Source organism: Psychromonas marina (assembly GCF_030161115.1).
In the GTDB taxonomy this organism is placed as follows: Bacteria; Pseudomonadota; Gammaproteobacteria; order Enterobacterales; family Psychromonadaceae; genus Psychromonas; species Psychromonas marina.
Genome location: NZ_BSPQ01000005.1, coordinates 57,672 through 173,014 on the forward strand (window position 1 = coordinate 57,672; position 115,343 = coordinate 173,014).

The window sequence follows — 115,343 nt, forward strand, 5'->3', positions numbered from 1 at the left end:
AGAAAACTCTACAGGTGCAATTGTAAAAATAGAGAGACATGCGTTCAGTGATAAACCAATTAGAAAAGTATAAAAAAGCCATTTTACTGAAATAGAATTTTTACTCATAGATAAGCCTTTAAAAAAGTAAGTGGTAGCTTAAAAATAACACGAAGTTTGTTATTTTTCCCCTTTTTTTAATGCTTAAATATTTATCAATAACACTGCTCACGATTTGTCACTCCAGTATGTGACAAATTCTAAACAATTGTTAATATAATGTTTTATTTTTATCTCCCTTAAAGGTTCCTCATGTCAAAATCAAAAAATAGCACATCTACTCCTGTAAGTTATGATTTCGATGCCATTGTTATTGGCACTGGACCTGGAGGAGAGGGCGCAGCAATGAAATTGGCTAAAGGTGGTTTGTCAGTTGCTGTTATAGAAAAGTATAAAGATATTGGTGGTGGTTGTACGCACTGGGGAACTATCCCCTCAAAAGCATTAAGGCATAGCGTCAGTCAGCTAATTGAGCTGAAGCATAATGCACTGTTTGTTAATAACTACCCACAAAAAGCGGCATTCACCTTTGCGGATGTATTGCGACATACTGAGCAGGTCATCAATAAACAGGTAAGAATGCGCAGTAGTTTTTATGATCGCAATAACTGTAAGCTTATTTTTGGTAAAGCTTCTTTTGTTGATAAACATACCATTGCAGTAAAAAATAGAGATGGCTCGATTGATACTATCACTGCGAAAGATATCATCGTTGCAACAGGCTCTCGCCCTTATCATCCTGATGATATTAATTTCGAAGACGCTAATATTTATGATAGCGATACCATTCTCTCATTAGATTATCAGCCTCAGCATATCGCCATTTATGGTGCGGGTGTGATTGGCTCTGAGTACGCTTCTATTTTTAGAGGACTAGGGGTTAAAACCGATCTTATTAATACACGAGATCGCTTACTCTCGTTTTTAGATGCGGAGATGTCCGATGCGCTCTCTTATCATTTCAGGCATTCCGGTATTATTTTACGTCACGATGAAGAGTATGAAAAAGTAGAAAGTACGAAAGACGGCGTGGTGCTACATTTTAAATCGGGTAAAAAAATGAAAGCGGGTTGTCTGTTATACGCCAATGGGCGCACAGGTAATACTGATAAGTTGAATCTAGGTGCTGTAGGGCTAAAGGCCGATGGGCGTGGTCAGCTTGCAATTAACGAACACTATCAAACAGATACAAAAAATATTTATGCAATTGGTGATGTTATCGGTTACCCAAGTCTGGCGAGTGCAGCCTATGATCAAGGGCGAATTGCCGCGCATGTTATCCTCACGAAAGAGGGACAGAAAAAACTGATCAAGGATATCCCGACGGGTATTTATACGATTCCAGAAATTAGCTCTGTGGGCAAAACAGAGCAGATGTTAACTCAGCAAAAAGTACCCTATGAAGTGGGGAGAGCGCAGTTTAAAGACTTAGCTCGCTCACAGATTTTAGGTTCTGATGTAGGTAGCTTAAAAATACTTTTCCATCGAGAAACGAAAGAAATATTAGGTATTCATTGCTTTGGAGAGCGTGCTGCAGAAATTATCCACATTGGGCAAGCGATCATGGAGCAAGAGGGTAAAGCGAATACGATAGAGTATTTTGTAAATACTACGTTTAATTACCCTACCATGGCAGAAGCGTATCGTGTTGCTGCCTTAAATGGTTTAAACAGGTTGTTTTAAGGTCTTCAGTGCTAATAGGAGCGCGGCAATACTGCGCGCTTCTTGAAAGTCTTCTCGGGCAAGTAACTCATCAATTTTTGAGATTGGCCATTTAATTACTTCCAATGGCTCTGGTTCATCACCCTCTAGTTGTTCAGGATAAAGGTCAAAAGCCATATACAAGTGCATTTCGCTGCTAAAATAGCTGGGTGCCATGGTCACAGTTTTTAGTTTTTGTAAACGCTTAGCGCCAAAACCCACTTCCTCTTTTAACTCCCTATTCGCGGCTATTTCTGGTAATTCGCCTTTATCAATAAGTCCTTTAGGGAAACCCAAACTGTAACTATGTGTCCCAGCACCATATTCGCGAATCAGTAGGAGAGTGTGTTCATCATAGAAAGGAACAACGAGTACGGCGCCTTGGTTATAACCTTGCATACGTTCAAATTCGCGTTGCTCACCATTGCTAAATTTAAGCTGTACCGCTTCAATATTAAAAAATCGGCTACTCGCCACTAAGGTACGTTTTAGAATTTCAGGTAATTGTTTCATGTTATCCCTTTTCTGGCGTTGGTATCATGATATCTTATACCAACTACGTTAATTATGTGATCAACTATTTACCTATACACTATGGAGCCGTTATGTTTTTTGAAGCTGATATCGATGCTGTTTTACTTGATATGGACGGCACGCTGTTAGACCTGCATTATGATAATCATTTCTGGTTAGAGTTTGTGCCACAGCAGTATGCACTCAAGCATCAACTTTCATTGCAACAAGCAAAACACCATGTATATGCACAGTGTGATAAGGTAACAGGCAGTTTAAACTGGTATTGCCATGACTATTGGAGTGAAACGTTAGGACTTGATATTCATGCACTGCAGCATAAAACTAAACACAAAATTCAACTGCGTAGTGATACCTTATGGTTTTTAGAAAAGCTTAAACAACTCAATATCCCAACTTATATTTTAACTAATGCACATCGCAGTGGTGTTGCACTGAAAATGCAGCAGACTGATTTAACGCCTTACTTTAAAAAAATAATTTCTAGTCATGATTTCAATACACCAAAAGAAAATCCACGTTTTTGGCTAAGCGTAAAAGAGCAGTTGCAGGTTGATTTGTCACGTTGCTTGTTTATAGACGATAGTGAAAAAATATTAGCAGTAGCGAAGCAATCAGGTGTTGGTTTTTTACGTGGTATCGCTACGCCAGATAGCGAAAAGCCTGCACAAAGTATGCAGGCTTTTGATGCTATTAAACAATTTTCAGAATTGTTTAAGCGTGCTTAACGATTAACGATTTTGGCGTTTCATCTGCATTTCTGCAAATTCTGCTTTCTGCTCGTCAGTTAGCAGTTGGAACATTTCATGTTTAGCTTTTAGCATTGAAAGTTTTCTTTCACTTTTTTGAGCTTCTTGTGCATCGATTAATGATTTCGCTTTTGCTTCATCAAAGGTTTCCGCACTCATAAGGGCTTGCATTTCAGCACGTTGAGCTAAGCGATCTGCATCAGTTTTTTGTTCTTTCTTTTCTGCTTTTTGCGCTGACATAATTGTTTTCATATCGGCTTTTTGTTGGTCAGTTAAGTCAAGTTTGGCAAAACCCATTTGCTTGTTTTTACCTTTACCTTTGCCTTTATGCTTTCCACCTTGATGTTTGCCACGACCATCTTCTTTTACCATGCTGCAATCTTGAGCATTATTTTGTCCATTTTGCATGCCATCTTGGTTAGCTGCAACTGCGTAAGATAGACCACCTAAAGAAAGTGTCGTTGCTAGTACTAGTGACGCGATAGTTTTAGTTTTCATAATTGACTCCTGGGTTTGGGTTAATAATTTCGTTTTTGTATGATGCTATTAAAGCAGTTAATGTTGTCAGGAGTTTGTCTAAAATAGATAAATTTGTAATAGTTTATGGCGATTGGGTCATTTGACATACTTTGACACAACTCTGACTTTAAATAGCGTAACCTCGTAGATATAAGACTTATTGTAAGGATAAAAAGATGCAAATGCCTCACCTATTAATTGTTGATGACCATCGTGAAATACGCGAGTTATTGCAACGTTTTTTTATACAGCATAATTATCGCGTTACCGTTGCTAAAGATGGTAAAGAGATGAAGCTGCGCTTAAAGGACACACAGATAGACTTAATCGTGTTGGATTTGATGTTACCCGGAGAGGATGGTTTGACGCTTTGCCGTGACTTACGTGCTTCCTCTAATGTTCCGATCGTAATGCTCACCGCAATGGGTGATGAAATGGATAAAATTATCGGCCTTGAGATGGGCGCGGATGACTATCTTGCTAAACCTTTTAATCCTCGTGAGTTGCTTGCTCGCATCAAGGCTGTCCTACGCCGAGTGAATACGCTTAGTGCACCCGTTTCAGATATTAATCAATATTCTTTTGCCCAGTGGACGATAGACGTTAATAAGCGTGAGTTGACGGATAAAGAAGGGGTGATGGTTATTTTAAGTAGTGCTGAATTTGATTTACTACGTGTATTTATTGAGCACCCACAACGCGTATTAAGTCGTGATCAATTATTAGAGTTAAGCAAGGGGCGTGACGGTGGCGTTTATGATCGTGCGATTGATACCTTAATAAGTCGCTTGCGTAAAAAGTTAGAAGTAGATGCAAAACACCCTGAATTAATTAAAACAATTTGGGGCGGAGGTTATCAATTTACCTGCGAGGTAAGCCATGATAAATAGAATATTCCCGAAAAGTTTGGTCGGGCAAATTAGTTTGATCATGCTTATTGGTGTCATGCTGGTTGTTTCGGTTTCGATGCAACTTTATTCTAACGATCGTCAGCGTGTGCTGAATTTCACTTCTAGTGACAGTACGATTGAGCGAGTAAGTTCATTAATTACTATTTTAAATAATACGCCAATTGAACTACATAAAGAGATCATTAGCGCTAGTCAAGGTCGTGGTTTTTATCTGTCATTAGGTAAAAAAGCTCTTGTACGTGAGCAAGGCAGTGTTGAGTTAGCCAGTAACCTTAAAGAGCTACTCGCCTCTGATGTTGACGATATTCGCATTGTTGCGGCTAATATAAAGCACCCTGAGCGTAAAAAAGAAAAAATGACTAAACATGAGAAAAAACGTGCTGAATTAAGGGAGCGTTATAACGTTAAGTTAACGGGCTCAATTTTATTATCGGAAAAGCACTGGTTAAACTTTAGTTCTGCAATCGATGAAGAGGTGACACATCTGCCAATGCAAACCATTATGTGGGTTGTTTTATTTACTTTTCTAATATTAATTACCATGGCATGGATTGTTAAACGCGCATTAAAGCCGATAGAGGCTTTAGCAATTGTTGCCAAAAAAGTCGGCAGTGAACGTGACTTTAAAAATATCAGCGAAGTTGGTCCAAGTGAGATCATTCCTGCTATTGCGGCGTTTAATCAGATGCAGGCTAATCTTTCTACGTTTATTGATGATCGTAGTAAAATGCTCGCCGCTATTTCACATGATCTACGTACTCCTATCACCAGTTTGCGTTTGCGCTTAGAGTTTATTGAGCCAGGAGAAGATCAAATCCGAATGCTTGAAACAGTACATCAGATGGAAAAAATGTTAAAAGCCACGCTCGATTTTGCTAAGGATGATGCCTATAAAGAGGCGAAACAGGAGCTTGAAGTCGTGAGTTTATTAGCCACTATTTGTGATGATTACCGAGATCGTGGTCTCGATATTCAGTTGTTTAGTGCGGATAAGCTTATTTTCCGGTTATGGCCCGTTGCATTTCGTCGTGTGATTGAAAATATTATTAATAACAGTATCGCTTACGGAAAAGACGCTACTGGAGAAGTGCATATTTCTGTTGAAGTTAGCCTTGAGAGTGAAAGTCTTATTATTTCAGTTAGTGATACTGGTGAAGGTATCGAGGAGTCTCTTTTTGAAGAGGTGATAAAGCCTTTTGTACGATTAGATAAAGCGCGAGATACTCAAGATTCAAGTGTTGGTTTAGGTTTGGCAATAAGCCACGGTATTGTACAGGCACATGCAGGAAAAATGACCTTTAAAAACTTACCTGCAGGTGGTTTTAATGTGCAGGTATCACTGCCCAAAAGCTAATGGATAAGTAGACTGAATAGATATAATCGAAAAGGCCGAGCTAAACATTGTGTTAGCTCGGCCTTTTCTATAACGTAAACATTTTAGTAAAGGAGAATAACTGCTTTAAAACAGCTCTTCATCACCCTCATCAATCGTGCCATTGTTGCTATCATTAAATTCGAATCGATTTGGTTGCTCAACATATTCGCTTGGCATCGTACCTGCTTCAAAATATTCAAATAGACTGGTGTAATCTGTTTTGCGAGTCAATAATCCTGTTTCTCTATCGATTCTTGCTGTTGAAATAGTGTTCGGCGTTACTTTTTTCACTACGGGTTGTGTCAGAGCAACCTTTTGCATAAACATGTTCCATGCTGGCAGTGCAGTACGTGCCCCAAATTCTCCACCTGTAACTTGCTCTTTACCTAGGTTTTGATTGTAGTTTGCAGTCCCTAAATTACGGTTAAAGTTATCAAACCCTACCCATGACGTAGCAACGACATTGCCAACATATCCAGAGAACCAAGCATCCTTTGAATCATTTGTAGTCCCTGTTTTACCACCAATATCATGACGTTTAAGTGCACGAGCAGCACGCCAAGCTGTACCATTCCAACCTGTTTTATGTTGCCAACTACCTCCTCCCCAAACCGCGCTATAAAGCATCTCTCGAAGTAAAAATGCCGTTTCTTCACTGATCGCTGAAGGTGCGATTTGTTCTTGGCTGATAGGCGAAATTGCACAGGTATCACCTTTTGCATATTTCTCGAAGTCTAGGTCGTCAGAGGCCGATTGTTGTTTAAATAGTTTCTCGCAGTTGTCACAAACCATTTTAGGGCTTGCTTGGTAAATAGTTGTACCGTATGCATCTTCTATACGTTCAATCACATAAGGTTCTATCGCGTAACCGCCATTAGCAATAATTGCATAACCCGTTGCTAGCTTAAGTGGCGTTAAAGATGCAGACCCCAATGCGATAGTATTGTTATGAGGAATTTTTTCTTCATCAAATCCAAATTTTCCGAGTTGTTCAATCACTTTAGTGGTACCTAAATCCTGCACTAAACGAACTGAGACTACATTTTTAGATTGTGCTAATGCTCGACGAAGACGTATCGGACCATCATAAACAGGCGGTGAATTTTTAGGGCGCCAAGCTGAACCTCCGGTCCATTGATTGATTGGAGCATCATTAACTAATGTCGCTAGGTTATAGCCATTATCTAGTGCAGTAGAATAGATAAAAGGCTTAATATTTGAACCTACTTGACGTTCCGCTTGCGTTGCACGGTTGAACTTACTTTGTACAAAGCTAAAGCCTCCCACTAATGAGGTAATAGCACCGTCTTGTGGATTTAATGAAACAAAAGCGGCACTTGCTGCGGGGTATTGAGATAATTCTAGCTGCTCATTAGTTTTACGTACCCAAATAAGCTCTCCAACGGCAACAATATCACTCGCTTTTTTAGGTGCTTTACCCTGTCTGGTATCGCTAATATATCGACGTGCCCATTTTAAGCCATCCCAGTTGATCTGTTGTTCAGCTTCTTTGCCACTTTTACTGAGCACTGTGATGGATTGTTTGTTAACTTCAATGACGACTGCAGGCTCAAGGTCTGAAAAATTAGGCTCTTTTTTTAGCTTATTTATAATTTCTTCTGTTGACCAGTTTTCAGTCGGTGCTTCCCATAAAACGCTTGTCGCACCGCGATAACCATGACGCATATCATAGTTATGCAAGTTGCTCATAAGCGCTTCATTGGCGGCTTGTTGTGCCTCTTTATTGATCGTGGTGTAAACATTATAACCTTCGTTATAAGCGCGATCTTTACCGTACATTTCAACAAGCTTTTGATGTGCCATCTCTGCTACATAGTGGGCAGATAAGGTGATCTCTGCACCATGGTACTTACCTGTAATAGGTGCTTCTCTTGCCTCATCGTATTGTGCTTGAGAGATATGCTTTTCATCTAACATACGCATCAATACTACATTACGGCGGGCTTTAGCGTTTGTTGGAGAGTAAATAGGGTTATTGCTTGATGGCGCTTTAGGCAATCCGGCAATGACGGCCATTTCTGGCAGTGTTAGTTGCTCGACGGTTTTACCATAATAGACTTGTGCAGCAGCGCCAATACCAAATGAACGATGACCCAAAGAAATTTTATTTAGATACAGCATTAAAATTTCATCTTTAGTCAATAATTGTTCAATTTGAACCGCAATAAAAATCTCTTTAATTTTACGAACAAAAGTTTTTTCTCGAGTTAAAAAGAAATTACGTGCAACTTGTTGAGTGATCGTACTTGCGCCTTGTTTCGCATGACCTGATGCGGCATAGACAAAAGCTGCACGTGCGATACCGATTGGATCAATACCAAAATGTTGATAAAAGCGGCTATCTTCCGTTGCTAAAAAGGCATTGATCAGTTGTTCTGGTACTTCATCACGTTGTAACGGGATGCGTCGCTTCTCACCAAATTGAGAAATCAACTCACCATCATGACTGAAGATTTTCATCGGCACTTGTAATTTAATATCTTGAATTGTAGCAACGTCAGGTAAATCAGACTTAAGGTGGTAATAAATACCAATCACTGAGCCTAAACCTAATAAAATAATCAACGCTGATGCTATAAAAAAGCGCTTAATCCATTGTTTCATTATATGTTTACCTTTATTTTTTTTTGATAGCTAACTGTTATTATGACAGTATATAGCGATAATTAAGGATATATAAGAGGGAAGTGTGACTTATCAACTTGGAAGTTATCGATTTTAGTCTTACTATTAGTAGTCAATCGTAATAGTTTTCAGTATTTAATCATACTAGTGAAACCCGATACCACTTATTCAAACAAATGATAGCAAGGATGTTATGTTTTCAGGTCTTAAAAAAAACTCAAATGCCATAATTGGCATCGATTTTGGGTCAAGCTCAATAAAGGCTATTGCTATTTCAAAGGGCAAGGGCACTTATCAAATTGATGCAGTCGCTGAAGCACCAGTACCTAAGGGGCTTATTGTTGACAGTCATTTTGAAAATGTTGATAAATTAGCCCAAATTATTAAACAACTGCGTAAAAACTTTCCTGCCTCATATAAAAATGTAGCGATGGCGGTTAGTGGTGCCGATGTCATCACTAAAGTTATCTCAATGAATGCTGACCTGAATGAACTAGAGTTAGAATCTCAAGTTGAGATGGAAGCAGAAAATAATATTCCATTCCCATTAGATGAAATATTTTTAGATTTTGAAGTTCTTTACCCAAACGCCACTGATAAATCCCTTAATGATATATTGTTGAGTGCGGCTCGAAAAGAGACGGTTATTACTCAGGTCGATTGTGTGGAAGAAGCTGGTTTAGTTGCAAAAGTTGTTGATGTAGCGAGTCATGCTCAATCACGAGCTTGCGAATTTCTTTTTGAGCGTGCGGACTACGATAAAGGAATTGCGATTGTTGATATTGGCGCGTCACAAATGATGCTCAATATTGTCCATCAGGGTAATGTTATATTTTCGCGCTCAAAAAACCATGGCGGTGCTATCTGTACTCAGATGATGGCAGATCACTACAGCATGAAATTTGTAGAAGCAGAGAAAGCTAAAATTGATCATGAATGGCCCCTCGATTGCGATGTCGATGTGATTGCTCCCTTTGTTAACATGACGGTTAATCACCTGAGGTTTGACTTGCGTATGTTTACCAATGCACCAAATAACATCCAAGTTGAAAAGGTAATATTAATAGGTGGGTGTCAATTGATGCCTGGTTTAGTGACACAGCTTGAAGAAGAATTAGAGCTTGATGTTGAAGTTGCCAACCCTTTTATTGGGTTTGAGTATAAAAATGACTCAGATAAAACGTTACTTCATAAGGTTGGCACTAAATATATGATGGCTCTGGGGCTCGCATTAAGAGGGGTTCAATAATGTCTAATATTAACCTGTTACCATGGCGAGAAGATTATAAAAAGAAAAAGAAAAATACTTTTTTTGTTATCTTACTGCTCAGTTCATTAGCGATACTTGCGTTGTCTTATTTAGGTAAAGTCTATATAGACGCTATGATTAGTGCACAAAATCAGCGTAATCAATACTTACAAACACAAACTATTATTTTAGATCGTCGAATCGCTGAAATTCGTAATATAAAAGAAGAAAAAGCGCAGTTAGAGCGTCGTATTAATTTAATTCAAAAATTAGAAGAAAAACGCAACTATGCGACTCACCTATTTAACACCCTTGCAGAAACCGTTCCTGAAGGTGTTTATTTAAGAACGGCTACCTTTAATAAAGAAAAGGTAGTGGTAAAAGGGGCTGCCGAATCAAGTAACCGCGTGACAAGAATGATGAGAAACGTTGATAGCTCAGGTTGGTTAGGTGATTCATATTTGAGCAACATTAAAGAGGGCGCTAGAAAGCCAATCAAACTCTATAACTTTGATATGGATTTTGTTGTTGTTCCTGAAGTTAAGGTGGCTAAATAATGGATTTAAATGAGCTAGATTTTGAGAATGTAGGTAGTTGGCCTGCATTATATCGAGGCGTTTTTATCGCACTTGTTTGCGCTATTTTTGCTGGTGCTTTCTATTATTACGTGACCATTCCGCAAATAGAGCAGTTAAAATCAGTGGAAGTAAAAGAGCAAAAACTAAAAGATGAATTTAAAGTAAAAGCGGCTTTATCATCTAATCTTGAAGCGTATCAAGCCCAGTTAGTTGAGATCAATGTGATTTTTGAAGGGTTAATTAACAAACTGCCCAATAGAAAAGAGATTGCTAGTTTACTAGATGATATTAGCTTTATTGGTAGTGATAATGGCTTACAAATCAAGAGTATTAATTGGGGGGCAAAAAAAGATACCGGCGAACTATCGGTGGAAGTACCCATTAGTATTCAAGTGGTCGGTACCTACGATCAACTTGGTGATTTTGCTGCTGATATTGCAGCCCTACCTCGCATTGTTATTTTAGATAACTTACGTCTTTCAAAAGGAAAGGGTGATCAGTTAACTTTAAATGTGATAGCTAAAACATACCGATATAAAGGGGAGAGTAAATGAAAATTTTAATAACATTATTATTATCATTTAGCCTTATCTCTTGTGTGGAAGTAAAGGTGGATGATCTTAATAATTTTGTGGTAAGTGCTAAATCAAATGTTTATCCGATCAATGACAAAATTCCAGAGCTAAAGAAAATTGAAGCGTTAACCTTTACGGGCAATGATGGACGTAATCCATTTTCAGAACCTCAAATTGAAGTGATAACACCTGTTGAGAATATACCTAAAAGTTGTCCTCAGCCTAACTTCAAGCGTAAAAAGCAAGCATTAGAGATGTATTCACTTGATAATTTAATTATGCGCGGTACCTTACTAATAAATGAACAACTTTGGGCATTAGTTCAAGCTTCAGGTGGTGAAATTCACAAGGTAAGGCCTGGATATTACTTAGGTTTAAACTACGGTAAAGTGTTGGAAATCACTAAAGATAAGATTGAATTGTTGGAGTTAGCTTCAGACAGGGATGGTTGTTGGCAAGAGCGAATTACTAAAATTACGCTACAATCACAATAAGCTTTTAGAGCAGGGATGAATTAAAAAATGAACATAATAACAAAAAAACAGCTGGTAACTTTCTTTTCAATAGCAGGCTTGATATTAAGCTCCTCTATTGCAATGGCGGAGTCTCAGCTAATAAAATTGGATGTAAATCAGCTTGTTGAAGGGAAGTTTGAACTAAAGTTTGAATTCAATGAAGCGATATCTGGCTATACCGATAAGCTTAATTATCGACCTAACCAACTCGTTGTTGATATTGAAGATGCGAGTTCTGTGCTTAAACTTAATCCTATCAGTATTGATAAAGGTGGTGTTAATAATGTTAAAGCGGATCGAACCAGCGATGGTTTACGATTAGTGATTGCATTAGATGCCTTAATGCCTTACCGCGTAGTACAAGAAGGTAATGCGCTTTTTGTTCGATTTGGTGATATTACCACCATTACTAGTGAGACCAGTGAGGGCGAGATTGCGTTAGCAGCAGCTATCGCACAAAATTCAGGAAGCCAGGTTGCGATTGCCCCTATGGCGGGAGATGCTAAAGGTAAAGCTTCGGATATACAACCAAGTCAAGAAACGCCTAAAGGTTATGTTAATAGTATTAACTCTATCGACTTCCAACGTGGCTCTGAAGGCCAAGGTAAACTACTTGTTTACCTTGATAACTCTAGTGTTGCTGTTGATATTCGTCGTCGAGATAAACAGTTAATTGCTGAGTTCCAAAGTACTTATATTGCTAATGAATTTTTATACATAATGGATGTTGTTGACTTTGCAACTTCTGTTGAAAAAGTTGAAACCTTCAAGGAAGATGGTAAAACGCGTTTTGTTTTTGATATTAAAGATGAATATAACTATCGTTATGATCAATTAGATACTTTGTTCATGATTGAGGTTTCTAAGAAATTAGAAAATCAAAATGAGAGTGTTTATCAAGGTAAAGCAATCTCTCTTAACTTCCAAGATATTCCTGTGCGTACGGTACTTCAGCTAATTGCAGACTTTAACGCTTTTAACTTAGTTATTACCGATTCTGTAAGTGGTAATATCACGTTGCGTTTGGATGATGTTCCATGGGAACAAGCGCTTGATATTATTCTAAAAGTGAAAGGTCTCGGTAAGCGCATGGATGGCAATGTATTAATGATTGCACCTGCGGTTGAGCTTGCGGCTAAAGAACGAGAGCAATTAGAAAGCGACAAACAGGTTGAAGATTTAGCGCCACTCTATTCAGAGTTTATACAGATTAATTATGCAAAAGTTTCTGATATCGCTTCAATGCTTTCAAGTGGTAATGCAAGCTTATTATCTGCTCGTGGTGCGGTTAGTACTGATCAACGTACTAATACTCTGTTATTAAAAGATACAGCAATCGTTATTGATGCAGTGAAAGAGATGGTTGCTGTGTTGGATGTTCCTGTTAGACAAGTTGTTATTGAAGCACGTATGGTAACGGTAAGTGATTCTGTGGGTGAAGAATTAGGTATTAGATGGGGCATAACAAATGCGAGTAGTAACAGTGCAACATCTGGGACGTTAGAAGGTGCTGATTCAGCAAACAGTGGTACGGTCGCAAGTATTGATGATCGTTTAAATGTCAATCTACCTGTTGCTGGTGCGGCAGGTACAATCGCGTTCCAAGTAGCGAAACTAGCGGATGGGCAGATATTAGACCTTGAGCTTTCTGCTTTAGAGCAAGAAAATAAAGCTGAGATTATTGCTAGCCCGCGTATTACTACGGCGAATCAACAAACAGCATACATTGAACAGGGTTCTGAAATTCCTTACGTAGAATCTGCATCATCGGGTGCTACGTCTGTAAGCTTTAAAAAGGCAGTGTTAAGTCTTGAAGTAACACCGCAAATTACGCCTGATAACAAAGTGATCTTAGATCTTGTTATCACCCAAGATTCTAAAGGCGAAATTATTCCTACAGGTATCGGTACTGCAGTTTCTATCGATACACAGGAGATAGGGACTCAAGTATTAGTTGAAAATGGTGAAACATTAGTACTTGGCGGTATCTATCAACAACGTATTACAACCGCGGTGCAAAAAGTACCTTTCTTAGGTGATATTCCTTACCTAGGTTATTTGTTCAGAAACACGATACAAGAAAATGCAAAATCGGAACTTCTTATTTTTGTAACGCCACGTATTGTCATGCAGACTAAATATTAATTGAGCATTAATTAGTGTTTATTTATAGAAGCCCAAACTAATACTTTGGGCTTTTTTTTACCTGTCCGTAATATGACTTGCAATCAGTTATCAACAATTGCGATAATACGCAGCATTTCTTTTTTTAAGGGAATTTCTAATATCCATTACAATAACTAATCACTGAGTAAAAAACCAACATGGCAGAACAACGTAATATTTTCTTAATTGGCCCTATGGGGGCTGGTAAAAGCACAATCGGACGTCACTTAGCACAAATGTTACATCTTAATTTTCATGATTCTGACGCTGAAATTGAGAAAAAAACTGGTGCAGATATCGCTTGGATCTTTGATGTAGAAGGTGAAGAGGGTTTCCGAAATCGTGAATCAGATATGATTGATGAGTTATCGCAGAAGCATGGCATCGTTTTAGCAACAGGTGGCGGTGCTGTAGTGCGTCCTGAAAACCGAGCTTACCTTTCTGCTCGTGGCATTGTCGTTTACCTAAAAACGAGTGTTGATAAACAATTAGCACGTACTTTAAAAGACAAACGTCGTCCCTTGTTACAAACAGAAGATCCTCGTGAAGTTTTAGAAGCGCTAGCAGAAACGCGCAACCTACTTTACGATGAAGCAGCTGATTATACGATTGAAACTGATGAACAAAGTGCGAAGGTTGTTGCTAGTCAAATAATTACATTACTGGATTTTTAATGGATAAACTAACGGTTGATTTAGGCTCTCGTAGCTACCCCATCTCTATTGGCGAAAATTTATTGTCTCAGAGCGACCTTTTTGCAAGTGCTATCACTGGCAAAAAGGTAATGATTGTTACTAATGATATCGTTGCGCCATTATACCTAGAAACATGTAAAAAAAGTTTACAACAATACACTATTGATGAAGTGATTTTACCCGACGGTGAACAACACAAAACATTAGCAACGTTTGAAACTATCCTTAGTGCATTGCTTGAGGGAAAACATGCTCGCGACACGACTATTATTGCATTAGGTGGCGGAGTAATTGGTGACATGGCAGGATTTGCAGCTTCTTGTTACCAGCGTGGTGTGCCATTTATTCAAGTACCGACTACCGTATTATCACAGGTTGATTCCTCAGTAGGTGGAAAAACAGCAGTTAATCATCCTTTAGGCAAAAATATGATTGGTGCGTTCTATCAGCCACAATCGGTTATTATTGATATCAATTGCCTTAAAACATTACCTGAGCGCGAGTTTGCAGCAGGTATGGCCGAAGTTATTAAATATGGCATTATTTACGACGGCGAGTTTTTTGCTTGGCTGGAAAATAATGTAGATCAAATTAAAGCATTACAACCTGATGCGATCATTTACATGATTAAACGGTGCTGTGAAGTTAAAGCGGAAGTGGTTGCTCAAGATGAAAAAGAGCACGGTATTCGCGCATTACTTAATCTGGGGCATACATTCGGGCATGCGATTGAAGCCGAGCAAGGTTACGGCAATTGGCTGCATGGTGAAGCGGTGGCTGCTGGTATGGTGCTTGCTGCTGAAACTTCATTTATTCTTGGTTTACTTGATGGTGAAGAAGTTGAGCAGGTTATCAACTTGATTGAGGCGTTCAACCTTCCGATTAATGCGCCTGAAACGATGCAATATGAACACTTTGCTAATCATATGCAATTAGATAAGAAAGTGTTAAATGGACAATTGCGTTTAATTCTACCGACTTCAATCGGTAGTAGTGAAATCTATGCTGATGTCAGTGAAGTTGTGCTTCGTAGTGTAATCGAACAATAAAGGTATGGTCGAACGTACTTTAATCTCTTTTCCTTCTCAGTTGCAGTTGATAGAACGTTTGCAGCACCTACTTTATTTATCATCTTCGATGGTATTTATTTCGGGCGAGAAGGGTTGTGGTAAAAGTACCTTAATAGAGCAGCTGTCTAATCAGCTTCCGCCTAAAACGCAACAAGCCTTCATTACTCTTATTGAACCGGTTAGCGCAGCACAAATTCGTTTACAAATCATCTCACAGCTATTTGAACAACCCTTATTTGACGCTGATGATCGTATTTACAACAGCTTTTTATTATTGAAAGGCAACCAACCTTCAGATATTGCACGTGTTGTTGTTATTGATAATGCAGACCTTTTACCAGAGCAAATCGTTAACGAATTAGCCGAGGTTATTAACAAAAAATCGTTATTAAGCGACAATGAAGTTAACTTCATTTTACTGGGGGAGCCAGTAAAAAATAATCAAATGGTTGCTTTAATTAAGCAATCTTCTGGTCATCAAGGCGTTGCAGCACTGTCATTTAAGTTGCCACCACTTACTGCAAGTGAAGCTCAACAGTTGTTAAAGCATAGTCTTGATCAAGTCAGTTATCTCCCCAAAATTCAACATCAGGATGCGCTTGTAAAACAGTTAGCGCATTGTCAGGGTATTCCCGCAAAAATATTGCTCTTAGCGACTGACATTAGCACTGGCAAAGTAGATGATGATAACGTCTCTTGGTTAAAAACGAAATTTCCCGCTATATTCTTAATGCTTTTTTTAGTTGTGATTGCCAGTGGGTTGGCTTTCTACCTTTATCCGCAGTTTATAAAGACACCGGTGGAAATTGATACGATTGTTGAAACAGAAACGGTTTTACTAGATGAAATTGCATCGATAGATGTGATTGTTACAGAAGAAACCTCTACTGAAGCCTTAGCTGGAAATTGGTCTAAAGCTACGCAAGTTCTCGCTGACAATCAGCTGAGTGTTGGAGAAGCTGATACTGAAGCGCGTGTGATTATTACAGAGTTACATTTAACTGAAATATCCCAATCAGGCAGTATCTCAACCATTAATGATAATCGCCATGTGCCTACTATTATTAAGGAGCAGAAAGTCATTACAACACAGAGTGCTGTAATGCTGGAAAATGACACGTTAGATGGCGCAGAAACATCTATAAATGATGCAACTGAAAATGAGGCATCAATTGATGGTGAAGATGTAGTCTTAGCAGTTGAGTTTGATACTGTAGAAAAGCAAGAAAATAGTGACCCTGAGGTTATCGAGCAAAAAACAAATATAGAGCCTGAAGGTGATACTTTATTCACACCTACAGAGCTATTGTTGGCGATTAATCCAAATCAATATACACTGCAGCTCGGAGCCCTTGGCTCAAAAAAATCACTGCAAGCATTTATGGAAAACTATCAGCTTCCACAAAAAGATGTTTATCTTTATCAAACGATACGTAACGGAAAAGAGTTGTTTATGGTTATTTATGGTCAGTTTGATAGCCGTGAGATTGCTATTCAAGAGGCGGGTAAACGACCTAATACACTAAATAAATTAGATAGTTGGGCTAAAAAATATGCCTTGGTACATCAGGATCTACAGTTAAATGAGCAATAAAAAACATCGTGCTTTCCTAAAATGGGCAGGCGGAAAATTTTCACTGACCGAGCAAATTAATCGTCGTCTACCTGAGGGTAAACGGCTTATTGAACCTTTTGCTGGTGCTTGCTCTGTCTTTTTGAACAGCGATTTTGATGAATACCTGCTTAATGATATTAATGCAGATTTAATCGCTATGTATAACATCATCAAACGTAAACCTAAGCAGTTTATCATCGATGCTAAACATTACTTTCAGCCTCAATATAATGATGAAAAAAACTATTATAAAATTCGAGCTGAGTTTAACCAATGTACGGATCCTTATCAGCGCTCCCTGCTATTTTTATACATGAACCGTCACGGTTACAATGGTCTATGCCGTTATAACCAGAGTGGTGGTTTTAACGTACCTTTTGGGCGTTATAAAAAGCCTTATTTCCCAGAGAAAGAGTTGCTCTATTTTGCTGAAAAAGCAAAGAAGGCGACCTTTGTTTGTAAGCCTTATCAAAAACTATTCCAATACCTTCGTGATGACGATGTATTGTATTGTGATCCTCCTTACGTTCCCCTGAGTAAAAGTGCTTCTTTTACCGGTTATGCAAAAGAGGGCTTTAGTTTGGATGATCAAGCTAATTTAGCGCGCCTTGCTCGTGAATCTAAATGCGCAGTTCTACTAAGCAATCATGATACAACACTAACACAAGAGCTTTATCGTGATGCTAGCTGCGATAAAATACAGGTGTCGCGCACAATTAGTAGTAATGCCGAAAGTAGAGAGCCTGTTGGTGAGATATTTGCCTTATTTAGCGCAATTGAAGCTAATAAAAAATAGTTTGTTGTGATTTGCTTCGGTAGAATACTGATCACATTCTGCAACAGGTAAAAAACCATGACTGACTATTTAATCGCCCCTTCAATCCTTTCTGCCGATTTCGCACGTTTAGGTGATGATGTAAAAAAAGTACTTGATGACGGTGCTGATGTTGTTCATTTTGATGTAATGGATAACCATTATGTGCCTAACTTAACAATTGGTCCGATGGTGTGTAAAGCGCTACGTGATTTCGGTATTACTGCGCCAATTGATGTACACCTAATGGTTGAACCTGTTGATACAATGATTGTAGATTTTGCACAAGCGGGTGCATCTATCATCACTTTCCACCCTGATGCTTCAAAGCATGTTGATCGCTCTTTACAGCTTATCAAAGATCACGGTTGTAAAGCGGGTCTGGTATTAAACCCAGCAAGCTCTCTTGAAGAATTAACACATGTAATGGATAAACTTGACGTTATCTTGTTAATGTCTGTTAATCCAGGTTTTGGTGGTCAATCATTCATCCCTCATACACTTGAAAAACTTCGCCAAGTTAGAAAATTAATTGATGCGAGCGGCCGTGATATTCGTCTGCAAGTTGATGGTGGCGTTAAAGTCGATAACATTAAAGAGATCGCTGAAGCGGGCGCCGATATGTTTGTGGCTGGCTCTGCAATCTTTAACCAGCCTGATTACAAAGCGGTCATCGATGAAATGCGTATAGAGTTAGCGAAAGTATAATGACTAAGATAGAAAATATTAAACTGATCTGCTTTGATCTTGATGGCACCTTAGTTGATAGCGTGCCAGATCTACGATTGGCGCTGAATGCAATGATGGATGAGTTCGCGCTTCCTCATTGCCAAGATGAACAGATTAAGACATGGGTAGGGAATGGCTTACCTAAACTCGTTGAGCGTGCTCTGCTTTATGTTGGTAACCAACAAGTTGAACAGCAAACCGCGTTAAGCTGTTTCGAAAAGCATTACCAACATTTCCTAAATAGCGCTTCTGGCCTATATCCGAAGGTTGCTGAGACACTGCGAGCTTTAAAAAATAAAGGTTATCAGACGGCATTAGTGACAAATAAAGCTGAGCAGTTCTTACCTGACTTATTAAGCCACTTTAATATTAGTGATTGCTTCGATTTAGTGATTGGTGGCGATACTCTTGCTAGAAATAAACCTGATCCGATGCAAGTCGATTTTGCATTAGCACATTTTAACGTAGCAAAAACAGAAGCTGTGATGGTCGGTGATTCTAAGAATGATATCTTAGCCGGACAAAACGCAGGCTTATTAAGCATTGCATTAACCTATGGTTATAATTACGGTGAGCCTGTTTCGCTGCTAAACCCAGATCATATTATTGACCAATTCAACGAATTATTAGTGCTGTTGTAAGCACTAAAAAGGAATTAAAATGACTAAACCAATTGTATTAAGCGGATGCCAACCGTCAGGCGCATTGACTATCGGTAATTACATGGGGGCATTGCGCCAATGGGTTACCATGCAAGAAACCAGTGATTGCCTTTTTATGTTGGTCGACTTACACGCGATCACTGTGCGTCAAGACCCTAAAGCCTTACGTGCTGCTATCTATGATGGCTTAGCAATGTACCAAGCGGTAGGCATTGACCCGAAAAAAAGTACCATGTTTATTCAATCGCAAGTGCCTGAACATGCAGAGCTTTCTTGGATATTAAACTGCCATACGCAAATGGGTGAACTTAACCGTATGACCCAGTTTAAAGATAAATCACAAAAAAATGTGACTAATATTAATGCCGGTTTATATAGCTACCCAGTGTTAATGGCTGCAGATATTTTGTTATATGGTCCTAAACATGTGCCAGTAGGCAGTGATCAGAAGCAACATTTAGAGCTAGCACGTGATATTGCAACGCGCTTTAACAATGCTTACGGAAATACCTTTGTTGTACCTGAACCGGCTATTCCTGAGCATGGCGCACGTGTAATGAGCCTGCAAGAGCCAACTAAAAAGATGTCTAAGTCTGACGATAACGAAAAAAACTTTATCGGCCTGCTAGAAGATCCTAAAAAGATTGCGAAGAAAATTAAAGCAGCTGCGACCGATTCAGATGAGCAAGCGCGTATCTATTTTGATACTGCTGAAAAGCCTGGTGTTTCTAACTTACTAACACTGCTTTCATGCTCAACAGGTACGCCAATTGAGAGTCTAATTCCACAATACGAAGACAAAATGTATGGTCATCTGAAAGTGGATACAGCGGACGCTGTTGTGAGCTTATTAGAACCAATTCAAGCGCGTTATAAAGAGCTACGTGCTGATGAAAGTGCATTACAAGCAATTGCACGAGTAGGCGCTGAAAAAGCACGTGAACGTGCAGCTACAACACTTGCAACGGTTTATGATAGAGTTGGTTTCTTGCCAAAATAAAGTATCATTATTATCTTTTAAAAAAAGACTAGCTTTGCTAGTCTTTTTTTTTCTGTGTTTTTTCAAAGCGTAACCTTCTGCAAATAATGGTTTTTATTCTTGTTTATCTAAATATTCGTGTGTTCCTCTTCATTATGTGATATTAAATTATCATCAAAAAAATATTTGAATTATAATCCCGAAATCTTATTAAATTTTTTATCGATCGCTTTCATAAAAGGAATTATTTATGCAATTGCACCGCTCTATGCTTGCTCTATTAATGGCATCATCTCTTATCGCTTGTGGTGGTGGGAATCTTGAAGGAGGGACAACACCATCAGAAGATGTCCCAGCAGAAACCCCTGATGTACCTGTAGAAAATCCCGATGAAATTGTTGAAGAGGTAACGGGGGACGCTGCTTATTTCTCTTACGAGGGCGTATCATCCGATTGGATAACAATAAAAGGGGTTGGTGCTGAAGGAACCGATGAGGTTGCTACGGTATCCTTTAAAATATTAGATGCTAATCGTGTTGGAATTTCTGGCGAAGTGGTGACATTTGAATTAATTAATCCGCCAGCTGGTGTCGTGTTGGCACTTGAGTCTGCAACTTCTGATGAAGATGGAGTGGTTAGTACGCTTATTAAGTCTGGCTATGCCGCAGGCTCCGTTACCGTAAAGACAACGCTTGTGAGTGATACTGATATTTATAAAACATCCAATAAATTAAATATCTCAACTGGGTACCCTGATCAGGATAGTGTTACTTTGACGGTTGATAATTTCTCACCTGAAGGTCTTAACACTGTAGAGCAAGTTGGAGTGACTATATATTTAGGAGGCGGGGAAGATAATACTGCTGTTCCTGATGGTACCACTGTCAATTTTAGTACGGACTCTGGGCGCATAACCGATGCAGATGGAATTAGCGGCGCTTGTACTACAGTTGGTAGTGAATGCACAATGGTGTGGAAATCTACTAAACCTCACACTGATACTTATCGAGCGACAATTAAAGCAGAAGCTGATGGTGAGGAAAGCTTTACTGATAGTAATGAGGATGGTTTATATACCGAAGGAGAGGATTATGTCGACACTAATGGAGATGGTAAATATACTGGCATGTTATGCTTTGAAGATACAGACTACTGTACGCGTTCGTTGATTACTGTCTTTGCTAGCACTAAAGTTACAATATCAGGCAGCGATTTAGCGTGTGATTTTACAGATACAATGGGTACGCCGATTAATCAAATTGACCTTACAACTACAACAGGCAGTGATTCAGTTACATTTAATGTGTCAGTATATGATGAAAATAATAATGTTCCACCAAGCACGACTTCTATCTCTTCTGATATTGGGAATGGCGAGCTTGATGGGAGTAAAACTAGCTGGACGGTTCCTAACATTTCAAGTAACAACTTTAACTTTGACGTTACCTTAATGCGTGAAACAGATCCAAATGATGTTGTAAATGGGAAGGCTAGGTTTGACATTACTTCGCCTAATGGTACATATTCTCCTTGCTCCATTGTTGTTATAGATGATCCTGCACCTGAAGAATAGATTCTATTCAGACAATAAAAAAGGAGCGTAAGCTCCTTTTTTATTGTCTGATTATTAATAACTAAAAACTAACCTTTATGAAACTCACTCTCTTGCGCAAACTTGGTTAGTTCTTCAATTACCTGCTTTTTGATCTCTAATTGTTCATTAGCGGGGAGGTCATAACGCTGGCTTAATAATTGGTAATCTTCACTGCTTAGGCTAACCGTCAAGCGCGGACGTTTCGGCTTTTTATGGGTTGGCAGGTCTAATAGGTGACGGATCTGCTCAGAAGGGCTAACGCCTTTATCAAGGGCACTTCGACGGATGCTATATTGTAATTGGCTATCCATATCAAAGGCAATCTGTACCGCTTTTACTACCTTGGCAGATTGTTGCCATTTTTCAGGTAATTTACCGTGTGGCATTATTACTCTCCTGTGCGTTAGTTATTATTCATCTTTGGCCCATAGCTCTGCTATTTCATTTGCAGGTCTTAGGAATGAAAGGTACACATCTGTATCACCATTTTCAAATATAAATATATCTATAAAACGTGTTTCTTGGCCGCCTTGCAGTGAGTAGTACTCAAACTCTTGACCATGTTTATCTTCATTATATTGAGGAGGCGCCGTATTACGGTAATCAGCACGATGGAAATAACCGGTACTCATAAAATCTTGTTGAATGTATTGATCGGCAATCATGTCTGCGTAACTGTGATTTTTTGTTAGCGGTGTTAAACGTGCGTGCCCGGGTTGCTCAAAAATTTCAGAAAAAGCGTCCATATCAAACAGTGCTTCCACATCATTACGCGCTAATAACAAACTAAACTTAACGAGCTTTTGCGGATTATTTGGAAAGCTAATGTACACCATCTGTGAACCGCTGCCCTGAGCAACAATCTGCGCATAATGTTCATGTTTAAATTCAAGCGTATTAACATCTGTCACTTGTAATTGCTCTTTACGCATTGCTTGTGGCAGTGCAAAACTATCACCAAATTTGAAGATATCTTTTACTTGTAATTCAGAAGCATTATTTAATACGCGTGTTGGAACCGGTTGTTTTTTAGCAAATAGAGACTTAAAAAAACTCATCGATTACTCCTTTTTAAAATGCAAAAAACACGATCTCTAAGATAGAAGATCGTGTTGTTATTGCGATTTAAATTATTTCGCTTTTAAGCGATCTAAAATCGATTGCGCACTTGATTGTTGTGCGCCGATACCAGCATCTTGTAGCTTCGCTTTTAATGAACTATCACCATTTTCTGACTCTAGTTGCTCAGCAGCTTTTAATTTATCATCGAAGTTCGCTTGTTTTTTCTTAATGCGCTCTAATGAATCTTTTGCACTTAATAACTTCGAGTTGCTTGCGCTGAAGTTATCTGTGATTGCTGATGTTGCTTTCTGTACGCTATCAGTCGTCTTTACCATGCTTAATTGACGTTTATAATCAGTTAATTGGCGTTCGCTCTTTTTAATTAGCTCTTTTAAACGATCAGCACTTTTTAGGTAGCTTTCATTGGCTTGCTGTTGATCCGCTGCATTTGTTTCAAGCTCACCAATTTTCTCAGCAACTTCAATTGCTAACGCTTCATTATTTTGCTCTAGCGCTTGCATTGCATAACCTTCATGCTCTTTGATGCTGGTCTGTAATTGTGCTAATTCACGTGCTGCTTGCATCTGTTTAGCCATTACATCTGTTAAATCACGCTTAGCAATAGTGATATGTTTTTCGCTATCACGAATCTCTTGCTCAAAAATACGCGTTGAATTTGCATCTACAATTGCTTCGCCGGCTTCATTTGCTCCGCCACGAACGGCAGTAATAATTTTTTTAAATATACTCATCATCTATTCCTTACTTTAAATAAGTGTCCATTTCAGTGATCACTTCTAAGCTATTATCGCTTAACGTTACAATTTCTAATTCAATATCTTCAAGACTTGAGTTGATCGATAGTGCACCAAAAACGACATATTTATCTTCAACTTTAGCAAATGCAGAAAGTGGCATTGGGATATTCATCTCCAACATTGCTTCCATCATATTGGCTTTTAAGTCTGCCTTTACTTCATCCTCACCCCATAAGTAAGCGATACATAAAATTTGGTTATCGCTAATTGATAGGAAAATAGGGATCTCTTCACGACCCAAAATCTCAACCTGTAAAACATCAATATCACCATCTATTGGTGTACAGTCAAAATCAAAGCCAGTCTCTGTTGCATCTTTTAACTGGTTTAAGTGGGTCGCTATTTTATGAATATTCATAATGCTCCTTAGAGTAAAGACATTTAATGTCTTCGTTGAAAACTAATTTAGTCCGCTTGGCATTATATGTCAAGCGATTGGCTACTATTATTTCATCTACAGCAATAATATTGCGGACAACAGGCTATTTTTCAATGTTTAAAAGCATTTATTACTGATCATCTTTCACACAACTGTTAAGTTAAGCAATTAATTTCCATTATTAGGTTACTGCCATGTCTCTACTTACCGATTGTGCCGCTCATCATCTTCAAGCCCTTAGCGAAAGAGTTGATCTTTCATTTTGTAATGAAGCACAGTTATCAGAGTTAAAGCAGGTATTAGGGCTAAGTGATTTTATTGCAGAGTCATTAATTAAGCAGCCAGAGTTACTCTCAGAGCTATTAAGTGGTGGTCTGTTAACCCTTCCTGAACGTACTCAGTTGTTGCAAGAAGAACTACGAGCTTGCTTGGCAGTAACCGCTGATGAGATTCAGCTACAGAAAGTATTACGCCTATTTAGACGCAAACATATGGTTATTATTGCTTGGCGTGAGCTGCTGCTAAAAGCTGACTTAAGTGAAAGCTTTAAACATATCTCCTTCCTTGCTGATGAGTTAATTTCCCAAGCGATGAACTGGTTATATGAAAAACAATGCACAGAACAAGGCACTCCTTATAGTAAAGAGGGAGTTCAGCAATCCTTGTACATTTTTGCGATGGGGAAACTCGGTGGTAGAGAGTTAAACTTCTCTTCGGATATCGATCTTATCTTCACTTATCCAGAGCATGGTGAAACCCGAGGTGGTCGTCGTGTTTTTGATAACCAGCCATTTTTTACTAAATTAGGGCAGCGTTTAATTGCTGCATTGCATCAAATTACAGAGGATGGTTTTGTTTATCGTGTTGATATGCGCCTTCGCCCCTTTGGTGATTCAGGGCCATTAGTGACTAGCTTTGCGTCTATCGAAGATTATTATCAAACCCATGGTCGTGAATGGGAGCGCTATGCGATGGTTAAAGCACGTGTTATTGGTGCTGAAGGTGATTATAAAAAAGAGTTAGAAGCGATGTTGCGCCCTTTTGTTTATCGCCGTTATATCGACTTTAGTGCGATTGACTCATTACGTAAAATGAAAGCGATGATCAGTGCAGAGGTTCGCCGTAAAGGGTTAAAAGATAATATTAAGTTAGGCACGGGTGGTATTCGAGAAATTGAATTTGTTGCGCAAGCTTTTCAATTAATTCATGGTGGTAGAGCGCCTACGTTGCAGTGTAAAGGGTTGCAACAAACCTTTAAAGTGATTGCCGAGCTTGATGTGTTGCCTGCTGAACGTGTGCAGTGTTTATTAAACAGCTACCATTTTTTACGTCGTGTTGAGAATATATTACAACAAATAGGCGATCAGCAGACGCAAACCCTGCCCAGTAATGAGTTAGATAAATATCGTTTATTAACGGTAATGCAATTTAGCGACTGGGATAGTTTTTACCAAGCTTTAAATGAAGTGATGAAAAATGTTCATGATGAATTTAATTGGGTTATTGGTGAAGATGAAACGGATAAACAGTCGGATCAAGCGTTAAGTGAGTTATGGGCTCTAGAGTTAACCGCGCAGGAAACGATTGAGTTATTAATGGAGAAGGGCGTTGTAGAGCCCCTTGCGAGTGAATTAACGATAATACTGCTCAACTTGAAAGATGATATGAGTAAACGGCCAATCGGGCCCCGTGGTCAAGAAACCATGGCGAAGCTATTACCAAAAATAGTAGAAAAAATATCTGCTTATAAAAATCCCGCCGCTTTAATGAAGCGTATTGCAGAGCTGTTGCTGCAGATTATGCGCCGTACCGCGTATTTAGAACTATTAAATGAAAATGATGGCGCACTTAATCAGTTATTAAAATTGTGTCATGCAAGTCAGCGAGTTAGCTCTCAGCTAGGCCGTCACCCTATTTTATTGGATGAATTACTGGATCCACAGCATCTCTATCACCCAACAGAACTGGGTAATTATAAGCGTGATCTACGCCAATTTATGCTGCGTGTGCCTGAAGAAGATATGGAACAGCAGATGGAAGCGTTACGCCAATTTAAGCAGATGCAATTTTTACATGTTGCAGCGGCTGATATTGTTGGGGCGATTGAGCTGCCTAAGGTGAGTGATCACTTAACTTATCTAAGCGAAGCGTTAATGGATTTTGTGGTGCACATTGCATGGACTCAGATGGTTGAAAAATTTGGCACGCCAAGCAATGTCGTTGGTACAGATCGTAAAGGTTTTGCAGTGATCGGTTACGGTAAAATGGGGGGCTTTGAGCTTGGTTATGGATCTGATTTAGACGTGGTTTTCTTGCATGACAGTGATATTAGTGGGCAAACCAATGGGCGTCGTGCGATTGATAATCAACTTTTTTATTTCCGCTTAGGGCAGCGCATTATTCATCTGTTTAGTGCGCGTACCAATTCAGGTATTTTGTATGAGATAGATATGCGTTTGCGTCCTTCTGGGGATTCAGGTCCATTGGTTGCGAGTATGGCGGGTTATGAAAAATACTTACGCAACGATGCCTGGACGTGGGAACATCAAGCTTTGGTTCGCTCCCGTGTGGTTTTTTCAGATGAAATAATGTTAAGTCAGTTTAATCAAATCAGAGTTGCACTATTATCACTGCCGAGAGATGTATCGTCATTAGCTAAAGATGTACGTGATATGCGTAAAAAAATGCGTGACCATCTTTTACATACGCAAGAGGGGCAATTTGACCTTAAGCAATCTGAAGGTGGAATGGTTGATATTGAATTTATTGCCCAATTTTTGGTACTAGCTAATGCGGCCAAAGTAGAACAATCATTATGTAAGTGGTCGGATAACCTGCGTATTTTTGAAACCTGTAAAGACCTTCAACTATTAACGGATAAACAGGCTGTCGCATTAACTGAAGCCTATTGTGCTATTCGAGATATGGGGCATCGTTTAACGCTTAACAAAGAAACGCGTATTTTGGACGAAACAGATTTTGAGCAGGCACGTCATGCGGTGATTGAAATCTGGCAGCAGTTTTTAGGTAAATAAGTCGCATAGGTACAGATACACAGTTGCAGGGTGTATTTGTACCTAGCCATTTTATCGCGTAATGGCTCTGCTAATAAAATGATTTTTCACCCTCAGGGCGTGTTTTAAAACGTTTGTGCATCCACATGTATTGATCATCACATTCAAGCACCATCTTTTCTATTTGTAGGTTGGTTGCTTTCGTGTCAGCCTCTACATCTTTACTCGGAAAGTTTTCAAGTGCAGGGTAGAAGACCAACTCATATCCCTCAGTGCCAGGTAAACGTTTCAAAAACACTGGAATAACACAGCTGTTTTTAACTCGTGCAAGTGTGCTGGTGCCGGCCACTGTATTGGCATTTTCAACTTCAAAAAAGGGAGCAAAAACGCTGCTTTTATGTTTTCCATAATCATGATCCGGTGCATACCAAAGCGCATCTGCATTCTTAAGTACACGCAACATCGCTTTAAAATCTTTTCTATCTAGCATCGCTTTATGTTCGCGCATTCTTCCCCAGTAAAACCAGAAATCAAGGACAGCATTATTATGCTTTCGATATACGGCATTACAAGGCTGTGTTAATCCTAGTGCGCGTGCCCCCATCTCTAAGGTTAAAAAATGGGCACCTAAAAAGATGATGCCTTGCCCATTAATAATCGCCTTTTCAACGTGTTGAACATCGCGAACTTGTACTAAATTGCGCACGCGCCAACTTGGCCAAAACCATGCCATACCCATTTCAAGTAGTGCAATACCACTATTCTCGAAGTTTAAACGTACTTTATGATCGATCTCTTTCGGTGAAAGAGCAGGGAAGCAGAGTTCAATATTTCGTCTGGCAATATGACCTCGTTTTTTTACAAAAACAGAGGCAATACGTCCCATCGTCCGACCTAAAAAAAGTATCGCACCATAGGGTAAAAGTGACGTGAGGAAAAGCGCTAGAATACCTAGCCAAGCTAGCCAGTATTTCGGATGACAGAAAGCCGCTTTTAATTTATATGAGTCCATAATGTCTACTTCATTGAAAGGTGAATAAATAATTCTACCGAATATTAAGATAAATGCCTATTTGTCTTGGGTTATTTTTGGTATTTACTTTTTTCATGTTGGAACATAAATCTGCTCAAATCAATGCATACTTATGTCTCTATTTTAGGTTAACTTTGCAGAGGTTAGCGAATAAATTTTCTGTGGCACCTTAATAATCAAGCTTTAGGAGGTTGTTTCAGGTAGTGGACGGAGCAGTAACGTGTAGATGAGGTGGATAACACTAATAAAATAGTCGTGCTATCCACTATGTGGTTTTATCCTAAGTTAAACTGCCCAATTAGCTTTGATTGTTGCTTGGATAGGTCACGTAAGTTTTCACTATTTTGTGACGCATCTTGGGCACTAAGGGAGATGTTCTGAGCAAAATCTGAAATCTCTACAATGCTTTTTGCGACATCTTTTGCTACTGCACTTTGCTGCTCTGAAGCGGCAGCGATTGATCTACTCATATCATCAACATTTTTTAATCGTTCAACCATCGCAACAAGAGAGTCATAGCTTTGATTGGTTTGTTCAACAGATTGCTGTGCATGTTTTAAATTACTATCGACAATTTGCACCGCATCTTTTGAGTTGTTTTGTAAGCTCTCAATCATACTGCCAATTTCGTTAGCGGATGTTTGTGTCCTGGTTGCTAATGTGCGTACCTCATCTGCGACAACAGCGAAACCACGGCCATGCTCACCCGCTCTTGCTGCTTCAATTGCTGCATTGAGCGCTAGTAAGTTAGTTTGCCCGCTGATTGACTGTATAACAGATAAGATTTCATCAATTTTTTGAGACTGGTTATAAAGTTCTTGAATCACCGTTGATGCGGTAGTCAGTGATAATTGTAGGTCTTCAACAAAACGTAAATTAACTTGAATGGATTGCATATTATCATTAGCAAGACCAACGACTTGAGCGACCGCATCACTAGACTCAACCGCATGCGCCGCGACTTCGTTTACCGCTTGTTCCATCTCTGTGACAGCGGCTGCCATTGCAACGGTTTGCTGAAGCTGTAACTCGATTTCAGAGAAAATGCCACGCCCCTGTTCTTGACCTGTTGCGGCATAACCGTTGAGCTTGCTATCTGATTGTTTAATTTCTGAAATTAAACTTCTTAGCTGTTCCGTTAAGGTATTAATGCTAGTGGATATATCACCTAACTCAGATTGATAGTTATTGTTAATGTCATAGGTTAAATCCCCCGCAGCTAATTTGGACAGTGCTAATTTGATATCATGTAATGGTGATTTGATTGCACGTATTACGGTATAAGTAACCACCAGTGAAATGATGATTGTTGCGAGTAATAACACATTATTTAATAGTGAGAAAAAATGTGCATCGGTATTCGCTTTTGAAAGTGCTGCAGTGGCTAAATCACGGATATGTGCGGTTACACCATTCAGGTTAGCTAATATTTGCTCTACCTGTTCCGCTTGTTGCTGGATTAGTTGATCGCTTTCTACATTAAGCAGCAGGTAAAATTTATGTTGTTTTAGTAATTTTTGCTCGTTTTCAATTTGGTTGGATAACTCATTAATATAAGTTTTTAGGGTGTTCTCTGCTGCTGGGAATGTCTTATAAACGATTTTTAATTTTTTTCTGATTGCCTCTAAATTACTGACTAGCTTCTCTTCTGCTATAACAAATTTATCGAATGAGGTAATACCAACTAATTTTGACAGTTGATCACCTGTTGAATATCCCTCTTTACGCACAAATTCTAATGTCCAAGCTGCTGATTTATGGTTTTCTTTTGCCTCGTCAATTAGATCTGAGATATTGGAGTCGAAGTAATCCCAAACAGACGAGAAAGCAGATAGTTCGGTATAAGCTAAGTTTTGCGCAACAAGGCGTTTATTGTGGATTGTAATATGATCTAATAATTGCAGGTTTGTCTGTTTAGCGTTGCTATTTATACTTTCTAAGTCTGCTGTGATCCCTAATTCAGGTTGTAGTCCTTTGGTCAGCGCTGAGTATGTCACTTCATAGTCAGTAAGGGCTTTATTCACCCCTTGTAAAAAATATTCTCGTTTATCTGAATTAGCTGTATTGGCATGAATTAAGGTCAATCTATTTGCATCTTGTAAGTTTTTACCTAACTCACTAGTTTGATCCAATAATTTGGTCAGTGTTGAAGCGCTTAATTCTAGTTGTTTTTCGATCTGTTTTTGTGAGTAACCAGCAGAAAGACTCAGTGCAATGGCACTCAAAGTGACAATACTAAAGCCGATGACGATACGTTGGATTAACGTTATACGCATTTTTCTTATCCCTAATTTTTTATTAAAACCAGTCCTTGGTAACGTCAGTATGATCTTTAAGTAATTAAATAACACAATAGATTGGAGGGATTGAGGGAAGTGTCACTTTTCTCTTCGGGTGATGTTTTAAAAGTGTGTTATCTGTTGTTTTTACACTAAATTAATATTTTTAAGGGATCTCTTTACGTAGTAATGTCGTTGCAAGTGCGCTTAATTGGCTGCGATTTGGCTTTAGTCCCTGCTGTTGTGGAAAACTGAAGTAATGTAGCGGATGTTTAAATGCGACAAGTCTATCTTGGATAAATGCGCTGAGTTTCTGAGGGTGTTCGCCATGGGTCCATTTTACAAAAGCGATAGGGCGTTGACCATAAATACAATCATCAATAGGTAATACATAGGCTTGTGATATCGAAGGACAGGCGAGTAATACCTTTTCTATCTCCTCTGGCTGAATGTTTTCTCCGCCAGAGATAAATTGCCGATCCTTTCTACCCATGATTTTCACTGTTTCTTTGTCTTCTAGTATATCGATTTCACCTAGATCTGCACTAGCAAAGTAATAGCTTTGATCAATCAGTCCACTTTGACTATCACCGTTAAAATAACCTGCAAAACGTGTCTGCCCTGCAAGGTGAATCTCACCATCAATAATTTTTAGTAACCGATAAGGAAGTAATTTTAAAGTTTCGTTGTTGGTTGAGGTGGCAATTTGAGAAGCCATTTCTGTAGAGCCGTAACTGAGGTGATAGGTAAAACCACGTTCTCCCGTTTCTGTTAGTACGTTTGTAGGAAAAGCGCTTCCACCTAACAGTAGGTGTTTGATGGGCAATAAATTCTGTTGAAATGCTTTATCTTGTAATAACTGTTGCAACTGAGTGCTGACTAACGAAAGGTGGGTTATTTTTGTTTTGTTTAACTGTTGCACCGATATTTTTTCTTCACTAATCAGTAATGTTGCGCCTGCTAAAACCGTGCGCATCACGGTTGCGTAACCACTAATGTGAAACATCGGTAGAGAGAGAAGGTTATTATCACCGACATTCAAGGGAATGACACTTTGTGAGCCAAGTGCGCTGTAAAAGTGGTTACGAAAGTGGTGCATGACAGCTTTTGGTAAACCGCTGCTGCCTGAAGTGAAAATGATGCTGATGATTGCGTTTGGATCGATGCTTAGTGGTGCGTCATTAGGTGCTTGACCGGATGTCTTAGAGAAATCCAATGATAAGTTATTCTCTGCTCCCTCACGGTATATAAAAGCAGTATCGAGTCGATTTAAGCGTTGTGCTATCTCTGCTTGGCTGAAGTTAGGGTTGATAGGGCAAAAAATAAAGCCGTTGCGCAAACAAGTTAACTGCAGCAGATATAAAGGTAATCTATTTTTAGCAATAGTCGCCAGCCGGTCGCCTTTGTTCATATTAAGCTGTATTAACTGTGAGCTGAGCGAACTGATGAGATTATGGAGTTGTGCATAAGTTAGCTGATATTGATCGGTTTTTACGGCAACGTGTTCTGAATTGTATTGTGCTTGCCACGCCACAGGACAGATGTGTAACATTTTTATTTCTCGTTGCTTGTCCATAAAACCTCTAATTTCTGGCAGTCTTCTGCTATCTGTTTTTCATTCACTAATAACGCACTATCATAAAATTTTAATGTATCAATGCCTAGTGAGATAGTTGAGTTGTGATTGTTTGGATAAATGTTGGCATAGTGATTTGCCAAGGTTTTTAATTGTTGTAAACCAACAACCGACTCAAAGGATGAGCTGAAACTGATATTGATATCCTGCTGCATCGCAATCGAGACCAATTTATCTATCTTTTGTCTGTCGCCAATAATGGTTGGTTTAATAATAAATGCGCGCACATATTGGTTATGTTGATAATCAAAGTTGGGCTGTTGCAATGTTTCATCTAAGCCAAGTGGCACTTGATATTGTTCGGCAAGTTGAAGATTTAGTTGATGATTGTTAGTTGGCTCTTCAATGTAATCGAGTTGCTGTACATTGATGCGACTAAAAAATTGTATCGCTTGCTGTTTATTCCATGCTTGATTGGCATCACAGCGAATTTTTAATGCTGGATTCAACTCGCATAGTGATTGAAAGGTGGCAATATCTTCTGTAATAGAGGTTCTTGCTACTTTCAGTTTGATTAATACGGGGTGATCTAAGCGCTGGTATTGTTGTTTAACTTGGGATTGAGTGCCTTGCAATAAAGGGATGTTATCCATTGCAATCTTTATAGCTTGATCACTGTTATCAATAGTTAATGCACTAAAAGCAAACTGCACACTGGCGTAATTACTTTTATAGGTTAAAAGCTTATCTAATGAGCTTGCTAATAGTGTCATCACCTGCTTTTTAACATCTGCTAAGCGTTCATGGCTAAAGCCTGGCAGAGGCGCAATTTCAACAAAATGATTAATGCCATTGTGCATGCTTAACTGTAAAATAAGCCCGTCACGACTCTGCAGTTGGTATTGTTTAAACTGCATCGGTTTATGAAAAGGCAGGGTATAAGCATATAGCGTTACTTCTGTGATTAGCTGTGAATTATGTTTATTGCACATAATCTAAAGCAACTCGCGCAGTTAGTTTAGTAACTAACTCATAAGCGATGGTACCAATATGTTTTGCCACTTGGGCAGCAGGTAACCCCTTTCCCCATAATATGACCTCATCACCGACTTGTTCCCTGCAGTGCTCACCTAAATCCACGGTTAACATATCCATAGATACGCGCCCAACAATAGGCACTAAGCGTCCATTAACAAGAACGGGTGTGCCTTCAGGCGCCATACGGGGATAACCGTCACCATATCCTACGGCGACAACACCTAATTTAGTATTATTCGTTGCCGTCCAACCCGCTCCATAACCGACACTTTCACCTGCTTGATGAGAACGCACAGAAATAAGTTGTGATTTAAGGGTCATCACGGGTTGTAAGTTGAAGTCTTCAGCAACCTTGTCGATAAAGGGGGAAACGCCATATAGCGCGATGCCGGGACGAATAATATCTGCATGAGTTTGCGGCCAAGCGAGTGTTGCGGCAGAGTTTGCTGATGAGACTAAACCGCTATCTGATTTGATATGGGTTTTAAAACGTCTGTTTTGTTCTGCAGTAATGTTGTTATCTAATTCGTCGGCACAATTAAAGTGAGTCATTAAATGTATCGGTTTTGATACGTTTTTTGAGGCTTTAAGTGCTTGATAAGCATCATCGAACTCAGCCTCGTGAAAACCAATACGGTGCATGCCGGTATCCAGTTTTAACCATACCTGTAAGCAACTATTAAGATCACTGGCTAGGATTGCATCTAACTGTTGTTGTGAATGAACAACGGTTTGCAAGTTATGCTCGACAAGTATTTTAAGATCGTCTGCATGAAAAAAACCTTCAAGCAAGACAATTGGCTTGCTGATACCTGCTGCGCGTAGTGCTAAAGCTTCGTTCAGACGTGCAACACCAAATGCATAAATTCCAGAGAGCGTTTGTGCAACACGCACCATGCCATGACCATAAGCATTCGCTTTAATGACCGCTAATATTTGGCTGTTTGGTGCCTGTTGTTGTAGCACAAGTTGGTTGTGCTTGAGCGCGCTTAAATTAATAGTTGCACGCGTAATGCTGCCATTATTCATCTTGGAATGTAGCCCCTCCGGTGTATTCATCAAAGCGAGAATAGCGACCTTGGAAGGTTAAGCGTACTTTACCTATTGGACCGTTACGTTGCTTACCGATAATGATTTCAGCGATGCCTTTTTCAGTACTCTCTTCGTTATACACTTCGTCACGGTAGATGAACATAATCAAGTCGGCATCCTGCTCTATCGCACCTGATTCACGTAAATCTGAGTTAATTGGTCGTTTATCGGCACGCTGTTCAAGACCACGGTTAAGCTGGGAAAGGGCGATAACAGGGCAACGCAGCTCTTTTGCTAAGGCTTTTAAAGATCGTGAAATTTCTGAAATTTCTAAAGTACGGTTTTCACTTAATGATGGAACACGCATTAGTTGCAGGTAATCGATCATGATCATACTTACCCCGCCATGGTCACGCGCGATGCGGCGTGCACGAGAACGTACTTCAGTCGGGGTCAAGCCAGAGCTATCATCAATAAACATATTACCTTGTTGTAATAGAATCGACATGGTTGATGACAGTGAAGCCCAATCGTTTTCATCTAGTGCACCGGTACGAATTTTACCTTGGTCAATACGACCAAGTGAGGCCAGCATACGGTTCATGATCTGATCTGCAGGCATCTCTAATGAGAAGATGATGGTCGGTTTGTCTGCATTTAACGCCGCATGCTCTGCTAAGTTCATCGCAAAGGTTGTTTTACCCATCGACGGACGTGCTGCGACAATAATTAAATCACCCGGCTGGAAGCCTGTAGTCATTTGGTCTAAATCGTTGTAACCCGATGATAATCCGGTAATACCATCCTGAGGGTTTTTACACAGTTCATCAATACGCGCGACCGTCTCTTTTAAGATATCTTTAAGAGGTTGTGGGCCTTCACTTTTATCACTACGTGCTTCGGCAATCTGGAATACTTTGGTCTCAGCAAAATCAAGTAACTCGGCACTATCACGCCCCTCGGTTTCATAACCAGCTTCAGCAATCTCATTTGCGACACCAATTAACTCACGAACTACAGCACGTTCGCGCACAATGTCGGAATAGTTATTGATGTTGGCTGCGCTTGGCGTATTTTGCAGTAGCTCAGCTAAATAAGCGATACCACCAATGCCTTCAAGCTCTTGATTGTTTTCAAGTTGCTCTGACAGTGTTACTAAATCAACAGGAATATCTTCGCTGCTTAAACTCTCGATAGTGGCAAAAATAGTACGGTGTGCACGGTGGTAAAAATCACGTTCAACAACACGCTCAGCAACGTCATTCCAAGCGTCATTGTTGAGTAATAGGCCACCAATGATTGCTTGCTCTGCTTCAAAAGAGTGCGGTACCGATTTGATCGTTGAAACGGTTTTATTTTTACCCTTTGGGGTGTATGTGCTTTGATCTGCCATGTTAAATCCTAACGGTGTTGGGGCATCAATTTCATTAGATTAATGAAGTGATATTATGCTAAAAATAGGATTTCAATCCAAATATATGCGGTTAATAGCAGTGCGATTAATACGGCTGCAGAGCCTTGATCTTTTGCTCGTCCAGATAACTCATGTTTTTCTGAGCCGATTCTATCAACAACTGCTTCAATCGCAGAGTTAATTATTTCGATAATGATCACTAAAATAACGGGAGCGATCAGTAAAATGCGCTCGACCTGAGAGACATCAAGGTAACAGGCGAGTGGAATTAAGATAGCGGCTAATAATAACTCTTGGCGAAAAGCCGCTTCATATTTAAAAGCACTTTTAAGGCCTTGGATCGAGTAACCCGTTGCTAGAATGATACGTTTTAAACCGCTATTTTTTTGCATTGCTATGTTACCTATTGCTGAATGATCTAAGGGGGCTACTTTAACAAAACGTCTGCTCAAGGTCACTCGTAATAAAGTGTTGCTTTTAATTGTTGCTAACTTTAGCCATTATCAGTTAACTTTGTGTATTTTTGGGGTTTATTTTAATCTACTTTTCTAGATGTTCCGACATTCGTCACTTGCTTCTATGATATTATAGATTGTTCCCTCTATTATTTTTTAAGGTTATTTTGTGTTAGCAAAAGGTTCTTTTTTTTCTCGTTTGATCAACCGTTTATGGGTGAAAAGTCATCATGTCCCGCTGGAAACAGTAAAAGAACTCAAGGTGGATCTGACGCGCCCTATCATTTATGTGGTTGAGCAAAATAATGCCAGTGACTTGCTTGGATTACAGACTAGCTGTAAAAAAGCAGGATTACCCGATCCATATCAGCCTATTAGCATCAATGGCGAACAGATCAGCGCGTTAATTTATATTCATAGTTGGTCATTATTCGCGCCTAAAACACCTCAGCTACAAGATGCGCCTTATCTTGCTCGATATCAACAGCTTCTCGACCTGCATCAAAAAGACAAAAATTTAGAGGTTCAACTTATCCCCGTCACCTTCTATTGGGGAAGAAACCCTGGGCGAGAGGGGAAAAAATCTTGGTTTGATTTAACCCAGCAGGGGCAAGTTGGCCTGTTTCATAAATCGCTGATTGTATTAAAAAATGGTAAAGATCACTTAGTACGCTTTAACCAGCCTATCTCGATTAAAAAATTAAGCTTACGTGGTGAGCAACAACAACTCGCACATAAATTAGCGAAAGTGGCGATGCGTTATTTTGACTTTCAAAAACGCAGTAGTATTGGCCCTAAACTGCCAAATCGTAAACAGATGATTGAATCGGTATTAGCACAACCCTATTTACGAGAGGTGATCACTAACACCGCCAAAGCAGAGCAACTCAGTGAATCACAGGTTGAGGCGCAATGTCGAGGTTACCTCAACGAAATTAGCGCTAACTTTTCTTACTCCAGCTTGCGTTTGTTCCGCCTATGTTTAAAAGGTATTTGGAACCATATTTACAAAGGCATCGAAGTACATCATGCGCAGGCAGTGCGAGATGTATGTCAAAGTGGCGCTGAAGTTATCTATATGCCCTGTCATCGTAGCCATATGGATTACCTTCTGCTTTCCTATCTGTTATTTGAGCAGGGTGTTGTGCCTCCTCATGTGGCGGCGGGGGTTAACTTAAACTTCTTCCCTGCGGGTCCTATTTTTAGGCGTTCAGGGGCGTTCTTTTTACGTCGTACTTTCAAAGATAGCCCACTCTATGCTGAAGTCTTTAATGCTTACTTTGCAATGTTATTTAAACAGGGCTACCCGATAGAATTCTTTACCGAAGGTGGCAGGAGTCGCAGTGGATTATTGCTGGATCCTAAAACCGGTTTATTATCCACTTCGTTAAAAACCTTTATTCGTCAGCCTGAACGTAATGTAGTGATTGTGCCTATCTATATTGGTTACGACCATATTATGGAGGTAAATACCTACGTTAAAGAGCAAGCGGGTAAGAAGAAAGAGCACGAAAGCATTTGGCAGGTATTAGGTATTGCCAAAAAACTGGGCAACTTTGGGCGTGCGTTTGTTAATTTTGGTGAGCCAATCAATGTGAAACAACATTTTGACCAAACGTTACCCGGTTGGCGCAGTCGAGACGTATCTGATGTAGAGCTTAAACAACAAGTAACCACCATTGCCCGTCAAGTGATGGTTAATATTAATGAAGCGGCAGCAGTCAATGCATTACCTTTATGTGCTGCTGTGTTGTTAGCTAATCAAGCTCGTGGCGTTGATGAAAATAGTTTTTTACAGCAATTGCGTTGGCATCTGCAGTGGCTATCAATGAATGCTCAAGATAGCTTAGTGACCTATGAAAATGGTGCTGCCGATAAACTATTACAGCAAGCACTTGCGCAAAATAAATTTCAGCTGGTGGATAACGTTATTAATTGCACTGAGCAGCAAGCATTAGTGCTCAATTATTATCGTAATAATATTGTTCATCTTTTTGTATTACCGAGTTTAATCTTCCACACGATTAGTCGTTTAAGCGAACAAAAACAGGCAGTAGAGCTAACCACAATGGTTGATTGCGCTGAACAAGCCTATCTGCAGTTACAGAAAAAGCTGTTTTTAAATGATGATTTACCGATCGCCGATGTTATCGCCGCGACCATTAATAAACTATTACAACTCAATTGGCTGGTGGATAATTCAGGGCAATATAGTGTGCCTGATCATGGATTAAGTGAGTTAATGAAAGGGCACTTAGTGGCGCCATTTGATAAAACCAGTGTAGAGAATTAAACTAGCACCTTTCCACCTTGATAAAGGAAATTGATATGGCGATTAATGGTCGTGAATTAGTAGAAAAGTTACGTAGTGAAGTTACAGAGTTATCGGTTTCTCAGCTGCATGAAACATTACAACATAATCCCCAGGCTATCGTTATTGATATCCGTGAGGTGAGTGAGACTAATTCAGGCTCAATTCCTGTCGCCACTTTAATTCCTCGTGGTGTATTAGAGATGCAGATAGACAGTGCACCAAGCATTCAGCAGCGTTTCACAACGCTTGATGAGTTAGCGTCACAACCTATTTATCTTTTATGCCGTTCAGGCGCTCGTAGTATTTTTTCTGCTATTTCATTACAGCAGATGGGCTTTAAAGAGGTGTATTCAATTCAAGGTGGATTTTTAGCATGGCAAGCGGCTGGATATGAGGTTAGCGACGCCTCGTGAGTGAACCCTATCTGGTTATTGAAAAAGTTATCTCATTCACTGAAGAGATTAAAAAAAGTCGCTTTATTACCTATTTAGCCCCTGTTGCGGGCAAACAGGAAGCGATGGATTACCTACAAACTATCAAGGCATTACATATCGATGCGCGTCATCATTGTTGGGCTTATGTGGCAGCAAGCCCTAAGAATAGTGTATTAATGGGCTGCAGTGATGATGGTGAGCCAAAGGGCACTGCAGGAAAACCGATGATGGCACTACTGCAGGGCTGTAATGTGGGTGAAATTATGGCGGTTGTAGTACGCTACTCGGGAGGAATTAAACTCGGTACGGGTGGTTTAGTGCGCGCTTATAGCAACGGTATTCAGCAATTATTACCGCAAATTGAAACTCGTGAAAAACGTTTTTATCAGCAATATCAGGTGAGTTGTGATTATGCTCAAATGGCGCAGTTAGAAAGCTTGTTAGTTCCTGGGGTTGGACGTATTGTGGAAATTAATTATCTACAGTCAGTAGATGCTATGATTGAAGTTGATCTGCAGCAGACAGAAGCCTTTTTAAAACAACTGCAATCTGCGACACAAGGAAAAGTGCATGTTAATAAAATATTTCCAGAATAAAATTAAAGTGAGCTAACGTGGAATTTCGTTCCATTATTCGTATTGTGGGCATGTTGATCGGGTTATTTAGCCTGACCATGCTGCCTCCGGTTGCTATCGCCTCATTTTATGATGATGGCGGAGGCCGTGATTTTTTAGCCGCATTTGTGGTCACCCTATTTATTGGTTTTATTCTCTGGATGCCCAATCGGCATTCTAAAAGAGACCTCAAAGTACGCGAAGGTTTTTTAATTGTAGTGCTGTTTTGGGCCACGCTTGGCAGTGTGGGGGCCATCCCATTTCTGGTCAGTTCTAGTATTGAGATGAACGTTGCTTCCTCCTTTTTTGAATCCTTTTCTGGATTGACAACTACCGGTGCAACGGTGATTGAGGATCTAGAAAGCTTGCCTAAAGCGATGCTTTTTTATCGGCAAATGCTGCAATGGTTTGGTGGAATGGGGATCATTGTATTAGCGGTTGCGGTATTGCCGATGCTCGGTATTGGTGGAATGCAGCTATATCGCGCAGAAACCCCTGGGCCGGTTAAAGATTCTAAGATGACACCACGTATTGCAGAAACCGCAAAGGCGCTTTGGTATGTTTATCTGTGTTTAACGGTTGCCTGTATGATGGCATTTTGGCTTGCGGGAATGAGTCTTTTTGATGCATTAGGGCATAGTTTCTCTACGGTCTCTATTGGTGGGTTTTCAACCTATAACGACAGTATGGGGCACTTTGAAAGTGATATGATTAACTTTATCACCGTGCTCTTTCTGATTATCTCTGGCGTTAACTATGCATTGCATTTCAGTGCATTTTCAGCCAAAAAATTCTCCTTTAATATCTATAAAGATGATCCCGAAGTGCGTGCGTTTATCTTTATTCAGGCATTTGTCACTGCTATCTGTTTCATTATGCTGACCAACCATAACGTCTATGAAACGATTGAACACACTTTTTCACAGGCACTCTTCCAAGCGGTTTCTATCTCTACCACTGCGGGATTTACCACCACCTCTTTTTCTGATTGGCCGCTGTTTTTGCCGGTGATGTTAATTCTATCGAGCTTCATTGGTGGTTGTGCAGGCTCAACCGGTGGTGGTTTAAAAGTGATTCGTGTTTTATTGCTGAATTTGCAAGGGATGCGTGAATTGAAACGTTTAGTACATCCGAAAGCGGTATATAAAATTAAATTGGGTAATAAAGCGTTACCCGATCGTGTCATCGAAGCCGTGTGGGGATTCTTTTCGACCTATGCCTTAGTATTTATCATCTGTATGTTGGCGTTATTAATGACCGGTATGGATGAAATTAGTTCATTTTCGGCGACCGTTGCGATGCTTAATAACCTTGGTCCTGGTTTAGGACAAGTTGCTGTTCACTTTAATGAAGTCGGTGATGCTTCTAAATGGGTGATGGTGGTTGCGATGTTATTTGGGCGCTTAGAGATCTTCACCCTACTGGTATTATTTACCCCTGTTTTTTGGAAAAATTAAATGACCGTAAAGACCCTTGTTTTATATTCATCCGTTGATGGACAAACCTTAAAAATAATAGAACGTATCAATAAACTTGTTGATGGTGAGGCGGAGTTATTTGATATTGATAACAATCCTGATATCGATTTTAGTCAATACAGTAAAGTGTTAATAGGGGCTTCTATTCGTTACGGTAATTTCCGTAAAAACCTAATCAATTATGTGAATAAACATAAAGCGCAGTTAGATAAATTGCCTAATGCCTTTTTTTTGGTGTGCTTAACGGCGCGTAAACCAGAAAAGTCGTTGCCGAGTAACAATGCTTATATGGCAAAGTTTGACCAGTTATCGCAGTGGCAACCGCATTTGAAAGGGGTTTTTGCAGGTGCATTACTCTATTCTCGTTATAACTGGTGGCAAACGTTATTGATTCAATTGATCATGAAAATGACCGGTGGTAGTACCGATAAAAGCCAAGATATTGAATTAACTGATTGGGCAAAAGTCGATACGTTTAGTAAAGATTTTTCTGCTTTATAAAGCTACAATGCCTTTTTAGTTTTTTAGCTTTTGAGTAATGTGAAGATGCCTGAACACCAACCTGTTTTTAACACCCAACAAATCCTGCTCGATGTATTTGGTTACAACAGCTTTCGTGAAGGTCAGGAGGAGGTGATTGATCACCTTTGTGCGGGTAAAGATGCGCTGGTTGTCATGCCAACAGGGGGCGGTAAAAGCCTTTGTTTTCAAATTCCCGCATTAGCGCGAGAGGGCATCTGTTTTGTTATCTCACCACTTATTTCTCTGATGAAAGACCAAGTTGATACGCTACGCAGTTGTGGTGTTGCAGCTGCTTACCTTAACTCTAGTCTCTCTTATCAAGAACAAAATCAGATTATTAATGATATGCATACCGGGCAATTAAAACTGCTTTATATCGCACCTGAGCGCTTATTACGCCCTGATTTTGTTCAACGTTTAGAAAGCTTACCAATTAATCTTTTTGCCATTGATGAAGCGCACTGTATCTCGCAATGGGGGCATGATTTCCGCCCTGAGTATGCGTTATTAGGACAGCTTAAACAGCGTTTTCCTCATATTCCCTTGGTTGCATTAACCGCAACGGCCGATCACGCAACGCAAAAAGATATTTTAGCGCGTTTACAGTTTGATGATCCGCTGGTGGCTATTCATAGTTTTGACCGTCCTAATATTGAATATCTACTGATTGAAAAATATCGCCCATTAAGCCAGCTATTTAACTATTTAGATGAGCATAAAGATGAGAGCGGTATTATCTACTGTACCAGTCGTCGCCGTACTGAAGAACTAACTCAAAAATTACAAGCACAGGGTGTCAAAGCGCGCTGTTATCATGCGGGTTTGCCGCTTGAAGAGCGTCAGGCTGTGCAAGATAAATTTATTAAGGACACCGTTGATGTTGTGGTCGCTACGGTTGCTTTTGGTATGGGTATCGATAAACCGAACGTGCGTTTCGTAGTTCATTATGAGATACCAAAAAACATCGAATCCTATTATCAAGAAACTGGGCGAGCAGGACGAGATGGTTTACCTGCACAAGCGATGCTTTTTTATGATCCGGCTGATCCGGCTCGTGTGCGTGCGCTGTTGGAAAAAAATGATAATGAAGAGCAGCTGCGTATTGAATTGCATAAACTCAATACCATGGTTGCTTTTGCAGAGGCACAAACCTGTCGTCGCCAAGTTTTGCTTAACTATTTTGGTGAATACAGTGATAAAGCCTGCGGTAACTGTGATGTCTGTTTAGACCCGCCAAAGAGTTATGATGCCACGGTTGATGCGCAGAAGATTCTCTCCTGTGTTTATCGCACTGGGCAACACTTTGGTATGCACCACATTGTTGAAGTATTACGTGGTGCGCAAACGGTGCGTATCAAGAGCCTTGGTCACGATAAGTTATCTACCTTTGGCTTAGGCAAAGATCAGTCTGCAGAGTATTGGTTGAGCCTATTAAGACAGTTAATTCACTGTGGATTATTGATGCAGAACCTAACACGTGGTTCAGCACTGCAATTAACCGAAGCTGCACGCCCGGTCTTAAAAGCCCAAGAGCCGCTCTTTTTAGCGGTACCGCGTCTGAAAATGGTGAGTAAGTCCAAGAAGAAAAAAGGTGTGCTTGCGAGTGTGGCGGATAATAAGTTATTTGCACGTTTACGCCAACTGCGTAAACAGATTGCAGACCGTGAAGAGTTGCCTCCCTATATTATTTTTAGTGATGTATCATTAGCTGAAATGAGTGAATTGATGCCAATGACGGAACGTGAGTTCTTAAATGTCAGTGGTGTAGGGCATATTAAATTGGAAAAATATGGCCAAGAATTTATGGAAATTATCAATGAATATGTCGAGTCGATATAACCATAAATAAAGTGGTAATGGGTGGGGAAGTTTATCTAAATTACCCACCACACCATAATTAAAAATGTAGACCTATTTTCTGTTTCAATTGTTTAAATAACAGAGTGGGCTCGACCTCATCCATCGCGACCTGTAGCGGTTCGATAGCTTGCCAGTTTGTTTGTTGTTGCTCTGCAATGACAAAGCTAAAGGGGTGATATCCGGCAACACCCAAGCGTAGATCTGTAATTTGCAATTGACCATTAATCTCATCAAAGCGCAACCATCCATGGCTAAACCACTCCAAACGCGGTAAATAATCTGGCTGTGAATTCTCTACCAAATAACGATTAGTCTTATAACGTTGCCATTGCAGTGGTTTTTTATCACCAAGGTAAGTGAACGCTTCGTAATAATCATTCTCTTGATAGCTTAATACTCGCCAATAAATACTGTTAAAAGGCGTTGGCATGACTAATAAAGGGTGACTTTGCACAAAGCTATCTTGCTTGATGCGATCTGTAATCATTGCTTGGCTGAGTTGTCCCCAAGCTAGATAAACACAACTTAAGAACAGTGCTAATTGATTAAGTCTTAACCCGCGCCTTTTATTGCCAGTAAAACATAAAAAAATAACACTTATTAACATCGGTAATGTATACAGAGGGTCGATAATAAAAATACTGTGCCATGCGATAGGTGGTGAGGGTAGCGGCCAGAATAACTGCGTACCGTAAGTGGTAAAGGTATCTAATATCGGGTGCGTTACTAAGGGTAAAAATATTACTAAGAACAGTGCAACTTTATGCGCGCTTAGCTGTGGCCTGAACTTGAGTACAATAAAATAAAGCAATACAGACAGTGCGCTAAGCACAAATAAAGAGTGGCTAAAACCGCGATGTGAGGTGTAGTTATCTACTGCGTTACCGTAATCAATGATCACATCAAGATCGGGAAGAGTACCAAAAAATACGCCTGCTATTAAGGCCTTACGACCAAAAGGCTTGAAACCTACCGCAGCTGCAACGCTAGCACCGAGTGCTATCTGTGTAATTGAATCCATGCTTTCCCCATATTTACTTTCCTGAGTTGATTATACGGGGATGGCCCCTATTTAGACCATTATTTATTGCCCTATTTTATTTTCCTTGCTGGGTTATGATGATTTGAATTGCCCTAAACGGGTTAAGGCACACTCTAAGATCTCAGGAGAGAGCTTGTCTTGCAGTTCTTGTAATTCATAGCGGTTAAATAGCTCGCCTAAAAATGCGCAAAGGTGGGTAAGTGGTGCATGGCAAAAGAGTTTAGGGTTAGATAAATAATCAATTCCCCGCATCTGCATCCACTCTGTTGTGTCGTGCTCCGTCATAAAATTTTGTTGTTGAATAACACTCTTAAGTTTCACTAATAATTCTTTGTAATTTAAATCTTTATTATCGAACTCATCACGGTAGTGCGCGATTGAATTAATGGAAGCTTGACTAGGAATAATCTCCATTGCATGGATATTGCACATACTTAAAACTCCTTAATTACGATTTGTGAAATGTAACCTATTATTAAATCACACCATTTTTCTGCTTAAAAAAGTCTTATCTCTATTGCATTAATTATAGTTTAATCGTGCTATTAAATAGGGAGTTTAGATAAAGTAATTTACAAAATATTACTTTAATTTTGATGTTGCTTGTGTTTTCAATAAAGGCAGGGCTGCTTGTCTTCTGATATTTTTAATCGTAAGGGGGAAGCGATGCTATTAGATCATATTGAAGTTGTTGGTTTTAGAGGAATAAACCGCTTATCACTTAATATCGGCGAGTTAAGTGCATTTATAGGGGAGAACAGTTGGGGTAAATCTAGCTTGTTTGATGCTTTATCGCTTTTTTTATCGGGTACCCGTAAAAATTATAAATTTTGTAAAGAAGATTTTCACCAACCGCCAAATCCAGACATCAGTCATAATAAAGTTATTCAATTGGTATTTAGTTTCAAAGAGCAGTGGCGAGGGCAGTCTCGGCAGCGACAATATAAAACTATCGAAAAAATTTGGGAAAGTGATAAGTCATCGCTACGCTATATTTATTATCAAGTAGATGGAGAATTAGTCCCTTCGGGCAATATTAAAACCAAGTGTTATTTTTTGGATAGAAAGGGCAACGAAAAATTTTTTCATAAAAATGAAATATCAGACTTAGTCAGTGAGTTTTTATCTTTTGTACCGGTATTACGTATGGGGTCTGATACCCCTGTTGTTATCGATGACGGTGATTTAAAAGAAGTACATAGTAAAAGAGAGAAATTTGAAGTACGTATTAAGCAAATTTTTAGACGTTTAAATTCCTCCTCACAACAACTTTCTGAACATAAAATGAAGCAAGGTTATGAGGCTCTCACTTACCTATTTGACCACTATCTTTTTAAGCGTTATGCGGGCTTTGATTACCACCGCGTAGACTTTCAGCATGATATCCATACTCAAGGACCTTTTTCATTTAAAGCGCTCAGTCATTTCCATGATCTATTAAAACAAGGTAATAAAAATGATCGCGCGATGTTATTACTGATTTTGGGTGAATTTATAACCGTGCGAGGAGATCATCTATTTCGACGCGGTGCGACACCTATCTTGTTATTAGAAGAACCAGAAAATAATTTACATCCAGTAAATTTGGCCATTACCTGGCGCTTTTTCTCGCTGTTACCGATGCAAAAACTGATTACGACTAATTCTAGCCAGCTACTCTCTTTCTTCCCTTTAAGTAGTATCCAGCGCTTAGTAAGACAGCAGGGGTTAATCACTAGTTATCGTTTAAATCGTGATTATTATTCTAATAACGATATACGCCGTATCACTTTTCATGTGCGTATGACTCGACCACAGAGCTTATTTGCGCGTTCTTGGTTATTAGTGGAAGGAGAAACGGAGACTTGGTTATTAACCGAGTTAGCGCGCTTTTGTTGCTATCATTTAGTGATTGAAGGGGTGCAAGTGATTGAGTTTGCACAGTGTGGTTTATCACCGCTGATCAAGTTAGCACAAGATATGAATATCGAATGGCATGTATTGACCGATGGTGATGCCGCAGGACAAAAGTACGCTAAGCGAGTTTCTGATATGTTATTAGAGCATGATTCATTAGTTAATCGTTTGACCGTAATACCTGCATTGGATATTGAACATCTATTCTTTGATAATGGCTTTGCGGATATTTACCTTAAGGCGGCGAACTATACAGAACAAGATCTTAGTCGCTTATCGGTGAATAAAGTGATTGATAAGGCAGTGCATAAACACTCTAAACCTGGCTTAGGGTTAGCGATTGCAAGCGCGGTAGAAGAACGTGGTGCAGAATCTATTCCGTTGCTTTTAAAGCGTCTATTTACACGCTTGGTTGGTCTTGCCAGAACGCAGTCAGGTTAGCGCTGTTTAAGTGCGGAATATTAATATTCCGCACTTAATAGGTTTATTTAAGCGTATAAGTAAGGGTATGCTCTGCGCCTGTTAAGGTTAGTTGTTGGTTATTTATTTTCACTTCTGACCAGCTAGATAAAGTATTACTCACTATCATCTCAACATCATTAACGGCAGGTTCACACATCTTTCTTGTGCTGCCCATTTTATCAATACGTAATTTATTAGCTTGTAACTCTACTGCACCAAAAAAGTTGTTACAGGCAAGGTTGCCCGTTGCTTTTGCTTGTTCATCAACGCTGATACTACTCATTGATTGCACTGGATTATTATCAATACTGGTCAGTTTCCACTCTTTTTGTAAGTCTTGAAGTTGGATAGGTTGCATTGTCGTGTTTGTATTATTACTACAAGCAAATAGTAGTGTGCTCAGTGATAGTACAATTATTGTGGTTAGTTTCATTTTAGTTTTCCTCGTTATTCATGCGACGGTCGTTAAGGCGTTTGTTACTACTGCGTTTGATACTTTGTACACTTTCTAGTTTTTTAATTTTTCTGATCACGCGAGATAAGTGAATACGATTAAGTACCGTCAGTGTTAAATTGATCGAATAAACATGGTCAGGTAGCTCGGTTGTTTGTAGATCTTCTACATTGGCATTCATTTTGGAGATAATATTAAATAGCTGTGCTAATCCGGCTTTATGATTAACCATCATAATATTGAGATCAGTTGAGTACTCATATTGATTCATAAAATCCATATCCCATTCAACGGGAATGTATTTATCAAGTTCATTTTTAAAACCGCTTACATTATGACAGTCAGTAGAATGAACCACTAGCCCTTTGCCGGAACTGGTATGGGCAACGATTTGATCTCCAGGTAGCGGTTTACAACAGTTCGCATATGAAATCATCATATTTTCAGTACCTTTAATGGCACTCTGACGATTTTGTTGTTTAAGTTTAGATTCGGTTAACTCACCTGCATTACCACGTAAACGTCGTGCAATCAGAATACTTAATAGCTTACCTGTGCCTATCTCATGCAGTAATCCGTTGAAGTCTGCTAAATGATAATCTTCAAGGACTTTATCGATATTTTGCTGTGAAATATCGGTTAAGTTAGTTTGGTTAAGTGCGAGTTTTAATAGGCGTCTACCCTCTGGGATAGCTTGCTCTCTGCTAAGTTGCTTAAGGTACTGGCGAATATTTTGACGTGCTTTATGGGTGGCTACAAAGTTTAGCCAATCAGCGCAAGGCTTTTCCTCTTTGCCGGTAATGATTTCAATCATTTGGCCACTTTCTAATTTTTCACTTAACAGAGCAAACTCTTTATCTATTTTTACGCCTGTGCAGCGGTGACCAATTGTCGTATGCAGTGCATAAGCAAAATCAACCGCAGTTGCATGTGAAGGCAATACAATAATTTTACCCTGTGGCGTCAACACATGGATCTCATTATTACCTAGCTCCTGCTTTATATTTTCAAGCATAACTAGTGAGTTAGTAGTGTTATCTTCCTGCTCAGTAAGGCCTTGGAACCAGTTACGTGTTTGTAATTGAGCGGTGATATTGGTATTACCACCTCCCTCTTTATAGCTCCAATGTGCCGCAATCCCTTGTTTAGCAACAGCATCCATATCTTCAGTACGGATCTGAATCTCAATATTAACCCCGTGATGAGTGATCAATGTTGTGTGCAAAGATTGGTAGCTATTGGCTTTTGGAATGGCAATATAATCTTTGAAGTACTGTAGTTTAGGTTGATAAAGATGATGCATCTGCCCTAATACGCGATAACAGGTATCAAGATCTTTTACTACAATTCGAAATGCATATACATCCATCACATCATGGAATTGACAGCCTTTCTTTTGCATTTTTTTGTATAAACTAAAAAGATGTTTCTCACGACCTAATACTGTTGCTTCAATATTAATTGAATCTAGCTTTGTAGAAATTTCATCACAAATACCAAGAATAAAGTTTTTTCGGTTGCCGCGTGCTTTAGTGATCGCATCCTGTAAAACGTAATAACGAGCTGAGTTTTGTGCTTTAAAGGCAAGTTGCTCAAGCTCATTTTTGAGATGATGTAAACCGAGTCTATCTGCAATCGGGGTAAATATTTCAAAGGTTTCTTTTGCGATGCGTCGACGTTTATCAAGGCGTAATGAGCCAAGTGTACGCATGTTGTGCACGCGGTCAGCAAGTTTAATTAGCATGACTCGAAAATCTTTTGACATTGCAATCAACATCTTACGGATATTTTCCGCCTGTGCTTGCTCTCGATTCTTAAAGTTGACTTTATCGAGTTTAGTGACGCCTTCAACCAAATCAGCCACACTGATATTAAACGCATCAACAAGTTGTTGATGCGTGGTATCGGTATCTTCCAGCACATCATGCAATAAAGCTGCCGCTAATGCTTCATGATCTAATTTCATCGATGCTAAAATTTCAGCAACGGCAACAGGGTGGGTGATGTAAGGTTCGCCACTTGCACGTTTAACACCATCATGCGCTATATAAGCATATTCATAAGCGCGCTCAATAAACTCGCACTGTTGTGGGCTCAAATAGGATTGTATGGAATCGTTAAGTGATTGAAAAATTGACATTTATTTCCCTGTAATTAGATTCTTTTGTAATTATAACTGGTTTGGCAACAAATAGGCCTGCTTGTTTTCTTAACAGGGAGGTATTTACTTGTGTCATTATCTACTCGCAATTATAGCTATTTTACAAATCCGCATAAATAACCAGCTGATTTGAATGCGTTACTTTAAATATAGTAAAACGACTTGATTGAGTTGCAAAGCAGAAACTGTGTTTATTTTGCCCATTGTTTTAATTGTTTAATTTCATCAATCCAAATATCCGAGTTAGTAGTTTCTAGTACCAGTGGAATTCCATCGAATCTTGCATCTTGCATAATATATTGAAAACAATCCCAGCCTATTTCACCTGCGCCAAGTGGGGCATGACGATCGACACGACTTGCAAGTGCAACTTTACTGTCATTAATATGCATACCAGATAAATATTCAAAGCCAACAATCTCTGCAAAAGCTTGAAAGGTCTTTTCACAGGCGTCGCGACTGCTTAAATCATAGCCTGCGACAAAGGTATGACAGGTATCAAGACAGATCCCGACGCGACTTTTATCGTCGATATGTTCGATAATAGTCGCTAAGTGCTCAAAACGATAACCTAAGTTTGTACCTTGACCCGCGGTATTCTCGATGACGGCTTTAACCCCTTGACTGTTTTCTAAGGCCCAATTTATTGACTCAGCTACGCGCAATAAACAATCATGTTCACTGACCTTATTAAGGTGGCTTCCTGGATGGAAATTTAACAGTGTTAATCCTAGTTGTTGACAACGCATTAGTTCATCCAGAAAAGCATGGCGCGATTTTTCTAATGCTTCTATTTCTGGGTGACCGAGATTGATCAAATAGGAGTCATGGGGGAGTATTTGTTCTGGTTTAAAGTTATAGCGCAAGCAAGCGGCTTTAAATTTTCTGATGGTATTTGCATCGAGTGGTTTCGCTTCCCATCGACGTTGATTTTTAGTGAACAAAGCAAAGGCATTCGCACCTAATGCATGTGCATTTTTAGGGGCGTTAAATACCCCGCCAGAGGCACTTACGTGTGCGCCAATATATTTCATAAATTCAACCCTTAATATCAATGATACCAAGTATAGCAAGCGAATTTATTGAATTGTTAAATTAATAAATCGACTTGCACTTTAAGTGGTTGCTGGAAGAATAATCGCCCAGTTAGTTATTTTTTAGTGTTACCTGTTGCTCTGCTAACCAAATTTTAGGCTGTTCTGCATCAGTATCAGCAGTTAATAAAACGTCAGGTTTGTTTCCATCTTCAGTTAATAAAACTTCAGATTGATCAGTAATTTCAGTTAACAAAACGTCAGGTTGATTAGCATCTTCAGTTAATAAAACTTCAGATTGATCAGTAATTTCAGTTAACAAAATTTCAGGTTGATTAGCATCTTCAGATAATAAAACGTCAGGTTGATTAGTATCTTCAGATAATAAAACGTCAGGTTGATTAGCATCTTCAGATAATAAAACGTCAGCTTGATTAGCATCTTCAGTTAATAAAACGTCAGCTTGATTGGCATCTTCAGTTAACAAAACGTCAGGTTGAACAGTAATTTCAGTTAACAAAATATCAGGTTGATTAGCATCTTCAGCTAATAAAGCTTCAGATTGATTAGTACCTGCAGTTAGCGGCTTAAAGTTGTCTTGCTGATCAAAATTAGTTGATACAATGTTTAATTGAATTGCTTCGTTCTCATTGATTGTTTTTATTTTAGTGACTGGTATATCAGGTTTATTTTCTGAAAAATGGGTAACCCCATTTTTATCTTCCCATGAATAAATTTCTGCTGCGATTTGGTAGCTAAAAAGTGTACATAAGATAGTAATAAAAAGGCGCATCTTTATTGCTCATTTTAATTAGTGATAATATAGGGTGTTAACTAGAATAGTAATTATCTTTTTTAATGGCAAGGTAATTGCGTTAGATAGGGCATTAGCCTACGAAAAATGAGAGGGAAAACATGGCATGTACGGATTGTAATAATAATATTTGGAAGCAAAAGCTGGGACGCTGTAAGCGTTGTATGTGGATTAATTTTTTTTTGTTATTGTTAAGTGCTGTTGCATCTTATTTTATGATGCAGAGCGAGCCTAAATCAGTACAGACAATTGCGTTGTTATTCACCCTTTTTTTTAGCGCACTATTGATGTTTTTACATCTTGTCGCATTTACCTATTACCGTTTAACAAGTGCTTATCGAGGCAGATAAACACAGCCCAAAATAGCGTCTCTTGCCGCACCAGTGACTGATTTTAGTGGGATAGGATTTTCTAATAAACGCTGTTCGGCTAACCAAGCAAAGGCGATTGCTTCAACAAACATTGGATCAACGTTTAATGCATTGGTATCACTAACGATGTGGTTTGTTAGTCGCTGCTGTAAGCGTTGCATTAACAGTGGGTTTAACGCGCCGCCTCCACAAACAAAAACGGCTGCTTTTTCGCTATGTAGTTTGATTTGATCGGCAATAGTAATCGCAGTGAATTCTAATAGCGTACGTTGAATATCTACATTGCTTAGCTGTTTATGAACTAAATGCTGCTCTAGCCATAAAAGGTTAAATTTTTCACGACCGGTGCTTTTGGGCGCGCTTAATGAGAAGTATTCATCTGTCAATAGCTTCTCTAGTAACGCTTTGTTCACATATCCCTGTTGTGCGAAATGGCCATTTTTATCGTAGGGCTCACCTAAACACTTTTCTATCCAAGCATCCATTAACATATTACCAGGACCGGTATCATAGCCTAATACACTATTATCAGCCCCTAATATGCTGACATTAGCAATGCCACCGATATTCAAAATAATACGTTGCTCAGTAGGTATCGCAAACAGTGCTTGATGAAATGCGGGTACTAAGGGCGCACCTTGCCCCCCATAAGCCATATCCATGCGCCTAAAGTCACTGATACAAGGAATAGTTGTCTTTGCCGCGATGATATTGCTATCGCCAATCTGTTGAGTAAAGGGCATCGCAGTTAATGGGCTGTGGAAAATAGTTTGCCCATGACTGCCAATTGCGGTGATTTGTGAGGCATCGATTTTGGATTTTTTAAGTAACTGATTAACCACATCTGCGCAGGTGAGAGCAAATAGGTGATCTACTTCACCAAGTGTTTGCAGGTCGAATTTTTTGTCTGCACATATAGTCAGCAATTGCTGACGCAGTGTCTCAGGCATAGCGGGGGCCATTCCTGCTATCTGTATTAGGCCTCGCTCGGTGCGTTGGGCAATTACCACATCAATAGCGTCGAGACTGGTGCCCGACATAATACCGATATAATAGTTGCCAATACTCATTTAAATGACTCGAGAAAACTGTTGTTGGCGCGCTTTGTTACGCAAATAAACATCGAAACACATACAGATATTACGAATTAATAAACGCCCTTTAGGTTCAACAAGGATCTCATCTTCATTAATCGTGACGAGCTGGTCATCAATAAAACACTGTAGTAACTTAATATCTTCCACAAAATATTCGCTAAAGTTAAGTTCGAAACGTGCTTCAACTTCTTTAATATCGAGTTTGAAGTTACAAATTAGCTTTTTAATCACTTCACGACGAATGAGGTCGTCTTGATTTAGACCCACACCACGCCATTGTGCGTGACCTTGTTCTTCAATTTGAGTGTAATAGGTTGCTAGTTTTTTTTGATTTTGAGAGTAACTGTGACCAATTTGACTGATCGCTGAAACGCCCATGCCAAGTAAATCTGCATCTTCCTGCGTGGTATAGCCTTGGAAATTACGATGTAAAATCCCCTGCTGTTGTGCGATGGCTAGTTCATCATCAGGCTTCGCAAAATGGTCCATACCAATAAACTGATAGCCAGATTGAGTTAAAAACTCAATCGTGTATTGCAACATCTCTAACTTTTCAGCTGGCGCAGGCATATCGTCTTCATTAATTTTACGTTGCGCTGCAAAAATAGAGGGCATATGTGCATAGTTAAAAATAGAGAGACGTGCCGGATCAAGCTCAAGTACTTTATTTAAGGTATGGGCAAAGCTGTCTTTAGTTTGTAATGGTAAACCGTAGATCATATCCAGGTTAGTTGATTGAAAGCCTTGCTCTCGTGCACGCGTTAATAATTGTTCTATAAAGCCTTCATCTTGTTCACGATTAACCGCTTTTTGCACCGCTTTATTAAAGTCTTGAACGCCAAGGCTTAAGCGATTGAAACCTTCTTTGGCAAGGTGGTCAATGGTACTTAGTTCAATTTCACGTGGGTCTACTTCAATACTAAATTCTGCACCCGTTTTAAACGTAAAGTGGTTGCGTAAAATATTCATTAAACGAGAGATTTGATTTGGCAGTAAAAATGTTGGCGTACCACCGCCCCAATGTAACTGGGTTACTTGACGATTTTTAAAATAAGGTGCTTGAATCTGAATCTCTTTTTCAAGGTAATCAAGATACTTATCTGCCTTTTCTTGATGGCGAGTAATGGTTTTATTACAGCCACAAAAATAACAAAGCTTATGACAAAAAGGGATATGAATATATAACGATAGTGGTCGCTCAGGGTAGACTTCTGTTGCTTTGATCAATGCTGAATAATCAAAACTTTCATCGAACTCTAAGGCTGTTGGATATGAGGTATAACGAGGGCCACTGTAATTATATTTTTCTATCAGCGCTTGATCCCAAACGAGCTTTTGCATCTAATCTCTCTCTTATAACGAAAAATGTTCTAAAGATTGCGCTTCTTTAATAATCGCATCTTCAAATTCATTTTCAAAAATCTGTCTTTGTTTATCTTGTTGTTTTAAAGACTTTTTGTCCATGTTTTTACGCTCAACATGCGTTGCAAAACCTTTTACTTTTTCAAATAAAGTGGAGATAGCGGGGTAGTCTTTATCAATATCTATTTTTGGGTCAATAAGTAGGGTTTCTAGTAATACGCTGAGGCGAATGGCTGCCTCTGAAACGTTGCACTGTTTTTGTGCTGTTGCACGGGCAATAAAGCGAATGCTTTCACATATATTATCGTTACGTTGTTGTTTCTTTAGGGACGCTTGTTGTACTTGCTCAGCAGCTGCTTGTGCTAATTGCGTTTTTTGAATATTAATACGCTTTATTAACATGCCCGCATAGAAAGCGAGCACGATAATAATGATGCTGGCAAATACCGCCAAAACTAATTGAAAATCCATTTTTCTCTCTTTTTTATTTGAATTCGTCTAATGCTGAACTTGCAGATTCAAATTGTTGAATAAGATCTTCTTCGCCGTCATCATCTAACCAACCAAGTTGTTCCATCAGTTGTTGGTGACGTGCCATCTGTTTATCAACCCATGAGCTATCGACTGCAGAAACTTCTTCATTATTGTCTAGTTGTTCAAGCAGATCATTTAAGCGTTGATCGTTCTCAATCAATGTTAACTCTTTTTCCGGAGACATTTTTGGAATAACAACATCTTTAACTTGCTTCGCTTTAGGCTGAAGTAACTTTTTCGGTTGCTCAACTTTTACTTCATCTTTACCCGTTAGAGAGATCGATTTTTTGCTGCCAACACGTTTATCGTTGACTGCTTTTTTAGCATTTCTTTGTTGTGTTTGCTTTGATTCATTGACATTGCGCGCGCCTGCTTTATTACCCTTTAGCTTTGCTTTACGCTTACGGTCGCGAGCTTCTTGCGCTGTTGCTGAAGTTTCTTTGCGTACGCCTGTGAAACCTGGTTCAGAATTTCCTGCGTTACGACTTTTTTTAGTACGAGACATTTTTATACCTTAAAATTATTTGTGATCGCTAATAACGATCAATACCCGCGAAGAATAGCAGATTTATAATTTTCGCGCATAAAAAAAGGCGTCTCACTTTGAAAGTAAAACGCCTCGCTATTATTTTAAAATTTAGTGTAATGCAGAAATGTACTTAGACAACAATTCGATGTCTGCATCGGTTAATTTTGCAGAAATATCACCCATCATACCATTAGGATCATTTTCACGTGCTTGGCTACGGAATTTTTCAAGTTGAGCCTTGAGATAAGCTGGATGTTGATTTGAAATTTTAGGGAATTTTGCCAGTTCTAAACCATTACCACGAGGACCATGACAAGCGGTACAAGCTGGAATTCCACGCTCTTTATCGCCGCCCATATAAAGGTCTCTTCCGGCAACTGCAATTTCAGGCGATACGGTTTCTGGTGTCGCAGGCTGTGCTGAGAAATAAGCGGCTAAATCTTTCATATCTTGATCTGAAAGTCCTGCAACCATGCCCATCATAATAGGGTCACTACGCTCACCATTTTTGAACTGAATTAATTGTTTTTCAAGGTAACTTTCATGTTGCCCTGCGATCTTTGGGTAGAGGTCTGATGGGCTGTTTCCATCTTCACCATGACAAGCAACACACGTTGCTGACTTTGCTTTACCCGCTTCAATATTTCCCTGTGCAATCGCCATGTTAGATAAACCAAACACAGCAATTAATGTCACTAATAATTTATTCATAACTATCCATTTATTAAAGTATGTCCAAGCGTGCTATGATGCACGTATAAAGAATAACCGTAGTTTACACAAGTTTAATAAAAGTAACAATTTTGCTACAAAGCTAAAGCGAGGCATATCTTGGAATTTCCAAAAATACATTTTCAAAAAGCGCACTTTTTAATTAGTGCACCAGATATTCGTCATTTAGATAAACATCTCCCCCCCGAATCAGGTATCGAAGTTGCTTTCGCTGGGCGTTCAAATGCAGGTAAATCAAGTGCATTAAATCGTTTAACGCGTCAAAAAAGTCTAGCACGAACCAGTAAAACGCCAGGTCGTACTCAACTTATCAATGTATTTGAGGTTGAAGAGGGCAAACGATTAATCGATCTACCGGGTTATGGTTTTGCTAAAGTACCTTTAGAGATGAAACTAAAATGGCAAAAATCATTAGGTGAATACCTACAAAACCGTGAATCTTTAAAAGGTTTAGTGGTATTGATGGATATCCGTCATCCTTTTAAAGATCTTGATCAACAACTAATTGATTGGGCGATTGATGCTGATATTCCGGTATTAGCATTATTAACCAAAGCAGATAAATTAAAATCTGGTGCGCGTAAAGCAGCATTACTTAAAATGCGTGCTGAAGCTAAACATTTTGATGGTGAAGTACAGGTTGAACTGTTTTCATCTTTAAAAGGAATTGGTGTTGATGTACTGGAACGAAAAATAGCAGATTGGTACGCACTCGAAGATCAAAATAGTGTGCAAGAGGAACCGGCAGAAGTCGAGTTATAACGACTGCTGTAAAGTTAAAATAAAAAGCTACGATAGACTGAAGTTTATCGTGGCTTTTTTGATTCTACTAAAATAAAAGAGCATGTGTTAACTGTAATATAATTAGTCAGAAATAAAAAAGCACCTTATCAATAGGTGCCTTCTAATATTAAAATGTTATAAGTAACCTAGCCGCCAGTACCGCCACCAGTATTACCACCCGTACCGCCAGTTGGTGCATCTTCTGGTTCAACAGGAACTGCAATAATTTCATCTGGTACTTCAACAATTGCGTTAGGATCTTCAACTACTGCTTTAGATGCTTCTTTAACATCTAGGTATATATCTGTTCCATTACCATTATCAGGGTATTCAGGGTAATCAGCGAATACAGCAGCAGACACTTTTTCTGAACCTGTTGTTAGCTGTTCAGCTGTAGCATCTGGGTTTGCTACGATTGTATCGCTTACTACTGCTGTTGTTGCTAATAGTTTAGACTTTTCTGAAGCAGGTAGCGCATTTGCAGCTGTGTCTGTATCAAGGAATATCTCAGCAACACTTGCGCCTTTATTGATTAAATCGCCTAAGCCTAAATCAGTTAAAAGCTGAGTTGCAGCTTCTTCTGAATATTCTTCACCATTCAATGTTTTAGCAAGTAATGTTGATAAAGGTGAAGCGGTCACAATTTTACCTGCCACTGCCATACCAACTGGTATTACGTATGATACGCCAGCCATGCTTTTACCGTTTGACATATCAACAGCGTTAGATAAACCAACAGAAGTGAATTCACATGTTTCAGGAAGAATAGCAGGAACGCTATCAGTCACTTTAACAATACCATCGGCACCACTAAGCGTACTTACTGTACCTTGTGAACCGTCTGTACAATCGTAGCTCACTTGCATACCCGCTACAATTGGGTCAAACGATTTTATATCTGAGCTTGGGTCATCACTACCACAGGCACTTAATAATGCAGTTGCGATAACCGCCGATAACATCTTGTATTTCATAATAATCCCTTAATTTTAGTTTTTTATAAGCAGAGCTGAACTAGTTTACAACCTCAGTCACTGAGAAAATGTAGACTTATAATGTGTATTTGTACATTATCATATATTTGATTTTAATCTGATAAATAATAAAATCTAGCATTTGTTGCAAAAAAACCTAAAAACAATCAAATTTATGGATTTGTCTCCCAGTTGGCGCCGTTAGATAAAAATAAAAATATTTTTTAATCGCTAAATAAACCCTTTAATCATTAAGAATCAAAGCTTTCTTTGTAAGGGATGGTTAATTTAAAGTGTGTGCCCATCGCTTCTGAAATATACTGAATGTCACCTTTAAATAGTTGGTTAACAATATTGTAAACGATATGCGTGCCTAGCCCACTTCCTCCCGAGCCTCGTTTAGATGTCACAAAAGGGTCAAAAATGCGCATGGCGATATCATCGGGGATACCTTTACCGGTATCTCGGTAATCTATCTGCAAGGTCTTATCTCGCAATTGAATGTTTATATAAATTTCACGTTTACCCTCCCAATCTTCAAAGCCGTGAATAAGAGAGTTGAGGATTAGGTTAGAATATATTTGAGCAAAGCTACCCGGAAAACTATAGATAGAGAGTGCTTCAGGGCAGTCGATAAATACATTACAGCGTGTCTGTTTTAACTTATGTTTTAAAGAGGTGACCACTTGATTAACGTTCTCTTCTAATTTGAACGAATAACAAGCTTCACTAGATTGATCAACAGCCACCTGTTTGAAACTGCTAATTAAATCGGCCGCACGTTTTAAATTGGTATTTAATAGGCGGTTGGACTCACCCACACGACCAATCAAGTTTTCAACATAACTTCTAGACAGTGAGTTATTAGATAGTTTTTCACTTAAATGGTTAATTTCATCCTGTAAAAAAGAAGCTGCGGTAACACTAATCCCAATAGGGGTATTAATTTCATGTGCGACACCCGCCACTAAACCGCCGAGCGAGGCCATCTTTTCTGACTCAACCAGTGTTTGCTGGGTACGTTTTAGCTGTTCTAATGTTTGTGTTATTTGTTGATTACTGTCTGTTAATGCTGCGGTACGTTTAGTTACCTTCTCTTCTAACTGATCATTAAGTTGTGTGACTTCTAATTCAACCTGCTTTTGTTCGGTAATATCATGACCAAAACCGATCAGATATTTTATTTTCATTCCTTCGTAGAAGGCAGAGAAGGTCCAAAGCAGTGTATTCACTCCTCCCATCTGATCATGCATTTCAATCTCAAGGCTTTGTATTGACTCATTTTGCACTAGTTTTTCGAGTAACTCTTCGCGGCGATCTGGCAAAACAAAAATATCTAACCAATTCTCTCTATTTAGTTCCTCTTGGCTATAACCGGTTAAAATAACAGCGGCAGGGTTGATCGTAGCGATTCTAAAATCTCTGTCTAAGCAACAGATAACCGTACTTGATGAGTTAATGATCGTCGCGGAAAAGTCACGCTCTTGCTGTAACTCCTCAATTGCGGTTTCTTTATCGGTTAATTCTGCAACAATACGTTTTTGCATTTTATTAAGCAGATAAACCAGTTCATCTAATTCATCACTTGCGCTTGAAATTTGGCGGCTACGCCCCTCTAAAGTAAGGTCTTCATAGTGGCTACTGAGTTTAATATTACGTGTATAAAGGGCAATTCTGTTGATATGGCGAATCACCATATAATAGATAATAAATAGAATACAGATTGAAACAACCATGGTTTTAATGGTTTGACTGACTAGTATCAGCAGTGATTTTTCTATTAAACGGTCATACACCTCATCGAGTGAGGCGGCTACAAATAAGGTACCGACGACTTCTCCTTGGTAAGTTAAATCGAATTTTTTACTGATATCAAATTTTTCTTTCAGGGTTCCTTGCTCAATTAATGGAGATTCTGAACTGCCCAGTACTTCGTGTATGAGTACATATTGCATATTAGAGAGGTTCATAATGCCCTCTACTTGAATATGAATTTGTTCTTCATCAAGATTCCACAGACTGGCTGCCATCGGGTGTAAAAAGCTAGACTCAATTTGATCAATACTTTGTTCTATCTTGCCAACATCCTGTTGGAAATCCCATAATAACTGGATTAATGTAATAACAATGGCTAAGGCTGTACTGCAGATAAGGATATAAGAAAGCAAGCGTATCGATAGACTGTTTTTTATTTTTAAGGGTCTAAAAAGAGAGAAATTACTTTTTACTTTCATAGTACTGAGCCTGAGATGTTTTTTAGAATGAAGTGCTTTATTCTTGCATAACTTGTAGCCTATCCCTACGTTATAATTAGAAAAATGTTAGCAAAAGCAAAATATTGATGAGATATTTTTACACATCATTCATTGATAGCGTAAGCTAGGTTTTTTTATTCTCATTTTTCCATTTTAGAAGAGATATATTATGAATGAACTTGAAAATTCTGCATTAAATCAGACAGATGGCTTACCCCTTTTTAGTGACATTAATATTGATCACATTATTCCGCTTATCACTGCAACAATTAAACAAAATAAAGCCCTAGTTGAGAAATTATTAGCGGACCTAACCGTTTTTGGTTGGGACAACTTTGTTAATGTGTTAGATGAAGCGGATGACCACTTGGGTAAACTATGGTCACCTGTTTCTCATATGAATGCTGTTGTTAGTAATGATGAATTACGTGAAGCGCATGATGCTTGTTTGCCACTATTTGCAGAATACGGTACCTTTATTGGTCAACACCAAGGTTTATATCAAGCTTATTTAAGCATCTCTGAAGGAGAGGAGTTTACGACGTTAAAAGGGGAGCAGCAAAAAGTAATTACTGATGCCCTACGTGATTTTAAATTAGCAGGTATTGCATTAAGTTATGATAAAAAGCAGCGCTATGGTGAAATAAAACAGCAATTAGCCGCTTTGCAATCCCAGTTTAGTAATCATGTGATGGACGCAACACTCGCTTGGAGCAAGCTAGTTACTGATGTTGATGAGCTTGCTGGTCTACCAGAGAGTGCTATCGCAGCTGCTAAGCAGGCTGCTGCTGAAAAAGACCAGCAGGGCTACTTATTAACATTAGAGTTCCCAAGTTACTTACCAGTTATTACTTATGCGAAAAATCGTCAACTTCGTGAAGAGGTTTATACTGCGTTTTCAACACGTGCTTCTGACCAAGGGCCTAATGCGGGTGAGTTTGATAACTCTGACATTATTGAACAATTATTAGCATTACGTCATGAAATCGCACAACTATTAGATTTTAATAATTACGCTGAATACAGTATCGCGACAAAAATGGCTGAAACGCCAGATCAAGTGATTAACTTTTTAACTGATTTAGCGGATAAGTCTTATCAGCAGGCGAGTGGTGAGCGTAATGAAGTATTAGCCTTTGCTAATCAGATGGATAACCTTGAAACATTACAAGCGTGGGATTTAAGTTATTATTCAGAGCTCCTTAAACAACAACGTTACACCATTTCTGACGAAGAGTTACGCCCTTATTTTCCTGAAAACAGAGTGGTTGATGGCTTGTTTTCAGTAGTTAACCGACTGTTTGGATTAGAAATTAAAGAGCAGCTTGAGTTTGATAGATGGCATAAAGATGTGCGTTTTTTCCATATCTATGATCAACATGAAACCCATTTAGGTAGCTTCTACTTGGATCTCTATGCGCGTGAATTTAAGCGTGGTGGTGCATGGATGAACGACTGTCGTGTACGTCGTCGCAAAATGGACGGTTCACTACAACTGCCTGTGGCTTATTTAACCTGCAACTTTACTAAGCCGGTTGGTGACCAACCTGCACTGTTTACCCATAATGAAGTGGTGACGATGTTTCATGAGTTTGGCCATGGCATTCATCATATGTTAACCAAAATAGAGTCGTCGTCTGTTTCAGGTATTAATGGTGTGCCATGGGATGCGGTTGAGCTGCCAAGTCAGTTCTTAGAGAATTGGTGTTGGGAGCCTGAAGCGTTAGCGCTTATTTCTGGGCATGTTGAAACGGGCGAAACCTTGCCTGCTGAATTGCTAGAGAAAATGTTAGCAGCTAAAAACTACAACAGTGCATTAATGATGGTGCGTCAGTTAGAGTTCTCATTGTTTGATTTCGTATTGCATCATCAATATAACGCAGGAAAAACAGGTCAAGTCGAAGCTGTTTTAACAGAAATTCGTAACAAAGTAGCCGTGATCACTCCACCAAGTTTTAATCGTTTTCAGCATAGTTTTAGCCATATATTCGCAGGCGGCTATGCTGCGGGTTATTACAGCTATAAATGGGCTGAAGTATTATCTGCAGATGCGTTTTCACGTTTTGAGAAAGACGGTATTTTTAATGCTGAAACAGGCAAAGACTTTTTAGAGGCGATTTTAGAAAAAGGGGGCAGTGAATCACCAATGAACCTGTTTAAAACCTTCATGGGCCGTGAGCCTAATACAGAAGCATTGTTGAGACATTCGGGTATAAAATAAAAAAGCGAAAGGGCTAGAAAGTATTAAGGCTGGAAGGAAAAGATGTTTCTTTCCAGCCTTTCAGCTTTTAAAACGTCTAGCTTTTTACCACTCAATCCCTGCTTGTGCTTTTACGCCATCTTTAAAAGCATGTTTCTCTTCTAAAATATGGCTGTAAGTATCGACAGCGTCAATCAGTTCCTGTTTAGGCCCGCGTCCTGTTAACACTACATTCATCGTTGTTGGTCTATTTTTAAGTGCATCAAGTGTTGGTTGAAATTCAAGGTACTGATACTTAAACATGTAGGTGATTTCATCAAGAATAACTAGATTATAGCGTTCGTCTGCTAACAACTCTGCAGCTTTTGCCCATGCTTTTTCTGCGCTATCTACATCTTGTTGTCTATTTTGAGTTTCCCAAGTAAAACCATCACCCATAGCAAACCAATCAACATTTTCATGGCTAGTAAAAAAACGCTCTTCACCGGTCGACATTGCGCCTTTTAAAAACTGCACGACGGCGACTTTATGGCCATGACCAAGGGATCGCGCTAGCATACCAAATGCAGAGCTACTTTTACCTTTACCTGGACCCGCTAATAAAATAGAAACACCACGCTCAATATCTGCTGCTGCAATTTTTTGATCTTGCTTCTCTTTAATCGCTTTCATCTTTTTAAGATGCTTTTCGTCTGCTGTCATCATCGTCTATTTCCCTATAAATAATTAAATTTACCATAAAAAAGGTACAAAAAAGCCTGCTTAATGCAGGCTTTAAAAATTCATACTAGCTTACTTTATGCTGATTCAGCAATCGGTTTAGCACGTATTAAAATAATGTAACCAATAATACCGGATACCAGAGACGCTACAAATACCGCTACTTTAGCAATGACTTGATGCTGTGGGTCAGTAAACGCAAGGTCGGTAATAAACAGTGACATAGTGAAACCAATACCAGCTAAGAAACCGGCGCCAATAACGTGTGTCCAAGTTACACCCGTTGGTAAAGAGCCCCATTTAAGTGCGATTAATAGTTTAGTAAACAGATAAATACCCAACGGTTTACCAACGATTAGACCTGCAGCAATACCAAGTACAACCGGGTTAGTTAGTTCATTCATCATGCTGCTATCAATAATTACACCGGCATTACCAAGTGCGAAAAATGGCACGATAAACAGTGTTGCGATAGGGTGTAAAGCATCTTCTTTAAGCTGTAACGGGTTAGCCGCTTGGAAGCTTAATGATTTAACTTTTTTCAACGTTTTAATCGCATGTTTACTTAATACATCTTCTTCACAATCTTTTTCAGCTTCAAGGCCCTTTAACAACGCTTTGGTTTGTTCAAGGTAGCTCTTCATTGAAATTTCACGACGAGATGGAATTGTAAATGCAACGGCTACACCAGCAACAGTTGCATGAACACCTGATGCTAAGAAGCTAATCCATACAATACATAGACCAATACCGTAATAGAATATTTTATTACGTACACCCATACGGTTAGCAATGCCTAAGATAACAAGACCCGCTAAACCAACCATCAACTCATTCATGAAGATCTGTTCGGTGTAGAAAATAGCAATTACGATAACGGCCATTAAATCATCACCAATCGCGAGTGCAGATAGGAATACTTTAAGCGTAACCGGAACTCGGCTACCAACAATTGCTAATACACCAAGTGCAAAGGCGATATCTGTCGCCATTGGGATGCCCCAACCATTTGCCGTTGGGAGACCTGCGTTAAATAGGTAGTAGATACCTGCTGGTGCAAGTACGCCACCTAGTGCAGCGAAAAGTGGCAATGCCGCTTTTTGCATACTTGATAGTTCACCATCTAATAGTTCGCGTTTAATTTCTAAACCAATGAAGAAGAAAAATATTGCCATTAAAAATTCATTGGCGATTTTATGTAAATTGATTTGTTGAATTTTGTCGCTAAAACCAGATGAATGCTCCCACAAAGTGTGGTGCCAAACATGGTGGTAATGGTCGGGTGCAATATTTGCCCATGCAAGTGCTACTGCTGCGGCGATAACTAATAAAACCCCACCAGTTATAGGGCTATGTAACCAATGCCATTTATGTGAACTCATTAAAACTCCTGATAAAAAACTCGATAAAAAAATTAAAAAACATAGTTTATCGCACATATATGTGGTGCGATTGTTGTAATCTACAGCGTTTTTCTAAAATAATGAAGTAAAATCGTGACATTTTAAGTCTTAAAAATAAAAGGTACGGATGAAAAAACTTCCAATAACAGTGTTGATAATAGCTGTGATTTACTTATTAATGACTTTTTTTGTGGCTGAAATAGCTGAAAAGGAAATTAAAGTTGCATTAGCTGAAAATCAACACGATGATTTCTCTGTTGAATTAATCGATTATCAGCGTCACTTGTTTAGCGCTAGCGCTATTAGTCAGGTGAAAATACCGCTTGATCAAGAAACGCTGCTGACACTTAATATCACTTCTACGATTTCACATTTCCCTTACCAAGCGGTGATCAATAATCGTATTGAGATAGCGGATAAAAGTTTAGCAAAACGTGCAGAAAATTATTTTGGTACACCTTATTGGCTAAATTCCGTTGAAAAAATTAATATTTTTTCGCAGCTAACGGGGCAATTAACCATCCTATCTGGAAAGTATGAAAGCGACTCTGAAGTTTTTATATCTGAGCCCCTACAACTTAATTATCACGTTGACCTGGATACTCAAATTGGTGAGCTTCGATTGGACTGGGCTGGTGTTACTGGCTCAACTAATAGCACCTCTTTTGCGTTAAATTCCCTACAACTTATTTCCAATATTGGTGAGCAGTTAAAGCAAAGTGATTATGATTACAAATTGATTGTTGATAGCGTCGAGATACAACAGGAAAATAATTACTCTTTATTGCAGGGGGCACAGTTAACCGGCAGTAGTCGTCAGGGAAAAGTAGAAAAAACCATCGATACTAGCAATGAGTTATTATTAAGGGCTTATCAGTTTAACAATGGCATTCAGCAAACCTTTACTGATAACCGCCTCAAACTGTCACTTACAGGCTTGTACCAACCCGCTTTTGAGTTACTCAGTCAAGGTACAGGTAGCGCTCAGGATATTGAAAGTGCATTGATTGAATTGGTCGGTAATGGTGCGCAATTAACGCTGTCAGAACTGAATTCTACTACGCCATGGGGGGAGGTGGATGGTAAGTTTGATATTACCTTGGATAAAGAAGCCCCATTAATAGAAATACTGGTTAATCCTTATATCTTACTTGATTATGTAAGTGGTGATTTAAGTTTAGCATTACCGGCGACGTTATTAGATGAACCTTTATTAGCAGAATCATTACAGATGGGCTTGATGACCGGGTTCTTGCTGCATAATGAGCAAACCCTGAGTTTGGATACAAGTTTTCTGCTAGGGGAGTTAATAGTAAATGGTCGAGTGATCCCGTTATAAAGATCACTCTGTATAAGAACCCCTAACGTAGGAAAGGGTTGCTACGTTTTTCATGGCCAATGGTAGTTGTTGGTCCGTGCCCTGGATACACAACCGTTGCTTCAGGTAAGGTTAGCAACTTGTTTTTGATGCCACTGACGAGTTGGAATTGGTCGCCACGAGGAAAATCAGAGCGGCCAATGCTGCCACTGAAAAGAATGTCACCAACGATGATCTGATTGCTATCTTCATCTAGTAATGCCACATGGCCCGGTGTATGCCCTGGGACGTGTAGTACTTTTAATTTAATATTACCCACTTCTACAATCTCATTTTCTTCAAGCCATGCGGTTGGTGTAAAGCTTGTATGAGGAGGAAAACCAAAACGTTGGCTTTGTGATTCTAGCTGTTCAAGCCAAAATAAATCTTCTTTCTCTGGGCCGATAATAGGGACATTCAAATTGTTCGCAACCACTTCTGTTGCGCCAACATGGTCAAGGTGACCGTGAGTTAATAATACTTTTTCAACTGTTACACCATGCTTTTCAACCATTGCAAGAATGCGTTCAGGATTACCGCCTGGATCAACAATCGCTGCTTTTTTGGTTTCTTCACAAATAATTAAACTACAGTTTTGCTCATAGGGAGTAACAGGGATAACAATAACTTTCATATTATTTCTCTTCTTTAAAAATGGGAAAGGCAACTGATTATACCAAAGTAATCAGTTGCCTTTCATTATTAGCGTTAATTAAAGTTAGTTGCTATTGATTACACTTGCTCGGTTTGTAAGCGTTGCTTCTTTTGCTCTTCAACCTCTTTTGCTAAATTGATGTGATTCATCACATGTACTAGTGCGAGTGCTGAGGACTCGATGATATCTGTTGATAAACCGATCCCGTGAAATTTTTGTCCGTTATAAGACGCCACAATATCAACCTGCCCTAATGCATCTTTACCTTCACCTTTACCACTGATTTTGTAGGATTCCATGGTGATATCAAGACCAGAAATTCGCATCAAGCATTGGTAAGCTGCATCAATAGGGCCATTTCCTGTTGCCGCTTCAACTACTTTCTGTTGATCGCCAATCTGCATCGTGACCGTTGCTGTCGCCACCAAGCCTGAGCCAGATAACACGCTAATATTACCCAGTTTATAGAATTCAGGTTCACTATTAACCTGATTAAAGAACATTAATGCTTCTAAATCGTAATCAAAGACTTGTCCTTTTTTATCGGCAAGTTCAAGGAAGCTAGTGTATAGCTCTTCCATATCGTAATCGCTATCGCGGTAACCTAGCTCTTGCATGCGATGTTGAATAACATGACGACCAGAGCGCGAGGTTAGATTCAATTTATTGGTTAATAGGCCGACACTTTCTGGGGTCATGATCTCGTAGGTATTTTGTGATTTTAAAACACCATCTTGATGGATGCCTGATGAATGAGAAAAGGCATTGGCACCCACAATCGCTTTATTCGATTGAATTGGCATATTACAAAGCTGACTCACTAATTGGCTGGTACGAGAAATCTCAACGGGATTAATATTGGTGGTAAAGCCCATTTTTGCTTGGCGAGTGGTTAAAATCATCGCCACCTCTTCCAGTGAACAGTTACCCGCGCGTTCACCAATACCATTCATCGTACATTCTATCTGGCGTGCACCATTTTCAACCGCAGTAATAGAGTTTGCAACAGACATACCTAAATCATCGTGACAATGTACCGAGATAACCGCTTGGTCGATATTAGGGACACGTTGGTAGAGAGTTTTAATAATGCCGCCAAACTCACTTGGAATGGTGTAGCCAACAGTGTCAGGAATATTTATGGTGCGTGCACCTGCTTTAATGGCTTCTTCAACCATGCGGCATAAATTATCAATTGGGGTTCGACCAGCATCTTCACAAGAAAATTCTACATCATCGGTCAAATTACGTGCGTATTTAACGGCGTTAACCGCCATCTCTAACACATCATCAAAGCTGCGCTTTAGTTTGTTTTCCACATGGATAGTAGAGGTTGATATAAAGGTATGAATACGGAAGGCATCTGCCACTTTTAATGCTTGAGCAGCAGCATCGATATCTTTTGGCAACGCACGTGAAAGAGCACATACACGGCTGTTTTTAATCTCTTTTGCAATGGTTTGTACAGATTCAAAATCACCCGGTGATGAGATGGGAAAGCCCACTTCCATTACATCTACACCCAAGCGTTCAAGGGCAAATGCGATCTGTAGTTTCTCTTTTACAGTAAGGCTTGCGCTCAGTGCTTGCTCACCATCACGTAATGTAGTGTCGAAAATTATCACTTGATCTGACATAAGAAATCCCTTTTTTGTTCTGTTGATTTATACGCGGGTATAAAAAAACCCGCAGTACGTGCGGGTTTTTAGAGTGTTAATTGATGTTATTCAGACACTCGCCACCCGCATGCAGTTAGCATCAGCAGGAGAGTTGGCAAAGGTGTGAAAAATGCTTTCATCAATTAATCTCGAAATAATTAGTTAACATAATAATTACGCTTTTTAACAAATGCGTCAAGCGCTTATTAATAATAAGCAACAAACTATTCGAGATTAGTGCTAGTCGTTGCCATTTGATTAACTTTAATGTGATACTGACCCTGTATTCAGAGATATAGGTAGATAAAAATGGCCAATTATAAGAAGCCTGAAGTGCATGTTTTACGTGAAAGTTTGACAGAATTACAATATGCAGTAACCCAAGAGGAGGCGACGGAGCCTGCTTTTAATAACGTTTATTGGGATAATACTCAACAGGGAATTTATGTTGATATTGTTTCTGGTGAGCCCCTGTTTAGTTCGCTTGATAAATTCGATTCTCATTGTGGCTGGCCAAGTTTTACCCAGCCCTTAGAGAGTGAGTTAATTACTGAGAAAGTGGATAATCGTCTTTTTGCTACCCGTACAGAAGTGCGTAGTAAGGATGCTGATTCTCATCTTGGCCATGTCTTTGAGGATGGCCCTCAAGAAACAGGCGGATTACGTTATTGTATTAATTCGGCGTCACTGAAATTTATCCCGGTTGAAGAGATGCAGAGTGCGGGTTACGAACATCTGCTCGAACTATTTACGGACCATCAATAACAACTCTCGATGTTGTAAATAACGTAAAAAGCGCTGACCAATGTTTTGCGGCGCGTCCTCTACGGCTAACAGCGAAAAACCAAGGCGAAGATAGAAGTCTTGAAGGTGTGGATAAGGGAAACAGAAAATGGCTTGCTGCTGTTTCTCTAATACCTGCTTTACTAAGCGACTTGCATGACCTTGATGTTGATAACGTTCATCACAAGCAACGCCTGTTAATAATAAACACCCTTCAATCGATTTTAGCTTGGCGCTACAGATAATTTCCTGCTTATTTCTTAAAATAAAAACAGCTTCGTTTTTACCTGCAATCCCCTTTTTATAAACACGTTTATAGAATTGGTTAACTAAAGGATATTTTAGTTTTTCTAATTCAATAAAGTGATAATTCGAATCTAACATTCTCTTCCTGTGTTGCTTTGAGTTGATTTTCAGCTTGAATGATAACGCTTAGTTTATGGTAAGCTAAGGTTTCTATTTCAATAAGGCACAATCATGATAGAAACTAATTGCTCACTCAAGTTATTTAATAGTTTTGCTATTGAAGCAAAGGCGCAACAACTGTTTCGTTTGCAAACGCGCGCGCAGTTCCCTGATCTTTTGTTGCAAATAAAAAGCGCCCAACAACAGAATCAACCGATCCTTATTTTAGGAGGCGGTAGCAATGTTTTATTCTGTGAGGACTTTGCCGGACTGATTATAAAAGTTGAACTATTAGGTATTGAAATCACTGCGTCTGAAAATAGTTACCAGCTACAAGTCGGGGCTGGTGAAGATTGGCATCAGCTTGTCACTGATTGTGTCGAAAAAGGGATTGATGGTTTAGAGAATCTTGCATTAATTCCAGGTGTTGTTGGCGCTGCTCCGGTACAAAATATTGGCGCTTACGGTACAGAATTTAAAGATTTTTGCACGTCGGTAGAATATATAGACCTCAACAGTGGTGAGTTGCATACACTGACACGTGAACAGTGCTTGTTCGGTTATCGTGATAGCATTTTTAAAACACCCGCGTTTAAAAATGCGTTGATCACTCAGGTAACAATCAGCTTAACTAAGCAATGGCAGCCACAGAGTCGTTATGGTGGCTTGAGTAGTTTAAATCAGGATGGACAGATAACGGCTAAAAAAATATATGACTCTGTTTGCCAAGTACGTAGTGAAAAGCTGCCGGATCCAACTATTCTTGGTAATGCGGGCAGTTTCTTTAAAAACCCAGTCGTTAAGCAAAATGTTGCCAATGCGCTTTTAGTGCTTTATCCCGACATGCCAAATTACCCACAGCCTGCTGGTGTTGTGAAGCTCGCAGCAGGTTGGTTAATTGACCAAGCAAACCTAAAGGGTAAGCAGATTGGTGGCGCGGCGGTACATCAGCAACAAGCATTAGTATTGGTCAATAAAGGCGATGCCACAGCGGTGGATGTTGTAAAACTCGCTGAATTTGTGCGTGATACTGTGCTGCAGCGTTTTAATGTTGAATTAGAGCATGAAGTCCGTTTTATCGGTGCTTTTGGTGAAACCAATTTATCTGAGGTGCTAGCGCATGTCTGAATTAAATGAAAAAGGTAATAAACTGTTAAAACTGCTTGCGGATGGAGAGTTTCATTCTGGCGAAAAAATAGGTGAGTTACTCGGTGTTTCACGTACTTCGGTTAATAACTATATTAAAGGGTTACAGGAGATAGGCGTTGATATCTACAGAGTGCCGGGGCGTGGTTATCAAAGTGCGGCACCCATCGATCTATTAAATGAAAAAGTGATTCGCGCGTTAAGTGGTACACCATTAATTAAAGTCGAGCAGATACTCGATTCAACCAATCAGTGGTTATTAGATAAAATCCCTAATATTAGAAATGGTCAAGCCTGTATTGCTGAATATCAGCTTGCGGGAAGAGGGCGCCGCGGACGAACGTGGGTTTCACCGTTTGCTTCACACCTTTATTTCTCATATTACTGGCGATTTGATGCTGGCATTGAAAAATTATCAGGGCTGAGTTTGTTGGTTGGCATTGCGACAGTTAATGCATTGGAAAAAATTGGCATTGAAGGCGTTTCCCTGAAATGGCCAAATGATCTCTATTATCAAGGTAAAAAACTGGCTGGTATTTTAATCGAACTTAATGCACAGGCAAATGAAGCTTGCCATACGGTTATTGGTATCGGGATCAATGTGCGCATGCCGCCTGAACAGGCTAAATTAATTGACCAACCATGGATCGATTTAACCAGCTTGAGCAGTGAGAAAATAGATCGCAACTTATTGAGTGCCACCCTCATTTCAGAATTACAGACATTATTGCCAGAATATGAGAAAAAAGGGTTAAAACCTTATCTAAGTAAATGGTTTACGCTAGATTGCTTTTTAGACAAACCGGTTAATGTCCTGCTTGCAGAGAAGAAAATTGCAGGTATTTGTCGTGGCATTGATGACAGCGGTGCATTGTTATTAGAAGTTGATGGTCAGCTTGAGAGCTATATTGGTGGTGAAGTCTCACTGCGTTTAGCTTGATTTTGGTGATAGTTATACAAAAAATAAGCGCTTTGTTTTCTTTTTGAGCATTCAAACAAAAAGATGCAAATAAAGCTTAATAAAGGCTTGCAAGGTTTCCATAACTTCTCTATTATTCACCGCACTTAGACGGCGCCGACTTAGCTCAGTCGGTAGAGCAACTGACTTGTAATCAGTAGGTCACCAGTTCGATTCCGGTAGTCGGCACCATTTAAGTTTAGGAGGGGTTCCCGAGTGGCCAAAGGGAGCAGATTGTAAATCTGCCGCGAAAGCTTCGGTGGTTCGAATCCACCCCCCTCCACCATGTTTTAATTCACTTGCCACAGTGAGTTCAGTAATTTACAATGCAATAGCATTGTTTTTTGCTATCAGGTGCATCTTTATGCGGGCATCGTATAATGGCTATTACTCCAGCCTTCCAAGCTGATAATGTGGGTTCGATTCCCACTGCCCGCTCCAAGATTTAACCTTTAAAATCAACCACTATGGTTGATTTTTTCGTTTATGGCGTCCAATAAAAACAGTTCGGTGACCATCTAGTGTCCAAACTATTTTTTCATCTCCTACTTAGTTAAAAATCCCTTAAGTGCTTCAAGTTTTATTCTTCTATTTTTTCATCTTTATTTTTAGTTGGAAGTTCGTCAAGTTCACCCACTTCAATTTTTAAATACTCACACAAAGTTTCAACAACATTTAATTCTACTCTTGTGAGGTCTCATTAAATATTCGCCTTATGGTCTCTGAATTAATTCCCGTATCACGAGAGGTATTGACAACTTAACAGCCCCTCTGCCAATTGTGCGATAATCTGCTGATGCAAAATTGAAACCTCTATGCAGGTTATCTTTACCTTGTCGTTAAAAAAGAATGCGTATTAAGTGTCGATCACTCGGGTCGCGCAGTATGAAAATAATGGGTGCTTTTCAGCGATCGTTTCTTTGTCGAATGGGATAGGGTGAGTTGTGTCCAAAATTTAGCATAGAGTAAATTCTATTGGTATAAACTCGATAAGTTGACAGTAAATTTTCTACCTATCCGAGTTATGCACTTTTTAAAGTCTAAGTTGCATGGGTATATCATCAGATAGTGTTTTTTTATTTGCTGTGTTGTCAGTCAAAATGTTGGATAATATGACAATAATATATTATTCATGGAGAAAATATGAAGGGTAAAAAAATGACCATGGCGGAGATTTCAAGACGACTTGGGATCTCAACAATGACAGTGTCACGTTACTTTAATGACGGTTATGTCTCGGCAGAGAATCGCCTTAACATTGATGCTATCGTCAAAGAAAGTCATTTTACCCCTAATATATTTGCTCGCTCGATTCGTAGCCAATCTAATATTATTGGTTTCGTTGCCCCTCGGATAGAATCATATACAACGAGTTTAGTGATTAAAGGGGCGCTGGCTGCGGCGAATGAATCACAAGTCCGAATGCTGTTTCATGCCACAGGGTTTAGCCATGAGTCAGAATGCCAAGCCGTGAGAGAGTTTAATGGCTTAAATGCATTGGGCACTATTATTATTGCTTCAAAGCACAGTGTCGAAGAGCCTTTTTATCAAACCTTAGATAATGTGTTATTTATTGGTAAAAACACACCCCATCATTGCTGTTTATATTACCCTGAACAAGCAGCGATTAAAGCGTTAGTCTCACAAACCATCACTCAGTTAAAAGAGCAGCAGGCACCACTCGCAGCCGTACATTATATTTATGATGAACGCATGCTATCAAGCCGTACTAAATTGATGCAAGCAACCATCACTGACACGATACCAGAGCTGAATTTTTCGTTGCAAGCATTGGCTGATTCGGAGCAAAAAATCGGATACCAAGAAATTCAATTACAGCCCAATAATGTCTATTTTTGTGCCACCGATAATATTGCCATTCGTTTATATCGCCGTGCCAAAGAACAGCAATTAAAAATTGGTCATAACCTGTGGATTGTAGGCATAGGGGATTATGACTACAGTGATTTATTAGTGCCAAGCCTTAGTACCGTTGCTTTTAATTATTATCAAGTAGGCTACCAAGCCGTTAAAAAATTGATTAAGCGTGATTTCAGTTCAGCTGAAGGCCAATTCGAGATAAAAACCAGAGAAAGCTCACAGTTTATTTAAAAGTTCATTGTATCTAATTAGATTCTATTTGATCATGTGTGTTAACGATAACACAAGGTGGAATATATGAAACACACCAACCATATGTGAATCGTCAGCTTGCTTCTCTTAACGACTTTTATGATGTGTCTGCTAGAAATTTAATTCAAAAGTTAGCGCAACAAGAACAAGCCGACGCAAATAGCCCCTTATGCAGCGTATCTATTTGTAAGAAAAAATTAAGTTATATTTATCGCAGGGCGTTGATGACGTTAACCTGCATTTCAACCAAGGAATTAGTTATGAGTAAGTTACTATCATTTGATTTTTGGCAAAGATTTGGGAAATCCCTTATCGTTGTTATCGCGGTGATGCCAGCAGCCGGTATTATGATTTCATTAGGTAAAGTCGTCGCAATGTATGCTGGTGGGTTCGGTATGATTGAAACACTAGGCCATATTATGGAAAATATTGGTTGGGGAATTATTGTCAACCTTCATCTGTTATTTGCTGTCGCTATTGGTGGGTCGTGGGCCAAAGAACGTGCGGGTGGTGCATTTGCAGCGCTTATTGCCTTCATCTTAATTAACCGTATCACCGGGGTTATATTAGGCGTAGATAACGCTATGCTGAGTGACCCTCATGCGATTGTGATGAGTTTATTTGGAACTGAGCTGCCTGTCTCTCAATTTTTCACTAATATTTTAGGCGCACCGGCGCTAAATATGGGTGTTTTCATCGGTATTATGTCTGGCTATTTAGGTGCCAACTTATATAACCGTTATTATGATTTCTCTCGGTTACCTGAGGCATTAGCATTTTTCAACGGTAAGCGTTTTGTACCTTTTATGGTTATTTTTTATTCGGTGATCATTGCACTTGGTTTATCGATTGTATGGCCTTTAATTCAAGGTGCACTCAATGACTTTGGTCAATGGATTGCAACCTCTAAAGACACTGCGCCGATCGCCGCTCCTTTCTTGTATGGTACGTTAGAACGTTTATTACTGCCGTTTGGTTTACATCACACCTTAACAATTCCAATGAATTACACCGAGTTGGGTGGTTCTTATGAGCTATTGACTGGGGCGAGTGCGGGTTCAAGCGTTTATGGTCAAGACCCATTATGGCTTGCTTGGATAAGTGATTTAAATAATCTTAAATTAAGCGATCCGGCAACTTACCAGCATTTATTGGATACTGTGCATCCTGCACGTTTTAAAGCGGGCCAAGTAATTATAGCAGCGTCATCATTGATTGGTATTGGTCTTGCGATGTATCACTGTGTTGATAATGATAAACGTAAGCAATATAAACCGATGTTTTTATCTGCATGTCTTGCTGTGTTATTAACGGGCGTGACGGAACCGATTGAATTCATGTTTATGTTCATTGCTCCTGTTTTGTATGTTGCACACGCGGTGTTAACAGGCATTGCATTTGCACTGGTGGATGTTATGGACCTACGTGTACATGCCTTTGGTTTGATTGAATTACTCACTCGTATACCAATGATGATTTCAGCGGGCATAGGAGGTGATTTAATTCGTTTCGCATTGGTGTGTGTTGTTTTCTTTGTGGTTAACTATGCGTTGTTCCGTTTGCTAATTGTGAAGTTTCATTTACCAACACCGGGGCGTAAGGGTAACTATCTAGATGAAAATGCAGAAGGCATGTCGCAAGATGAGAAGCTTGAAATTATTATTCAAAATTTAGGCGGACGTGGCAATATTTCTGAGATTGATGCTTGTATGACTCGCTTGCGTATTACGGTTAATGATCCGCTATTGGTTGCTGAATATTCTGCATGGAAACCGACGGGAGCACTAGGTTCAGTGGTTAAAGAACATGGGGTACAAGTTATTTATGGTCCTGGAGTGGATGTGATTAAATCTAGATTACTTGATAAGTTTGCAGCGCAACCTGCGTAATTCGTTCTCTATATTAGGTGTGAATAACAAGCGAACAATATCGATAAACGCAGCCTTGAAGCTGCGTTTATATCTCAGTACATTTAAATAGGCGAATAATAGATGAAGTTATTGACGCTAAATACCCATAGTTGGCAAGAAGATAAACAGCTAGAAAAGTTGGATATAGTAGCGCAAGCCATTATTGAACAAGAGTGCGATGTGATTGCATTGCAAGAGGTTAATCAACACCAAGATAGTCTGCTCGCTGATGCTAACATATTAAGTAATCATCCCGTGTTAGCTGATAACTATGGTTATTTATTACAGAAAAAACTGGCAGAACTCGGTCATCACTACCAACTGACGTGGGATTTTGTTCACCAAAGTTATGAAGTATATCAAGAGGGATTAGCATTTTTGACGCGGCTGCCCATTCTTGAACATGAGGTCATTGACTTAAGTGATAATTATGATGTGAGTTTTTGGAAACATCGACGCGCAGTACGTATTAAAGTTGCTTCCCAACAAGGTGAACTCGATTTTTATAATTGTCATTGCGGCTGGTGGAATGACTCAGATAGCCCATTTGAAGATCAAATCAAGCGTATCACGGCGACATTATCAACAGGGTTGAGCTTTCTACTAGGTGATTTCAATAACCCGAGCCATATACGTAATGAAGGTTATGATTATCTATTACAGAGCGGTTTAATTGATTGTTATGAAATAGCAGAAAAAAAAGATACTGGTGCCACTGTGATTAAAAATATTGATGGTTGGCAACAAAATAACCAGGCTTTACGGATTGATTTGGTTCTTAGTAATCAATTGGTTGCGGTAAAGCAGCATCAGGCGATTTTTAATGACGATTTTTATCCGATTGTGTCGGATCACTTTGGGGTGTTGGTTGAAGTGGAAGTTGCTTAGACCTTATTAAATCATTGATTACTTTGAAAAGAGTGTATCTATGAAATTAATAATAATGGGGGGTATCAACTTATCAACCCCTCATCCAATTGTACGATAATCTGCTGATGAAAAATTCAAATATCTATGCAGGTTATCGTTATCCTGCCCAAATCATCAGCCACGTAGTTTTCCTTTATCATCGTTTTACACTCAGCTGTCGTGGGGACTGCCAAGTTAAGCTTGAACATAGTCATCTCATCTAACATTTGAGCTAATCTTAATAATATATCAATAGGTTGCTGTTGTATTTGTGAGAAGAAATGACCTAAATTCCATTAAGTGACAGTGCCTTTCTACTTATTGAAAAATTTACCCCTTTCAAATATATTCATATCGATTAGCCCTGTGTACGCGAACGAATCCAATTACTCATATTGTTATATTACTAAGCTATAATCATCCAACATATAAGCAGTAGTATTGTTAGATATATAAATTTATTTTTAATATATCGTGAAGAATAGTAAGTTTTTAAAACGAATGAGGAATGCTTAATGATTACTGTAACACCGTCAATTGACCTTAATATTTCTGACATAGCGCCTGAATATCGGGCATTGAGTATTACCGTAAAAGGGACTGCGATTAATAATGCAGAATATGCAGCTAAGGTGTTAAGGGAGGCATGCCAAGACGTTACGGAGAATGACTTTTCTTGGTCTATTGCGCACATCGATGCATGGGGAGAGGCATTTAGAAAATTTGGTGCAAAGCCTAATAGAACTCCTTGCTCAGCAGCAGCCCTTCGAAAGCGTGTTTTAAAAAATGGAGAAATACCGAGTCTTGATCCAATTGTTGATATTTATAATGCGATCAGTATTCGTTATGCGATTCCTGTTGGTGGAGAAAATATAGATGCTTATCAAGGCATGCCTCGATTGACGATCGCTGACGGTACAGAACACTTTGATACAATGAAAAATGGCGAACCGATAACAGAGACTCCTGAACCAGGTGAAGTCGTTTGGCGTGATGATATTGGTATTACTTGTCGCCGCTGGAATTGGCGTCAGGGAAATAGAACACGTATTGACGCTGATACGCCGAATATGTGGATTATTTTGGAAAGCCTGCCTGCGATGCCATTAGATAAACTGAAAGAAGCAGGGGATGAGATGATTAAACATTTAAGCGTGATTATGCCCGATGCGACAATTGAGCATGAAATGGTGTTTATACCGAAATAGTCGCTGAAAGTGCTAATGTTCAGATTATCTCTAGATGACTAGTTATTGTGGGTGATTTGTTGATATAAGTGGTTATTTGAGGCTTTGTTATTCACTCTCAAGTCGCTCTACGGATCAATAACGAGACAATGGTGCTGACTACCCATTGTCTCAATCCAGTTAATTAAGCATCATAAGTGGTTGATGATGCATCTCCACCATGACCTGTCCAATCGGTATGGAAAAACTCCCCTGCTTTTTTATCAAGCCTTTCATAGGTATGCGCTCCAAAGTAATCTCTTTGCGCTTGGATCATATTTGCTGGTGATTTTGCCGTTGTATAACCATCTAAGAATGTTAATGCTGAAGTCATGCAGGGCATTGGTAGTGCTATTTGAAAAGAGGTGGCAGCAACATTCCGCCAAGCAGGCATACAGCGCACTAAGATATCTTTAAAATAAGGATCTAAGGCTAGAAATGCTAAGTCTGGGCTAGTGACAAAGGCATCACGTATATTGCCTAAAAAGGCACTACGGATAATACAGCCGCCACGCCACATTAACGCTACGTTACCGTAATTAAGCTCCCAACTGTTATCTTGTGATGCTTGCTTCATGAGCATAAAACCTTGTGCATAAGAGATAATTTTACTGGCTAATAATGCATCATGTAATGCGTCTATCCATTGTTGTTTATTGCCTTTAATGGGAGTGATTGACTTATTAAATAAGGCTTGTGCATCAACTCTTTGCTGTTTTAAAGAGGATAGGTAACGGGCAAATACCGATTCTGTTATTAAGGTGAGTGGAATACCTACATCTAATGCGTTAATGCCTGTCCATTTACCGGTGCCTTTTTGTCCTGCTGTATCCATAATCTTTTCAACAAGAGGCTGCCCATCTTGATCTTTGTAGGCCAGTATTTGTGCTGTTATTTCGACTAAATAGCTATTTAATTCGCTTTTGTTCCACTCTTCAAAGGTCGCTTGCATCTCTTCATGAGACATTAATAATGCCTCTTTCATAAAATGATAAGCTTCGCTGATAAGTTGCATATCGCCATATTCAATACCATTATGGATCATTTTTACAAAGTGCCCAGATCCAGCATTACCAACCCAATCACAGCAAGGTTCACCTTGTTCTGTTTTAGCGGAAATAGCTTGGAAAATAGGTTTAATATGCGGCCATGCTTGTGAGTCGCCGCCCGGCATGATGGAAGGGCCGTTACGTGCTCCCTCTTCACCGCCCGAGACACCTGTGCCAACAAAATGTAACTGGTGTTTCTTTAATTTTTCAACGCGTCGGTTGCTATCAAGGTAATTTGAATTACCGCCATCAATAACGATATCGCCTTTATCGAGCAAGGGAATCAATGCATCAATAAAATCATCTACGACATCACCCGCCCGCACCATCAACATAATTTTACGAGGTTGTTCAAGTAGATTGACCATTTCTGACAATGAATGCGCACCAACAATATTGGTATTTTTAGCTGCGCTAGTAAGAAAATGATCGACTTTTTCCACCGTACGATTAAATGCAACCACCTTGAACCCATGATCGTTCATGTTTAATATTAAGTTCTGCCCCATCACCGCTAAACCAATCACTGCAATATCAGCTTTCATTATTCTTTTCCTTCTCATCATTATTTACGTTACTTCAAAAAAATTAGGCGCTTATCGTTATAATTCACAATAATCGGTATCGGTTAAATTTTTACAGGGGGAGCGCCATTTATGCCCATCCTTTATTAATAAGTGCTCAGCTTCGACGGGTCCCCATGTGCCTGATGCGTAGCCATAAAGTGAGAAAGATCGCTTTTTATAGTCTAAAATTGGTTGCACAAAATTCCAACAAGCTCGTACTGCGTCACTTCGAGAAAATAGCGTGGCATCACCTTTAATCAAATCTAATAATAAGCGTTCATAGGCGGTTAATAGCTCCGTCTTTTTTAAATCACTATAATGAAAATCCATTGCAACTTCTTGAGACTCAAAACCTGAACCTGGTTGCTTTAAGCCAAAACCTAAGACGATGCCTTCATCAGGTTGAATACGAATAATGAGTTTATTTTCCGGTGCATGAGCGGAAAATACGGGGTGAGGTGTCTTTTTAAAATGAATAACGACTTCAGTTACGCGTGTGGGCATACGTTTACCCGTGCGAATATAAAAGGGCACGCCATTCCAGCGCCAATTGTTAATAAACATTTTCAGGCCAACATAGGTTTCTGTTCTTGAATCATCAGGTACACCTGCTTCTGCGCGGTAAGCGGATAAGTCTTCGCCACGTACTTTTGATTCTGTATATTGACCGAGTACTAAATTATGTTTGAGATCATGCTCTGAGAGAGGCTTTAAACATTGTAATACCTTAACTACTTCATCGCGCATTGAGTCGGCATTAATCACCGAAGGAGGCTCCATTGCAACCATCGCAATCACTTGTAATAGATGGTTTTGTAGCATATCGCGCATTGCTCCTGAACCATCATAATACCCCCCGCGTTTTTCAACACCTAATGCTTCAGCGCCAGTGACTTCAATATAATCAATGTATTTACCATTCCATAAGGGCTCAAATATGCTATTTGCAAAACGCAGTACTAGCATATTTTGCACTGTTTCTTTACCTAGATAATGGTCAATACGATAAATTTGCTGCTCTTGAAAATGTTGGTACAGTGCTTTATCAAGTGTAATTGCTGAGTCAAGATCATAACCGAAGGGTTTTTCGACCACTAAGCGTTTCCAACCTTTTTGTTCATTATTGAGGTGATGTGCGGCAAGGTGTTGGGCAATAACAGAATACAAACTGGGTGGTGTTGCCATATAAAAAAGAGCATTATTTTCTAGCTTAAAAGTGTCGTTTAACTTAGAAATTCGATCCTTTAAAATTGCATAATCATTTACATTCGCAGTATCAATGGATTGGTAAAATATACGTTGGCAAAAATCAGCTAATAACTGCTTGTTAATGACAGCACTAGCGGGAATATTGTTAATTAATTTATCACGAAATGCTTGATCACTATAAGTACTGCGACTCACTCCAAGAATAACAAATGCAGTAGGTAGTTTTTGCTGTGTGAATAATTTATACAGTGCAGGCATCAACATGCGCTGCGTGAGATCGCCCGAAGCGCCAAATATCACAATACAACTATTATCAATAGCTAACATTAACGGGTCCTTAAGTGAGTAAGATAAAAAGGTAGGTCAAAGAAGCTTAGTTCATGATCTCCTTGTATCAACATAATCCTGTTTAATTATGATCTTTAAACCTAACTAACTATTTTTATGATGTCGATTTATCACTTAATTAAATCATAGAACCCTGCTAATCAACGGTTATTTCATGATGGTGCGGGTGACAATTAATATGAAAATTGTCACCAAATTAGTGCAAGTTGTTTACACCCATATCGCAATTGCTTATCCACATGGTTTGATAGGGAGCGAGTGTTAATGTCTCCAATTCCATATCAATGGTTGCACCTGTTAATAGATCAATCCAGTCTTCGCTCATAATCAGGTTCAAGCTATTAATGGCAAAAACAATCTCCTCATTATTTATATTGCTGACGCAAAATATACTCTGTTTTCTATCTAGGCTTTGGCGCCAAAAGCCAAATAGTTGCAAGCCTAAATGCAGGGTGAATTGGGTCGCATTGGGGTGGAATGCAGGTTGTTTAATACGAATATCAAGCAGGCCTTTAAGTTTCGCTAACACGATATGGTGATGGTTATCAGTGTCAGCTAGTTTTTCCTGCAATGCCTGATAATCCCAACGATGGCGGTTGATGGAACGATTTTGCTGCGTATTTTCAAACTTCTCGTAATCATTTTGTGTACCTAATAGGCTATGAATATACACCCCTGGAATACCCTCTAACGCAAACATAATCGCGTGTGCACAAATAAAGCGCTGTAGGCCTAATTCATCTTTGCCTTCTGTGGTGCCTTGCAGGGCATCATATAAAGCAATATTAATTTCATAGGGTTTTGGTTGACCAGACTCAGTGCTACGCCAAGAGACTTTTCCGCCAAACTCCTGCATCGTTTCAACTAAACTGTTGATCTCTTCATCATTTAATAACCCTTCTGCGGGGCGCAAGCCGATACCGTCATGTGAGGCGATAAAATTAAAGTAGGTGGTGCCATTTTGTGCGGGTGGCATACTCATTAACCAACGTTTTAGGTATAAACAACTACCCGTCACTAAGGTATTAATTAACAGAGGTGGCAGTGAAAAGTTATAGATAGCATGGGCTTCATTAGCATTACCGAAGTAGGTGAGGTTTTGCGTATTGGGGATATTAGTTTCAGTAATAATGACCGCATCGGGATGAGAATGCTCGATCAAGGTTCTTAATAAACGGATCACTTCGTGGGTTTCGGGTAAATTAATACAGCTACTGCCGAGTTTTTTCCATAAAAAAGCCACCGCATCAAAGCGAAATATTTTCACCCCCATATCGAGATATAAACGGATAATAGATACAAAGCTTTTTAATACTTCAGGATTTCTAAAATCGAAATCGACTTGGTCATGACTGAAGGTACACCAAACATGCTGTACCCCTTTGCCTGTTTGTGTTTCTCTTAACAGATCTGAGGTTCTTGGACGTACGACATCAAGTGTATCGATATCCGCAGGCGCAGTGTAGAAATAATCATGGCCAATGCCCTCGCCCTTGATGAAGTTTTCAAACCAAGCGCTACGGCTAGAGCAGTGATTGATCACGAGATCTGACATTAATCGTCTATGCTTAGCAATCTCCTTAATATCATGCCAGTCGCCTAGCCCTTCATTGACACTAGAATAATCAATGACAGAGAAACCGTCATCGGAACTGTATGGAAAGAAGGGCAATATATGCACGCTATTAACGCTAGCACCAAGGTAGGTGTCCATAAAGTGTTGCAAGCTAACTAAAGGCTTCTGCTCTTTTTTAACAATGCTATCACCATAGGTGATCATAATAACGTCTTGTTGCGACCAATGATTTTGGTAAGCAATGGGCTGATAACAACTTTTATCAAGACCCATGATGTTAATTAAATCATCACTCAATGACTCGGTATTTTGACCCAACTCTATCTCTTTATAAATAAAATTAAGGTGCTGCGTTAATTTAGTTTTTAATGCTTGCTGTTCTTCAGCGGTTGCCTTTATATCGCTCATAACATCCCCTTATTGCTAATTCATAATCTATTCACTAAATTCTTGATAATCTAATTCAACCGCTTCTTTCAGCTGCTCTAAGGCATCTGGCATCGCGCTTACTACGCGGTTCCATGAAGGAATAAAGGGGGTATCCATTGGTTTATCTAAAAATATTTGTCCTGCGGTCATTACGTTTTCAGCAAACATCTCTACCGCTTTCTCTTCATTATGAATATCTAGATCTAAGCCATTCATCATTGCATCACCGCGATACATCTCAACATAGTCGAGAGCAATACGGTAATAGGTTGCTTTCAAGGTACGGATACTCTCAGTGCTAAAAGTTTCACCCTGTGTCGCTAATTTACGCATAAATGCTTTGGTGATATCAATCGACATTTTTGACAAACCGCCATCCACACTCTCTAAGGACAAATCCTGATGTTTATGGTCATAGGTGGTGGCGATATCAACCTGACAAGTACGGTTGCTGGCATAGTTGCGGTGCATCTCTGATAGCACGCCTATCTCTAATCCCCAGTCACTAGGAATACGCAGGTCATTTAATACATCTTTTCTGAATGAGAACTCACCCGCTAGTGGGTAGAGGAAGCTATCGATAAACTCTAAATAGTCGTTATGGCCAACGGTTTTTTTCAACGCTTTAACTAGAGGTGTGACTAACAGACGTGAAACGCGACCGTTAATCTTTCCATCTGCTACACGTGCGTAATAACCTTTACAAAACTCATAGTTAAACATGGGGTTAGCAACGGGGTAGATTAAACGTGCCAGTAAATCTCGCTCGTAGGTGACGATGTCACAGTCGTGCAGTGCAACCGATTCAGTTTTTCCTGATGCGAGGGTGTACCCCATGCAGTACCAAACATTACGTCCTTTACCTAACTCCTTTGGTGCGACGCCAAGCTTTTGTAATTTAGCATCTAGCGCTTTTAATCTTGGCCCTTCGTTCCATAATACACGGTGATGTTGTGGTAGTTTTTTGAAAAACTTTAGCGCGTGTCGATACTGTTCTTCAGTTGCTCTGTCTAGGCCGATCACTATCTCCGATAAATAGGGAACCTCACAAAGATGATCAACAATCGCAGGCAGTGCGTCACCTTCCAATTCAGAAAATAGGGAGGGGAGAATCAGTCCCATGGGTCTAGTTTTAGAAAAAGTTTCTAGTTCGGCTTCAAGGTCTTCGTTACTTCGTTGTGCTAGGTTATGCATCGTTGTAACAATGCCATTCTGATAAAAATCAGCCATGTTAAATCTCCATTTTTACTAATCTAATTTTTCTTATCTAAATTTGCTTATCTAAGTTTGCTCATCTAAGTTTGAAAGTACAATTTTGTGCAAACACTCAGCCCAACCGGCAGGTCCATATTGCTGGCTTTGGTAAACGTCATGTTGTCTTTTTAACTGTGGGAAATCGTGCACGGGTGAGCGTATTTGCACCGCAATGGTTGCACATTCAAGCATCGCGCTATCGTTATCACTATCGCCCAGTGCAATGGTTTGAAACGCTTCTGTTGGGTTATTCTCTTGATACTGCTTTGCTAACCAGCGTTGCGCTTGGCCTTTGTCTGCATGACCACTAACATGAACAAAACGTCCGCCTTGTAGAATATTCGCGCCTAGTTTTTGCATATGTGCAATAAACTCAGCCAATACTTCCTGCGAGCCTAACCAGTTAAGTGGTTCTCCATATTGGCGCTGTTTCGCCATTGTTGCTTGTGCAGTGTTAAGTCCCGTCAGCGCGGCTAACTGTTCATTAGTTAGTTGCGAAAAACCTTCAAAGTATTCACTAAATTGAGTTGCATGTTCTGTTAATAACGATAACCAGTGGGCTTTATCTTGGCAAAAAGGCTTCACCCAAAAATCACCTTGCTGTTGTGTGCCAGTTGGCTGTTTTTTAAAATAATTAACCGGGATATAAACGGCCGCGCCATTTTCAATAATGAAAGGAGAGGTCAAATGTAGCTGCTCACGAATATTTAATATCTCAGACAATGTTTTGCTAGTATTAGGAATAATCGCTATATCATGAAATTTCAACGCGACGATCGTATCTTCAGCGTCTTCTGTTTTATAGCTATAATGGTCCATTAAGGTGCCATCTAAATCGGTAAAAACTAATGTTTTTTTAATCATTTAAAGTCCCATTATTTACTAACTATTTTCTCTATTTTTCTGTCATTATTAAGGTGAAAAACCACATCGCAGCTTGCGGGTAATGTCGCTAGGCAGTGTTCGGTTAAACGTTGATAATATTGAATAAACTGCAACACTTGTTGTTCAGACATAATGCCGCTGCGATTATCTCCTTGTGCGCTCAATAGCAGCTTTTGTTCCTGTTCCAAACGCCATTGATAAACACTGTTAAAAGAGGGGGCTTTTAATAGCACCCAAAAATCGATCTGGGCATATAGGGGTTGATAATCGTTTAATAGTTTGTGATTAACATAGGTGCGCCAATTTGCATCTGTATCGAACTGTTTTTCTAGGCTATTAACCGGTTCAACTAATTGTTCTTCACTTTGTGCTTGTACGCCCCAACACCATCCTTCAAAAATAACAATATCAACAGGTTGAATAGCTTCTGGCCATTCATCGCTAGGGTAGGGGTTACCGGTGGCTTTATTAAAACGCGGTAAAACGATATTGCTATCTGCCTGCTTTAATTGAGAGAAAACCTGTTGGATATGCTTTGTATCGTGGGTGCCTGGTACACCGCGGGTTTTTAAAAGAGGATGAATATTGGCTGCTAACTCCAGACGAGTTTGTTGTGAAAAATAGAAATCATCTAGAGAGAGGACAATCACGTTTAATTGGCTATTATGGCGAATATAGTCGTGCAGAAACTCCGATAAAGTGGACTTTCCTGAACCTTGGCATCCATTGATACCAACAAAAAAGGGTCCTTTAGACTGACTTTGGCGCTGACCCATGATTTTTTCAGCAAGTGGCACAAAGTTAGCTTTAGCGACGTAAATAAAATCTTCCGTCAACTGGTGTTTGTTTATAAATGATTTAAACATCTTATCCCATCCCTTCACAACGCATTGATTAATATAAGGCAATAATCACGCCAATCTAAAAGTATTGTTTTTTAAATTTACATTTCAAATGTAACTGATTGTTATTTAAACGTTAAAATTATTTTATGGTTTTAGGTTAGTACTAGAAATTGGAAATAGTTTATTTAATATTTAAAGAAATGGATCAATTTGGTGCAATAAAGGCAGTTAGGTAAGTTTTCTTTTGATGGTAAAAGTAACAACATATTTTGTTAGCTATTGACAGAACGAAATTATAAATTTAATTGTTGTCGTTCAACTCACATTTTCAATGTTATTCATTAACTAAGCTATTTTGATAACTAGAAGTTAATTTATTAACTCGTTATTTGTTAGCTTAATATCAGTACAAAATAAAAGTAATAACCTAAGGAAGAGGCGTTATAAGTACGACAATCGTATTTATAACTAACTTAATAAAGGCTCAATTGTTTTCTCATTGGGCCTTTATTAATACTAAATGCGCTAAAAGTGATCATTCTTGCACAGCCTTTGATGACTCATTTAGCGCTATTAGTGTAAATAATAAAAGGAAATATATTTTGAATAAAACAGCGCTAGCAATATTAATTTCATCCGTAGTGGGGCTGACAGCGTGCAGTTCTAGCCAAAATAATGGTGACTTCTCTGCACAATTACGAGTGCTTGAAACCTCTGATATTCATGCCAATGTGATGGATTACGATTATTATCAAAGTAAAAATGATATTACTATCGGATTAGCACGCACAGCAACGGTCTTACACAATGCGCGAGCAGAAGTGGCCAACACTATTCTTGTCGATAATGGTGATCTGATTCAAGGCAGCCCAATGGGTGACTACGTTGCGAGTGAATTCAATAAAGGTAATGAGTTTACGACTCATCCTGCCCATAAAGCGATGAACCTACTCGACTATGAAGTCGGTAATATTGGTAATCATGAGTTTAATTATGGTCTCGACTTCCTTGAGAAAGCGATTGCAGGTGCTGAATTTCCTTATATTAATGCCAACGTATATTGTCTGGCTGACTGTTGGCAGGGGAAAAAAGAGGGCGAGAACCTCTTTACTCCCTACCTAATTAAAAAAACTAACATTATTGATAGTAACGGCAAGCAGCGCACTATTAATATCGGTTATATCGGATTTGTTCCTCCACAAATACTGCAATGGGATAAGCAAAACCTTGAAGGCAAAGTAAGCGTAAAAGGAATCATAGAAAGTGCGCAGAAATTTATTCCTGAAATGAAAGCCAATGGAGCAGATATCATTATTGCTATTCCACATTCTGGTATTGGTTCTAGTGAAAATCCAGGTGATGTTAATGCAGAGAATGCAACCTACTCATTAACAACGGTTGCTGGTATCGATGCCATTATGTTTGGTCATAGCCACTCTGTTTTCCCGAGTAAACAATTTGCCGGTGTGCCTAATGTTGATATTGAAAATGGATTAATCAATGGTGTACCTGCAGTTATGCCTGGGCGTTGGGGTGATAATCTCGGTGTGATTGATTTAGCGCTTCAATATAGCGATAACAAATGGACAGTGAGCAGTGCAAAATCGGAGTCTCGCCCAATATTTAAACGTAACGAAGCAAGAAAAAAAGTAGCACTTGTTGAGGCTGATAAAGATATCCACAACGCGGTAAAAGTAGAGCATGCCGCAACACTTGATTTTGTTAATGCGCCGATCGGTAAAGCAACCAGTGATATGTTTAGTTACCTGACATTGGTGCAAGATGATCCAACAGTGCAAATTGTCTCTAATGCACAATTACAATACGCAAAAGACCAAGTCGCATCATCACAGGGTGAGTCCTTAAAAGCGTTACCAGTGTTATCGGCAGCAGCGCCCTTTAAAGCGGGTGGTCGCCACAGTGCCGCTTCTGATGTTGATTCATATGTACAAGTTGCTAGTGGTGATTTGACCTATAAAAATGCGGCTGATTTATATCTTTATCCAAATACGGTAGTGGCACTAAAAGTAACAGGTGCCGAACTAAAAGATTGGCTTGAATGTAGTGCCAATCAGTTTAATCAAATTGATGCAAACAGCACTGCGCCGCAACATCTAATTAACTGGAAAGATCATCGTACTTATAACTTTGATGTGATTGATGGCGTTAGCTATAAAATTGATGTCACCCAAGCAAACAAGTTTGATGGCAGTTGTGCGCTTAAGAATGCAGACTCAGAACGTATCGTTGGCCTCACTTATACCGATCAAAGTGGTAAAGCAATCAGTGGCAAAGCGTTGATGGCGCAAGAGTTTATTGTGGTGACCAACAACTATCGTGCATTTGGCGGTAAGTTTGCAGGCACTGGTGCCGAGTATGTTGTAATGGAGCAACCTGATACTAACCGTGATGTATTAGCGGCCTATATCAGTGCTGAAACAGCGGCTAATGGGGCAGTTGACCCATCTGCAGATAATAATTGGGACTTTCTGGATATCAACAGCTCTGTCGCATTAGATATCCGTTTTGAAACTCAAGATAGTATGACAGCAGATAGTTTTATTAAAACCTATGCACAGCGCTCGATGACTAAATTACCTGAGCAGGACGATCTTGGTTTTGCGGTATATCAGATTGACCTAAAAGCTAAAAAATAAAAACGACTTAACAACATTGCTATCAATAAAGCCTCTTCGGAGGCTTTTATTTTACTGGTCCATAATCAATCGCTCTTACATCAGTTGTAACCAATATAAAAATGAGATGCCAAGGCTGGTGGTAATAAGGGAGCCGATAGTGGTCATTGCAATCACATTTGCTGCTAAATCCGCGTTATGCCCCATCGAACGAGCCATTACATAACTTGCAGCCGCTGTTGGCGCTGCCGACATAAAGAACAAGATACCGAGTTGCTGCCCTGTGAAGCCAAATAAATAACCTCCGGTTGTGATTAAGATCGGTGCCACTACAATTTTTAAGGTCGTAGAGAAACGGCAATTAAAGCTGTTATCTTTTAGTGCCTGTAAATTCAAGCTGCCGCCAGTACACAATAATGCTACCGGTAGGGTCATATTTGAAAAATATTGTCCGGTGTTAATGATCACTTGCGGTACGGGAATCGCCAACAAGAAAAATAAAATTCCGAGCATAATACCTATAATCAATGGATTTTTGGCAATAGATTTGGCTACTCCAAATAACATCTTCGGGTTAAACCCTTCCTGCTTAGGTGACAATATGACGACCGCTAAAATGTTATATAACATGGTATGGAAGGCGACATAAACCGCCGCTAATGCAAGCCCTGAATCACCATAAACATTAGCTACATAAGCCAAGCCAATGATGGCAATGTTACTGCGAAAGGCGCCTTGAATAATCACGCCATGTGCACTTTTTTCTTTTACCCAGAATTTGGTTGCCACAACACTCAGCAGGAAAAAAATAAAATTGGCGATCACAGAGTAAATAATTAGCTCGAAATCGATCTCTACATCGCGGTTAGTTTTAATGATGCTCAAAAATAGCAGCGTTGGTAAGGTGACTTTAAAAACCAACTTTGAGGCTGTCTCAATAAATGCATCATCGATTATTTCTGTTTTTCTTAAAAACCATCCTAAAAAGAGCAATAAACAGATAGGTCCAATAATAGAAAAAGAAAATTGTAATGACTCAAAAAACATAGATATCTCGGACTTATTATTAGTGAGAAGAAGCGGGCTTAGTCGTTGTTATATTACCAGTATGCCTAGTTGAAATCTGCTTAGCAGCTTTATCCAGACTGGTTTTCTAGATGTTATTTTTTACTTTTAATAGCGTAATCGCTAAGAAGCAGATCTATTAACACAGATATTTTAGATTAGAAAAACAACCTAGCGCATTTTATTTAACGTAATAAAGTCATTTTATAATATTAATTAACTAGAGGAGTGAAAAATCTCGAAAGCTCAGTATTTCCGTAGAGAAAGAGAGTAAAGCTTATGTTTTGATAGGATAAACTGTTGTTATGTTAATACAAATGAATTTTTATTACTTAAATTGGTGTTGTAAGGTTTGATAACTGAGCAATATCTCGCTTCACATTACTGATATATTTGCCTATCACCTGTTTAAAACTCCCATTATAGTTACGCCACTATTTATCAGAGGCTATACATTGAATTATGCAATTATTTTCAATAATTTTATTGACCACGCTTGTTGTCATTAGTTTCCGCTGGTTGATTATTGAACGTAAATTTAGGAAGTTAAATCGAAATAATTACTACCTTCATTCACTCATAGATAGTATCCCTGACCTAATCTGGATTAAAAATCAAAAATCACAGTTTTTATTCGTTAATAAGCAATTCTCTAAGTCATTTAACCTCTCTAGAAAAGAGATCGTTGGTAAAACAGATGCCGATATAAGTGCGGATATAGGTTTGGCAAAAAAATACATTGAAGATGACTTGAGAACCATGGAGACGCAAGGAATACTTTGTGTTGAAGAGAAAGTCATGGGCTTAGACGGAGTAGTTGAATGGGCCGAAACCATAAAAGCGCCAGTCTTTAATGATAAAAATCAGGTTATTGGCACTGCAGGTATGGCAAGGAATATAACGCCACGTAAATATGCCCAACAAAAACTAACACACATGGCTTACCATGATGAATTAACGGGATTACCCAATCGAACTTATTTTAAAAATAAGGTAAATAAACTCTTAGCCGTTGAAAATAGTCACTTTGCCGTCATTTTATTTGATTTGAATAATTTCAAAATGATTAACGATATTCTTGGTCACAGCAATGGTGATCAAATACTGATACAGATTTCGGATCGATTAAGGCACTTAGTTGATGAAAACACGATTATCGCCCGATTAAGTGGCGATGAGTTTGCTGTTGTTCATCACTATGTTGAACAACAGAATACAGTCGAAGCATTATTAGCTGCTTTATTAGAAAAGTTCGATGCGCCATTCTCTATCAAAGAGGCCAGTTATAATATTGGAGCAAGTTTTGGCATTACGCTCGCGCCTCAGGATGGTCAAGATTTCGATACGTTACTAAAACATGCTGATTTAGCAATGCATCAAAGTAAAGCGAACAACCATAAGCACTGTGTCTATTTTATTAAGAAATTTGCTGACGAACTGCTTTATGAGATGAACTTATCCAACCAAATTCATGACGCAATATTACAACAACAATTTAGCTTAGTTTACCAACCCAAAGTTAATTCAACCACCGGGGATTTAGTTGGTGTTGAGTCCCTATTACGTTGGGAAACAGGGGCTGGACACTCTATTTCTCCGGCTGTATTTATTCCGATTGCCGAGAAAAATGGGTTTATTATTGAGTTGGGGAACTGGGTTATAAAAAGTGTTTTAAAACAGATCCGCTTATGGCTTGATAATGATATTCCTGTATCAAGAGTCTCAATCAATGTATCGGCAATACAACTTCGTCAGCCTAAATTTATCAACTATCTATTTCAACAAATGGAACATTACCAAGTACCTGGCAGATTCCTAGAGGTAGAACTCACAGAAGGGGTACTGATGGGTAATATCGAAGAGACGATTCCGTTACTAAAGCAGATCAGAAACCAAGGTATTTTGGTCAGTATTGACGATTTTGGTACGGGTTATTCAAGTTTATCTTACCTGCCATTATTGCCCGTTGATCAATTAAAAATTGATCGTGCCTTTATCAGTGATCTTCATAATAATTTAGACAACCAAAAAATAGTGCAAACCATTGTCAGCCTTGCAAACAACTTTAATTTATCTGTTATCGCAGAAGGCGTTGAAACGGCACAGGAATTAATCGCAACTAATCACTGTGGCATTACCGATATACAGGGCTATTATTATTCTCGTCCACTGTCAGTAAGTGATTTAGAAAGTGGGTGGTTAAGTTCAGCACGCTGTGCAATCGCTTGCTAATCAACTTTTGCAGCAACAACGATAAACCTTGCACCTTGTGCACCTGCTTTTACAAAATGACTCTCTCCGGGTTGAATTAAATGGGTATCACCCGCAGTAATCACTTGCTGAAAAATAGTACCTTTCTTATCGATTAACTCAATGTGTAACTGCCCTTCGAGCAGGTAATAGATCTCTTCTGTATCGCTATGTTTATGTAACCCAATACTGGCATTCGGCGCTAAGCTAGAGTCCATAAAGAGTTCTATTGTACTCTTTAGTCGTTTTTCTTTTTTATCTTGTTGTTCGTTATATAACCATTTCCCTAATAGCTCACCTTGTCCCTTTTGGTCGATGTGCACATGATTATTTTCATGTGCAGCTTGATAGATGACATTTGCAATACCGACTGATTGTTTAAAATATAAATTTTCTTTATCACTTTGAGGCTCATAAACAGGGGCATCACTCTCATGAAATTCCATCTCGGTTAGAGTATTACGCATAACGATCCTTAAATAAATAGAATGAGTTGATATACCAATGGAATTTAATAGGTGATCAGAGTTTGCGTAGGAAAAATTATTACTGATAAGGCGTGAGTTGCAGGAGATAGTTGTTCTCACTTCAAAACTCACAACGCAGTTAGGGATAATTTTAACTAGCAAGAATGATCACTTTATTAATTCCTTTGGTATTAGGTTAATGTGACGGATAAAAAACAGAACAGGAAGAGCAGATGAATTGAAAATTGTAATAAACCTTGCAATTGAGGTGTTGCGCAGTACGATTTGTTTTTGAATAGCGGTCAATAAATCATTAAGCAATGAAAAAATGAAGAGCAAACTTAATTTGCTCTTCATTTTAGATGACTAGAGGTTATTGTAAACGCTGCTCGTCTAACGCGCTTGTTACCCAGACCAGTGGGGCATTCCAGTTAATGGTTATTTCATTGAGTGTCCAAGCACCGATATCATCAACGAAACAGGTTTGTCCGGTACAGTTACCTTTTAAGCCCGCCGCAATAGGGTCGCTAAAGCTTATCGAGTTTGGCCCACCAGATAAGGCACCTGGTGCTGGTTTCGGTGAAGACTCTGCTGCTTGATGCGCCCAAAAACGGTGATGTGGATTTTTCAGTGGGTTTGAACCGTAGCCGCTAATGTATGATTGATCCATTGGGTTGCGACCTAGAATGTAATCCATACCATGGGCTAAGGTTTGCATATAACGCATATCGCCAGAAAAATCTGCTGCATAAGTAAGGAATATGCCACGATTTACTATGTTTGAGTTAGAGCCCCAAGGGTATTGTTCTGGTCCATAAGGGATATGGTAACCTTCAGTTACAACGAGCTTGGCAATATTATTGGCACTTTTTACAATGTTGTCACGCGCCATTTGTCGTTGCTTTTCATCTAGTTTACTCGGTACTAATGCAAGGCTGATTGTGCCCGCTGAGCTTAGGTCTTGCCAAAATAGGTCTCCGTCGCCACTTGCATCACCAACAGGTGTTGCCAAATAAACAGGTGATTCAGACACTATAGTAAAGTACTTGTCTTCACCGGTTGTAATAAATAACTCTGCTGCTGCCCAGTAAAATTCATCAGCTAATTTAAGGTCGTTGTATGGACCTGAGCCTGTAAAATTATCGTAAGCATAAATTTCAGAGTGTTGATTTGCTGCTTTCCAAGCGCGCTGAGCAGCTGCTAAACACTGTTGTGAGAAATCGCTATCAATCTCTTTCCAGATACGTGCACATTGTGCGGCCGTTGCTGCTAGGTTCAATGTTGCAGCTGTACTTGGCTGTCCGACTGAGCGTTTCATAGTATCTAAGTGTGGAGGTAAAGGGTGGCCTGTCCATCTTTCATCTGCGATCTTATGAAAAACTAACCCTGACGCATCAATCTCAGTCAGTGTTAAGTTGGTAATATTTTTTTCTTGATTACCGACAGGTGCAAATACTTTTTTACCTTCAGGAATTTGCATTTTTAACATAAATTCCATATTCCAACGTGCTTCATCTAATAGATCATTTACCCCATTGCCCGCTTCTGGTATCGCTTGTTGACCATCAGAGAAAGGTTCAGATGCGTGATCTACCCATAATGAACGTTCATATAGATTTAATAAGGTCCATGTGCTGATACCGCCATTGACTACGTATTTACCGTGATCTCCAGCATCATACCAGCCACCGGTTAAGTTCATTGTAAAGTCACAACCCGGCCAATTATTACCTTTACTGTCAGTCCCTTGAAAACAACTTACACGTTCATTTGGGTGTCCTGCTGGGCGCGCTAAATTTGCGCGTTGTACAAACTCTTCTTTAATTTCAATACCACTACGATTTTGATAAAAGTAACCTAATGCATCATGTTTTAACTCACTATAAATATCATCATTAATTTGAAAAGGGTGGCTCGAACTGCCGTCAACGATAAGTACTAGATCTTCTTGGTCTTCTTTGATTGCAGAAAAATCAGCATTATGAACAAATTCACCAGAGCCTTTATTTAGACCAAACACCGTTGTTTTACCTGATAGTAATTGTTTACCATTTTTATTTTCAACATGCCAAGCGACAGGTTGTTTACTGTCATTTTTAATGGTCGCTATTTTTTCAGCGTTGAGGAAAAAGCCTACTTGATTTAAACGAACGGCTGCCGTTTCAGTTACAATTTTAAAGTTTTCACCGTTTAGTGAAACATCACTGATGCAAATATTTGCTGGTATTTTAGCTCCTAATTGAAGTTGAAACTCTGTTTTTGGATCGCTTTTTTCTGTGTGTACAAAAGTAAAACTAAATGATTGTTTATCGGTTATTACGGCAATATTTTCATTCAAATACTGTGTATAGGGTGCACCCTCATGTTGAATCAATGCTGTAAATTCAGTCTCTACATTAGCGCGAGCAGTAAATGCTAAGGTATAGCTATCTCCTTGGCCTAACCCGATTCCGCCTTGCCCAAGGATAACATCCCACGTTTGACTCCCTGGGTTATCAATTTGAATACAGGCTTCCCCTGCTTTTGTGGTGATTATAGCGTTTGATACCCACCAACCATCACTACCAGCGAATTCAGTATTGCGTAACATTTCATTGTTACTTGATGTGTCCTGATCTTTTATTACACTCTCTTCGGTTGTTGTACAGCCGAATAAAAGTCCGCCGACAATGGTCGAACATAGTAGTAAAGATGACTGCTTTCCATTTAAAAACATTGTAATGTCCCTCTGTGGTGTAGATCTTAAAAAGTGTTAGTGAAGCTGATACCCTCAAAATAGTTGAAATATCGATTCACTATTTTTGTAATTAGAGATAATTATAATGACTAAATATTCGCCATTTTCGTTTGTCATCACGTATTCAGTGATGAGAGGTAACGATGCCATTGTGAGATTTAATTAATGCGTGTTACTGCTCGCTAATTCCTCACACCATGAATCTGTTTCATAGCGGACCCTCTTATTTTTTATTATATATATTGGAATTTTAGTGTTGATTTTTAGCCTTTTTAGAAGGTGCTGTGTGTGTAGGGGAGATGTATTGTTGCTGATTTTTGTTGATGTTTTACAAGCTTCACCATGGTTAATGGTGAAGCTTGTAGCCATCAATCATGGTTACGTGATGGTTGGGTATGATTAGAGAGGTTGGTGGAACAGCCTTGTTAACCCTTAGTTAGGGATAGATTGCTAACACAGATCATTGCTTGTTTTTGAGCGCCTAATTGTAGTTGGAAATCTGTCTTAGGATCACTTTTTTCTTGTTGAGTGAAGGTAAAAGAAAACGGTGTCGCTTTACTCGTTACTGAAACATCTTTGCTAAAATATTTGGTATAAGGTGCGCCTTCATGCTGAATGATGGCTTTAAAGCTGGTATCGATATTCGCGCGAGCGGTAAAGGCTAACGTGTAACTCGCACCTTTGATTAAACCTGATCCACCTTGACCTAAAATCACATCCCAAGGTTTGCTGCCAGGTTTGGTGACGTTAATACAGCCTTCTGTGCCTTTGACTGCTAATTTCCCACCTGCAACCCACCAATCATCATTGCCATTCACAAATTGACCATTACGCAGCATTTCGCCGTTCATTGAGGTCTCTAAATTATTTTGGTTAGGTGCATCGGTTGTGCTACAGCCTACTAATAAACCACTGATGAGTGTTGAGCATAGGAGTAACGTTGAACGGCTTTTATTCAAAAACATTATAAATTCCCTTTGTAATATGAAGTTGAAACGTAAGAAAGCGGAATGCCCTCAATAGGATGTATATCAACCTAAAATTTGATTGTAATAAATTACTGGTTACTTTCTTCCTTTCTCATCACGCATTTTGTTATGAAATATAACAATGCTATTACGATATGTTGTTTGCGTGTGCTTCTCCTCGTTTATTGATTGTGATTTTTTGCATAAAAAAGCGTTAATAGAAAGTTGTTGTGAATCGGCTGTTATTGAGTGAATTTAATTGTTCAGCAAATAACGCAAAATACCTTATATTTTTAGAGGTTATTTTTGTACTATAGTCGTTTAGCAATCTAGGTGGCAGTAATGGAATTAAAAAACAGTAGTAACGTGATGGACAATCGAATGAGTATTGTCGCACTTACTTGGCCTATTTTTTTAGAGGTTTTATTACGTAGTCTGCTAAATACCAGTGATGTTTTTATGCTGAGCCATTACTCCGATAAAGCCGTTTCTGCGGTGGGGGTTATTGGTCAAATATCGTTTTTATTAATCATTATTTCAATGATGATCAGTACCGCATCTAGTATCTTAATTGCGCAATACAATGGTGCATCTCGCCACGATGATGCTACTAAAATCGGGGTGGCAAGTGTCTACCTCGGCATTGTGTTTGGCCTTACTCTTGGATTGATTTCATTTTTTTGTGCAGATCTGGTTACTCAACTTTTTGGGCTAGAGCCCGATGTTGCCAAATTTGGTTACGACTACCTGATTATCACTGGTTCATTAACCATTAGTGTCACCCTTGGTTTAATTTTTTCTACCATATTAAGAAGCCATGGTTACTCCCGATCTCCGATGCTTGTTAACCTGCTCACCGGAATAATAAATATTTTTGGTAACTATTGTGCCCTGTACCAACCTTTTGGGTTACCTGTTTATGGTGTTGAAGGTGTGGCGATTGCGACGGTATTTAGCCAATTTGTGAGTGCGTTGATATTATGGTTTTTGATCGCACATAAAAAAATTGATTTGCCAATGAGGCAGTGTTTCTCTATTCCAATGCGTTTTTACAAAAAAATATTATCAATTGGTGTGATGAATGCAGGTGAGGTGCTTTCTTATAATTTGGCACAAATGATGATTGTCTACTTTGTTGTGCAGATGGGGACTGCATCATTAACTGCATTTACTTATGCACAAAATATTGCCCGACTCTCTTTTGCTTTCTCTTTATCGCTAGGTCAAGCAAGTCAAATTCAGACCAGTTATTTTGTTGGTAAGGGCTGGATAGCAAGTATATTAATTCGTGTGCAAAAATACTTTGTAGTTGGTCTTATTGTATCGACTCTGATTACTTCCATTGTTTACCTATTCCGTTATGACATTATCAATCTATTCACCACTGACCCTGAGGTGATGGCGCTGACTGCAGGACTTATGGCGGGCTCTATTCTATTGGAAATGGGGCGGGTATTTAATCTGGTGTTTATTTCGTCTCTTAAGGGAGCGGGTGATATTGTGTTTCCAGTCAAAATGGGGATTGCAAGTATGTGGGGGGTAAGTGTTGTGCTTGCTTATCTATTGGGCATTCATTTTGCTTTTGGCGTGATCGGGGCTTGGCTAGCAATTGCTGCCGATGAGTGGCTCAGGGGGATTATTATGTTATTTCGTTGGCGTTCGAAAAAATGGGTTAAATTTGCCGAGCGTTAATAGATAAACATATCTCGATAATCATCTTTCCGATCGAAGCCATTAACTGTACTAACGTCGAACGATGCATATGTTAAACGCTAATGAACGTTAGCGTTTCTCACTTCTCGCATTCAACTTATTCAATTAATTTACTTAGCTCTATTGCCATAAACTCAGCAATCCATGGCTGTGCTTTTACATTCGGGTGTAAGCCATCACTCATCATCCATTCGGGTTGAGTGATCACATGTTCGAGAAAGAAGGGCAGCAGTGGAATGTTTTGTTTTTCGCTGAGTGTGGGGTAAATACCTGAAAAAGCTTGGCCATAACGCTTACCATAATTAGTGGGTACATGAATCTGCATTAAAATAGGCTGTGCATTTTGAGCTTTGATATTATTAATCATGCTACTTAAATTATCGCTAATAATATTCGCTGAAAACCCACGTAAACCATCATTTGCACCCAATTCAATGAGTACATAATCAGGTTGATGCTGGGTAACTAATGCCGGTAACCTCGCTAAACCGTTACCGCTTGTATCACCGGATATACTGGCGTTGATAACATTAATTTTTTTGCCTTGTTGTTGTAATTGCTCGGGTAATAGCACCGGCCAACTTTTTTCTACAGGCATTTGATAACCTGCACTTAAGCTATCTCCAATAATCAGTAACGTGCTACTGTGATCTATAGTGTTACTGTGAACCGTATAAGAAAATAATAATGAGAATAATAGGGAAGCGATTTTAATCATGAGTCAGTCCATTATAAGTGTTGAAAATATTACAAAATCAGTTATCAGTAATGATAACCAATTATCCATCCTAAAGGGGATCTCTTTTACGGTTAAAGCCGGAGAGTCGGTTGCTATTATGGGGACATCCGGTGCGGGTAAGTCAACATTAATGGGGCTCTTAGCGGGGTTAGACCAGCCTACATCTGGTTCAATTACTTTATTAGATGCGCTTATTTCAGAGATGGATGATGAGCAGCGTGCCAAAATACGTGGTGAGTCGATTGGTTTCGTATTTCAGAACTTTTTACTCATCCCGTCATTAACCGCATTACAAAATGTCACCTTACCGATGGTATTGCGTGGTAATGAGGATGATGCGAGTAATACGCTAAAAGCGAAACAGTTGTTAGACGAGGTAGGGCTTGCAGGACGAGAAACACATCTACCGACTCAACTTTCTGGTGGCGAGCAGCAACGAGTTGCACTCGCACGCGCTTTTGTTACCCAGCCTAAAGTATTGTTTGCCGATGAACCGACGGGTAATCTAGACCAGAAAACCGCACAGCACATTATTGAACTGTTATTTAAAATGAACAAAGAGCAGGGCACGACCTTAATTTTAGTCACCCACGACGCTAACCTTGCTAAGCGCTGCGAGCGCACCTTGATTATTAATGATGGTCAATGCCAGGAAAGCCGATGAAATCCAATAAAATGATAATTAGCTGGAGTTGGCGAGAGATCTGGTTTGGGCAATTATGGCCGGTAATGGTGGCATTAACCCTCATTATTGCTTGTGTTGTTGCGCTTTCAACGCTTGCTTTACGTGTTGAAAAAGTAATGACTAACCAAGGACGTACGCTATTAGCTGCTGATTTGGTATTTAGGTCTGCCAATCCTATCGAAGATACTTTAATAGAAAAATCTCTGCAGCAAGGATTGACCGTTTCTTCACAAAGTCAGTTTCAAACTATGGCATTTAGTGACCAAAAGATGCAATTGGTGACGGTTAAGAGCGTTGAAAGTAGTTATCCATTGCGTGGTGTATTGAATCTAGAGAATCAGGACAAGCAGCTACAACATCAGGTGAACTCAGGTGAGTTATGGCTTTCTGCACGTTTATTTGCGTTATTAGATACCAAAATAGGCGATATCATCGCGATTGGTGATGCAGAGTTAACCGTTTCTGGGGTCATTAAAGATGAACCTGAACTGGTGTATAACCCGTTTAATAGCATTCCTAATCTGTTTATCCATCAAAGTGATTTAGCTAAAACGGGTGCTGTGCAAGTAGGCAGTCGTGTACGCCATCGCTTGTTTCTTAATGGTGATGCATCTGCCCTTGCAGCTTTACAAGAAAACTATCAGCTGCAAGCTGGCGAGTCTTGGATTGATCAAAATAAACAGGGGCGTACTGCCAACCTGATTGATAAAGCCAAGCAATATTTATCGCTCACAATTTTGATGGTGATTTTAATGGCGGCGGTAACATTAATTTTAACCTGTCTGCATTATGCGCGTAATCGTAGTGAAACTGTTTCAATGCTGAAAAGTATGGGCGCAAGCCGAACCTGGCTAAGGTTATGGTTAAGCACACAAGTATTGATTATGTTTGTGGTAGCTTTTGTTGCGGGTAGCGTATTAGGCTTCTTATTAGAGTTTTTATTACGTGTACCGCTCGCAGATATTTTGCCTAAGGACCTACCAAGTGTCGGTATTCAGCCCTTTCTATTTGCTATCGGCGTTGCCCTTTGTATTGGTTTACCTGCATTATTAATTCCCCTAACGCGTTTGTTAGACGCACCTGCGATTAATGTTATTCAGCAACAAAGTACAACCCATTATTCAAAAACGAGCTGGTGGTTATTATTGTTACCGTTTACTGCATTGCTGGTTTTTTATGGATCTAATAAATTAGTGTGGATGGTGTTAATCGGTTTACTGCTGTTATTTCTTTTTTTATCCGTGCTGAGTTATGGCTTATTACAGATGTTAGGTAAGCTAAAATGGCGTGCTGCATTTAGTTTAGCCTTGAGCCGTATTAACCGTTCACCTAAAAATAGCATGATGCAGCTTGCTGCATTATCGGGTTCATTGATGTTAGTGGCGCTGATTTGGTTAATAAAAACGGATCTGTTAGGGGATTGGCAGCAAACTCTTGCTCCTGATGCGCCGAACGTATTTGCGCTCAACATTAGTCCAGAAGCACAGCAGGGCTACTTACAGCAGGTCGACAAATTAGACCTTCCACGTAGTGATGCTTTCGCGATTATTCGTGGTCGTGTAGTAGGCATCAATGGACAGCCGGCAACGGATCATATTGCCTATAAAAATGAAGATGTGCGAATCTTAAAGCGGGAAATAAACTTTACTTGGGCTAAGCAATTACCGACTTACAATGAGCTCATTGCAGGGCAATGGACGGGTGAAAAAACGGTTTCTGTGGAGCAAAAAGTTGCGAATGATTTAGATATTACCCTCGGTGACAAGATAACCTTTGAAGTGAATAGCCAAACATTTGTTGCCACGGTGAACTCAATTAGAGCGGTGCAGTGGCAAAGCATGAAACCTAATTTTGTGTTTATTTTTAGTGAGGATGTGGTTGCTGATTTACCTGCAACGTGGATGTTGAGCTTTAGAGCAGAGCAAGCACAGAGTGAATTGGTCAATCAGCTTGCACGTGAATACCCAACAGTGAGTTTATTGGACTTTCGTACCATGGGTAATAAAATTCAGTCGTTATTAAGGCAGATATCATGGTCTTTGACTGGGCTCGCTTCATTAGGCGTCGTAAGCGGTATTCTGCTTATTTTTACCTTGTTGCGTTTAAGCTTAAGTGAGCGCACGCGAGAGATAACCTTATATCGAACCTTAGGGGCGAGTAAAAAAAGAATCAGTCATACACTGTGGGCTGAATATGGGCTGTTAGCTATCAGTGCGGGTTTGGTTGCCGCGATTGCAGCAGAGCTTATCCTGTTTAGTTTAATGAAGTGGGGCTTTCAGTTACCCACACAGTTACACCCAAGTATGTGGTTAATATTGCCTTTGTTAGCGGTATTGATTGTTTTTTTAAGTCTTAGTTCGGTGATTAAGCGACTGTTAAAACCACTAAGGTAATACAGACATATACAGAATTTTAGGGGGTAAACGCTAATACCAATGGAATTTAATAGGTGATCAGAGTTTGCGTAGGAAAAGTTATTACTAATAAGGCGTGAGTTGCAGGAGATAGTTGTTCTCACTTCAAAACTCACAACGCAGTTAGGGATAATTTTAACCAGCAAGAATGATCACTTTATTAATTCCTTTGGTATAAGCAATACTCAGCGATTGTATTGTTTAGCGTTGAACTATCGAAGCGAGCGGAATTTTTTTCTGATCTTGCATCATTGAATGAATTCATCTGTAGTAAAGTGGTCGTTATCTCTTTATGCTATCGCCTTTCATTTAACGCGTTTTAAATGAGCAAAATAATAATGTAACCCACGCCAATAACCTACTTCCTGTCTTGTTGTGATCCATTTTTCGTTTACTCACCATTTTGTGGCAATAGGAGCTCTGAATAAGTTCATTTCTATAAAAAATCTATTCGTTTTTTAAATTTTAGCGCCACTTAATGAATCAACATTTGTGACCAAACCCGAGTTCAGTAACGAGATAAGTATGTATCAAAAAAATAATTTACCACCTGATTATCATGACGTTTTAGCTTTTGCAGATCGATTACATCAGGCGGGGTGCGCCCCACGAAATGTAGCCAGTTATACAAAAAGTTATGCCCAAAATAGAGACATTGACGTTTCTATTGATGTAACTCCAACGAAAATGATTTCGGTTTTTGATGGCGAGACTCAGCGGGTTGTTTTACAAGATAAAAAACCGCCTTCTGTTAATTTACGCAATTTAGTCGCTACCTTAAAAGCGATGCCCAGTGGTAAATCGTACCTAGGTGCAGGTCATTACTCAAATACAACACTGTGTCTTGCTAATATTTTATTGCCTCCTTGTTATTTAATGCTGGTGGGCACGACCTATGTTGCCGTTTTTATCGCTATGTTTTTAGGGTTGGTTGCTTGGCTTGCACAAATGTTGTTGACCGGTGAGCGTGCCATATTGGTTGAGTTTTTTGTTGCACTGGTGGCAAGTATTACGGTAGGTTTATTAGCTTCTTTTATTCCCGATTTACCCATTTTAGCGTTATGTATCGCCTCGATTGTATTATTTATTCCTGGGTTAACCGTCACCAATGCGCTTGCCAGTTTGGCGCTTAATGATTTTCGTTCCGGTATTGAGTTACTCGCGCAAAGTGGCTTAATTATAATTAAAATTTTTATTGGTGTGGTACTTGGGTTGAGTTTGTCGGGTTTAGTCGCAGAGCATACTGCTGCGATTAGTTTTGTGAATGAAATTCCCTTATGGTTGCATATTCTTGGCTTAATCGGGATATCTTTCGCGATTGGCCTTATTTTTAATGCCAGTCTGACCGACATACTAATTGGCTTGCCCGCTGCTGCAATTGGTATGTGGGGGCCACATTTGTTTACTACAGATTGGGTCGTTGGAACATGGATTAGTACCATGATCATTACCCTATATGGGTTACTTGCAGGGCGAATTCGTAATGTGCCCGCGCTGGTCTATATCGTGCAAGGCATTATTATTTTAGTCCCAGGTAGTCGTATTATTGTTGGGGCAAGTGAGTCATTTTTCTCCACGGTTATTCTGCAAATTCCAAATATTGGTTTGTCGGCAATACTCATGTTCTGTGCGATCGTAGCAGGACAAATTATGATCTATTCAATTTTTAGCGAACGATTTTTTTCGAGTATTCAGCATTAATTATTCGGTTATTAAAAATCTATTTTAAAGGCACCTTCGGGTGCTTTTTTATTTTTTATACTCCTTATCTGATTGATATTTATTGATATCACAATACAATGCGCTGTATCTTATTTTTTGGATAATGTTCTATACCTAAGCGGTATCATTAACCTCGTTTAACTATCCGATTTAAAGGAATATTGTAAATTTTATACTTCTATGTCGGTTAATAAATCATGCATTAAGGAAATTAAGTGCAAATCAAGAATCTTATAAAAGTTGCCTCGACAGTTATTATTGCTTCAACCATTATTGGCTGTGCTGATAAAAAAGATAGTGCCAAGAATGTATCCATTAACATGGACTTACGTTTAATGGAAACCACTGACATTCATACCAATATCATGCCTTACAATTACTTCGTGAGTGCTGATGGTAATGCTGAAAACATGCCAAACTGGGGGCTTGCTCGTACTGCAATCGTCATTGAGAGCACCCGTGCTGAAGTTGATAATCATATGCTTTTTGATAATGGCGATTTGATTCAGGGGAGCCCAATGGGTGACTATATGGCACAATTAGGCAGTGAACATTTAAAAACTAATGCGCACCCTGTTTATAAAGCAATGAATGCGTTGGGTTACGATGCCGCTAACTTAGGTAATCATGAGTTTAACTATGGTCTTGAATATCTTGAAGAAACAGTAAAAGGTTCAAATTTCCCCTACGTGAGCGCTAACGTATGGCAATACAATAGTGACCTTAAAAAATCGCCTACAACAGGCAATGAGTGCGAAGCTCATCTAGATCAAGCGTTCTATGAAAAGGCTGTTAATCTTTATAAGCCTTATGAAATTATCAGTAAAACCTTTACCGCTGAAGATGGTGAAAGCTATGCTGTTAATGTTGGAGTCATTGGTTTCACACCTCCTGCAATCATGGGGTGGGATGCATCTCACCTGAAATGTAATGTGTTAGTGTCAGATATCACTAAAACTGCTGAATACTTTGTGCCAAAAATGAAAGCAGATGGAGCCGACATCATTGTGGCAATTCCTCACTCTGGCTTAAACGATGCTACCGATGAGTTTGCAGAAAATGCAACATGGCGACTCGCTTATGTTGATGGTATTGATGCCTTAATGTTTGGACACGATCATCGTGAATTTCCGAATGATAATGGTGAATATGCGCATATTGATGGTGTTGATCCAAAAGCAGGTAAAATTAATGGTATTCCAGCGATTATGCCTGGTTTCTGGGGAGCAAAACTTGGGGTTATCGACCTTAAGTTAACATCGACAGACAAAGGTAAAACTTGGTCTGTCGCGTCGAGCACGACTGAACTACGCGCATTAGTTGAAGGTAAATCTTCTGAGCGTATTGAGCAGCTAGTAGAGGCTGAGCATCATGGCACTGTTGATTATATGGCAGAAGTGATGGCGCAAATTGATGTTAATATTAATAGTTTTTTCCCGCAGTTAGTGCCAGACCTTTCAATGCAAATTGTCAATGAAGCGCAATACCATCAGTTAATAAAATGGAAAGATGCCGGTGAATTTGAAAACCTAGAAGATGCTATATTCTTATCGGTATCAGCACCTTTTAAAGGCGGTCGTAACGGGGCTTCTGATTACACCAATATTCAGCAAGGCGAACTCACTAACGCCAGTATTGCTGACCTGTATGTATTTGATAACAATACGCCAGCAGTGGTTAAGTTAAACGGCGCTGCATTGAGAAATTGGATCGACTGGACTACTTCAAATAGCTATAACCAATTACCTTTAAAAGAGGGGCAGACTTTTTTAATTGAATCTTTCCCTGGTTATAACTTTGACGTATTTTATGGCGGTTTTGATGCAGATAAAAACAGTCGTCTTCATTACACATTAGATGTTACTAAAACACCTGCTTACATCATTGATGGTGAGAATTACAGTGAAACGGGTAGCACTCAAATTGCGAGCTTAACCTTTGATGGTACTGAAATTAAAGATGAGCAAATTGTTTATGTTGTTGCTAATAATTACCGTGCTTCGATTAAATCTATGCCGGGTATTAAAGATGCTGAAGTGGTAAAAGAGGAGTCTGCATTTAATAATCGTGAATTAGTGCAATACTACCTAAGTGAATTGTTAGAGAAGCAGCAAGGTAATACTAAATTAACGTTTACTAATGCTAAAAACTTCACTTTGGTTGCTGAAGGTATTAAAAGCGTCGAGTTTGCTTCATTTAATTCAGCAAGTAATGATGAAGGTATTCGTTGTGCGAATGAAATAACCGGACTATCAACTGACGGTAAAATCGGTGATAAAAGTGGAACACCGGGGTTCCTGATCTACAATTTTAATTTTGATTACAGCGGAAATTTTGACTGCTCTGTTAAAAAATAATCGACATTATTTTATTACAGCGTAATAAAAGCCTGATAAAACAGTTCATTGTTTCATCAGGCTTTTTTATTTCTAGTTAGTGTAAAATGCATTTCTGTTGTTATTTATAGTCATCAAGCATGAAAGTGTATTTATATTTTTTAAGGCTCTCTCAATGATAAAAAACCAAAAAAAAGCGACTCTATTTGCTTTAATTGCTGTGGCTATGTGGTCGACAGTGGCCACTGCATTTAAGGTGACCTTAACCTATTTTTCACCGATTCAGATGTTATTGGTTGCTACCTGCACCACGATAATCGCGCTAACCTGTATCTGTTATTACCAAGGTAAGTTACACCTTGTGAAGCAATATGTTGTGAAAAGGCCTTTTTATTACCTGCTACTAGGGCTGATTAACCCCTGTTTTTATTACCTTATTTTATTTCAAGCTTACGACCTGTTACCTGCACAACAGGCGCAATCACTGAATTATACCTGGGCCATTACTTTATCTATATTAGCGGTGCCTTTTCTGGGGCAGAAACTGACTAAAAAAGATCTCGTTGCGATTGTGCTTGCTTATACTGGTGCGCTTATTATTGCAACTAAGGGGGATTTGCTTGCATTAGATTTTAGTAGCCCGCTAGGTGTGTCGTTGGCGTTATTAAGTACTTTATTGTGGGCGATGTATTGGATACTGAATGCTAAAAATAGCGGCGACCCGATTGCGTCACTGTTATTGTGTTTTTTACTTGGTTTGCCTGCAATTATTATCGCTACGCCTATTTTGAGTGACTTTAATATGCCTGATTGGCAAGGCTGGGCTGGCGCTATCTATATTGGTTTGTTTGAGATGGGATTTGCCTTTGTCGCTTGGTTAACCGCGTTACGTTATGCAGAAAATACAGCGAAAATTAGTAATCTTATTTTTATCTCGCCTTTTGTTTCATTGTTACTGTTAAATTTCATCATTGATGAGCCGATCTTTCCTGCTACCATTGTGGGTTTGATTTTTATTATTAGTGGTCTTTTGATTCAGCAGCTTAAGCGTAAAAATTTAACGTAGAGAATGAGGGCAATTACTTTTCAAACAGTATGCTAATCAAGCCTTCTCTTAATGCACCTTTAGAAGGTTTGATGTGCTCAACGTTTAAACACTCAAACAGAGCGATTAAAATTGCAAGGCCGCTAGCAAATACAGGCTTTCTTGATGTTTTTAAGCCGTCTATCTGTAACTGGTCAATCTGCGTAGAGTCGATACATTGCTGCTTGATATTGTTTAATAGTGACAGAGTTAAATCAGAGTCTAATTGCTGCGTGCTATTCACTTCATTTACGGCTTGAATCGTGCCTGATGCCCCCATGCACAATGACCATCCTAATGATTGGTATTGTTGTATATAAGGTTCAATCACCTGTTTGGCCGCCGCAATTGCAGCAGTAAAGTTTGCATGGTTTAGTTGGTTGTCTGAAAAGTGGTTATTCAACCACGTTACACAGCCCATGTTCAGGCTTTCAGCTTGTAATACTTCACTACCTTTACCAATAATAAGCTCGGTACTTGCGCCGCCGATATCTATCACTAATAACTGCTTTTGTAGCTGTTCTGTAAAAGCCACCCCTCGGTAAATCGTTTTAGCTTCGTCAATACCAGAGATAAGATTAATTGGATTTTGCAGAATTTGTTCAGCTTGAGGTATGAATAGCTGTTTATTATTTGCAAGACGTAATGCTGCAGTTGCGCTAATGAGTATTTTACAAGGTTGGATTTTGTCGAGTTCAGCTCTAAATTCGCGTAGGCAATTCAAACCACTTTCGATAGTTTGTTGATTTAAATCGTTATTTCCATCTAAGCCAGAAGCTAGTCTAACTTTTTGTTTCTTTTTAGAAAAAACGCTAAAACCATCGTCGCTTTTGGTGACTGTCAACATATGAAAACTGTTAGACCCAAGATCAATGATGGTATAGCGTGGCGCAGTCATAACGTATTACTTATCTCTTATGGCTACGGTGGTAGTTATCTTTACGACTATTTGGGCGCGTACTGTTATGCGCTTTAAATTTGCTTACTTTCATAACAGGTAATGAGTCAAGTAATGCATCTTTGTCGTATTCACTTACTGGAATAGTGTGTTTGATATATTCTTCAATACCCGGAAGATTAAAAACATACTTTTCACAAGCGAGTGTAATCGCAAGACCAGTTTGTCCAGCACGACCAGTACGGCCAATACGGTGAACATAATCTTCACAATCGTCAGGTAGATCAAAGTTAAATACATGCGATACTTTAGGGATATGTAGACCACGTGCAGCAACATCGGTTGCAACAAGAATATCTATTTCACCATCAGTGAACTGCTGTAATACTTTTTCACGTTTTTTCTGTGGTACATCACCGGTTAACAAACCTGCACGTAAACCATCACCTGCTAAATAGCCCCAGACTTTGTCACAAGCATGTTTTGTATTAGCAAAAACGATTGCTTTATCTGGCCATTCATCTTCCATCAATGTCAGTAACAACAGCATTTTGTCTTCATTTGAAGGGTAAAATAGCTCTTCGCTGATATTAGAAGATGTCATTTTTTCAGGTTCGATCTGAATATGTTCAGGATCGTTCATATGTTCAAAAGCAAGTTCTTGTACTTTATGTGACAAGGTTGCTGAAAATAGCATGTTTAAGCGTTGGTCTGCTGCAGGCATGCGTCTGAATAGATAACGGATATCTTTAATGAAACCAAGATCAAACATACGGTCTGCTTCATCCAGTACCACACTTTGAACCGACTCAAGGTTGATAACACCCTGTTTAACGAAGTCGATAGTACGACCCGTTGTGCCGATTAAGATATCAACACCTTTTTCTAGCTTATTAAGTTGAATTTCAACTTTTTCACCCCCATATGCTAAACCTAAGCGTATGTTGGTTGCTTTAGCGAGGATGATCGCATCTTTATGAATTTGGATCGCAAGTTCACGTGTCGGCGCTAAAATAATAGCGCGTGGCTGATTCTTACGGCGATTTTCAGGTGCTTCATTAACTAATAGATGATGAAATACTGCCGGTAAGAACGCGAGCGTTTTACCTGTCCCTGTTTGCGCTTGTCCTGCGATATCTTTCCCTAATAGGGTGATAGGCAGTGACAGTGCTTGGATGGGCGTGCAGAATTCATAGCCTTGTTCGGTTAGGCCTGAAACTAGACTCTTCTCAAGTGGAAGGTCTGCAAATTTTGTTTGAGTTAGGTGTGTTTTATTCATTTGCAGAGCATAACAGTTTATGCTTGCAATAAGTATTGAGATCGATTCAAATAATGAAAATTAATTTTGCTATATCCATGATATAGTGATTATCTACTATAGAATCCTTTTGGAGAGTACAATGAGCGACAATATCGTAACTTTAAGTGATGCAAGTTTTGAGCAAGATGTAGTAAATGCATCAGGCCCTGTTTTAGTTGATTTTTGGGCTGAATGGTGTGGACCTTGTAAAATGATCGCACCTATTCTGACCGAAGTAGCGACAGAATATGCAGGTAAAGTTACTATCGGTAAATTAAATATCGATGAAAACAGTGCAACCCCACCTAAATTTGGTATCCGTGGTATCCCTACGTTACTTTTATTTAAAGATGGTAAAGTTGCTGCAACTAAAGTTGGCGCACTATCTAAGAGCCAGCTAGTTGAATTTTTAGATGCAAATATCTAATAAATGACTTACAGATTGGATAAGTTGTGATCTACAGCATGTCCAATCTGGACTAATACAATTTTTAATGCTACCTTTACGCTCAAAATATGAGCAAATCAATTCTGATACTCATCATCCACTCACAGTAAATCTGATTATCTATATAACTTATGAATCTAACTGAATTAAAGAACACCCCCGTACATGATCTTGTAAAGCTTGGTGAATCTAAAGGGCTGGAAAGTTTAGCTCGCCTAAGAAAACAAGATATTATTTTCGCCATCTTAAAAGCCCACGCAAAAAGCGGTGAAGATATTTTTGGTGCTGGTGTCTTAGAAATATTACAGGATGGCTTCGGCTTCTTACGTAGCTCAGACAGCTCTTACCTTGCCGGACCTGATGACATTTATATTTCTCCAAGTCAGATTCGTCGCTTTAATCTGCGTACTGGTGATAGTGTTGAGGGTAAGATCCGACCACCTAAAGATGGCGAACGTTATTTTGCTCTATTAAAAATTAACCAAGTTAATTTTGATAAGCCAGAAAACTCACGTAATAAAATCTTATTTGAAAACTTAACACCCATTCACCCTGATGAGCGTTTACATCTAGAAAGTGGGAATGGTAGTACAGAAGATATTACAGCGCGTATCCTTGACCTTGTTTCTCCTGTTGGTAAAGGCCAACGTGGTCTGATTGTTGCACCGCCAAAAGCCGGTAAAACAATGCTGCTACAAAATATCGCACAAAGTATCACACAAAATAATCCAGATGCTGTGTTAATCGTATTGCTAATCGATGAGCGTCCGGAAGAAGTAACAGAGATGAGCCGTTTAGTACGTGGTGAAGTGGTTGCCTCTACTTTTGATGAGCCTGCAAGCCGACACGTACAAGTGGCAGAAATGGTTATCGAAAAAGCAAAACGTTTAGTTGAGCATAAAAAAGATGTAATCATCCTATTAGACTCAATCACGCGTCTAGCACGTGCTTACAACACGGTTGTACCAAGCTCAGGTAAAGTATTAACCGGTGGTGTTGATGCGAATGCATTACATCGTCCAAAACGTTTCTTTGGTGCTGCGCGTAACGTTGAAGAGGGTGGTAGTTTAACTATTCTTGCAACTGCACTTATCGATACAGGCTCGAAAATGGATGAAGTTATCTATGAAGAGTTTAAAGGTACCGGTAACTCAGAGATTCACTTAAATCGTAAACTTGCTGAGAAACGTATTTACCCAGCAATCGACATTACCCGTTCTGGTACTCGTCGTGAAGAGTTATTAACTAAATCAGATGAGCTACAACGTATGTGGATTCTACGTAAAATTCTACACCCAATGGGTGAGACTGGCGCAACTGAATTTATGATTGATAAACTCGGTTTAAGCAAAACGAATGATGATTTCTTTAATGCTATGAAGAATCAAAAAGCTAAATAATTCTTTTTAATTATTAAGTTAATAACGCTACTTTTATGTAGCGTTTTTTTTATCCATTTTTTGAGAAGTATAACTTTATGAAATTTGATGACTTACGTGACTTTCTGGCACAGCTTGAAGAGAAAGGGTTATTAAAGCGTATCAAGCAAGAGATTGATCCTAATTTAGAGATGACTGAAATCTCTGATCGTACCTTGCGTGCCGGTGGACCTGCGCTGCTATTTGAAAACCCTAAGGGTTACGATACGCCAGTGTTAACCAACTTGTTTGGTACTACTGAACGTGTTGCGTTAGCAATGGGTAAAGAGCATGTTTCTCAACTGCGTGAAGTGGGTGAATGGCTTGCTTACCTGAAAGAGCCTGAGCCACCCAAGGGCATTAAGGCGATGTGGGAGAAGTTACCTATCTTTAAGCAAGTGCTTAATATGCCTACCAAAACCGTTTCTAAACCTGCTTGTCAGCAAATCGTAATGGAAGGTGATGATGTTGATCTGACTAAACTGCCGATTATGACATGCTGGCCAGGTGATGTTGCTCCCTTGATTACCTGGGGATTAACCATTACACGCGGGCCTTATAAAAAGCGTCAAAATTTGGGTATTTACCGTCAGCAGTTAGTCGGTAAAAATAAAATTATTATGCGCTGGTTATCGCATCGTGGTGGTGCCATCGATTTCCAACAATGGCAAGAGGCTAATCCAGGTAAGCCGTTCCCTGTTTCTGTAGCATTAGGGGCTGATCCAGCGACCATTTTAGGTGCAGTCACACCAATTCCTGATGGTTTATCTGAATATGCTTTTGCCGGTTTGTTACGTGGTTCTCGTACTAAAGTGGCTAAAAGCTTATCTAATGATCTCGACGTACCTGCAACGGCGGAAATAATTTTAGAAGGTTACCTTCAGCCGGGCGAATTAGCACCAGAAGGCCCTTATGGTGATCACACGGGTTATTATAATGAAGTTGATGACTTCCAAGTAATGACAGTAACGCACGTTACAACGCGTGAAAAGCCAATTTACCATAGTACTTATACTGGTCGTCCACCCGATGAACCGGCTATTTTAGGTGTCGCGCTGAACGAAGTGTTTGTGCCTATTTTACAAAAACAGTTCCCTGAAATCGTTGATTTTTATCTGCCACCAGAGGGTTGTTCTTACCGTATGGCGGTTGTCTCCATTAAGAAACGCTATCCGGGTCACGCAAAACGTGTGATGTTAGGGATTTGGTCTTTCTTGCGTCAATTTATGTACACTAAATTTATCATTGTTTGTGATGACGATATTAATGTTCGTGATTGGAATGATGTGATGTGGGCAATTACAACACGCATGGATCCGGCTCGCGATACTACGATGGTTGAGCATACACCGATCGATTATCTTGATTTTGCATCACCGGTTTCAGGTCTTGGATCGAAAATGGGGTTAGATGCAACCAATAAATGGGCAGGTGAAACCGACCGAGAGTGGGGCGTGCCTATTGTTATGGATGAAAAAGTGAAAGATAAAATAGATACACTTTGGCAAGAATTAGATATTTTGGCATAATAATCGTTTATTGTTAATAACTTGTTAATCACACTGTAAAGAGAAATAAATGTCTATTGTTACTTGTAAAGTAAGCTCAATCGAAAAGTTAAATGATTTTTTATACCGTATTTTTCTAGCGCCACAACAAGCGGTGTCTTATAAAGCGGGGCAATATGTTTCTGTGGTGATGGGAGAGAAAGATAAGCGTCATTTCTCGATTGCTAATGCACCAAGTAGTGAAGTGATTGAGTTGCACATTGGTGCAACACCTGAAAATAGCTATGCAATGCAAGTGATTGAAAAAATGCAGAGTGATGGACAGGTTGAGGTAGAAATTGCCAATGGTGAAGCGTATCTTCGTGAGCAATCAGTACGTCCAATGATTATTGTTGCAGGCGGAACTGGCTTTGCTTATGCAAAATCGATTATCGAGCAAGTAGTTGCATTAAAATTAACTAATCCAGTGCACCTATATTGGGGCGTGAAAGAGCAGGATCATTTTTACCTTGAAGAGCAAGCTAAGCAATGGGATGAGACATATCAAAATATCCATTTTCATCCTGTTGTTGAATTAGCCGATGAGCAATGGCAAGGCGCACAAGGTTATGTTCATCAAGCGGTATTAAAAGATTTTTCTGACTTGAGTGCTTTTGATGTCTATGTGGTAGGTCGTTTTGAAATGGCCAAAGTTGTACGTGAAGATTTTGTTAAGCAAAATGGCAATGTAGAACATATCTATGGCGATGCTTTTTCCTTCATCTAATATAGATAATATTCACTCATGACAACAACAAGCGAACTCACAATGCCTTCTTTAATGGATGCGATGGATAAACTTTTTCTGCGCTTTTTAGTCGGAAAAAGTAAAATCTATAAAGAGGAAGAGTATAACGATGGCCTTTCAGAAGCTGAGCTTGACGATAAAGCGTTAAATACAGAATCAGCTTCTTCTGAAAATGGTTGGAACCAGCGTATTTTGTTGGATGTTGAAAAACAACGGGTAATGCGCGAGAAGGCTGATAAACAGCTGAATGATAAGCGTAATGCATTATTAACACGCTATTTTCAGCAGTCGTTGTTAAAGGTAATAAATCATCGCTTAGCAAATACCGATGAGGTTATTTTAGAGCAGCTACAGTTACGTGAAACGAGTCTTGAGTTATTAAAAAAATTACTTGCCGGAGAGCCGCGTTACTCGCAACTAGCATTATTATTAGAGGATGATATTGGTACACGTAATCGTTTATTATCCTTAGTGGCTAGTGAAGATTTTATGTCTGTGCTCGGGCGTTCCCCACGCTTCGTGCGTGATATTCAGAGTGCTGTGGGGTTGATAGGCACTGATGTTTTACGCTATTTGGTGCCCGCTATTTTATTCAAATACCGTATTAATGCCTATAGCCAACATAATTCCCTGTTCGCCAAAAAGTTGTGGCGTTATGAGATGACACTGGGGCAAACCTGTACTGCATTGTTAAAGGCTGATGATTATCGTCGCCCTTATGACGGCATGCTGCTTTCTGCGATGGTTAATTTTGCTTATGTTGCCAGTTATCAGCAGTATTTGAGCTCCTTTGAAATCGTGCGTAATACCTGTTTGGATCAGGCACGAGAAAAGGGTGAGAAGCGTCGTCACGACTTTTTCTATGATATTCAAACGGATGCAGCTTCGTTACAAGCGTTGTTAGTCTCACAATCAAGCTTACAATTGAGCCTTACCCTCTCTGAAAAGCTGTTTTCTAAATCATTCCCTCATTTGGTCAATGCATTAAAAGAAGAGGTTGAATCAACTCCTTTTGAAGTGCGCAGTAAACTCGGGCAATTGTTATTTAAAGCAGTACGTTTTGCTAAGTATGATCAACTACGTGCATCACGCCTTTTTAAGCCTGAGTTATTGGAACAATACATGCAAAATTCACATATCGAGCCTGATGTTTACAAAAGCTTGTTGCGTCAAGAGTTGTTCCGCTTTAAACCAACTTGGTAAATAGCGATAAAGCAGGTAAAATGCGCCTTCCATTTTATAGAGAAGAAAAAAATGCCAACTTCATCCGATAGATTCAGTGATATTCGCCCTTATAATGATGATGAGATCCAACCTGCGATCCAGCGTGTTATTAACAGTGATGAATTTATGGATGCTATTGTTAGTTTTCGTTTTTCTAAAATCGCCAAATTTGCCGGGTTTATGCTAAAACCGCTGTTACGTCGTTATTTTCTCTATAAGTGGGGAGGAATAAACAGTATCGATGAGATGCAGCAAGTGGTTGGTGGATATATGAAACATATGATCGCCTCGACCACCACTAAGTTTAGCTATTCAGGTCTAGAAAATTTAGATGCGAATAAAAATTACCTGTTTGTTTCTAACCACCGTGATATTGCCATGGATCCCTCCTTTGTAAACTGGGCACTATTTTCTGAAAATTTCAGAACAGTGCGTATTGCGATTGGTGATAACCTATTAAGTAAGCCGTTCAGTTCTGACTTAATGCGTATGAATAAAAGCTTTATTGTAAAACGCGCATTAACGGCACCACGTGAAATGATGAAAGCGGTGCTACAGCTTTCTGATTACATCTTCAGCTCATTACAAACCGATAGCAGTATCTGGATCGCGCAACGTGAAGGGCGTGCTAAAGATGGTTTTGATAAAACAGAGCCGGCAATCATAAAAATGTTTTACATGAACGGCAAAAAGAAAAAAATTGCATTTAGTGATTACATTAAACAGCTAAATATTGTGCCTGTTGCAGTTTCCTACGAACTCGACCCTTGTGATAAGCAAAAAGCCAAAGAGCTTTACGATAAAGCAGAAACGGGTGAGTATAATAAATCAGAGTTTGAAGATATCGAAAGTATCGTCAGAGGTATCGTCGGACAAAAAGGGCATGTTCATGTTGCTTTTGGTAAAGTCATTGATGGTGATTTTGAGGATGCAGAGCAAGTTGCTGGTGCAATCGATGAGCAGATCTATCAAAACTATTACTTGCACCCATCAAATTTTATCGCTGCACAACAAGAGCTCGAAAAAGTAACTGAGAGTGATAATCAAGCCTTTGCTGCCCACCTGAAAGGTATTGCTCCTGAGCTGCAAGAAACGGTCCTAAAAATGTATGCTAATCCGGTAAAGAACAGCCTTAGCTAACAAAAACGTTTAATTTTAAAGCGTTTTTGTTTTTGTTATGCACATTTGGTTTTTTCTGAAATTACTAGAAACTGTCACATTTGCGATATATGTTGTTGATAAGTAATATGTATTCTAAAATAATTGTGACAGCGCAATTTTTATTAGAAACTACTAACAGAGTTATCCACAGAGTTGCTGTGTATCGAAAGTGAACAGCCACTTACATTCTCACCCTTTTAGCATAAAGCGGCTTAAGCCTTTTGAATCGCTTTAATCACACCTAAATATCAATTTTTACACTTTGTTATAAAGCGTTAATTAACGTCGTTTCAACTCGCTCATTTATCGGTTTGAATTGCATGCTGAGTTTTGAACCTTGCATGATAACGGGTATACTCAGCGACTATTTCTTCTAACTGGGTAATAAGCTGATGGCGACGATTCCTGAAAATCCTTTTGTACTTGTTGATGGTTCTTCCTATCTATATCGTGCATTTTTCTCCCCACCACATTTAACAAATTCTGCAGGTGAAGCAACAGGTGCTGTTTATGGTGTTGTAAACATGCTTAAAAGCTTAATGCGTCAGTTTAATCCATCGCATATTGTGGTGGTATTTGATGCCAAGGGTAAAACATTTCGTGATGATATGTATAGCGACTA

General features: G+C 39.3%; 97 protein-coding genes, 3 tRNA genes and 1 pseudogene (2 of these 101 cut by a window edge). 55 read left to right on the top strand and 46 right to left on the bottom strand.

All coding sequences use genetic code 11. The annotated features are described in order from the left end of the window. On the bottom strand, positions 1-108 hold the 5' end (the start) of the coding sequence (locus QQK09_RS08820; RefSeq protein ID WP_284203764.1) for a DUF1422 family protein. Its footprint begins 252 nt before the window's first position; only the first 108 of its 360 coding nucleotides appear in the window; its start codon is at positions 106-108; its stop codon lies off the left edge, out of view. Positions 109-291: 183 nt separating this feature from the next. On the opposite strand from QQK09_RS08820, the gene sthA reads away from it, so the two are divergent. Further along, positions 292-1,722, top strand: coding sequence for a Si-specific NAD(P)(+) transhydrogenase (sthA, locus tag QQK09_RS08825; protein WP_284203765.1), 1,431 nt, complete (start codon positions 292-294; stop codon positions 1,720-1,722). Here the strand turns inward: sthA and nudE are convergent. Next, on the bottom strand, positions 1,705-2,253 hold the full coding sequence (gene nudE / locus QQK09_RS08830; RefSeq protein ID WP_284203766.1) for an ADP compounds hydrolase NudE: 549 nt from the start codon (positions 2,251-2,253) through the stop codon (positions 1,705-1,707). The two genes, sthA and nudE, sit on opposite strands and share 18 nt — an antisense overlap. Before the next feature lie 92 nt (positions 2,254-2,345). On the opposite strand from nudE, the gene yrfG reads away from it, so the two are divergent. Next, positions 2,346-3,002 (top strand): GMP/IMP nucleotidase, encoded by a 657-nt coding sequence (gene yrfG, locus QQK09_RS08835; RefSeq protein ID WP_284203767.1) that lies wholly within the window; start codon positions 2,346-2,348, stop codon positions 3,000-3,002. A gap of 3 nt (positions 3,003-3,005) precedes the next feature. Here the strand turns inward: yrfG and QQK09_RS08840 are convergent, their stop codons facing one another. After that, on the bottom strand, positions 3,006-3,521 hold the full coding sequence (locus QQK09_RS08840; RefSeq protein ID WP_284203768.1) for a Spy/CpxP family protein refolding chaperone: 516 nt from the start codon (positions 3,519-3,521) through the stop codon (positions 3,006-3,008). 197 nt (positions 3,522-3,718) lie between these two features. On the opposite strand from QQK09_RS08840, the gene QQK09_RS08845 reads away from it, so the two are divergent. Continuing rightward, positions 3,719-4,432 (top strand): response regulator, encoded by a 714-nt coding sequence (locus QQK09_RS08845; RefSeq protein ID WP_284203769.1) that lies wholly within the window; start codon positions 3,719-3,721, stop codon positions 4,430-4,432. Further along, the gene (locus tag QQK09_RS08850) at positions 4,422-5,807 is read left to right on the top strand and encodes a sensor histidine kinase (RefSeq protein ID WP_284203770.1); all 1,386 of its coding nucleotides are present in this window, start codon (positions 4,422-4,424) and stop codon (positions 5,805-5,807) included. Before QQK09_RS08845 ends, QQK09_RS08850 begins: the two co-directional genes overlap by 11 nt. A 105-nt stretch (positions 5,808-5,912) precedes the next feature. Here the strand turns inward: QQK09_RS08850 and QQK09_RS08855 are convergent, their stop codons facing one another. Then, entirely contained in the window at positions 5,913-8,453 is a 2,541-nt protein-coding gene (locus tag QQK09_RS08855; protein ID WP_284203771.1) for a penicillin-binding protein 1A, read from the bottom strand. Positions 8,454-8,667: 214 nt separating this feature from the next. On the opposite strand from QQK09_RS08855, the gene QQK09_RS08860 reads away from it, so the two are divergent. The 13 genes from QQK09_RS08860 (at position 8,668) to QQK09_RS08920 (ending at position 21,694) form a co-directional block, all read left to right on the top strand. Further along, positions 8,668-9,723 carry a pilus assembly protein PilM gene (locus tag QQK09_RS08860; RefSeq protein WP_284203772.1) on the top strand — a complete coding sequence of 352 codons (1,056 nt, stop codon included), beginning with the start codon at positions 8,668-8,670 and terminating at the stop codon, positions 9,721-9,723. Next, the gene (locus tag QQK09_RS08865; protein ID WP_284203773.1) at positions 9,723-10,280 is read left to right on the top strand and encodes a PilN domain-containing protein; all 558 of its coding nucleotides are present in this window, start codon (positions 9,723-9,725) and stop codon (positions 10,278-10,280) included. Before QQK09_RS08860 ends, QQK09_RS08865 begins: the two co-directional genes overlap by 1 nt. After that, complete coding sequence (locus tag QQK09_RS08870; RefSeq protein ID WP_284203774.1) at positions 10,280-10,855, top strand: type IV pilus inner membrane component PilO; 576 nt, start codon at positions 10,280-10,282, stop codon at positions 10,853-10,855. The genes QQK09_RS08865 and QQK09_RS08870 overlap by 1 nt, the downstream gene beginning before the upstream one ends. After that, the gene (locus tag QQK09_RS08875) at positions 10,852-11,370 is read left to right on the top strand and encodes a pilus assembly protein PilP (RefSeq protein WP_284203775.1); all 519 of its coding nucleotides are present in this window, start codon (positions 10,852-10,854) and stop codon (positions 11,368-11,370) included. The genes QQK09_RS08870 and QQK09_RS08875 overlap by 4 nt, the downstream gene beginning before the upstream one ends. Positions 11,371-11,397: 27 nt before the next feature. After that, positions 11,398-13,536 (top strand): type IV pilus secretin PilQ, encoded by a 2,139-nt coding sequence (locus tag QQK09_RS08880; RefSeq protein WP_284203776.1) that lies wholly within the window; start codon positions 11,398-11,400, stop codon positions 13,534-13,536. A 179-nt stretch (positions 13,537-13,715) separates the two neighbouring features. Next, positions 13,716-14,231 (top strand): shikimate kinase AroK, encoded by a 516-nt coding sequence (gene aroK, locus QQK09_RS08885; RefSeq protein WP_284203777.1) that lies wholly within the window; start codon positions 13,716-13,718, stop codon positions 14,229-14,231. After that, the gene (aroB, locus tag QQK09_RS08890; RefSeq protein WP_284203778.1) at positions 14,231-15,301 is read left to right on the top strand and encodes a 3-dehydroquinate synthase; all 1,071 of its coding nucleotides are present in this window, start codon (positions 14,231-14,233) and stop codon (positions 15,299-15,301) included. The genes aroK and aroB overlap by 1 nt, the downstream gene beginning before the upstream one ends. 4 nt (positions 15,302-15,305) lie before the next feature. Then, a complete protein-coding gene (locus QQK09_RS08895) occupies positions 15,306-16,916 on the top strand; it encodes an AAA family ATPase (RefSeq protein WP_284203779.1) in 1,611 nt (536 codons plus the stop codon). Then, the gene (locus QQK09_RS08900) at positions 16,906-17,733 is read left to right on the top strand and encodes a Dam family site-specific DNA-(adenine-N6)-methyltransferase (protein ID WP_284203780.1); all 828 of its coding nucleotides are present in this window, start codon (positions 16,906-16,908) and stop codon (positions 17,731-17,733) included. Before QQK09_RS08895 ends, QQK09_RS08900 begins: the two co-directional genes overlap by 11 nt. A 57-nt stretch (positions 17,734-17,790) precedes the next feature. Next, positions 17,791-18,459, top strand: a complete 669-nt coding sequence (gene rpe / locus QQK09_RS08905; protein ID WP_284203781.1) for a ribulose-phosphate 3-epimerase — start codon at positions 17,791-17,793, stop codon at positions 18,457-18,459. Next, positions 18,459-19,121, top strand: coding sequence for a phosphoglycolate phosphatase (locus QQK09_RS08910; protein ID WP_284203782.1), 663 nt, complete (start codon positions 18,459-18,461; stop codon positions 19,119-19,121). Before rpe ends, QQK09_RS08910 begins: the two co-directional genes overlap by 1 nt. A 19-nt stretch (positions 19,122-19,140) precedes the next feature. After that, positions 19,141-20,142: a tryptophan--tRNA ligase gene (gene trpS, locus QQK09_RS08915; protein ID WP_284203783.1), complete on the top strand. Its 1,002-nt coding sequence runs from the start codon at positions 19,141-19,143 to the stop codon at positions 20,140-20,142. A gap of 229 nt (positions 20,143-20,371) precedes the next feature. After that, positions 20,372-21,694: a hypothetical protein gene (locus QQK09_RS08920; protein WP_284203784.1), complete on the top strand. Its 1,323-nt coding sequence runs from the start codon at positions 20,372-20,374 to the stop codon at positions 21,692-21,694. A 68-nt stretch (positions 21,695-21,762) separates the two neighbouring features. Here the strand turns inward: QQK09_RS08920 and QQK09_RS08925 are convergent, their stop codons facing one another. From QQK09_RS08925 to QQK09_RS08940, 4 genes are all read right to left on the bottom strand, one after another. Beyond that, a complete protein-coding gene (locus QQK09_RS08925; RefSeq protein ID WP_284203785.1) occupies positions 21,763-22,101 on the bottom strand; it encodes a hypothetical protein in 339 nt (112 codons plus the stop codon). A 24-nt stretch (positions 22,102-22,125) separates the two neighbouring features. Then, complete coding sequence (locus QQK09_RS08930; RefSeq protein WP_284203786.1) at positions 22,126-22,773, bottom strand: hypothetical protein; 648 nt, start codon at positions 22,771-22,773, stop codon at positions 22,126-22,128. 72 nt (positions 22,774-22,845) lie between these two features. Continuing rightward, a complete protein-coding gene (locus QQK09_RS08935; protein ID WP_284203787.1) occupies positions 22,846-23,529 on the bottom strand; it encodes a PspA/IM30 family protein in 684 nt (227 codons plus the stop codon). Between the two features lie 10 nt (positions 23,530-23,539). Then, positions 23,540-23,953: a YjfI family protein gene (locus tag QQK09_RS08940; protein WP_284203788.1), complete on the bottom strand. Its 414-nt coding sequence runs from the start codon at positions 23,951-23,953 to the stop codon at positions 23,540-23,542. Between the two features lie 215 nt (positions 23,954-24,168). Here QQK09_RS08940 and glnE point away from each other — a divergent pair, with 215 nt between their 5' ends. After that, the gene (gene glnE / locus QQK09_RS08945; protein ID WP_284203789.1) at positions 24,169-27,009 is read left to right on the top strand and encodes a bifunctional [glutamate--ammonia ligase]-adenylyl-L-tyrosine phosphorylase/[glutamate--ammonia-ligase] adenylyltransferase; all 2,841 of its coding nucleotides are present in this window, start codon (positions 24,169-24,171) and stop codon (positions 27,007-27,009) included. Positions 27,010-27,079: 70 nt separating this feature from the next. Here glnE and lpxL read toward each other — a convergent pair whose 3' ends face one another. The 7 genes from lpxL to QQK09_RS08980 form a co-directional block, all read right to left on the bottom strand. Then, a complete protein-coding gene (gene lpxL / locus QQK09_RS08950) occupies positions 27,080-28,000 on the bottom strand; it encodes an LpxL/LpxP family Kdo(2)-lipid IV(A) lauroyl/palmitoleoyl acyltransferase (RefSeq protein WP_284203790.1) in 921 nt (306 codons plus the stop codon). A gap of 296 nt (positions 28,001-28,296) precedes the next feature. Then, complete coding sequence (locus QQK09_RS08955; protein WP_284203791.1) at positions 28,297-30,297, bottom strand: methyl-accepting chemotaxis protein; 2,001 nt, start codon at positions 30,295-30,297, stop codon at positions 28,297-28,299. Between the two features lie 169 nt (positions 30,298-30,466). Continuing rightward, on the bottom strand, positions 30,467-31,876 hold the full coding sequence (locus QQK09_RS08960) for an AMP-binding protein (RefSeq protein WP_284203792.1): 1,410 nt from the start codon (positions 31,874-31,876) through the stop codon (positions 30,467-30,469). Next, positions 31,855-32,868 (bottom strand): o-succinylbenzoate synthase, encoded by a 1,014-nt coding sequence (gene menC / locus QQK09_RS08965; RefSeq protein WP_284203793.1) that lies wholly within the window; start codon positions 32,866-32,868, stop codon positions 31,855-31,857. The genes QQK09_RS08960 and menC overlap by 22 nt, the downstream gene beginning before the upstream one ends. After that, positions 32,858-33,943, bottom strand: coding sequence for an alanine racemase (gene alr / locus QQK09_RS08970; RefSeq protein ID WP_284203794.1), 1,086 nt, complete (start codon positions 33,941-33,943; stop codon positions 32,858-32,860). Before alr ends, menC begins: the two co-directional genes overlap by 11 nt. Then, on the bottom strand, positions 33,936-35,339 hold the full coding sequence (gene dnaB, locus QQK09_RS08975; protein ID WP_284203795.1) for a replicative DNA helicase: 1,404 nt from the start codon (positions 35,337-35,339) through the stop codon (positions 33,936-33,938). The genes alr and dnaB overlap by 8 nt, the downstream gene beginning before the upstream one ends. A gap of 53 nt (positions 35,340-35,392) precedes the next feature. Further along, a complete protein-coding gene (locus QQK09_RS08980) occupies positions 35,393-35,752 on the bottom strand; it encodes a diacylglycerol kinase (protein WP_284203796.1) in 360 nt (119 codons plus the stop codon). Between the two features lie 232 nt (positions 35,753-35,984). Between QQK09_RS08980 and plsB the strand changes: the two genes are divergently transcribed. From plsB to recQ, 6 genes are read left to right on the top strand one after another with little or no spacing between them, the layout of a single operon-like run. After that, on the top strand, positions 35,985-38,108 hold the full coding sequence (gene plsB, locus QQK09_RS08985; RefSeq protein WP_284203797.1) for a glycerol-3-phosphate 1-O-acyltransferase PlsB: 2,124 nt from the start codon (positions 35,985-35,987) through the stop codon (positions 38,106-38,108). A gap of 35 nt (positions 38,109-38,143) precedes the next feature. Then, a complete protein-coding gene (locus QQK09_RS08990) occupies positions 38,144-38,542 on the top strand; it encodes a rhodanese-like domain-containing protein (RefSeq protein ID WP_284203798.1) in 399 nt (132 codons plus the stop codon). Beyond that, complete coding sequence (locus QQK09_RS08995) at positions 38,539-39,159, top strand: YigZ family protein (RefSeq protein ID WP_284203799.1); 621 nt, start codon at positions 38,539-38,541, stop codon at positions 39,157-39,159. Before QQK09_RS08990 ends, QQK09_RS08995 begins: the two co-directional genes overlap by 4 nt. A 17-nt stretch (positions 39,160-39,176) precedes the next feature. Then, entirely contained in the window at positions 39,177-40,634 is a 1,458-nt protein-coding gene (locus QQK09_RS09000) for a TrkH family potassium uptake protein (protein WP_284203800.1), read from the top strand. Beyond that, positions 40,635-41,156, top strand: a complete 522-nt coding sequence (hemG, locus tag QQK09_RS09005; RefSeq protein WP_284203801.1) for a menaquinone-dependent protoporphyrinogen IX dehydrogenase — start codon at positions 40,635-40,637, stop codon at positions 41,154-41,156. It begins immediately after the preceding gene. Positions 41,157-41,201: 45 nt separating this feature from the next. Further along, complete coding sequence (gene recQ / locus QQK09_RS09010; RefSeq protein ID WP_284203802.1) at positions 41,202-43,016, top strand: DNA helicase RecQ; 1,815 nt, start codon at positions 41,202-41,204, stop codon at positions 43,014-43,016. A gap of 58 nt (positions 43,017-43,074) precedes the next feature. On the opposite strand, the gene QQK09_RS09015 is transcribed toward recQ, so the two are convergent. After that, the gene (locus QQK09_RS09015; protein ID WP_284203803.1) at positions 43,075-44,058 is read right to left on the bottom strand and encodes a metal-dependent hydrolase; all 984 of its coding nucleotides are present in this window, start codon (positions 44,056-44,058) and stop codon (positions 43,075-43,077) included. Between the two features lie 93 nt (positions 44,059-44,151). Continuing rightward, positions 44,152-44,511 (bottom strand): hypothetical protein, encoded by a 360-nt coding sequence (locus QQK09_RS09020; RefSeq protein ID WP_284203804.1) that lies wholly within the window; start codon positions 44,509-44,511, stop codon positions 44,152-44,154. A 198-nt stretch (positions 44,512-44,709) separates the two neighbouring features. On the opposite strand from QQK09_RS09020, the gene QQK09_RS09025 reads away from it, so the two are divergent. Further along, positions 44,710-46,416 carry a DUF2813 domain-containing protein gene (locus QQK09_RS09025; RefSeq protein WP_284203805.1) on the top strand — a complete coding sequence of 569 codons (1,707 nt, stop codon included), beginning with the start codon at positions 44,710-44,712 and terminating at the stop codon, positions 46,414-46,416. 43 nt (positions 46,417-46,459) lie between these two features. On the opposite strand, the gene QQK09_RS09030 is transcribed toward QQK09_RS09025, so the two are convergent. The 4 genes from QQK09_RS09030 to QQK09_RS09045 form a co-directional block, all read right to left on the bottom strand. Then, a complete protein-coding gene (locus tag QQK09_RS09030) occupies positions 46,460-46,870 on the bottom strand; it encodes an META domain-containing protein (RefSeq protein WP_284203806.1) in 411 nt (136 codons plus the stop codon). A 1-nt stretch (position 46,871) separates the two neighbouring features. Next, on the bottom strand, positions 46,872-49,031 hold the full coding sequence (locus QQK09_RS09035) for a RelA/SpoT family protein (protein ID WP_284203807.1): 2,160 nt from the start codon (positions 49,029-49,031) through the stop codon (positions 46,872-46,874). Positions 49,032-49,243: 212 nt separating this feature from the next. Next, complete coding sequence (gene nfo, locus QQK09_RS09040; RefSeq protein WP_284203808.1) at positions 49,244-50,086, bottom strand: deoxyribonuclease IV; 843 nt, start codon at positions 50,084-50,086, stop codon at positions 49,244-49,246. A gap of 112 nt (positions 50,087-50,198) precedes the next feature. Continuing rightward, positions 50,199-50,879, bottom strand: a complete 681-nt coding sequence (locus tag QQK09_RS09045) for a DUF4124 domain-containing protein (RefSeq protein ID WP_284203809.1) — start codon at positions 50,877-50,879, stop codon at positions 50,199-50,201. Between the two features lie 122 nt (positions 50,880-51,001). Between QQK09_RS09045 and QQK09_RS09050 the strand changes: the two genes are divergently transcribed. Further along, on the top strand, positions 51,002-51,250 hold the full coding sequence (locus QQK09_RS09050) for a DUF3624 domain-containing protein (RefSeq protein WP_284203810.1): 249 nt from the start codon (positions 51,002-51,004) through the stop codon (positions 51,248-51,250). Here QQK09_RS09050 and QQK09_RS09055 read toward each other — a convergent pair. The 5 genes from QQK09_RS09055 to QQK09_RS09075 form a co-directional block, all read right to left on the bottom strand. Further along, positions 51,235-52,341, bottom strand: coding sequence for an anhydro-N-acetylmuramic acid kinase (locus QQK09_RS09055; protein WP_284203811.1), 1,107 nt, complete (start codon positions 52,339-52,341; stop codon positions 51,235-51,237). The genes QQK09_RS09050 and QQK09_RS09055 overlap by 16 nt on opposite strands. Beyond that, entirely contained in the window at positions 52,342-53,709 is a 1,368-nt protein-coding gene (gene hemN / locus QQK09_RS09060) for an oxygen-independent coproporphyrinogen III oxidase (protein WP_284203812.1), read from the bottom strand. A gap of 12 nt (positions 53,710-53,721) precedes the next feature. Beyond that, complete coding sequence (locus QQK09_RS09065) at positions 53,722-54,201, bottom strand: DUF2489 domain-containing protein (protein ID WP_284203813.1); 480 nt, start codon at positions 54,199-54,201, stop codon at positions 53,722-53,724. Between the two features lie 13 nt (positions 54,202-54,214). Beyond that, the gene (yihI, locus tag QQK09_RS09070; protein ID WP_284203814.1) at positions 54,215-54,769 is read right to left on the bottom strand and encodes a Der GTPase-activating protein YihI; all 555 of its coding nucleotides are present in this window, start codon (positions 54,767-54,769) and stop codon (positions 54,215-54,217) included. A 132-nt stretch (positions 54,770-54,901) separates the two neighbouring features. Then, on the bottom strand, positions 54,902-55,504 hold the full coding sequence (locus QQK09_RS09075) for a c-type cytochrome (protein WP_284203815.1): 603 nt from the start codon (positions 55,502-55,504) through the stop codon (positions 54,902-54,904). A 120-nt stretch (positions 55,505-55,624) separates the two neighbouring features. Here QQK09_RS09075 and yihA point away from each other — a divergent pair, with 120 nt between their 5' ends. Next, positions 55,625-56,287, top strand: coding sequence for a ribosome biogenesis GTP-binding protein YihA/YsxC (yihA, locus tag QQK09_RS09080; protein WP_284203816.1), 663 nt, complete (start codon positions 55,625-55,627; stop codon positions 56,285-56,287). Between the two features lie 167 nt (positions 56,288-56,454). Here yihA and QQK09_RS09085 read toward each other — a convergent pair whose 3' ends face one another. Both QQK09_RS09085 and QQK09_RS09090 read right to left on the bottom strand, forming a co-directional pair. Further along, positions 56,455-57,282 carry a hypothetical protein gene (locus tag QQK09_RS09085; RefSeq protein ID WP_284203817.1) on the bottom strand — a complete coding sequence of 276 codons (828 nt, stop codon included), beginning with the start codon at positions 57,280-57,282 and terminating at the stop codon, positions 56,455-56,457. 251 nt (positions 57,283-57,533) lie between these two features. Next, complete coding sequence (locus QQK09_RS09090; RefSeq protein ID WP_284203818.1) at positions 57,534-59,516, bottom strand: sensor histidine kinase; 1,983 nt, start codon at positions 59,514-59,516, stop codon at positions 57,534-57,536. A 190-nt stretch (positions 59,517-59,706) separates the two neighbouring features. Between QQK09_RS09090 and prlC the strand changes: the two genes are divergently transcribed. After that, on the top strand, positions 59,707-61,758 hold the full coding sequence (prlC, locus tag QQK09_RS09095; RefSeq protein ID WP_284203819.1) for an oligopeptidase A: 2,052 nt from the start codon (positions 59,707-59,709) through the stop codon (positions 61,756-61,758). An 84-nt stretch (positions 61,759-61,842) separates the two neighbouring features. On the opposite strand, the gene cobO is transcribed toward prlC, so the two are convergent. Beyond that, entirely contained in the window at positions 61,843-62,442 is a 600-nt protein-coding gene (cobO, locus tag QQK09_RS09100) for a cob(I)yrinic acid a,c-diamide adenosyltransferase (protein WP_284203820.1), read from the bottom strand. 92 nt (positions 62,443-62,534) lie between these two features. Beyond that, entirely contained in the window at positions 62,535-63,839 is a 1,305-nt protein-coding gene (nhaA, locus tag QQK09_RS09105) for a Na+/H+ antiporter NhaA (RefSeq protein WP_284203821.1), read from the bottom strand. Between the two features lie 148 nt (positions 63,840-63,987). On the opposite strand from nhaA, the gene QQK09_RS09110 reads away from it, so the two are divergent. Continuing rightward, positions 63,988-65,199: a DUF945 family protein gene (locus tag QQK09_RS09110; RefSeq protein ID WP_284203822.1), complete on the top strand. Its 1,212-nt coding sequence runs from the start codon at positions 63,988-63,990 to the stop codon at positions 65,197-65,199. Positions 65,200-65,221: 22 nt separating this feature from the next. On the opposite strand, the gene QQK09_RS09115 is transcribed toward QQK09_RS09110, so the two are convergent. Both QQK09_RS09115 and leuA read right to left on the bottom strand, forming a co-directional pair. Then, the gene (locus QQK09_RS09115; RefSeq protein WP_284203823.1) at positions 65,222-65,851 is read right to left on the bottom strand and encodes an MBL fold metallo-hydrolase; all 630 of its coding nucleotides are present in this window, start codon (positions 65,849-65,851) and stop codon (positions 65,222-65,224) included. Positions 65,852-65,949: 98 nt separating this feature from the next. Then, entirely contained in the window at positions 65,950-67,509 is a 1,560-nt protein-coding gene (gene leuA / locus QQK09_RS09120) for a 2-isopropylmalate synthase (protein WP_284203824.1), read from the bottom strand. 330 nt (positions 67,510-67,839) lie between these two features. On the opposite strand from leuA, the gene msrB reads away from it, so the two are divergent. Beyond that, positions 67,840-68,295: a peptide-methionine (R)-S-oxide reductase MsrB gene (msrB, locus tag QQK09_RS09125; RefSeq protein ID WP_284203825.1), complete on the top strand. Its 456-nt coding sequence runs from the start codon at positions 67,840-67,842 to the stop codon at positions 68,293-68,295. Here msrB and QQK09_RS09130 read toward each other — a convergent pair. Continuing rightward, positions 68,275-68,697 carry a GNAT family N-acetyltransferase gene (locus QQK09_RS09130; protein ID WP_284203826.1) on the bottom strand — a complete coding sequence of 141 codons (423 nt, stop codon included), beginning with the start codon at positions 68,695-68,697 and terminating at the stop codon, positions 68,275-68,277. The genes msrB and QQK09_RS09130 overlap by 21 nt on opposite strands. A 93-nt stretch (positions 68,698-68,790) precedes the next feature. Between QQK09_RS09130 and murB the strand changes: the two genes are divergently transcribed. From murB to QQK09_RS09175, 10 genes and pseudogenes are all read left to right on the top strand, one after another. Further along, a complete protein-coding gene (gene murB / locus QQK09_RS09135) occupies positions 68,791-69,846 on the top strand; it encodes a UDP-N-acetylmuramate dehydrogenase (RefSeq protein ID WP_284203827.1) in 1,056 nt (351 codons plus the stop codon). Beyond that, on the top strand, positions 69,839-70,804 hold the full coding sequence (gene birA / locus QQK09_RS09140) for a bifunctional biotin--[acetyl-CoA-carboxylase] ligase/biotin operon repressor BirA (RefSeq protein ID WP_284203828.1): 966 nt from the start codon (positions 69,839-69,841) through the stop codon (positions 70,802-70,804). The genes murB and birA overlap by 8 nt, the downstream gene beginning before the upstream one ends. A gap of 134 nt (positions 70,805-70,938) precedes the next feature. Then, positions 70,939-71,014 (top strand) — tRNA-Thr (locus QQK09_RS09145). Between the two features lie 10 nt (positions 71,015-71,024). Further along, a tRNA-Tyr gene (locus tag QQK09_RS09150) sits at positions 71,025-71,108 on the top strand. An 80-nt stretch (positions 71,109-71,188) separates the two neighbouring features. Then, a tRNA-Gly gene (locus QQK09_RS09155) sits at positions 71,189-71,263 on the top strand. Between the two features lie 702 nt (positions 71,264-71,965). Further along, positions 71,966-72,934, top strand: a complete 969-nt coding sequence (locus QQK09_RS09160) for a LacI family DNA-binding transcriptional regulator (protein WP_284203829.1) — start codon at positions 71,966-71,968, stop codon at positions 72,932-72,934. A gap of 281 nt (positions 72,935-73,215) precedes the next feature. Then, entirely contained in the window at positions 73,216-74,844 is a 1,629-nt protein-coding gene (locus tag QQK09_RS09165) for a PTS transporter subunit IIBC (protein ID WP_284203830.1), read from the top strand. A gap of 102 nt (positions 74,845-74,946) precedes the next feature. Next, positions 74,947-75,753, top strand: coding sequence for an endonuclease/exonuclease/phosphatase family protein (locus QQK09_RS09170; RefSeq protein WP_284203831.1), 807 nt, complete (start codon positions 74,947-74,949; stop codon positions 75,751-75,753). A 107-nt stretch (positions 75,754-75,860) separates the two neighbouring features. After that, positions 75,861-75,956 (top strand): annotated as a pseudogene (locus QQK09_RS19370) (IS6 family transposase); the annotation flags it as partial. Between the two features lie 333 nt (positions 75,957-76,289). After that, positions 76,290-76,982, top strand: a complete 693-nt coding sequence (locus QQK09_RS09175; protein WP_284203832.1) for a B3/B4 domain-containing protein — start codon at positions 76,290-76,292, stop codon at positions 76,980-76,982. A gap of 163 nt (positions 76,983-77,145) precedes the next feature. Here QQK09_RS09175 and gnd read toward each other — a convergent pair whose 3' ends face one another. The 6 genes from gnd to QQK09_RS09205 form a co-directional block, all read right to left on the bottom strand. Next, positions 77,146-78,594, bottom strand: coding sequence for a decarboxylating NADP(+)-dependent phosphogluconate dehydrogenase (gene gnd / locus QQK09_RS09180; protein WP_284203833.1), 1,449 nt, complete (start codon positions 78,592-78,594; stop codon positions 77,146-77,148). 57 nt (positions 78,595-78,651) lie between these two features. Next, positions 78,652-80,151, bottom strand: coding sequence for a glucose-6-phosphate dehydrogenase (zwf, locus tag QQK09_RS09185; protein WP_284203834.1), 1,500 nt, complete (start codon positions 80,149-80,151; stop codon positions 78,652-78,654). A 217-nt stretch (positions 80,152-80,368) separates the two neighbouring features. Then, positions 80,369-82,156, bottom strand: coding sequence for a sugar phosphorylase (locus QQK09_RS09190; RefSeq protein WP_284203835.1), 1,788 nt, complete (start codon positions 82,154-82,156; stop codon positions 80,369-80,371). Between the two features lie 27 nt (positions 82,157-82,183). After that, on the bottom strand, positions 82,184-83,407 hold the full coding sequence (locus QQK09_RS09195; protein WP_284203836.1) for a glycosyltransferase family protein: 1,224 nt from the start codon (positions 83,405-83,407) through the stop codon (positions 82,184-82,186). 51 nt (positions 83,408-83,458) lie between these two features. After that, positions 83,459-84,295, bottom strand: coding sequence for an HAD-IIB family hydrolase (locus QQK09_RS09200; RefSeq protein WP_284203837.1), 837 nt, complete (start codon positions 84,293-84,295; stop codon positions 83,459-83,461). An 11-nt stretch (positions 84,296-84,306) separates the two neighbouring features. Next, positions 84,307-85,182, bottom strand: a complete 876-nt coding sequence (locus QQK09_RS09205) for a P-loop NTPase fold protein (protein WP_284203838.1) — start codon at positions 85,180-85,182, stop codon at positions 84,307-84,309. A 578-nt stretch (positions 85,183-85,760) separates the two neighbouring features. Between QQK09_RS09205 and QQK09_RS09210 the strand changes: the two genes are divergently transcribed. Then, positions 85,761-87,818: a bifunctional 2',3'-cyclic-nucleotide 2'-phosphodiesterase/3'-nucleotidase gene (locus QQK09_RS09210; protein WP_284204117.1), complete on the top strand. Its 2,058-nt coding sequence runs from the start codon at positions 85,761-85,763 to the stop codon at positions 87,816-87,818. Between the two features lie 75 nt (positions 87,819-87,893). On the opposite strand, the gene QQK09_RS09215 is transcribed toward QQK09_RS09210, so the two are convergent. Further along, positions 87,894-88,850 (bottom strand): AEC family transporter, encoded by a 957-nt coding sequence (locus tag QQK09_RS09215; protein WP_431312588.1) that lies wholly within the window; start codon positions 88,848-88,850, stop codon positions 87,894-87,896. 474 nt (positions 88,851-89,324) lie between these two features. Here QQK09_RS09215 and QQK09_RS09220 point away from each other — a divergent pair, with 474 nt between their 5' ends. Further along, the gene (locus QQK09_RS09220) at positions 89,325-91,094 is read left to right on the top strand and encodes a sensor domain-containing protein (protein ID WP_284203840.1); all 1,770 of its coding nucleotides are present in this window, start codon (positions 89,325-89,327) and stop codon (positions 91,092-91,094) included. Here QQK09_RS09220 and QQK09_RS09225 read toward each other — a convergent pair. From QQK09_RS09225 to QQK09_RS09235, 3 genes are all read right to left on the bottom strand, one after another. Then, positions 91,091-91,579, bottom strand: coding sequence for a cupin domain-containing protein (locus tag QQK09_RS09225; RefSeq protein WP_284203841.1), 489 nt, complete (start codon positions 91,577-91,579; stop codon positions 91,091-91,093). The genes QQK09_RS09220 and QQK09_RS09225 overlap by 4 nt on opposite strands. Positions 91,580-91,952: 373 nt before the next feature. After that, positions 91,953-94,295, bottom strand: coding sequence for a glycoside hydrolase family 9 protein (locus tag QQK09_RS09230; RefSeq protein WP_284203842.1), 2,343 nt, complete (start codon positions 94,293-94,295; stop codon positions 91,953-91,955). Between the two features lie 446 nt (positions 94,296-94,741). Further along, positions 94,742-95,281: a carbohydrate binding domain-containing protein gene (locus tag QQK09_RS09235; protein WP_284203843.1), complete on the bottom strand. Its 540-nt coding sequence runs from the start codon at positions 95,279-95,281 to the stop codon at positions 94,742-94,744. Between the two features lie 345 nt (positions 95,282-95,626). Between QQK09_RS09235 and QQK09_RS09240 the strand changes: the two genes are divergently transcribed. After that, on the top strand, positions 95,627-96,976 hold the full coding sequence (locus QQK09_RS09240) for an MATE family efflux transporter (protein ID WP_284203844.1): 1,350 nt from the start codon (positions 95,627-95,629) through the stop codon (positions 96,974-96,976). Between the two features lie 118 nt (positions 96,977-97,094). On the opposite strand, the gene tesA is transcribed toward QQK09_RS09240, so the two are convergent. Continuing rightward, positions 97,095-97,715, bottom strand: coding sequence for a multifunctional acyl-CoA thioesterase I/protease I/lysophospholipase L1 (gene tesA / locus QQK09_RS09245; protein ID WP_284203845.1), 621 nt, complete (start codon positions 97,713-97,715; stop codon positions 97,095-97,097). Between tesA and QQK09_RS09250 the strand changes: the two genes are divergently transcribed. The 5 genes from QQK09_RS09250 to QQK09_RS09270 all read left to right on the top strand — a co-directional run bounded on the left by QQK09_RS09250 (position 97,714) and on the right by QQK09_RS09270 (position 105,959). Next, the gene (locus QQK09_RS09250; protein WP_284203846.1) at positions 97,714-98,400 is read left to right on the top strand and encodes an ABC transporter ATP-binding protein; all 687 of its coding nucleotides are present in this window, start codon (positions 97,714-97,716) and stop codon (positions 98,398-98,400) included. The genes tesA and QQK09_RS09250 overlap by 2 nt on opposite strands. Further along, entirely contained in the window at positions 98,397-100,814 is a 2,418-nt protein-coding gene (locus QQK09_RS09255; protein WP_284203847.1) for an ABC transporter permease, read from the top strand. The genes QQK09_RS09250 and QQK09_RS09255 overlap by 4 nt, the downstream gene beginning before the upstream one ends. Before the next feature lie 546 nt (positions 100,815-101,360). Then, positions 101,361-102,536, top strand: a complete 1,176-nt coding sequence (locus QQK09_RS09260; protein WP_284203848.1) for a threonine/serine exporter family protein — start codon at positions 101,361-101,363, stop codon at positions 102,534-102,536. A 236-nt stretch (positions 102,537-102,772) separates the two neighbouring features. After that, complete coding sequence (locus tag QQK09_RS09265; protein WP_284203849.1) at positions 102,773-104,914, top strand: bifunctional 2',3'-cyclic-nucleotide 2'-phosphodiesterase/3'-nucleotidase; 2,142 nt, start codon at positions 102,773-102,775, stop codon at positions 104,912-104,914. Positions 104,915-105,068: 154 nt separating this feature from the next. Beyond that, complete coding sequence (locus QQK09_RS09270; protein WP_284203850.1) at positions 105,069-105,959, top strand: DMT family transporter; 891 nt, start codon at positions 105,069-105,071, stop codon at positions 105,957-105,959. A gap of 13 nt (positions 105,960-105,972) precedes the next feature. On the opposite strand, the gene QQK09_RS09275 is transcribed toward QQK09_RS09270, so the two are convergent. After that, complete coding sequence (locus tag QQK09_RS09275; protein ID WP_284203851.1) at positions 105,973-106,875, bottom strand: Ppx/GppA phosphatase family protein; 903 nt, start codon at positions 106,873-106,875, stop codon at positions 105,973-105,975. 10 nt (positions 106,876-106,885) lie between these two features. Further along, positions 106,886-108,154 carry an ATP-dependent RNA helicase RhlB gene (gene rhlB, locus QQK09_RS09280; RefSeq protein ID WP_284203852.1) on the bottom strand — a complete coding sequence of 423 codons (1,269 nt, stop codon included), beginning with the start codon at positions 108,152-108,154 and terminating at the stop codon, positions 106,886-106,888. Positions 108,155-108,275: 121 nt separating this feature from the next. On the opposite strand from rhlB, the gene trxA reads away from it, so the two are divergent. The 7 genes from trxA to polA all read left to right on the top strand — a co-directional run. Beyond that, complete coding sequence (trxA, locus tag QQK09_RS09285) at positions 108,276-108,602, top strand: thioredoxin TrxA (RefSeq protein WP_284203853.1); 327 nt, start codon at positions 108,276-108,278, stop codon at positions 108,600-108,602. Between the two features lie 152 nt (positions 108,603-108,754). Continuing rightward, a complete protein-coding gene (gene rho, locus QQK09_RS09290) occupies positions 108,755-110,023 on the top strand; it encodes a transcription termination factor Rho (RefSeq protein ID WP_284203854.1) in 1,269 nt (422 codons plus the stop codon). 77 nt (positions 110,024-110,100) lie between these two features. Continuing rightward, a complete protein-coding gene (ubiD, locus tag QQK09_RS09295; protein ID WP_284203855.1) occupies positions 110,101-111,570 on the top strand; it encodes a 4-hydroxy-3-polyprenylbenzoate decarboxylase in 1,470 nt (489 codons plus the stop codon). A 49-nt stretch (positions 111,571-111,619) separates the two neighbouring features. Further along, on the top strand, positions 111,620-112,315 hold the full coding sequence (fre, locus tag QQK09_RS09300) for an NAD(P)H-flavin reductase (RefSeq protein ID WP_284203856.1): 696 nt from the start codon (positions 111,620-111,622) through the stop codon (positions 112,313-112,315). A 42-nt stretch (positions 112,316-112,357) separates the two neighbouring features. Continuing rightward, positions 112,358-113,539, top strand: coding sequence for an HDOD domain-containing protein (locus QQK09_RS09305; protein WP_284203857.1), 1,182 nt, complete (start codon positions 112,358-112,360; stop codon positions 113,537-113,539). A 51-nt stretch (positions 113,540-113,590) separates the two neighbouring features. Further along, positions 113,591-114,700: a 1-acyl-sn-glycerol-3-phosphate acyltransferase gene (locus QQK09_RS09310; protein WP_284203858.1), complete on the top strand. Its 1,110-nt coding sequence runs from the start codon at positions 113,591-113,593 to the stop codon at positions 114,698-114,700. A gap of 413 nt (positions 114,701-115,113) precedes the next feature. Then, on the top strand, positions 115,114-115,343 hold the beginning of the coding sequence (gene polA / locus QQK09_RS09315) for a DNA polymerase I (protein ID WP_284203859.1). 2,599 nt of this gene lie beyond the right edge of the window; only the first 230 of its 2,829 coding nucleotides appear in the window; its start codon is at positions 115,114-115,116; the stop codon falls past the right edge of the window.

Coding starts and splice junctions, on each gene's coding strand:
- sthA (WP_284203765.1), top strand. CDS start 292: ATGTCAAAATCAAAAAATAGCACATCTACTCCTGTAAGTTATGATTTC.
- nudE (WP_284203766.1), bottom strand. CDS start 2,253: ATGAAACAATTACCTGAAATTCTAAAACGTACCTTAGTGGCGAGTAGC.
- yrfG (WP_284203767.1), top strand. CDS start 2,346: ATGTTTTTTGAAGCTGATATCGATGCTGTTTTACTTGATATGGACGGC.
- QQK09_RS08840 (WP_284203768.1), bottom strand. CDS start 3,521: ATGAAAACTAAAACTATCGCGTCACTAGTACTAGCAACGACACTTTCT.
- QQK09_RS08845 (WP_284203769.1), top strand. CDS start 3,719: ATGCAAATGCCTCACCTATTAATTGTTGATGACCATCGTGAAATACGC.
- QQK09_RS08850 (WP_284203770.1), top strand. CDS start 4,422: ATGATAAATAGAATATTCCCGAAAAGTTTGGTCGGGCAAATTAGTTTG.
- QQK09_RS08855 (WP_284203771.1), bottom strand. CDS start 8,453: ATGAAACAATGGATTAAGCGCTTTTTTATAGCATCAGCGTTGATTATT.
- QQK09_RS08860 (WP_284203772.1), top strand. CDS start 8,668: ATGTTTTCAGGTCTTAAAAAAAACTCAAATGCCATAATTGGCATCGAT.
- QQK09_RS08865 (WP_284203773.1), top strand. CDS start 9,723: ATGTCTAATATTAACCTGTTACCATGGCGAGAAGATTATAAAAAGAAA.
- QQK09_RS08870 (WP_284203774.1), top strand. CDS start 10,280: ATGGATTTAAATGAGCTAGATTTTGAGAATGTAGGTAGTTGGCCTGCA.
- QQK09_RS08875 (WP_284203775.1), top strand. CDS start 10,852: ATGAAAATTTTAATAACATTATTATTATCATTTAGCCTTATCTCTTGT.
- QQK09_RS08880 (WP_284203776.1), top strand. CDS start 11,398: ATGAACATAATAACAAAAAAACAGCTGGTAACTTTCTTTTCAATAGCA.
- aroK (WP_284203777.1), top strand. CDS start 13,716: ATGGCAGAACAACGTAATATTTTCTTAATTGGCCCTATGGGGGCTGGT.
- aroB (WP_284203778.1), top strand. CDS start 14,231: ATGGATAAACTAACGGTTGATTTAGGCTCTCGTAGCTACCCCATCTCT.
- QQK09_RS08895 (WP_284203779.1), top strand. CDS start 15,306: ATGGTCGAACGTACTTTAATCTCTTTTCCTTCTCAGTTGCAGTTGATA.
- QQK09_RS08900 (WP_284203780.1), top strand. CDS start 16,906: ATGAGCAATAAAAAACATCGTGCTTTCCTAAAATGGGCAGGCGGAAAA.
- rpe (WP_284203781.1), top strand. CDS start 17,791: ATGACTGACTATTTAATCGCCCCTTCAATCCTTTCTGCCGATTTCGCA.
- QQK09_RS08910 (WP_284203782.1), top strand. CDS start 18,459: ATGACTAAGATAGAAAATATTAAACTGATCTGCTTTGATCTTGATGGC.
- trpS (WP_284203783.1), top strand. CDS start 19,141: ATGACTAAACCAATTGTATTAAGCGGATGCCAACCGTCAGGCGCATTG.
- QQK09_RS08920 (WP_284203784.1), top strand. CDS start 20,372: ATGCAATTGCACCGCTCTATGCTTGCTCTATTAATGGCATCATCTCTT.
- QQK09_RS08925 (WP_284203785.1), bottom strand. CDS start 22,101: ATGCCACACGGTAAATTACCTGAAAAATGGCAACAATCTGCCAAGGTA.
- QQK09_RS08930 (WP_284203786.1), bottom strand. CDS start 22,773: ATGAGTTTTTTTAAGTCTCTATTTGCTAAAAAACAACCGGTTCCAACA.
- QQK09_RS08935 (WP_284203787.1), bottom strand. CDS start 23,529: ATGAGTATATTTAAAAAAATTATTACTGCCGTTCGTGGCGGAGCAAAT.
- QQK09_RS08940 (WP_284203788.1), bottom strand. CDS start 23,953: ATGAATATTCATAAAATAGCGACCCACTTAAACCAGTTAAAAGATGCA.
- glnE (WP_284203789.1), top strand. CDS start 24,169: ATGTCTCTACTTACCGATTGTGCCGCTCATCATCTTCAAGCCCTTAGC.
- lpxL (WP_284203790.1), bottom strand. CDS start 28,000: ATGGACTCATATAAATTAAAAGCGGCTTTCTGTCATCCGAAATACTGG.
- QQK09_RS08955 (WP_284203791.1), bottom strand. CDS start 30,297: ATGCGTATAACGTTAATCCAACGTATCGTCATCGGCTTTAGTATTGTC.
- QQK09_RS08960 (WP_284203792.1), bottom strand. CDS start 31,876: ATGGACAAGCAACGAGAAATAAAAATGTTACACATCTGTCCTGTGGCG.
- menC (WP_284203793.1), bottom strand. CDS start 32,868: ATGTGCAATAAACATAATTCACAGCTAATCACAGAAGTAACGCTATAT.
- alr (WP_284203794.1), bottom strand. CDS start 33,943: ATGAATAATGGCAGCATTACGCGTGCAACTATTAATTTAAGCGCGCTC.
- dnaB (WP_284203795.1), bottom strand. CDS start 35,339: ATGGCAGATCAAAGCACATACACCCCAAAGGGTAAAAATAAAACCGTT.
- QQK09_RS08980 (WP_284203796.1), bottom strand. CDS start 35,752: ATGCAAAAAAATAGCGGTTTAAAACGTATCATTCTAGCAACGGGTTAC.
- QQK09_RS08990 (WP_284203798.1), top strand. CDS start 38,144: ATGGCGATTAATGGTCGTGAATTAGTAGAAAAGTTACGTAGTGAAGTT.
- hemG (WP_284203801.1), top strand. CDS start 40,635: ATGACCGTAAAGACCCTTGTTTTATATTCATCCGTTGATGGACAAACC.
- recQ (WP_284203802.1), top strand. CDS start 41,202: ATGCCTGAACACCAACCTGTTTTTAACACCCAACAAATCCTGCTCGAT.
- QQK09_RS09015 (WP_284203803.1), bottom strand. CDS start 44,058: ATGGATTCAATTACACAGATAGCACTCGGTGCTAGCGTTGCAGCTGCG.
- QQK09_RS09020 (WP_284203804.1), bottom strand. CDS start 44,511: ATGTGCAATATCCATGCAATGGAGATTATTCCTAGTCAAGCTTCCATT.
- QQK09_RS09030 (WP_284203806.1), bottom strand. CDS start 46,870: ATGAAACTAACCACAATAATTGTACTATCACTGAGCACACTACTATTT.
- QQK09_RS09035 (WP_284203807.1), bottom strand. CDS start 49,031: ATGTCAATTTTTCAATCACTTAACGATTCCATACAATCCTATTTGAGC.
- nfo (WP_284203808.1), bottom strand. CDS start 50,086: ATGAAATATATTGGCGCACACGTAAGTGCCTCTGGCGGGGTATTTAAC.
- QQK09_RS09045 (WP_284203809.1), bottom strand. CDS start 50,879: ATGCGCCTTTTTATTACTATCTTATGTACACTTTTTAGCTACCAAATC.
- QQK09_RS09050 (WP_284203810.1), top strand. CDS start 51,002: ATGGCATGTACGGATTGTAATAATAATATTTGGAAGCAAAAGCTGGGA.
- QQK09_RS09055 (WP_284203811.1), bottom strand. CDS start 52,341: ATGAGTATTGGCAACTATTATATCGGTATTATGTCGGGCACCAGTCTC.
- hemN (WP_284203812.1), bottom strand. CDS start 53,709: ATGCAAAAGCTCGTTTGGGATCAAGCGCTGATAGAAAAATATAATTAC.
- QQK09_RS09065 (WP_284203813.1), bottom strand. CDS start 54,201: ATGGATTTTCAATTAGTTTTGGCGGTATTTGCCAGCATCATTATTATC.
- yihI (WP_284203814.1), bottom strand. CDS start 54,769: ATGTCTCGTACTAAAAAAAGTCGTAACGCAGGAAATTCTGAACCAGGT.
- QQK09_RS09075 (WP_284203815.1), bottom strand. CDS start 55,504: ATGAATAAATTATTAGTGACATTAATTGCTGTGTTTGGTTTATCTAAC.
- QQK09_RS09085 (WP_284203817.1), bottom strand. CDS start 57,282: ATGAAATACAAGATGTTATCGGCGGTTATCGCAACTGCATTATTAAGT.
- QQK09_RS09090 (WP_284203818.1), bottom strand. CDS start 59,516: ATGAAAGTAAAAAGTAATTTCTCTCTTTTTAGACCCTTAAAAATAAAA.
- prlC (WP_284203819.1), top strand. CDS start 59,707: ATGAATGAACTTGAAAATTCTGCATTAAATCAGACAGATGGCTTACCC.
- cobO (WP_284203820.1), bottom strand. CDS start 62,442: ATGATGACAGCAGACGAAAAGCATCTTAAAAAGATGAAAGCGATTAAA.
- nhaA (WP_284203821.1), bottom strand. CDS start 63,839: ATGAGTTCACATAAATGGCATTGGTTACATAGCCCTATAACTGGTGGG.
- QQK09_RS09110 (WP_284203822.1), top strand. CDS start 63,988: ATGAAAAAACTTCCAATAACAGTGTTGATAATAGCTGTGATTTACTTA.
- QQK09_RS09115 (WP_284203823.1), bottom strand. CDS start 65,851: ATGAAAGTTATTGTTATCCCTGTTACTCCCTATGAGCAAAACTGTAGT.
- leuA (WP_284203824.1), bottom strand. CDS start 67,509: ATGTCAGATCAAGTGATAATTTTCGACACTACATTACGTGATGGTGAG.
- msrB (WP_284203825.1), top strand. CDS start 67,840: ATGGCCAATTATAAGAAGCCTGAAGTGCATGTTTTACGTGAAAGTTTG.
- QQK09_RS09130 (WP_284203826.1), bottom strand. CDS start 68,697: ATGTTAGATTCGAATTATCACTTTATTGAATTAGAAAAACTAAAATAT.
- murB (WP_284203827.1), top strand. CDS start 68,791: ATGATAGAAACTAATTGCTCACTCAAGTTATTTAATAGTTTTGCTATT.
- birA (WP_284203828.1), top strand. CDS start 69,839: ATGTCTGAATTAAATGAAAAAGGTAATAAACTGTTAAAACTGCTTGCG.
- QQK09_RS09160 (WP_284203829.1), top strand. CDS start 71,966: ATGAAGGGTAAAAAAATGACCATGGCGGAGATTTCAAGACGACTTGGG.
- QQK09_RS09165 (WP_284203830.1), top strand. CDS start 73,216: ATGAGTAAGTTACTATCATTTGATTTTTGGCAAAGATTTGGGAAATCC.
- QQK09_RS09170 (WP_284203831.1), top strand. CDS start 74,947: ATGAAGTTATTGACGCTAAATACCCATAGTTGGCAAGAAGATAAACAG.
- QQK09_RS09175 (WP_284203832.1), top strand. CDS start 76,290: ATGATTACTGTAACACCGTCAATTGACCTTAATATTTCTGACATAGCG.
- gnd (WP_284203833.1), bottom strand. CDS start 78,594: ATGAAAGCTGATATTGCAGTGATTGGTTTAGCGGTGATGGGGCAGAAC.
- zwf (WP_284203834.1), bottom strand. CDS start 80,151: ATGTTAGCTATTGATAATAGTTGTATTGTGATATTTGGCGCTTCGGGC.
- QQK09_RS09190 (WP_284203835.1), bottom strand. CDS start 82,156: ATGAGCGATATAAAGGCAACCGCTGAAGAACAGCAAGCATTAAAAACT.
- QQK09_RS09195 (WP_284203836.1), bottom strand. CDS start 83,407: ATGGCTGATTTTTATCAGAATGGCATTGTTACAACGATGCATAACCTA.
- QQK09_RS09200 (WP_284203837.1), bottom strand. CDS start 84,295: ATGATTAAAAAAACATTAGTTTTTACCGATTTAGATGGCACCTTAATG.
- QQK09_RS09205 (WP_284203838.1), bottom strand. CDS start 85,182: ATGTTTAAATCATTTATAAACAAACACCAGTTGACGGAAGATTTTATT.
- QQK09_RS09220 (WP_284203840.1), top strand. CDS start 89,325: ATGCAATTATTTTCAATAATTTTATTGACCACGCTTGTTGTCATTAGT.
- QQK09_RS09225 (WP_284203841.1), bottom strand. CDS start 91,579: ATGCGTAATACTCTAACCGAGATGGAATTTCATGAGAGTGATGCCCCT.
- QQK09_RS09230 (WP_284203842.1), bottom strand. CDS start 94,295: ATGTTTTTAAATGGAAAGCAGTCATCTTTACTACTATGTTCGACCATT.
- QQK09_RS09235 (WP_284203843.1), bottom strand. CDS start 95,281: ATGTTTTTGAATAAAAGCCGTTCAACGTTACTCCTATGCTCAACACTC.
- QQK09_RS09240 (WP_284203844.1), top strand. CDS start 95,627: ATGGAATTAAAAAACAGTAGTAACGTGATGGACAATCGAATGAGTATT.
- QQK09_RS09250 (WP_284203846.1), top strand. CDS start 97,714: ATGAGTCAGTCCATTATAAGTGTTGAAAATATTACAAAATCAGTTATC.
- tesA (WP_284203845.1), bottom strand. CDS start 97,715: ATGATTAAAATCGCTTCCCTATTATTCTCATTATTATTTTCTTATACG.
- QQK09_RS09255 (WP_284203847.1), top strand. CDS start 98,397: ATGAAATCCAATAAAATGATAATTAGCTGGAGTTGGCGAGAGATCTGG.
- QQK09_RS09260 (WP_284203848.1), top strand. CDS start 101,361: ATGTATCAAAAAAATAATTTACCACCTGATTATCATGACGTTTTAGCT.
- QQK09_RS09270 (WP_284203850.1), top strand. CDS start 105,069: ATGATAAAAAACCAAAAAAAAGCGACTCTATTTGCTTTAATTGCTGTG.
- QQK09_RS09275 (WP_284203851.1), bottom strand. CDS start 106,875: ATGACTGCGCCACGCTATACCATCATTGATCTTGGGTCTAACAGTTTT.
- rhlB (WP_284203852.1), bottom strand. CDS start 108,154: ATGAATAAAACACACCTAACTCAAACAAAATTTGCAGACCTTCCACTT.
- trxA (WP_284203853.1), top strand. CDS start 108,276: ATGAGCGACAATATCGTAACTTTAAGTGATGCAAGTTTTGAGCAAGAT.
- rho (WP_284203854.1), top strand. CDS start 108,755: ATGAATCTAACTGAATTAAAGAACACCCCCGTACATGATCTTGTAAAG.
- ubiD (WP_284203855.1), top strand. CDS start 110,101: ATGAAATTTGATGACTTACGTGACTTTCTGGCACAGCTTGAAGAGAAA.
- fre (WP_284203856.1), top strand. CDS start 111,620: ATGTCTATTGTTACTTGTAAAGTAAGCTCAATCGAAAAGTTAAATGAT.
- QQK09_RS09305 (WP_284203857.1), top strand. CDS start 112,358: ATGCCTTCTTTAATGGATGCGATGGATAAACTTTTTCTGCGCTTTTTA.
- QQK09_RS09310 (WP_284203858.1), top strand. CDS start 113,591: ATGCCAACTTCATCCGATAGATTCAGTGATATTCGCCCTTATAATGAT.